Source organism: Pedobacter sp. KH_004, from assembly GCF_057840755.1.
Genome location: NZ_CM174519.1, coordinates 2997831 through 3113173, shown reverse-complemented (window position 1 = coordinate 3113173; position 115343 = coordinate 2997831). Strand labels below are relative to the sequence as shown.

Here is a 115343-nt window from a genome sequence, read left to right as displayed (position 1 = left end):
GATTTTTCGGTGAGTGACGGTTTCGGTTAATTTTGCTTGAAGGGTATTATCTAACGGATACGGATTGCAATCAATTTCTTGCTGATAATTAACAATCTATTAGAAGATCAACTACACTATCGTATCCTAAGGATTTACATGGACAACTGCTGATAGGAATGGTAATTAGTAGTTCAAGGATGATAACTATTTAATTTATATTTGAACCTATGGAAAAATTAATTTCTAATGAATTCTTGTCAATTCTGGGGTTTGATAAAGATGGTGAGCATTATAGTATCCAACATAAAATAGAAGTATATCTTCCTTCAGAATCTCACAGAGAAGCTTATATTGCCCCAGATAACAAACTTCAGAACTATAAGACGCATGTTGTACGATTTAAAACGAAGGAAGATTTGTTGCCTTTATTTAGATTGATGGGCATCGAATAGCAATAGAAAATTACCCCAAGGTAGTTCAAACAAAGAATGTCTGCTTTATGTTGGTCAGTGGAGCCTGTAAAATAAACTGTGGCATAAGTTAAATTACTAAATTTCGATAGATTTTATGATGACGAGAGAAGAACAGCTCAACTATGGTTTATGAAACAAGTAGCCCTTGAGAAATTGCGTTCGGGCCAGTCCCAGTTCGTTCCAACTTATCCCAGACGGTAAATCCACTCAGATGGCTAGCATACTCTTCCTCAAGACGTTTGCCGTCAACACCACAGAAATGACCTAGCGTTTTACAGCTTATTGGGTTTAAATCCAATAAGCTTTTAGAAAATGCAAACTCGGTAGTCATCTTGGTGCCATCGGCAATTAGGTTTTCAATCCCTGAAAACAATCTTTTTTGTATTGAGATTTGCCATTTGCGCCGCTTTACCTTCAAAAAACAAGGTTTTCCAAGCAAAGGAAAATCACGAGCGGTAATTGCATCGAAAAAGCTTTTAGAAATCAATTTCTCCCTGAATACTCTTCGGAATGAATGTTTTTCTCTAAAAGATAAATATAACAAGAGCCTTCAGAAAGTTTGCACTTATCAAGTTCAAAGTATTCGGTTAACCCTTCTGGTAGTATAAAAGATAATATTGAGCTGTTCAAAATAATTATGTTGAGCAAAATTAAATAAACTTCTCAACTCGCCAACTTTCTGCTTGATCCCAAATGAGGATAAGAAAAAGCATGTAACAGTTTCTTTACGCTACGAGGTTTAAATTTTACCAACCTTTTCGATTTAGGCATTCTCCCGGCATGGTAAACAAAGTTGTTCAAACAAAAGGATGTTTCTATGGTTTAGATTTGGAATATTGATAATCAATCCCGTGAAAAATTTCTACCAATCGCCAATTTTCCGCTTGTCTTTTATCCTCATTGCTATGCTGTTTAATGCTCCGGCGTTTGCGCAGTCACAAACTGCCATGAATATGAAGGCTTATTCCGACTTTAAAAGGGTAGATGCGGAACTAAATGGTGTGTATCAAAAGATCCTGAAAAGCTATTCAAGCAAAACCACTTTTATAAAAAAACTCAGGAATGCACAACGGCTCTGGATACAGCTTCGTGATGCAGAACTAGCAGCAAAATATCCCAATAGTGGAACCTATGGTTCGGTGGCACCTATGTGCGAATCAATATACCTGGAAACGCTGACCAGGGACCGGATTAAATTTTTAAATATATGGATTACTGGAATCGAAGAAGGTGAGGTTTGCCTGGGCTCGGTCAGGATGAAATCCTAACACATTACGCTCTTCCAATGATGTTTTGATTAATCAAAATAATTCTCCATAATTTACTTAACGCTAATACAATGACTTTTTATCAGCTCTTGAAACGTTTTTTTAGTCTAATCTTACTGATCTGTATATTCACCTGCTGTAAGAAAAAGGAAGATCAACCTCAACCCGAACTAAATATGCCGGCGGTGGTTACAGGAAACCTCTATGGATCGCCTTTTACGGCAAAAGTGACAATCGAGCGTTATACCAAATTCAGTATGAACAACTACCGCTCTGAAGACTTGTTCTCTATATATCTGGCAGGAGATGGATCTAAAACCTGTAGCTCACCATTGAGTGAGTTTTCAATACGCCTGACGGTGCCAAAAAAAACAGGCACTTTTTCGGGCAATGACACTTATATCCTGGTTAATGATCCGGGCGACCCAAGCGGTCAAAATGGTGCATTGTTCTCTTCAGAACAAACCATTATCACCATCAGCTCCATAACAGGGGATAAGGTGAGTGGTCAGGTTAATGTGAAATGGGCGGAACAAAATATTGATTTTAAAGGACGCTTTGAGGCTTCGTACTGCAAATAAGCTACGAGACGTTTACTTTCGATGGGGCTACATTACCGGGGCGATCTAAATTTAGTGTTGGTCACTGTAATTAAAAAAATATTTAAAAATGCATGGAGTAGCTTTTCCTTATTTTATATTTATTTTCTCCATCTTATTCATGGACAAACACTGTTTTCAATCCACACTTCAAACAAAGAACGCTAGCAGCTACTTAATGTATCAAAAAACCTCTAAATGATGAATTTACGGAGTTTTATTTTTTATAATCGGGCAGTTTGGTGCAATGAAATATAAATAATTCGTGGCCAAATCCTGTACCAAATTTTTCTTCATAACATTGTCTTGTTAACAAAACTGTTTTTTAGGAATATTTTTTTAAGGATGAAACTGGTTGAGTCATGTTGTACAATTTATCTGTTTTGGTGCAGAATTTGGCCATAATTAAAGGAGAAAATTCTATGAAATCAAAGCACAGTTTCAGCGTCAATTTCTTTGTTAGAAGCAATAGGGCGGATTTTGTAAGAGTTCCAATGTATGTGAGAATTACTGTAGATGGTAAAGGTATCGATTTTTCAATTAAGAAATTTGTGTAGCTTCCCGAATGGGATCAAAAAGCACAAAAGTTGAAACGAAGCAGTATTGAAACCTCATCCGTAGGGACCGTATGAGACAGATAGCGAATGAGATCAGTACAGCCTACGGTGAGTTGAGATTTCAGAAAGAATTGATCACTGCAGATAAGATAGTGCAAAAACTTCAGGGAGAGAATCAGGGTAATACGTTAAAAGATATAATCAAATACCATTTCGATCAGCCCGGTAAACTTTTAGCTCTGGGCACCATAAAAAATTACTATACCACTGAGAGATTTCTCATGGAGTTTCTGGCAGGTAAAAAATTGAAAAATATTCGACTGGCAAAGATAGACTTCAAATTTGTAACAGATTTAGGGATTTATTTACGGACCAAAAACCCCTGATAAGTGGCAAAGGATGTGTACGAACAATACTGAAAGGTTTTTTTAGATATGGTAATGAATCCCCGATGGGTGTTCTGGTGGAGCCATTCGTTGTGAAGTATCTCTACAAATAAGGGCTGCTAACGCCCGGACTACTCTTCATTCTTTTAACTTTCATGGTTTCTATCACTTGTGATTTAGCCCATCGTAAATTATGGCAGAAAATAAGTGACCAAAGAAAAGATTTAGCTTTTGTTTGCCGACTGGATGTCATCAACGATCCTCTCCAGATGTCGCGATCTTATGGGTTTGTGCAAATAATGCCAGTCACCGACGTTATCCGGCTCCAGCTCAAACTTTAAGTGTGAGGTCACAAATACCAGATGCCTAACGTATTTCCGTACTTTCTCCGCCAGTTGGATTCCCGATAGTCTGGGCATGTCAATGTCAGAAAACAGAATGTCAATATCTTCTTGAGTGAGCAGGTATTCCATAGCAGCGAGGGGGTCTAAAAAAGTGGCCCGGATTTTTATTTGGGGAAATTTGGCTATTTCCTCCTGTAGGTTTTCGATGGCGAAGCGCTGATCATCTACAATGATGCAATGGAGTGTTTTATTATCCATAATATAGGTTCTATTATCCATTTATTGATTGATGCGATATTAGCGATCAAAAAGTAGTTAATGCTGCAATATAATATTTATTTATTTTTTTTCTATGGCTACGTGGGGGCGATGTGCTTTGGACTTTCCTGGGATTCCTCATCCATCATGGATGGAATGCCTGTAATCCACGTTGTTGCCACCATTTCCGTAGGTAGGGGTGATGTTTTTTGCTTGCTTCAGGTGGGCATTAATTACTGCCGATTCAATTCCCCTGGTTGGCGAAGGAAGCAGACCATAGGACATACGCATCAGGATTGAAAAGCTTCCCACCATTTTTTCTGACCGGTTATGAAGTGATAACTCATAGACCGCATTCCCGAGTTGGAATGGATCATAAACGATTGGCCCGGGTTTCAATGCTTTCCCTGTGTAATTAGCCGCATGCTGTATACCCGGAGTGTCAAGAAATCCCGGAAATGCATCGCATATAGGTATACGGGAATAAGATTTTAATGCTGATTTCAATGCCGCTGAGAATCCCCGGAGGCCAAACTTGGCAGCGGAATAGCCTGGGCCATAAGGAACAGCTAGAAAGCCGCCCAATGGGGATGTTATTGATCAGAATGCCATGGCCTTGTGATTTGAAGAATGAAAGGACAGCATGCGCAGCATTCATATATCCGATCAGATTTGATTACTTGTTCGCTGATTTCGATGGGAGTAAGGTCAAATGCTCCGATGGGAAGCACATCCGTGTTATTATTCCATACGTCGATATCCCGGTTCTCTTCAGCAGCACTTCCGGCCAGATTGATTACTTCGTGGTAACTGGGAACGTCGGTTGATATGGCTTTTACAAGCACCACCAAAAGCCCTGCATTCTTCAGCCAGTTCTTTCAGCGCCTTTGAGTGGCGGGCGACGATGACCAAATCATCACCGTTTTTTGCAAATTTCAGAGCGGCAGCTCTGCCGCTACCACTCGAAGCACCGGTGATCACTACATTTCTTCATTTTTTCCATATTCTTTTAAACATTTGAAACGACATTGTTTTGAGGAGATAATCAAACCAACTTTTCTGCGCTTTGAATCGATGCTAGATAATGTTTGAGAAAGGGTGCGGTCTTGCTTCCCTTGATCCTGGTAAGGCCGTGGGCGATTCCGGAATATACGATATTCCCGCCCTGATCACCTGCTCCTGGACCAATATCGATTATCCAGTCGCTTTGCGCGATCACTTGCATATCGTGCTCTACAACTATAACTGTGTTTCCGGAATCAACAAGATGGTTTAGCTGGATGAGCAACTTCTCGACATCGGATGGGTGCAGGCCAGTTGTAGGTTCATCTAGGACATAAAGTGCGGAGCTTTTCTGGCTTTTTTGAAGTTCGGTGGCCAGTTTGATGCGCTGTGCCTCGCCGCCCGATAAAGCTGTAGCAGATTGTCCGAGTTTGATATAGCCTAAACCTACATCCCCAAGCAATCTAAGGGAACGGTAAATCCCAGGGTCGTCACCAAAAAAATTAAAGGCTTCGTCTACAGTCATTTCCAATACCTCGGCAATGGTCTTCTCTCTAAAGGTCACTTCCAGGGTATCGGGATTATATCTGGTGCCCTCACAGGTTGGGCACGGGGTATACACGCTTGGCAGGAAGAGCAGTTCAACCATAATATAGCCTTCGCCCTGGCAGTGTGGACAACGGCCTTTGGCTACATTGAATGAAAACCGTCCGGCATCATATTTTCTTTTTCTGGCGAGAGGAGTACTGGCGAAACGTTTTCGGACCAGATCAAATAGTCCGGTGTAGGTTGCCAGATTAGATCTGGGCGTCCTTCCAATGGGTTTCTGGTCAACAACAATCAAGCGGGAAATTTTTTCAATCCCGGAAGTGATTTTTCCCTGTACAGGGAGGGGTATTTCGACAAGCGGAAAATCTTTTGTAAGCTCGGTATCAATCTCGACCTGCTGTCCAAGGCCATTGGCCACCAGCTCCACCAGTACCTGACTGACCAGGCTGCTTTTCCCGGAACCGGAAATCCCGGTGACACAGGTCATCACACCCAATGGAAAATCAATATCCAGACTTTTGATGTTATGACGGGTTACTCCGCTCAGGCAAAGTTTCGATACAGGTTTCCTGGGTTCAACTGGAATACGTGGAGTATTATCGAAAAGAAAATCAGCGGTCAGGGACTTAGTCGCTTTTTGTAATCCTTCAGGTACGCCGTTATATATAATCTGGCCACCGTCAGAGCCGGCTCCAGGTCCGACATCAATGATCCAGTCTGCATGACGGATCACTTCGATCTCATGCTCAACGACAAAGATGCTGTTTCCAGCTTTTTTCAGTTTATCCAGTATGTTAAGCAATGCACGTGTATCTGCTGGATGTAGTCCCGCCGATGGCTCATCGAGAACGTAAACTACACCAAAAAGATTCGAGTGTACCTGTGTCGCGAGCCTTAACCGTTGCAGTTCCCCTGGTGAAAGTGTTGGAGTGCTTCGTTCCAGGGTAAGATAGCCTAAACCCAATTCAAGCATCACTGATAACCTTGAGCTGATGTCGGTGGAAATACGTTGAGTAACAATCTGTTTTTCGTTTTTCGCTGCTAGTCCGGCATGATGGTTAAAAATTCTTGCCAGAGCTGAAAGCGGCATACGGGACAGCTCGGCGATATCTTTTCCCACGAATTTAACCGAAAGGGATGCTTTGTTGAGACGTTTACCCTCACATAGTGGGCAGATAGCACTGATCATATATTGTCTGACCCTATTTTTCATCAGTTCGGACTGACTGGAAGAAAACGTTTTGAGTATATAGGGTTTGGCGCCGATGAAGGTGCCCATATAGTCGGGCGTTTTTTTATCCCGGATCGCTTTTGCGGTTTCCTTGGGCGTAAAGCCAGGATATACCGGGACTGTTGGCGTATCTTCAGTAAAGAGTATCCACTCACGATCGTGTTTTGGTAAGTCTTTCCATGGGACATCAACATTATAGCCCATGGAAACGAGAATATCCCGCTGGTTTTGTCCTTGCCATGCTTTGGGCCAGGAGGCAATGGCACCTTCACGAATGCTCAATCGCGGATCAGGAACCATGGTTTGCTCGTTGATTTCAAAAACACTGCCCAATCCGTGGCATACTGTGCATGCACCCTGGGGGGTGTTGGGTGAAAATCCTTCCGCATATATGATGGATTGATTCTCGGGGTAGTCTCCTGCCCGTGAATAGAGCATGCGCAACAGGTTGGAAAGGGTGGTGACACTGCCTACTGAGGATCGAGTGCTGGCGCCGCCCCGCTGCTGCTGAAGCGCTACTGCCGGCGGCAGTCCTTCGATAGAATCCACTTCGGGTACACTCATCTGGTTAAAAAGCCGCCGGGCATAGGGCGAAACGGATTCAAGATAACGTCGCTGGGCTTCGGCATATAACGTTCCGAAAGCCAGCGAGGACTTTCCTGATCCGGAAACCCCGGTAAAAACGACCAGTTTATCCCTTGGGATTTCCAGACTTAGATCTTTTAAGTTGTGCTCCCTTGCGCCGCGAACGATAATCATTTTTTTATTGCTTTTTTCTGCCATATCAGTTAACAGGATTATGCTGTTTTCATTATGGTTTCTTTTTGTTATCTGCCGGCTCCTGCACTTTTTCCATTTGGGCAGCCTGCATGCTATCCGGCGTAACATTTCCCAAAGCCACCTGCACCTTATTTTTAAAGCCTGAGACCACCATATCTTTTCCGGCCAGCAAAGCTTCATAACCGTCTTTTGCAACAACTGCCGGATCTGCTAGGTCTCCCTGCTGAACGATTTTTGATTCCAGCATATCTGCTTTGTTGAAGAAGTCCGTGTCTGTGGCTCCTGGCAAAAGTGAAGTAACGCTTACCCCTGTGTCTTTCAACTCGTTGCGGATGGCCTCGTTGAAAGAATGCACAAAGGCCTTTGTGCCGTGATATACCGCTTGATAGGGCCCCGGAGCTTTTCCTGCTACAGAGGCAACATTAAGTATTCTACCTGATCCCCGGCTCACCATATCTTTGAGAAAGAGCTTGGTTAAGGTAACCATTGAAGAGATGTTCAGCTGGATGATGTCCAGTTCCCGTTCCAGTTCGTTGTCTGTGAATTTACCATACACGCCCTGGCCGGCATCATTTACTAAAACTTCTACCTGCAGGGCTAATGCACTGACCTGATGGTATACCTCCTGTGCATTTCCGGCTATGAACAAATCGGTGCTGATGGTCACTACTTCTACTCCTTCCGCTCTCAGCATTTCCGCAGTAGCATTGAGGTTCTGTTCGTCGCGGGCCACAAGGATCAGATTGGATTGATCCCGGGCGAACAGTTTAGCCAGTTCCAGTCCGATTCCGCTGGTGGCACCGGTGATGAGTGCAAATTTTTTTCTATTTTCCATATTTTCATTTAAGATGTAATGGAAGAACATTACCTGCCGCAAAAAGATTTATGTTTAGCGCATTTATTATTTTGGTTTTATTGGTATGCGAATTGTCCGTATCATAAAAATGAATTTAACCTTAAAAAAACCATATCATGAAAGCAGTTCAGATCACTCGCCCCGGCGGCCCAGGTGTCTTAAAGTTGGTAGATTATCCTGATCCCTTTCTCTCAGATCAGCAGGTGAGAATTGCGGTCAAAGCCTCCGGCCTGAACCGGGCAGATATTGCGCAGCGACAGGGGAAATATCCGCCGCCAGCAGGCGTTCCTGAAGAAATCCCCGGACTTGAAGTCGCTGGTGTAGTCATTGAATGCGGCAAAAACGTAAGCCAGTGGAAGTTAGGAGATAAAGTATGTGCATTGCTTGCCGGAGGGGGATATGCAGAACAGGTGGTGGTAGAGGAAGGACAATGTTTATCCATTCCCGTGCATTTATCCTTTGCAGAGGCCGCCAGCTTGCCTGAGGCCATTTTTACGGTATGGTCAAATGTTTTTCAAAGGGGCGCATTGAAAAAAGGTGAACATTTTTTAGTTCACGGCGGCAGCAGCGGTATTGGCATTACGGCTATTCAGCTAGCCAAAGCATTCGGGGCAAAAGTCTTTGTAACGGTAGGTTCCGATGAAAAAGCAAAAGCCTGTATTTCACTCGGTGCAGACATTGCAATTAATTATAAAACTCAGGACTTTCAGGAGCTACTCGCTCTGGAAGGCGTCGATGTGGTGCTGGATATGATAGGAGGAAGTTATTTGCCGCGCAACATTGCCATAATGCGTCCGGAGGGTCGTCTGGTTTATATCAATGCGATGGAAGGAAATTCCCCGCAAATCAGTATTGCCGAAGTGATGAAAAAGCGGTTAACCATTACCGGAAGTACACTCCGGGGAAGGGAATATACATTCAAAAAACAGCTGGCAAAAGAAATTGAGCAGCGGGTATGGCCATTATTGGATACTGGTCAACTGAAACCGCTTATTTACAAAACTTTTAGTTTTGAGGATGTTATCCAGGCGCATGAACTGATGGAGTCCAGCGAACATATCGGGAAAATTGTTCTGGTGCATGAATAGTCGAATACGCGATTCATACCCAGAGCCTTATTCGTATATATTGGAATCCAAATCAGCTCAACTGTTAAGAGAAGCTAATCGGGATTCCAGACAGGATAGCGGCCCAAATGACTCAGGTTGCAATTTCAAAAGTATCCGGCTGGACGCATTAATATTCTATGACTATTTTACCGATGGACTTACCACTTTCCAGCAACCCGTGGGCCCGTTTCAGATTCTCTGTGCTAAATCCAGATAGGCACTGATTGATTGTAGAGGTGATTGTTCCACTTTCAAAAAGGGCCGCAGCTTGTTTCAAAATGTGGTGCTGACGGCTCATGTCTTCTGTCTGAAACATTGATCTGGTAAACATCAGCTCCCAGTGAAAGCTGACGCTTTTTCCTTTTAACGCCCTTAAATTTACACTTTCAACCGGGTCGCTGATCGATCCGATCTGACCTTGTGGCTTGATGAGGGTGACCATGGCATCCCAATACATATTGACGTCCACGAAGTCAACTATAAAATCTACCTGTTGAAAACCGGCCTGTTGAACTTCCTCAACAAGGTTCTGATGATTCACTACAAAATCTGCGCCCTGTTGCTTACACCATTCTGCACTTTCTGTACGGGAGGCGGTAGCGATGACGGTTAATCCGGCTATCCGCTTCGCGATTTGAATGGCAATAGATCCAACACCGCCCGCGCCACCGATGATAAGCAATGATCTGCCGCTGTCACTTTCATTGATCCGGATCCGGTCAAAAAATAGCTCCCAGACCGTGAGAAGGGTTAGGGGCATGGCGGCGGCTTCTGCCCAGGAAAGGTTCCGGGGTTTTCTCCCCGCAATGCGCTCATCCACCAGCTGATATTCTGCATTACTGCCGCTTTTGGTGATATCACCTGCATAATACACCTGGTCTCCCTTTTCGAATAAAGTAACCTCACTTCCAGTGTCTTCAACAATACCTACCGCATCCCAGCCAATTATTTTGGTTTGCTCAAGTACCTTATCTTTTGCGCTGCTCTGCCGGACTTTATAATCTACCGGATTGACGCTGATTGCGATGATTTTAACCAGCAGGTTTCTGCCTTTGGCTTCAGGTTTTTCTGTTTCGAAGGAGATAAAGCTTTCTTCTTCGCTAATTGGTAATGATTTTCTAAATCCTATTGCTTTCATTGAAATATTCTTAGATACTGATAAGTGTCAACTGCTGAAACGTGATTGATTTGTATAGGTTTATTGTAACAAGTTAATCCAGCTACTAAATTAATGGCTTGTCGCCTGAGTAAAGATAATAGCTGCGTCATATTCAAAAGTTTTAATATATAATCTGATTTTTTATCTTTAATGTCACTGCCGCAAAGTAACTCTAAGTGGTATCCTGGACAGGCTTCCATATTGTACGCAATATCATAGAATCGAACCTTTTTCCACATGTGGCTACCTATCGGATCGCGGCTGCAATAGGTATTAATAACAATAGGCATATCCAAAATTTAAGTATTAACATTTGCGTTTAGAATCATAGGTGGTTTCGCGCTGGCGCAGGTGACACTAATTCCCTTTACTACCTTTATAGCCAGTATTTATGCCTGGCAGTTCAGTTACATGATTCAGGCTGTAGTGATTTTGTTGACTTTAATAATCATTTGTAAAGGACTGCCTGCAATGCTGAACACGGAAGTAAAGTCTTTTAAAAGCCAGTTGAGTATACTCCGGAGGCCAAGATTTCTTGCGGGAACTGGACTGAACTTATTTTTGATCCCGGCCTGGTTTTGTTCTTATAGTTATTTCGCGGATTATCTTTCCAAAGCGATGGGCTTAGCTGCTCCACAGATCAGCTACATGCTACTGTTGTTTGGTGTGATGGGGGTGATTTCTAACTTTCTGGTGGGCCGTTTATTAAGAAAACATATGTTCAGCGCGATGCTGTTTTTTCTTGCAAGTCCTTTTCTGGTGCCGTTTGCATTCCAGTATTTTAGTGGTTCATTTTTTAGTATTGCGCCGGTGGTCGGCTTTTGGGACGTGATGTATGGACCTTTTTTTGATTGGCGTGGGTAAATGATATCTGCGGCGCAGAATGCTAAGGAATTTGCGAACAGTCTGCAGACTTCATTTGGAAATCTTGGGATTTCGCTCGGTACGGCAACTGGTGGTTGGTTCATCAGTCATTATGGGATAGCCGTTACGCCCTGGGTAGGAAATGGCTTTGGGATACTGGCGATGGTGATGGTTTTCAGGAGGGCTTGGCTGGATAGGGTTAGGAGAGTTGATCAATCCAATTCTGCCACGAATTTAAGGTTCAGCTGCGGCACGCAAAGGAATTCCCGGCATAAACCCTCCTGTGGCCTTTCCATTTTGAATCCATCTATTGCGTTCCTCCTTTCGCTTTGGCACAAAACCTGAAAATTTTTGCGCACCATAATTAAATCTTAAATATTATGGAAAAGAATGTTAAAGTTTCAGGAATCGAAATCAATTAGCGTTTATTTGGAAAGTGTTCAACTTTTTTAAAGTTCAGAGCACTAATTGATGATAAGATGTCTTTAAATATTTCTCAATGTGATCAATTATGTCGGATGTAGAAATAGAAAAACTTAACTAAGCTAAAATTCTGTATTTATTGTAAAATGTGAAATTAAAAAACGCAGACTGGCTGGAAATTTTGTTCTCTTTTATAATCCTTTGGATGGATATTTCCAGAATATTAAGGTAGGGTGCATATTTAAAAAAATAAAAAAAATGAAAGCAGCAGTATATTCGAAGAATGGTGGGCCGGAAGTGTTTGCCTATATCGACGTGGCGGATCCGATTGCGGATCAAAACCAGGTACTTATTAAAGTTGAGGCCATCAGCATTGAAGGCGGGGACCTGACCAATCGCCTGCTTTCCTCGCCTCCAACTGAAAACTATATTGTGGGTTATGCGGCAGCCGGGGAGATCATTGGTCTTGGAGCCAATGTGAGCAGTTTTAAATTGGGGCAAAAAGTAATCACTTTTAGCTGGTCAGGGTCACATGCAGCACTGCGGGCTGTGGATGCTTCCGCAACTTATCTGATCCCGGAGGGAATGAACGCACAGCTGGCCATTGCTTCATTCATTGGGGTTGGAACTGCTGCGCTGGCCATTCATTTGAGTGATATAAAATCAGGGCAGCGTGTTTTAGTCAGTGGTGCGACTGGTGGGGTAGGCAATGCGGTCGTTCAGCTTTTGACTCATCAGGGAATTGAAACGATTGCCACAGGGAGAAGTGCTGATACACTAGATTCATTAAAACAATTAGGAGTCTGGAAGACAATTGTAAGTGGTGAAATGGCGATTCATGAACAGGTCAGCAATATAGATAAAAGTGGGGTAGATGTATTTATAGATACGGTAGGCTTAGGGGTTTTGATCGACGGAATCAAGGCAGTAAAAAATGGTGGCAAAGTGATATTGATCGCCGGACGTGCCGGTACAGGAAATTATATTGATCCGCTTTATATCCTTTCACACAGGCTTACTGTGATCGGATGTTTGCTCGGTGCGGTGATGCAGGAAAAGTTTGTTGCGGATTTGCTGGAAAAATCCCTTCGATTGGTTGCTGAGGGTAAAATCAAAGTTCCGATCCATAAGGTTTTCAAGCTTGCTGATGCCGAAAGTGCACACCGGGAAGCGGAAAAGTCGGGTAAATTTGGAAGAATCATAATGGTGCCTTAACAGGCGCTGCGTATGATGAAATTAGATAGAGTTCCCTGGCTGTTGCTTAAAGTCGGTTATGGCCACACATTTGGATATCACTTAAGCAGTATGGGTTGATTTTCAAATCGACATCCGTGCTAATTTTGTACTATAAAATTAATAAAAATAAATACGGATAAAGAATTGATTGATAAGACAGATAAGTTCCTGAGGAAAGCAATCCTCCAGAGTGAATTTGTTGAAGTTATCGATCATTTGTTTGTGCATAGGTTAAGGCTCAATGGAGAAACCCAGTTAACTTGGTCATGGCTCTTACTGCATTTGCTCTTATGGTATGGTTGGTGTATACTATTTAGAAAGGGATCCAATAGATATGGATCATAAAAGTTTATGGCTCTTTTTTATTATAATTGAAATCTAAATTAATATATAAGAATAATAATCATGCTATTAACTTTTTATGAAAAGCTCTCAATTATCCAGTTATTTGGCTTTGGATTTTGGAGTGTGTGCTATTTCTTTTTATACAGCGATTGTTTAAAGAAATGGACATTGTGGTTACTTGAATAACAAGGATCGCAGGAATTCTATATACAATGACTTTTATTATTATTTGGTTCTTGGAAGGTTATTTTGGTACGGATAGTTACATGTTTACTAGTGAAAATGAGATGTTTGGTTCCTATGCCTTTACATTTTGGTTTCAACTTCTGATCCTATTTCTAGTTACTCAAACACTTTGGATTAAAGCATTTAGGTAAAAAAGGTACTTAAGATTAATTATAGGATTTCTTTTGTTATGGATACTTGAGGTAGAAAGGTTAACAATAATAATTACGAGCCTCCATAGAGATTATATGGCTTTTGATTTTTCATTCTTACTTTATCCGTTAATTTTAGGCTACTTCATGAAACTAATTTTGTTTTTAGTATTCAATGGGTTAGTCTATTGGATTATTTTAAACATTATAAGCACACGCAAGCTGAACAATAATAGTATTTCTTAAATGGCGGTAGATTAATTTTGACGCTTTCCCTAACCAATCCTTTCCTCAAAAGGGGTGGCTTAAGCGAGGAAAGGCTCGGTCTAGTCATCGATTTTGTGAAAGATAGCAATCATAGTGCTTGCTTTATAAGGTACTGCGTGCATTCAGTGAAAATTATATTTTTCAAATACGGCACGAAATCTCATTTGGCCGGTCGTATTGTTGACAAAGTAAAAATTGCCTTCGATGGCTTGGTGCGTTTTTTTAATTCATACAGCTATATTCCCGAGCGAAAACTAATTAAGCCAATAGTTAAATAGCATGTTGAGAGGTTGTTTCGTAGCCTTGTCATAATCAGAATATAGTTGATTTTTTATTTCATTTATTGTGGACCGATATTTTGGTTTGGGAACGCATTCTCTGCGGGTAGAGGCTCAAGTGGTGTTCTTATCTTCACGATATATTGATTTCCAAGTGCATAATGCTGGATTTGGGCCTGTGGTCCGTAGCTCAGCAGCAAGCGCTTCCTGATGTTTTGCAGTCCGGTATGGTCTCCGCTGTCATTCAGTCCTGTGTTGACCAGGTTACGGGTTTGAATGTAGAGGCAGGTCTCGTCTCTTTGGATATTCAGCGTTGCGGGATAGTCCGGGTGACTGAGGTTTCCATGCTTGAACATGTTTTCTGCCAGCGTGAGTAAGACCAGTGGTATGAACTTTTGCTGTTCGAGCTGCGGTTCTATTTTTAAAAGGAATACTGTTGGCCCGCCCTCCTGGCGCATTTCCCATAAGGCAATGAGGTTTTTGATCTGCTCCATCTCATCTGAGATTTTGACCAGTGATGGTTCGTTGCCGCTGCGCAGGGCAGATCTTATGATCCTGGATAGCAGCGCGAGTGCTTTGCCAGCTGTGGGATCGCTTTTATGGATCTTGCTGTAGATGAAACTAATGGTGTTGAAAAGGAAATGCGGGTTGATCTGGGCACGGAGAAATGCATTTTTGGTATGGTGCAGTTCTATCTGTGTTTGTTTGGCTTTTAGCTGCCCGATAAAGATGTTCTTTTCCGATAATTCTCTCCTATCGCGCTCTTTTAGATAATTGATAAGGGAATAATAACCGGAGGAGAGGAGGATAAAATAAATGCTGCGCCAGATGCCTCCATAGATAAACCGCTCATCTAACAATGCTTTTCCGCTTTGCATTTCGGGGAGGATATAGGAGATGGCCAGATCTGAACAGTATTTACAGGCGATGAATACCGCGATTTCAAGGACTATAAACAAGGGCAGTTTCCACAGTAGGTGTTTTCTGTGCTTGAGTGCTGCTGGAAGAACAATCTTGGCGTGTGCATAAAAGAGCAGGATGTTGACCGCGTAATGCAGAAGGTAAAAGATAATTTTACTGAATGTGCCTGTCGCAAATGCGATGGACAGGGACTCATAGGTCATATAAATGCTCCAGCATGCGGCATGAAAAGCGACATTTTTGAGATTATTCTTTAAGTTGTATATTGTTCTTGCGTAAGTCAGCATAAGCCTTGCGTAATAAGTTCTTGAATGGTTTTTTAGGGGGCTAAGTTTCCCATATGAAACACAACAGCCACCAAAGATTGAGCAAAAAAACAGTATTTGTTTACCGCTCCAGAGACCAGAAAAAAGGGATGAGTACTGACCCGACCGAAACCAGTATCACCATTATTGTTACCGGTACCGGGGTGAACCCTGGCGCTCAGCCGTCTCCGAAAAAGAGCTAGATTCTCCTGGAGACCCAGATTTTTTGGGCAATCAAATCCCGGAATCTGCTGTCATAGGGTTTGCTCATCGGAATGGGATGCTTCCCAAGATAAACGACGTTCCCTACAATACGCGTTACGTAGGAACCGTTTATCAGATAGGATTTATGTACCCTGAAAAACTGATCATTCACGCAGAGCATGTCGGTCAGTTCGCTGATGGTCATGTAGCTGTTATGTCGCTCGCTTTCGGTGAAAACGTCTACATAGTTACCCGCTGCCCTGATGTGGGTGATACTGGATAAATCTATTTTATCAATTCTTCCGCGCTCCCCGGGTCTGAAAAATGCCAGGTCTTCATAACCGGATTTTCTGATTTTCTCCACAAAACATTCTTTTAATACCCTGTTGACTACTTTGGCAAAAGTTTCGAGTTCGATGGGCTTGAGCAGGAAATCGCGTGCCCGTACGTCGAAGGCTTTAAGGGCGTATCCGTCATGTGCTGTGGTGAAAATGATGTTGGGTGATTGGGTCTGCAGGTTTTCGGCAAGCTGGATGCCGGAGAGCCCTGGCATGTCAATGTCGAGGAAGATCAGGTCGATGTCTTGGGCCTGGCTGAGTTCGCTCAGGGCGTGAAGGGGTTTGGTAAAGGTTTTGTGTACTTGCAGGTTCGGGAATTCCCCGATGTGGTCGGTGAGGATGGCAATAGCCGACCGATCGTCGTCAACAATGACGCAATTGTAGGTTTTTTTCATAAAAAATAGGTTGGTTAGTGCAATTTAATATTTTTTATTCTTAAAAGGAATACATAAATGTCACTAAATGATTACGTTAGGGGTGTTGAAACAATTACAAAATGTAGTTTAGGTCACGCGACTGCATTGTGGGTTTAATGAAGCTTTCAATTTCAAACCATATGATAGGTTGGTTTCCAGAATAAGCGCAAGGTTTTTACTGAAGTAAAATCGATATCCCAAGATGAACAACCTGGAATAATGTGTGGTGTAAAATTGTGAAGGTAAAATGCCCTGCGTCAATTGTTTAGGTCTTGTACTAACATGTTATGTGCGAGACTCGTCATGATAGAAATTAGCTAATATATAGGACCATTATTATGCGATGTTATTCTTAGATTTAAAATCTAAAAAACGGTGCTCTAAAAATGGAATACTTCACCCAGAAAGAACTTGATTCTTCGCAACACTAAAGAAACAGCCTTATAAAAATAGTAACCCTGAACATCAGAAAATAGGGAACGATCTAAGAAGTTCAAGTGTTTATGCCAAAACTAGGTATTGGGCAAGTTTACTTAAGGATAAAGGATACATAATAAACACTAAAGATCAATGGCAGACTTCTGGATACTTCAGGTCATATACTTGGGCTAAAATATTACTCCCAGGCGTTGACAACCAAAAAGTATTCTTTACAATTGGTGTAGGAAGTAGGCTCAGCAAGGGGAAACAAGAAGCGCTTTTGGAATATAAGCTTGACTGTCAACGTTCCAACTCTGGTGCAATTGATCTATCAATGGAATATATTTTTGATAAATATATGGGTGAATTTTGTGATCCTGCGCGCTCACAAATGCTAACTATTGGTGATGCGCGAGGGTGGGATGAACTGGTAGATATTACACTTGAATTTTTTAGAACCTACCAGCTTAACTATCTGGAAGTAGCCACACTTACTGAAATAAATGAAAAAACCTTCCAAAGCGGATAGTACGCCTTTGCTGGAATACTAATAAATGGGAAAAACCTTCAGGAGCAAATGAGAAGAGCAAAGCCAAAGATCATGCCTTTGAACGAGACAAAGGGTATGGCTACGAGGAATGGCTATTCAATCCAAACTTTCAATATAAAGGCTATCATTATGGATTTATACAAGCTTTTCATAAAGGTGGTCATCATGGAAATAGCTTTGAAATCTCTGCCTATGCTATCCTGTCTCTTTTAAAACCGACACTAGCAAAATCTGCCTCGTCATCAATAAATAATACTTTTTTTTTGCGATAGGTCAGGATTGTCAACGAAAAGGTTTACTAAGTGGTTAAGATTATTAGTTTCGTTCTTTACAATAAATGTGAGTTTCTGTTGCTTAATATATGGTGTCATGGCTGGTAAGCTCATTATGTCATAAACTTTTACTTCATCATTTTCAATAAATTGGAAAAACTCACTATCAAGTCTTTTTAAGGTTTGTTCTGCAAGTGCTTTTGTCCCTTTAGTAAAAATTACGCATGTATCATAACCCCTATCAAAGGCAAGAGCAATTATTCCTATAAAAGTTCTTGTCTTCCCGCTTTGAATTTTTCCCAATAACATTCCAGGATAATTGAAATCCGTCTTGTTGCTAGTCAAATGGGCTACGGTTTGTTCGATGCATTCATGTAAGTCTGTAGAATAGTCTTTAATTTCAATGAATTCGTTGTACATTTTACTCATATTTTTTCTCTAAAAAGCTTTCCTAAATAAACTCCCAAATCGTTTCTTCATACTCGAAAGCCTTGTCCTTGATTAAAGCTATTGTTACAGTATTATATTGCTTCAGCAAATTCTTTCTACTACTTAATCAATTCAGCATTATTAATCTAAGCCTTACCAACTTTTTTTGTTTCGTTTCCCTTTTCATCAGGGATAAACAATTTCTTTACATCTATATTCAAACCTTCGGCAATATCCAATAGCGTTGAGAGCATAAAATTTTCTTTGCCATTTTCAATATCACTTACTTTTGCTCTGTCCCCCATAAATCTGTCAGCTAGCTCTTGTTGCGTCAAACCAGCTTTTTTCCTATAAGCCTTTACGTTAAAACCGATGATTTTGAATATTTCTTTATGTTTCTCCAACATCTACTAAAATATTTTGTGGTTTTATTGCCACGTTTAATATTTATTATTATATTTGTTATCAGTTATTTATAGCGACAAATAGAGTTAGGGTAACCTAGCTTTAACGATGTCTCTCATGGCAGAAAACCGTCAAACTTTCACATGAGCCGATCGTGAGTTCGCCGGATCTATTGAGTTTTGCTATCTTCGTGATATCTTATTCAATAGGGCGGGCTTCATGTTAGTCTTTTGTGAAATTCAGATCCTTCTGAATGGTTCTTGACGGTACCACTGCAAAAAGCTTTGAAGTTCGCCCTATTGGTTTCTTTCCAATTTGGTTTCCTCCTGCTTTTATTGAGTCCACATCGTTTTAAATAAAAATTAACCGTTTATGAAAACGAAAGAATTAACCGCCGTCAAAATGTATTTCTTCGAGGAAGTTTTACATCAGTATTCCTTCAAACTATTAATAAAGAACGTTATTTGTTCTCCAACGTAATGATGGACTAAGAAATTCCGGGACAAAAAATAGCCGAAGAAAGGTGAGGCTGTTGTGTGATTGAGTGCACGCTTCAGATTCGCTTGGTAATATTTTGCCCGGGACCAGCCTTTATGGCTTTTTAGTCTTGGTTCATTATTATGGTTATCGCAATTGCCAAGTTAAGCAACTTTTTCTAATTACCAATACGGTTTACGTATCTGCATGTTTTTTCATGTGGTAAGGGCTGGTTTTTGCTTTTTTTTGATTAGATCTTTTCTGATCTGAATTTTTTCTGTTGTAATCTTTTCTGTTTAATTTTTTAACGTCTGATGGGCATGGGCAAATTTGCGTGTTATCCTTTTGATCGGCTTTTTGCTTTGAAGCCCAAGAATCCGGTTTGAGCAGTTGGGGGGTGCAGGGGGTCTTTTTTTGAAAAAATAGGTTCTTTAATGATTGATTTAGTTTTGCCTTCCTGCATTCTTTTTTTTGGTGTTTTTCTTTTTTTCCTTTAATCAACTAAACCAAACTTTTTATGAAACAAACAAAGATTTCTATCGTAAGGGGAGAGCTATGCCTTTTATTTCATGGTAGATCAATGAAGATATTTACTTTTTTTTCGCTGGTTCTGGCCTTTTCCGCAAATATGGCCTCAGCGCAGGTTCCTCGTTCGGCCGATGAGTTGGTTGTCGGCCAGAGGATTCCTGATGATTTGTGGGATGTGCCTTTCAGGTCGCTAAGGGTGGGTGGCGGTGGTGGTGGCGATGGCGTGTTGAAGGGGAAGGGTTTTGAACCGGCGGTGTTAAGGCTGCGGGAGCTGAAGGGGCGGCTGATTATTCTTGATTTCTGGGCGACTTGGTGCGGGGGCTGTATTGCGGGATTTCCCAAGGCGAAGAAGTTACAGGAGCGTTTTGGTGAGGAGGTTTCGTTTGTGCTGGTGAACAATGAAGATCCGTTGAAAGCGGAGCGGTTACTTTCCCTGCGGCTTGCGGAGAATAGAGAGGTTTTCCGGTATATCAATTCGGATACGCTGCTGAACAGGCTTTTTTTTAAGCGGCTGATCCCGCATTATGTGTGGATTGATGGGAGTGGAAAGGTGATGGCGGTGACGGGTGGGGATGAGCTGACAGAAGATAATATTTCATTGGTGCTTTCTGGTGGGGATGGGGTATCGGGGATCCGGAATGTGCTGGATATTGACCGTGAGCTGCCGCTTTTCAGTTCTCCTGATTTACCTGCTGCTGGGCTGATGAAATATAGTCTGCTGACTAAGGGCAAAGTTGCGGGGCTTCCGAGTGGGTTTTTGTGGCGGAAGGATAAGGTTACCGGGCTGAATTCTGGTTTGGCGATTACCAACCTGCCTTTCTGGTATATCTATAAGAAATTGTTTGCTGAGTTTCTGATTGAAACTAAGGATTTCCACGGTTCGGACAGGCTGGTGTATGAAGGGAGGGATAGGTGTTTGTTGCAGGATACTTTTTTTAATTATGAGTTTTCGGTCTCGGGGCCGCTGATCTCAAGGCTTGATTCGCTGATGTTGGCGGACCTGAATACTTTTTCGCCTTTCCGGTTTGCCTTGGAAAAGAGAAGGGTGAAGATGCTTTCGCTGGGGGTGGTGGACAGTATGAAACTGCCCCGGGTGAAGATTGCGGGGAAGGCGATGGTGAGGGGCGTCGATGGTGATGGTGCTGTTGGCGGTGCGGAGAGGAGGAGGGTACGGTTTGAAAAGGTGAGGATGAGGGAGCTGGTTTATTTGCTGAAGGAAAAGGGTTTGGTTTCGGGGACTGTGGTGGATGGGACTTTTTCGGATGTGTTGGTTTCATTGGAACTTTCGTGGCCTGGTCCTGCGGAGGATTCAGGGGGTGGATTTTTGGAGGGTTTGAACAGGCAGTTATCGGGCTTCGGGATGATGCTCACTGAAGGGTATTCGGAATTAAATTATGGGGTGATCAGGGACCAGATGGTGAATTTAGATTAATGAAGGAAATGAAAAGGATATATATGTTTATGGCGCTGGCCTGGTATTTGGCTTTGAGCGCAAAGGCCCAGCAGGTGGTTTCTGGCAGGATCATCAATAATAAGGATTCTGCTGTGATCGCGTATGGGTCTGTGGTGATCACTTCTTCCGGCGGGTTCAGGAAGGTGGTGACGACGGGCTCTGACGGTTATTTTTCGGCGGCTTTGCCTGACGGGCGATACAGGGCTTCAGTATCTTCGGTGGGCTTTGCTACTGGAGTGCTGGATTTTTTGGTGCCTATGAAGGGTTCGCTGCTCATTGGGCTGGACGCGGTGGAAAACCAGTTGGAGGATGTGACGGTTAATACGGGTTATCAGCTCTTGGACCGGACGCGTTCTACGGGGTCTTTTTCGAAGGTGACCACTGTGCAGCTCAGCCAGCAGGTGGGCAGGAATGTGCTGGACCGGTTGGAGGCGATTGGGAATGGGCTGAATGTGGATCGGGCGACGGGCACCGAGGGCAGAATATCTATCAGGGGGCTGAGTACGATCAGGGGGCCGAAGGAGCCGCTGATTATTCTGGATGATTTCGCTTATTCAGGTGACTTAGGTAATATCAATCCGGATGATGTAGAAAGCATTACGGTGCTGAAGGATGCTTCGGCGGCCTCGATCTGGGGCGCCAGGGCAGGTAACGGGGTGATTGTAATCACCACTAAGAGGTCCAGGTTCAATGCGCCGCTGGCGATTAATTTCAGTACTACGGTGAGCGTACTGGACAAGCCTGACCTGGGTTATGAGCAGCGGATGGGCTCAGCTGATTTTTTAGGGGTGGAGGATTTTTTGTTTGGGAAGGGGTATTATACCAGCGCGGTGAATTCCTTCTATAAGCAGCCACTGACGCCTTTTGTGGAACTGCTGTTACTGCAATCAGAGGGTAAGCTTTCCGCTCAGCAGCTGGCGGATTCCAGGGCAACGTTTTCCTCGTTTGATGCGTATGATGATTTTGACCGCTATGTGTATGACAAGGGGCTGAACCAGCAGTATTCGCTTCGCCTTTCGGGGAGCGGGGATCGCAACAACTGGTCTGTTTCGGCGGGCTTTAACCGCAATACGGATAACCTTGGACTCACTGATAGGCGTTCCACTCTGCGGTTTTCCAATACGTTCAATATCATGAAGAACCTGCAGTTCAGCAGCATATTCACTTATTCAGACGCCCGGGTAAAAAGGGGTAGGCAGGGGATCGGGGAGATCGTGAGTTATTCTGGGCTTTATCCTTATGCCAGGTTTGCTGACGGGGCGGGCAATCCGCTGCCAATCACCAAGCAATACCGGGAGACGTATTTGTCCTCTCCGGAGACGGCCCGCCTATTGGACTGGTCATATTATCCCTTGGTGGATTATTTGCATACGGATAACTCTTCGGGACTGAAAGACCTGAACGCGAACTTTGATTTGAGCTACAGGCTGCCCTTTGGGCTCAAGACGAGTTTAAAATACAGCATCGAGGAACAGAGGACTTCTTCAGAGCTGCTGCAGGGCCAGCAGGCGTATTATACCCGGGATTATATCAATTCCTTTACCCAGGTGCAGGCTTCAGGGGCAGTGGTTTATCCTGTGCCGGTTGGGGCGATCCTGGACAGCAGGGAAAGTAGGCTTAAATCCGAGCAGTACAGGGGGCAGCTGGAATATTCCGGAAGCTGGAAGGAGCACCGGGTTTCGGCACTTGTGGGTTTTGAATGGAGAAGGGCGATAACGGATGGCAATTCTTCCAGGGTATATGGCCTGGATACGGATAAGCTGAATGCCGGGCTGGTGGATTTTGCCCGCCTCTACCCTAATTTTGTGACGGGGGGGAGCAGCTATATCCAGAACGGGACGAGCTTTGATCTGAAGCGTAATAACTTTATTTCCCAGTTCGCCAACCTTGCCTACACTTTCCGGGATGCCTATACGGTTTCGGCGAGTGCGAGGACGGATGCATCAAATGTGTTCGGGATTTCGACCAATAACCGGTGGCGGCCATTGTGGTCCGCGGGGATAGCCTGGGAGGTCACCAGGATGCCGTTTTTTAAAGTTGACTTTGTTGATTTTCTGAAGCTGAGGGCGACTTATGGGATGAGCGGAAATGTTGACCCCGGTATGGTGGGGGTGAGTACGATCCGTTATCCGGGGATTTCGGCCTTTACGCAATCGCCATATGCGGTTTTTGATAAACATAGCAATCCTGACCTGCGCTGGGAGAAGGTAGGGATGTTCAATGCGGGTGTGGATTTCAATCTGTGGAAAGGGAGGCTTTCAGGGAGTGTGGAATATTATTCCAAGCAGGCCGATGATTTGTTTGGCATGTTCCCCATCGATTATACCACCGGGGTAGGATCGGCGATCATAAAGAATGTGGCGAAGATCAAAGGGGACGGGATGGATATCCAGTTGAATAGCAACAACCTTTCGGGTGGGTTTAACTGGCAGACCACTTTGAATTTTTCGGCCAATAAGGACCGGGTGGTGAAATATTATGTGCCCAATACGCTGGCGAGTAGTTTTCTACAGTCTGGGGCGAGTGTTTCGGGGATCGAAGGGCTTCCGGTTTATGCTGTTTTTTCTTATAAGTGGGCCGGCCTGGACCCGCTGACGGGCGATCCGATGGGTTTTGTCAACGGGGTGGCGAGCCGGGATTATAATGCTTTGACCGGACCTGCGACCCAGGTCGGGGATTTGAGGTACCATGGATCGGCGCTGCCAAAGTATTTTGGTAACCTGGTGAACAATTTCAGCTACGCAGGGCTGACGCTTTCTGTTAGCATGGGTTTCAAGTTTGATTATTATTTCAGGCGCAAGAGTATTGATTATACGAACCTTTTTGATTCCTGGAACGGGCATGCGGATTTCCAGCAGCGCTGGCGCTCGCCGGGCGATGAGCTGCTTACCAACGTGCCTTCCCTTGTATTTCCCAATCCTTCGGCCAGGGATGCTTTTTATAAGTATGCCGAGGTGCTGATCGAAAAAGGGGACCACATCCGCATCCAGTACATCAACCTGGACTATGCTTTTGAAAAAAGGATGCTCGGCAGGCTCAAAATTAAAACGCTGAACCTTTTTGCCAATTTGGGTAACCTGGGGATTATCTACAGGGCGAATAAAAAGGGTATCGATCCGGAATATATCACCAGTGGCTTCAACCATCCTCCGGGCAAGCTATTTTCATTTGGACTGAGGACTTCACTTTAATGCTTACTGTTATGAAAAGAATACATATATCGTTTTTGCCCTTGTTAGTGGCCTATGTTATAATGGCAACGGGCTGCAATAAACTTCTGGAGGAAAAATCCGATCAGAAACTGGCTGTTCCCGGTACGATAACGGATTTCCAGGCGCTGATGGATAATTTCACAGTACTGAACAGTTCCGAGCCGATCTCGCTGGAGGTCAGCGCGGATGATTACTCCACCTCGGATGCGGACCTGGCGGGGTCCAGCGAGGCCCAGCGCCGGATGTACAGCTGGCAAAAGGATTATTTGTTTGCTCCGGCGAACAATGACTGGTCCACGACTTATAGGGCGGTCTATCATTGCGGCAGTGTGATCAGCGGGCTGGAATCTTCCCCGCTCAAACGGGATGCGGCTTTCAATAATGTGATGGGTCAGGCTTTGGTCTTTCGCGCTAAGTTTTATATGCAGGCGATGGCGGTCTGGGGAAAATCTTACTTGCTCTCTTCGGGGCAGGATCCGGGTGTGCCTTTAAGGCCGAGCCTGAATTTTAATGAGGCTACGGTAAGGGCGAGTTTGAAGGAGGGTTATGATCAGGCGATTGAGGGGCTGAAGATGGCTGTGCCACTTTTGCCTGTTAAATCCATACATCCTTACCGGCCCTCCAGGGCGGCGGCTTATGGCCTGCTCGCCAGGGCGATGTTGTATACGGGCAGGTATATGGAGGCGGGTTTGTATGCAGACTCTTGTATCCAGCTCAGTGATCAGTTAATTGATTTCAATAAGCTAAACCCAGCGGACCGATATTCCTTTTCGCTTTTTAATAGTGAGGTTATTTTTGACACTTACGCGGCGCCGGGTGGTCCGGTGGTGAGCTCCAGGGCCAGGATCAATCCCCAGATTATGGATGCCTATCAGCCTAATGACTTAAGGAAGACTTTGTATTTTACGCAGACCAACGGAAATTATTTCTTTAAGGGTACCTATCACCAACCTTTGCTGTTTTTTGGCATCGCTACTGATGAAATGTACCTGGTATGGGCCGAATGCCTGGTCAGGACGGGTCAGGTACAGCGGGGTTTGGCAGTGTTGGATAAGTTGCTGGTGAGCAGGTTCAAGACCGGTACGTACAGTCCAGTTGCGATCACGGATGCTAAATCCGCATTGAAGGTGGTCCTGGACGAGCGGCGAAAGGAGCTGGTGATGAGGGGGCTGAGGTGGATGGATTTAAAGCGACTGAATGCGGAAGGGGCTAACATCCTGGTTTCGCGGAGCTTCAACGGGCAGACGGTTTCACTTTTGCCGAATGATCCGAGATATGCGCTTCCGATCCCGGAAGATATCATTCAGTTGTCGGGAATTCCGCAGAATGAGCGGTAATGAAGAAGTCACAGCAGGCAACGCTTGCCTGCTGTGACCAATTTTGGTTACGCTTTGTTTATTGCGCGTCCCTGCGTTCTGGGGCAGCATCGTCGATTAAAGCGGCATTATTACCATAGTTGGTCATAAAGTAGGTGTGCAGTTTTGCTTCTGTATCCACGCTTTCCGGAGTGATGATATAGCAGGGTAAATCAGTATCGGATCCGCATTCGGTTGGGGATGGCAAAGTCAGGGAATACTTGGTTTGATCATTTGCTTCGCTAACCGAGTTCCCACGGAAATTCCACTGTTTATCAATTTTTGATCTGTGGTTTACTGTTTTAAACGCACTGGTGGTAATGGTTAAGCCGAACCCTAATATTAGGGCTACAAGGCCAATATTGATTTTTTTTAACATGGTGTTGGCTGCTTTGTTGCGCGAAAAAGCAGCTGAAAAATTTTTGTTAATGGCTACCGGAGGTGACGCCCTTTGCTCCGGCGTGGTTGAGCAGCATGGATGGGCGGGCTGCTGTTTTGTTTTATGACTGGCTTAAGGGACATTGTCCCAGGTCAGGCCGGTTAGTTGCTCATGGTGTCACGGCTGCCTCCTTTCTGTTTTTGATGAAATAATAGGTAGAGCACTAAAGACAGGATTGTGATGTTAAGGATAAGGTGCGCTTTCCAGCTAAGGGCGGAGATGATCCCGCCGCAAGTGCATGGAGCGGGGCCAAAATGGCCCGCGATGACAAGCGCAACGTAGGCGGTGAAAGCGGTCATTAGTAATACGGACAGGTATAGGCCCAGCATTCGTGTGCTGTTCCAGACCAAACTGAAGGCGGTCAGGATTTCCAGCACGGGTATGCCAATGCTGATGGATTCTGGGTATTTCTCGGTGAGGAGTGTGGTGACCTGTTTTTCAAATGCGGCATGGTCGATCAGTTTAGATAGGCCGGTATAGCTCCAGAGCAGGATGAGCAGGGCGTAAGCGAGGCTGATCAGGTGCGGCTTTTGGAAAGTGGTCGGTTTCATAGCTGGAAATTTTAGTTAAAGTTCCGCTCATTCTGGATGGTTCCTGCTACCGATTAAGCACCTAATGTTGGTTATTAGGTATATTCTGGGTGAGTATTGTTACTTTCTGTTTGGTCTTCCGCGAAGCCTGCTTAATGTTTTGGGGTCGATACCTAAGAAACTGGCGATCTTTTTTTGTTCGCAGACCATGGCGATCTGTTTGTATTCACTTAGGAAACGGTTGTAGCGTTCGGCTCCATTCAAAACACAAAGGCTGATCTGGTGATTGAAAAGATGTTGTTTCAGGGTTTGGTTGTGTTGGTTCTGGATCTGGGGGAATTCTGGGAAAAGCTTGTAAAGATTGGGGATGTGTTTGTCAGGGACCTGGCAGAGTTCGCAGTCTTCGAGGAATTCGATTGATAGGGTGGAGTGGGCAGGTAGTTTCATACCGGGTTCAATGGATAGGAAATCTTGGTGCTGGTAAAAGAAAAGGGTGTATTCTTCCCGGTCTGCTGTTTCCAGATATAGCCTGGCGCTGCCTTTTAAGAGCATGGTTGTGGGGTTGATGCTGATCTGGTCGAGGGGCAGTGTCTGTTTGGCGGAGAACGCCTCTTTTGTGAGTACGTAGCTGATGTAGGCGGCCAGGCCTGCTGATAAAGCGGTTTCTTTGCCCAGTGCTTTTAGGTATTTTTCCTTGTCCATATTCTTTTTAAGTCAAAGAAAGCGTCTTTTTTCATCTTGTCAAGTGGCAAGATCGGCAACCCCTTGCAACCGCTTAAGCTTTATCTTTTTTAATCCGAAAAAGATTAGGAAAAGGGCTGTATTTGCGCTATGATGTAAATAATAGAACAAAATATAACCAAAATATTGTAGCAATTGCCATTTGACTGCTTCAGAAAACCGCAAAATTCCCAATAACACAGGAAGAATAGATGGGTTGCCTACGCTACGCATGGGTTCCTTTCTGCCTTGTGTTGTGGGTCTTTGCGGTACCTCTGAAGCGGGCGATAGGTTAACCTGTGCTTTTTTATGGAAGATGATCCGCAAGATTTAAAAATGGGGTTTTTGAATACGCCTATCAATACGCTACCGGTTACAGAGGTATTCATGTTGCGCAGTAAACTGATGGGCTTCGCTACTTTAGCTGAGGTCGTGCGTACCGATCTGGTGGAGCTTTCAAACCATGAGGATTATTCCCAAAGATGGTTTCTGGAATTGGTCAGTGTGCTTGACCGTCAGGGCCTGCTACATTTGATTTTAAGCTAAGTCAGGATTTCTGCTCGGCCCTGGCCAGCATTTCAGCGAGTTTGGCGGTCACTTTCGCAATTTCTTCCCTGGCGTTTGTATAATAGGCGTTTTTAAAGCTCTTTTCTGATATTTTTTCTGTCTCCCTAGTACTATAGTGCCCTACTGCATATTCGTGCACTTTTTTAGGCCTGTTCTCTAAAATGATCCCGCATTCTACCTGCAAGTGGATGAAAAAGGCCAGCTCTTTTACCGATAGGGAGGTTTTGAAATTGTCCTGTAGTGTACCCTGTGCGTTTAATTCTCCGGCTATTTTTTGAAGATTCTTCATGTAGCCCATCTCCGCGCGGATAAAGTCCAGTAACGAGGATTTAATACCGGGAAGGGAGGGGTGGAAGGGTTGACAGGTATAAGGCTGGATCTGCTGAATGCTTTTTTTTCGCCAAAGGAGTTCCTGATAGCTTAAAGCGATATTTTCGAATTTGTCCCGCTCCCGGATGATCGCCATGCAGCAGTAATGGAAGAATGCCGGGCAGTTGAACTCATTTGAGATAAGCAAGGTAATGTAATCTCGCTCATCGTATTCTTCATTTTTGTTGCTCCGTTCAAGCAATTGATCCGTTAGTGCATGCAGATAGCCAAGCTGGAAGTGAGTGGCGTTTGATTTTGAAAGGTATGAATAAGATAGGGTCAACTTAAGCAAATCAAGCAGGCCTTTATCGGGATTTTGACGCATGTTGAATTCGATTTCATTTAACTTTTTGTTAAGCTGATCGGCATTTGTTTTAAGTTCGGTTAATCCTGCCGGATGCATGGTGTCGAAATGGGTGGGGAAGTATTTTCTGATGGAAGCGCCGAGTGCCACAATTTGGATAGTAAACTCCTTTAGTACCACGGAAATTTGTTGCGCTTTAGGTTGAGTAGCACTGCTCGGCTTTGCCAGGCTTTTATGTATGCTATTCTCGAGGATGGTCAGGGAATATTGATGGCGCCGGATCATCGACCTTGTCGCATCATCAGCCATTTTTGAATGCAGCATCAGGGTGAGCACCCGGCTGCATTCCCCCTCAAGTTCTTCCAGAATGTGCTGGCCTTGTTTGGTAACGTCTCCATTCAACTTTTCAGCAGTCTGGTAAAGTGCATAGATCGGATCGAGCTGGTAATCCATCGGTTTAGGGGTTGCGTGGTTGCTGAAGTTAGTGAAAGGTTCTGTGAAAGAGCTGAATTTTACATCAAACGGGCTTTGAGTGATGCAGGGCTGGTACTGACCTTGGTGAAGCCTGAGATATATTTCGGATTCAACAGGATATTCAGCGTTTTTTTTTATGTGGAAGGGCTATGGGATGGGGTGGTTATTTCTCGCCACCTGTTAGCCACTTGACCCGGATTTTTTTATCCTTAAAATTTGCATAGGTATTCTGGGTTTTAATTTAAGGCATATAAGACATGGGTAAGATAGACAAGCTGCTTGAGGTATTGGAGAAAATTTACCAGATCATTCAACTGATTTATACCAAAAACTATGGCGCTTTGAGCCTGCCTGAAGATGAACTTTTGACCAGGCAGGAGGTGATGGATTATTTGGGAATCAGTGAGAGTACGTATAAAAGGAAAGTAAAAAATGGACAATTGCATCCTCATAAGTTTCCCGGTGGAGACCGCTTCTACAGGAGTGAATTGATGGATGAGTTAAAGGAGAGTAAAAGGCGGGGGAGGAAATAAGTAGCTGTCGGCGGTTGCAAGATTTGGGGTTTAATTGGATGCAGCATTAATAAATACAATCTATCTTAGAATTTCTTACTGAAGTTTTTATACCTTGAAATTTTAAATCATTTGTTTTAAACAACATATTGACTTATGGATAGCAAGACACTTAAAGAAAATCTAAATCTTCTAAATATTGATACTAAAGATTATTCACTGGACGGAACTTTATTGCCGATGAGGACAATCCTTTCTCGTTCAGGAAAAAATTGGATTACTTTTGAGTACGATGAACATGGGAGATCACTAGATAGGAAAGAATTTATTGATGAAAAAAGTGCGTGTGAAGATATTCTAAAGCGTTTATTATACTTGGTTGAGTGGAGAAAGAAATACAATGTGAAGTAATTCAATTATTAGGGAATAAAATATGTATTGGTTTCTTCAATCGTGCTTAGCAGATAGCTGTAAATAAAAAAAATAAATACTTATATGCGTAAATTGATTGGATCAGGAGAAAGGCGAATTCCAATTATTCATAGTAGAACCACTTCTTCGGTATACTGTTCGGAGTCGTTCGAAGGCATACTGCAATCGGCTTAGCTCTTCGGCTAAGCGAAACATCTAAATAAATTTTTAAGGATAAAAAGCAGGATACGCAAAAACATCCGGATGGCTGTTACCCATCACGGTCTCCCTTTCGGCCAAGGCTCACGAATGATCAATAGGGTAAAATCGAACATCTCCCGAACCATCTTCATCGATTGTAATAATGGAATAACGTTATCGGTAATCAGTCACATGGTATTGATTAATCGCGCCAGATGAGAATTTTGAGGATATTACCAAAAAAATATGCAACTTTTTAGGAAGATTAAACTCCTATTCTTTTTAAACCATGAAAGATGTATTGAACATATAGAAGTTGATGATTCCAACTAAAATATTAAAATCACCTAAATGTATTGGTCAAGCCATTCCCGAAAAATGGAGAATCAAAGCCCTGTTAAGTATAAAATGCGATTAGTGGCTTGCTTGAACTACTGGATTTTAATCTTTTTTAGGATTGGCATTAGGTGTAGTTTTCAATTGCCATGAACCTGCCGATATTTCAAATGGGGCATTGTTTTTAGCAAAGTCGTTACTTTAATCTCTTGATTTTTCATATTCGCAATTATGTTCTTCACTCCAAAAACATATATTGTCCCCTCAAATTTCCTGCAAGAAATCTACCGGAGATTTGAAGTTCAATACTTGGTGTGGTCGATGGTCATTGTAATCCACCATCTATTCCTCCACTTTCTCCCTTACATCATCCAGGGAGTAATATGTAGGCATTTAATAATTCTCTTCTCATGCTTCCATTCAATCTTTCAATATATGCGATCTGTGTTGGCTCTCCTGGCTGGATAAAAACTAGTAAATTTATTAATATAATCTTAAAGTTTTAAGTTTTATTCATCTTTTCGGAGTTGTTTTTGACTGAAAGATAGTAATGCACAGGATCCTACCAGTACCTTCACTTTTTGCCAAGAATGAAGTGAATCTCCAATAGGCTCATCAAACGATATGCTATCATACACGAAGCAAAGGCAAATTAAAGGTGGAGTTAAGGTGGACTGGAGGCGGAGCAAAAAAGTCAATTTTTGACAAATGGAAAGGCTATGTTTAATTGATCATTCCCTTGATTACGCTAACATACTTAATTATTATGACGACATTAAATGGATTGATCAGTTTTTCTGGTAAACGGGCAACCTTTTTTTATAACTAGGGAAAGACAATAGGGGTGCGATAGCAAGTGAAGTCATAATTTTAGCTTTAAAAATGGGTAACATTTTATTGATTTTAACGATATATCTTGGACGCTCTACTAATAATTTTGTAATTTACTTTCAGTATGAACCCTAAACCAAATATAAATGCTAAACCGTAGAAAATTCCTCAACTACGCTGCAACCGCAGTGGGAACCACTGCCATGCTTTCTGCTTTAGACAATCCTGCCTATGCCCTTTTTAATAAGACTATTGGTGCAAACGACCAAATCAATATTGGTGTTATAGGAATCAAAGGCATGGGATGGTCTGACCTCAAAGCGGCCCTCAAAGTACCAGGCGTAAACCTGATCGCGCTGTGTGACAGTGACGTCAATGTGCTTGATGAAAGGATGGCCGAATTAAAGTCGATGAATGTTGACGCCGCAAAAGTAAAAAGATATAAAGATTATCGTGCGCTGCTCGATAATAAGGATGTTGATGCTGTAATTATTGGGACACCCGATCACTGGCATGCCCTGATGATGATTCATGCAGTACAGTCAGGTAAAGATGTGTATGTGGAAAAGCCGGTAGGCAACTCTATTGTTGAATGCAGTACCATGGTCAAAGCGCAGGAAAAATACAATAAGGTTGTACAGGCAGGTCAATGGCAGCGCAGTCAGCAACATTTTAAAGATGCTGTTGATTTTGTACAGAGCGGCCAGCTGGGAAATATCAGAACGGTGAAAGTATGGTGTTACCAGGGCTGGATGAAACCTGCTCCGGTAGTACCGGATACATTACCTCCTGCAGGCGTTGATTATGCCATGTGGCTTGGGCCGGCGAATAAAAGAGCATTCAATGCCAGCAGATATCACTTCAATTTTCGCTGGTTCTGGGATTATGCCGGTGGGTTAATGACCGACTGGGGAGTGCATTTATTGGATTATGGCTTGCTGGGTATGAATTCTCCTGTACCAAAAACCATATCTGCATTAGGTGGCCGCTTTGCTTATCCTGATCTGTATGAAGAAACGCCTGATACGCTGACCACCTTATATGAGTTTGACAAGTTCAACATGGTATGGGACTCAGCCATGGGCATTGATAATGGCTCTTATAGCCGCAACCATGGAATCGCCTATATAGGTAACAACGGCACACTAATCCTCAACAGGCAAGGCTGGGAAGTTATTGAGGAAAAGGTAAGTGGCAATAAAGTAAGCAAGCCCTTTGTTAAATCATCTGATAATGGACTAGACAATCATATGGTCAATTTCTTTAGTGTGGTCAGATCCAGAAAAAAAGAAGAACTGAACTGCGCTATACAGGATGCTGCGCATGTAGCTACCGTCGCTCAAATGGGAAATCTTGCCTTCAGAAGCGGACAAAAATTATCATGGGACAATGCCAAACACCAGTTTTCAGATAAACAGGTCAACGATAAATACCTGCTGGCCCAGTATCACAACGGTTACAGCTTACCCAAGGTTTGATCCGACTAACTATTAAAGTTGTTTCCTCAAGTACAGGGAATGTAGAATTCTTAGAATACCTTTCAGGCTTTTTAGCTTTTCTAGATAGTATCTCTTTGAGAAATCAGTTGTAAGAAGAGGTTGAGAATCTTAAGAAAAAGTAAAATTTGGGTGTTCTAAAAATCTTGCAGACTCATTGTTAGGGAGATTTTCATCTACAAGAGACCCAAATTCTTTTATCGAATATGGTTCGATTAAGGATCGGCAACATAGATCATTCTATGACTCCGCAAAAAACCTTTTGAAAACCAATTCATAATACCGAATCCAACATACCTAACGTGCTTATCCAAAGACAACAGTCTTAAGATAAGTACGCTTAGGTTCATTATTATTATAGGAAAGATCGAAGCAATTCTGAGGAAGAGGTCCATTCTAAATTTTCATACCTATTGTTATCTATTCCCGAATGTTGCGTGGAATACATTGAATAAAGGTATTGCGACTGCTGCCATTTTGAATATAATTCCATCTCTCCCGAAGGATTGCTTGCCCGTTGCAGCTTGATCGAATCTGAAAATTGATCCATTTCACCAAGTTTGTGAACAATGTGCGTTTGTCCTGTAATCAACTTAATTTGTTCCGATAATAGGTTTGGACTGATTTGAAAACTGGCAATGTGTAAATCACGTGGAGTATGCTCCTGTAGGGCTACCTCAGAAGTGAAGGCAGCAGTATTTTTCACTGTTGTAAAGTCTAGTTTCCAATCCGCTTTATCGCCCCAATACCCAATGGTTTTATTTTTAAGATTCAGTATGGGTGTGTTATATTGGAGAATATCAGCAAAGGCGCCATTAAAAATAGAGGTGGTAGCTATTTTGGTTTTGTCGATATATTCTTTGAACGCTCTTCTAAGGTCAAAATTCCGGTTTTCTCCTGGAATCAATGCGTTATAATCCGTGCAGAAATCTGATGGTATAAATCGTTTCACTCCAGCACTCAATGCCGCATCTAATAACCTTTTTTGCGTGTCTAAAATCACCTCGGTTAGTCCCGCCAGTGTTGAGATCACGCAGTCAACGCCTTCGCACGCTTTTCTCAAATGTTCAATATCATCATAATCTACAGAAATGATCTCTACTCCTGCATCTTTTAAAATCGATGATTTGGTAACATCGCTATCCTTCCGTACCAGTGCTTTAACTACTGCACCACGCTTCACTAGTGCCAGAGAGATCATTGAACCCAGATTTCCTGTGGCGCCGGCTACTAAAATTATTTTCTTCATGATTTACTTCGTTTAATTTTTAAGGAACTTGTTTATTGAGTCAACAACCTTTTCAGGGCATTCCTCGAACATATAGTGACCGCTCTCTGTGAGATTCACCATGGAACTGTTCTGACATAGGTAAGGCATAGCCATTTTCATATACTGATAGCTCACATTACTTCCGATTCCAAGTACGGGCATCGAAAGTGGTTGGTAAGTTTTGGCATCCTCAATATCCTGAGCAAAGCTTTGATACCAGGCGTTTGCTGCCCTTATGCTTTCTTTGTCATTATAAGCATCGGCATAAATTGATCTTTCCTGCTCGCTCATTTTCGTAGGATCGATCATTACGTAATTGAACAGCCAATCAATCAGGTATCTAAAACGGCCCTGAAGAATCTTTTCAGGGAGTTCTTTAACCTGATTAAATGCCATCCACCAGGCATAAGGCATATTGGTATCCATTTTGTCTCCGAAAGTACCTGCAGCCGGTATCAAAGGCATTTGCAGCATCTCTTGGCTTGGATGCAGTCCATCGGCCACGATCATCTTTTCTATATACTGGGGATTATTGAATGCCAAACTCATCGCTATCATGCCACCAATATCGTGGCCAATGATATTAACCTTCTCAAGAGCAAGTTTTTTAATTAATTCCAGGATATCTTCGGCCATGTTTTTTTTGTCGAATCCTGAACCAGGTTTTTCTGAACTACCCATACCTCTGATGTCTACGATGATCAGCCGATGTTTCTTTGATAGTTCTATTGCCACCTGACGGTAAGAATACCAGGTTTGTGGCCAGCCGGGCAGGCATATCAGTGGATCTCCGATTCCACCCTCTACATAATGAAGTTCAATTCCATTGACCTTAACATAATGGTTGGCAAAACCCGGGAACTGTTTGATAAGTTCCCCGTCTGAATATAAATTCTGTTGTTCTTTTGAATGATCGCTCATGTTGTATCCTTTGTTTTGTGTGATCAAAGTTAACATCAGACCATATTGGCAAAACTACCAGATGGTAGAAAATTCGCTTACCTGATCTTGTTCCTGATCCTGCTCAAGGCGTTAGGGGTGATTCCCAGTATCGAAGCAAGCTGGTTTATTGGTATTCTCTGGAGCATTTCGGGAGTTGATAAAAATCTGAGGTATCTTTCTTCGGCAGATAGCGTTTGGAAATTTAATAGCTGATCGATCATCCTTGCAGCTGTTGCTTCCCAGATTTTTCGGCCAAATTCCTCCCAACCTGGGATATAGGCATAAAGGAAATCCATATCCTTTTTATCAAGGACGATTAGCTCTGTTTCTTCAATGGCCTGTATATTAAACCGGGTCGGCTTTTGTGGATGGAGACTGGAAATCTCAGTAAAGAATTCATTTTGAAAGCATACCCAGGTAGTGGTTTCCCTGTCATTGACTTCATAATAAAACCTCAGGCCACCTTTAACAATGTAATAGTATTGATTAGCGATCTGTCCAGCTTTTAAAACCAACTTGCCTTTCGGAATAACTTTCAGTCTGCATTTAGAAATGACCAAATCTAATTCTTGGGGCTCAAGATAAACCGTTTCGCCAATGAATTTACTAAAGTTTTTAATTTCCATCTATAGTTGCAAACTTACTACAAAGCTCAAAACTCTTATCAAGATTGTGATTTTAAATGATACGAATTTGCATCTCAGCTTATTATTGTGCATTGCAGACTTGATCAACAGGGTTGGAAATAAAATACATTTTAAAGATTGATGACCCATATAAAGTGGCCCTAATATTTTGACTAGCTGATCTTCACTTTGTACATCTTTAGCATCCTTGAAAGATGTTTGCGGGCTTCGTGGATTCTGGTTTTGACAGTTTCAATAGGGATTCCAACTTCTTCTGCAATTTCATGATATTTGTAACCTTCAACATACCTACCTGGACATACCAATAAATTCGACCCGTTCTTGCCAATTTAAACAAATGAAGATAATCAAAAACGGCAACAAATGTTTTACTGGGGAGACGGGGTCAATTTACTCCGGCTTATCCAGAATTGATAGTAAAGATAACCAAGTTAAGCAAAACAAACTAACGTTTTAGTTTAAAGTAGCGTGATAGTATTCAAAATACAATTTTAATCTTCTTTAATAATTAACAATCATTAAGTTTCAATTCTGTTACATGAATCCTGTATTGTTTTTTACCGCTTTTTTTATCTTTGCCGAGATCCCTTTTTTAAAATGTCAAGAAACCACACGTCTATAACCCGTACAGTACAGGCTTTGCGTTGCACCGTTTTCACGTTGGTGCTGTTACTTTTCGCACTTTTAAATTCATCATTTCCGAGTATTGGGCAGGAGGTTGGGTCTCATCTGGAAGATATTGGGGAACAGGTTACGGAATTCGTAGGACTGGATAGCCAGCAAGTAAAACATCCTTTTAGCTTTGTTAAATCCAAGGCGAGCAAATACCGTAAAAAATATAAACACCTGAATGACTCCGGCCTTGATTTACAAGCTTTCGCAAAACGGATCACCCGGAATTATACGGTTCCTAATTTAATAATTGGCTATCAGCAGCCACAAATTTCTTTTGCCCAGCATGGGTTTCTTTACCGCTTAACTTATTTCTAAAGAGTGCCATTTCTTTTTTTCGCCTATCCAATAGGTAATATGCGCTTTAAATAATTTTAACTGAAGCTGCTTTGCTATGCTTCTTTTTTTAGAAATAACAATCAACAATGAAAATAAGATGGATGGTAATTCCTTTGCTTGCATTGGCTTTCGGAGCATGCAGGAATGGCAATACCGATAATAAAACAAAAGATATAGTTGAAATCCCTGTACTTAAACTGGAAATACAGGACACCTCGTTAACAAACGATTATGTTGCCGATATGCAGGCGGTTAAAAATGTGGAAGTGCGTTCGCGGATGCATGGATTCATTGACCGGGTGCTGGTAGACGAAGGTCAGCAGGTAAAGCAAGGTCAGTTGCTGTTCCAGTTGAACGACCGAGAATATGCCATTGTATTGAACAGGGCTAAGGCAAATTTGGCAAGTGCACTCTCAGCGGCCAGTATCGCCGAGGTGGAATTGGAGCGAATCAAAACTTTGGTGGATAAAAAGGTCATATCCCCATCAGAATTATCATTGGGTGAAGCCAAATTGTCCGAAGCAGAATCGAGGATCAAAACTGCCAAAGCAATGATTGATGATGCCAATCAAAAACTGACTTATGCGAGGGTCAGGGCTCCATTTTCAGGCACGATAGACCGACTACCACTTAAAGCAGGGAGTTTGGTGGAAGAAGGGGCATTGCTCACGACAGTTTCTGACACCAGACAGATGTATGCTTATTTTGATGTTTCGGAAAATGAATATCTGCAGTTCGTACGCAACGGCAAAGGCCGGTTCGACCAAAATAAGGAAACTACACTAATTCTATCAGATGGAAGCCTTTACCCGGTAAAAGGTAAAATACAGACCCACGAAAATGCTTTCTCTGATAATACCGGATCTATCGCTTTCCGGGCCATGTTCGATAATCCAAACCAAATGCTTAAACATGGCGTATCAGGTAAAATCCGCTTAAACTCCCGGTTGACAGGCAGTCTGCTGATTCCTCAAAAATCTGTATTTGAAATACAGGATAAGAGCTATGTGTTTGTGCTCGATAAAAACAATAGCGTTAAGATGAGAAGTTTTGTTCCAAAACTCAGCTTGTCAGGTTATTATGTTGTGGGCGCAGGTTTGAAGCCGGGAGAAGTCATCGTTTATGAAGGCGTTCAGGAACTTCGCGATGGAAGGGTGATCAAACCGGTTTATACATCGATGAAAAAACTTTTAGCCAGCAAGTAATCAATCTTATTTTTCTTGGTCAATGCCGCCTGTGCTTTGCGCATGGCGATGCATTTCAATATAAAAACAAATGGTAGAAACATTTATCAGAAGGCCTGTGCTTTCACTGGTCATCTCATTAGTTTTAATTTTACTGGGTGTGCTTGCCCTTTTTAAGCTCCCCATCACACAGTTTCCGGATATTGTTCCACCCTCTGTGGTAGTAACTGCGAGTTATAATGGCGCCAATGCCGAGGTTTGTGCAAAAGCAGTAGCCACACCTTTGGAGCGGGCAATAAACGGCGTTCCCGGCATGACTTATATGAACTCGGTGAGCAGCAACAACGGGGTAACGCTGGTTCAGGTTTTTTTTAATGTGGGTACTGATCCTGATCAGGCCGCGGTGAATGTCCAGAACCGGGTAACTACCGTTTTGGATGAGTTGCCCGAAGAGGTAATCAAAGCGGGGGTTACCACGGAAAAAGAGGTCAACAGCATGCTGCTGTACTTAAACGTAACCAGTACCGACAAAGAAATGAACGAAGAGTTCATTTATAACTTTGCCGATATCAATGTATTGCAGGAACTCAAACGTATTGATGGGGTAGGTTTCGTGGAAATTATGGGCGCACGTGATTATTCGATGCGGGTTTGGCTCAAGCCTGACCGAATGAAGTCTTACAATTTATCGGTTGATGATATTGTCGGCATGATGCGCAAGCAAAATATTGAAGCTGCTCCGGGCGTTGCAGGGGAAAATTCGGGTACGGGACGTGAAGTGAAACAATATGTGCTGAAGTACGGAGGTAAGTTTAATAGCAAGGAGGCCTATGAAAGAATGGTGATTAAGGCAGACCGTAACGGTGCGCTGATCCGTTTGAAAGATGTGGCAGACCTGGAATTTGGAACGGTGAGTTATGATATGGTTTCCAAAACCGACGGAAACCCATCAGCTTCGATCATGATCAAGCAGCGCCCCGGATCAAATGCGAGCGAGGTGATAGATAACATCAAAGCCAAAATGGCGGAATTAAAGGAAACCAGTTTTCCGCCGGGAATGCAATATAACTATGCTTATGATGTTTCACGTTTCCTGGACGCCAGTATTCATGAAGTTTTGCGGACGCTCATCGAAGCTTTCATTTTGGTATTTATTGTGGTGTTTATATTTCTGCAGGATTTTCGAAGCACGTTAATACCCGCTCTGGCCGTTCCGGTTGCTTTGATCAGCACCCTGGCGTTTTTACAGATCATGGGCTTTTCAATCAATATTCTAACGCTTTTCGCTCTGGTGCTGGCCATCGGAATTGTGGTCGATAATGCAATTGTAGTGGTCGAGGCCGTTCATGTAAAGATGTCTGAAGCGCATCTCTCGCCAATGGATGCCACAATCGCTGCGATGAAGGAAATTAGTGGAGCCATCGTGGCCATTACCCTGGTGATGTCGGCAGTATTTATTCCCGTTGCGTTTCTTTCTGGGCCAGTGGGCGTATTTTACAGGCAGTTTTCTTTAACGCTTGCCATATCCATTGTCATCTCTGGTATAAATGCCCTAACCCTTACTCCGGCGCTATGTGCTTTGATGTTAAAACATAATCCTGAACAAGAGAAGAAAAAAAGCTTGTTGCAAAGATTTTTCACTGTATTTAATAAAGGTTATGATCAAACGGAACGCAAATTCGGAACTCTGATCGGCCGCATCACTGGTAGGAAACCGGTAACGCTGATCTTACTGGTGTTTTTTATATTCGCTACCTGGTTAGGGATCAGCATCCTGCCATCGGGATTTATTCCTACAGAAGATCAGGGAATGATTTATATCAATGTTACTACTCCTCCGGGATCCACTGTAGAGCGGACGGAGGAGGTGTTGGATCAGGTTCAACAGGTTACCCAATCACTTGGTGCTGTAGAAAACGTAAGTACTTTGGCTGGTTACAGTCTGATGAGTGAAATCACAGGCGCTTCTTACGGCATGGGCATGATCAATCTTTCTCCCTGGGACAAGCGGAAAGAGAGCGTGGATGAACTGATTGCCGAGTTGAAGGCGAAAACCCGCCACATTTCAGATGCATCGATTGAGTTTTTTTCTCCTCCTACAGTTCCTGGTTTTGGGAATGCAAGTGGATTTGAGTTGCGTTTGCTTGATAAGAACAAAGGAGAAGATATTGGCCGGACGGCAGAAGTAACCCAGGCGTTTTTGAAGGAACTCAATGAGAGCGAAAGTATCTCAGGTGCTTTCACCAGTTTCGATCCGAATTTTCCCCAATATTTAATAAATGTGGATCAGGATATGGCGGCTCAGAAAGGGGTGACCATCGACAATGCCATGAACACTTTACAAACGCTCATTGGAAGTTATTATGCTACCAATTTTATTCGTTTCGGACAAATGTATAAAGTGATGGTGCAGGCTTATCCGCAGTACCGAGGTAAACCAGAAGATCTGCTGAAGCTTTATGTAAAAAATGATCGGGGAGAAATGGTGCCGTATTCTACTTTCATCTCCCTGCAAAGAGTTTACGGGCCGGAGCAGATCAACCGCTATAACATGTATTCTTCTGCAATGATCACCGGTGAGGCCGCTGCGGGTCACAGCAGCAGCGAGGCCATTGCCCGGGTAGAAGCCACGGCAAAAGAAAAACTGCCAAGGGGCTATACCATAGAATGGTCGGGGATGACACGCGAACAGATTTTATCCGGAAATCAGGCCGTCTATATTTTTATCATCTGTTTGATATTTGTGTATTTGCTGTTAGCTGCGCAGTATGAAAGTTTCCTGCTTCCGCTGCCAGTGCTTTTATCTTTACCCGCTGGAATTGCCGGCGCATTCTTTACGCTAAAACTGGCTGGATTGGAAAATAACATCTATGCTCAGGTAGCGCTGGTGATGTTGATCGGCCTTTTAGGTAAAAATGCGATCCTGATCATAGAGTTTGCCGAACAGAAGAGAAAAGAAGGAGCGACCGTGATCGAAGCGGCAAGGGTAGGTGCGGTGTCAAGATTACGCCCTATATTGATGACTTCTTTTGCTTTTGTTGCCGGTTTAATTCCCTTGTGTATCGCTTCTGGTGCCGGTGCTATCGGGAACAGATCTATTGGTATGACGGCGGTAGGGGGTATGCTTATCGGAACGCTGTTCGGCGTTTTGATCATCCCTGGTTTATATGCCTTACTGGCGCCAAAAAAACGTGAGCAGGACAAAGCAGTTGTTCCCTCCGAAAATCATTAATGTTATGAAAAGAAATCAATTTAAAACGATACAAAAATATATTTTTCCTGCAGTCCTAATCTTATTGGCGGCATGCAATACTGTAAAACGGGTTGCCCTGCCGGAAACCGTGAAAATGCCGGGAAAATTTAACACAGTCGCTGCTGCCCCGGAAGAAGCACTGGGATGGAAATCGATATTTACCCAAAGTGAGCTGGATACCCTGATCTCTACGGCTTTGAAAGAAAACCTGGATATGAAATCAGGCATTCAGCGGGTACTGATTGCCGGTGCAAATCTCCGTTTGAGCAAGGCTGCAGTTTTGCCTACACTTCGTGCAAGTATTTCCGGAGGTTTAGATCAGTTTGGAAAATACACGATGAATGGTGTGGGAAATTATGACACCAACTTCTCGGAAAATATCAACGCCGACCAGAAGATTCCCAGCCCGACTCCTGATTACTTCACAGGATTCAGAAGCTCTTGGGAAATCGATGTTTGGGGTAAGCTTTCTAAAAGAAAAGAGGCCGCCTACCACCGCTATCTTTCCAGTACGAAAGGACTGAGATGGTATCAAACCCAATTAACCTGTCAGGTGGCGTCCTTGTACTATGAACTGATAGCTCTGGATAAACGGTTGAAAATTTTAAAGGAAAATATCAAATTGCAGAATAAAGGGCTTGAAGTGGTAGAAGCACAAATGACCGGAGGCAGGGCTACTGCATTAGCGGTAAGTCAGTTCAAAGCGCAGCGTACCGCTACGCAGGGAAAACAGTTTGAGATCAGGCAGGCTATTACCCGGGTTGAAAACCAACTGAATTTATTGCTTGGCCGTTATCCCACGGAAATTCATCGCGATACTTCAGCCATAAACTTACCGCTTCCAAAACAGGTTTACGCCGGTTTGCCATCAGCCATCATATTAAACCGTCCGGATGTGCAGCAGGCAGAAGAAGAATTGAAAGCTGCTAAAGCTGATGTTTCTGCAGCAAGAAAAGCTTTTTTGCCAACCCTGACGCTGGATGCTTATGCAGGCTATAATGCTTTTAAACTGCCATTGTTGTTTTCGCCGGGCTCACTGGCTGCAGGTTTTTTGGGCGGCTTAACGGCTCCGATTTTAAATCGGGCAAGTTTGAAAAATGCCAATCTGGTTGCTAATGCTACTCAGCTGACTGCATTTTACCAGTATCAGCAAAGCTTAATTAATGGATACCAGGAAGTAACCATGCAGCTTTCTGCACTGCAGAATTATAAGCAGGCATATGATTACAAAACGACGGAAGTCGCAGAACTAAAGAATGCGGTTTCCACCGCAAATGATCTATACCTGGCAGGTTATGCCAGTTACCTCGAAGTCATTGTTGCGCAAGGCAGTGTGTTAAATGCTGAAATGGAGCAGGTAGATCTCAAACAGGCCTCTTATGCTGCCTTGATCGGCTTATACCGGTCATTGGGTGGATAAGGCTGGCTAAAAGAAGCAAGTCGCGAAGCACTGCCTATTAAATCAGATAGTTACGATAATAAAAGGTGGTGGCTATTTTTGATTTGATGCATTGATGATTTCAAATACAAACCGCGTCTTGCTTCGTTTCCAACTGGACAAAAGTGGTATGTAGCTTACGTTGATGAATTTGAATCCAGTAATTTTTAGCCTTATTGATGGTATTGAGATTTTTGGTAAAATACTGTCTCAAATCTTTTGATTAAGTTTTATTGCGCAATAACTTAACTATTCAAACTATCTCTTTATTCAAATGAACAATCAAACTTTTGATTAGTTTTAGCGACGTCCCCAAACTGCAGTTTTAAATTCAATAATAGAGGGTAAAATTTAGATTCGATAATATTTAATTAGATATATTTTAATCATCATTGGAATCATTAGTACTTAACTATCAATGTTATCGCTTCTAACAAATCTTGATCATCATCAAGATTCACTTCTTTCATCATGTGCTATGAAAGCACAGAAGTGTATACTTTAAATAATCTACCAATGCCCTAAGGGTTTAGCATTTAAGCTTACAGTTCAATCAAGGAATTCTACTGTTACAATGCTGAAATCAAAATCCTAATTTTTTCGCCAGTTTTCCAATGGTGAGTCCTTGAACTAAAATGGAGAATACGACAATAATATAGGTGATGAGGACAAATTGTTCCCTGTGCATTCCCGAACTTAAGGAAAGGGCAAGCGCTACTGAAATGCCTCCGCGAAGACCTCCCCAGGTCATAATCTTCACTGCATGTTTCTCAAACCTGACTGTGAAACGCATTAGTGAAACCGGCAAGTAAACCGAGACCCATCTGGCAAATAGTACGATCGCTATACTGATTATTCCGATGTAGAATACTGTCGGATTGATCTTGATGATAAGCATTTCTACACCAATAAATAGGAACAGTACGGCGTTGAGGATTTCATCAACCATCTCCCAGAATTTGCCCAGATAGTCTCTGGTAAGATCGGACATGCCCTCTCGTTTGGATTTGTTTCCCGTAAAAATTCCCGCAATAACCATGGCCAGTGGACCTGATAGATGAAGTCTGCCCGCTAAAAAGTATCCGCCGGAAACAATAGCAAGTGTTATTAATACCTCCACCTTATAATCATCAATACTTCTTAAGGCCCAGTATCCGATATAACCCAGCAAGAGACCAAAAGCAATGCCGCCCAGTGCTTCGATCAGGAACAATTTACCAATAGATATAATTGAAACGTCGCCACTGCTTGACCTGGCAATTTCAGCCAGGCTTACAAACACAACTACCGCAACCCCGTCATTGAATAGGGATTCTCCGGAAATTTTAAGCTCCAGGCTTGGCGGAATATTTGCTTTTTTTAGGATGCCAAGCACCGCGATCGGGTCGGTGGGAGAAATAAGTGCTCCGAAAAGCAGGCAATGAATCAGCGGGATTGGCATGTTAAACCAGCCAAACAACAGCCAAACCAAAACTCCAACTACAAAAGTTGATATCAGTATTCCCACAGTAGCCAATACCAGTACCGGCAAGCGTTCGGCTCTTAACTTGCTTGCATCGATATGGATCGCTCCGGCAAAGAGTAGAAAGCTTAGCATAAAATTCATCAGTACATCCTGAAAATCCAGGGATGTTGCTAATGAGATCGCTTTCTCTGATAGCAATGATTTTGAATTCCCAATCGTCACCAATAGGATAGAGGAGATTAATGAGAGCGCCATGATGCCAATGGTGGGTGGCCATTTGATAAAGCGGTGGTTAATATATGCAAATATGGCGGCTAGTACAATCGTGATGGCTATAATCTCCTGGGTATTCATTCTAGATTTAGTTAATTTGACTTTTTTTATTCTATACCACTTCTGCGTAAATGGTCTTTTCAGAGAACGTGCTGATTGAATAGCCCGAATATAATCAATTAAAGCCTTTTGCTAATGTGAATTTGTATTGTGATGTTAATTCAGACACACTTATTCCCGTACCCGCAAGTTTTGAACTGCTTATCGGTGCTTCCAAACAGAGGTCTTTGGAGGTAACGATGTTTAGTCGATCACGCTTCGGGTGGCGATCGGGTTCAGCTTAAAAATAGTTCAATGAAGCAATTTTTGATCATTTACCTTTCAAATCATGCTAGCCGCTGGATTTTCTTTCGGCTTTGAATCGATGCTGTCCATTCAGCTGTAACTTCCCGATGAATTAAACTAACAAATAAGACCTGAGATGGTTGTTGATAGGAAGAATGTTCAGCTTAAGACGAAATATCGTTGCGAAGGTTTCTAGAAATTCTGGCTGGTTTATCAACCAGACGATGTTCCACATTGATGAGAAGATTTTAGTACTTATCACTATTAGATTTTCAAAATGTCAACAAGATCGAGTTGAAGAAATTAATGATATAAGAGAGAGAAATGAAATTAAAACTGCTTGCACAAAATACACTTAAGTCTATTGGCATATTATATGTAAAAACAGTAAAAAGCATCGCCTTCATTCCTGCAATTGTAGCAATGGTGTTTTTGTTGCTATCGCTGTTTACTGTTCAGTTTGATTACTCCGATACTGGAAAAGCAATTAAGGCTGGGGCTCACTGGCTGACCCTAAAGGATGCGAGTACTGCCCGCAGTATTATATCGACCATAACCGGTGGAATCATTTCCCTGACTGTGTTTAGCTTCAGTATGGTCATGATCCTTTTGAACCAAGCAGCTTCACAGATGAGTAACAGAATTCTGGAAAAGCTTATCGGAAACCGCTTTCAGCAGATCGTGCTGGGCTTTTACATCGGTACGATTGTATTTGCGCTGTTCCTGCTCAGTACGATCAGGGATATTGATTCAGGGGTCTATGTTCCGGCCATCAGTACTTATCTGTTGATTGCATTTACGGTAGTTGATATCTTTCTTTTTATTTACTTCCTTCATTATGTTACCCAGTCGGTGAAGTATGAGACGATTATCCATAAAATATTTACGGATACACAGAAAAGTATGGAGAGAAAATGCGTATTGCAGAACTTTTCTCAATCTTCGCATGAGCAGGGTATATCTCTATCATTAAATGCTCAGAGATCTGGCATCTACCAGGGGTTTATGGAAAAGCCGATGCGCTCGCTCTGTAAACGGGAAGATCTGCTTATCAGAATGGAATGGCCGGTTGGGACGCTGGTGATCAAGGATACACCGCTATTGACGATCCTGAATAAAGATAACGTTTCTGACGATTTACAGAAAGAAATCATGGGCATGGTCAATATCCATGGGGGGCAAGATATCGATGTTAATTATTATTATGGTTTCAGGCAACTCATGGAAGTAGCGGTTAAAGCACTTAGCCCTGGAATAAATGATCCTGGCACGGCCGTTCTGAGCCTTCAGGCACTGGGGCATCTTTTGAAATACCGGAGCGAAAATCATCCCGAAGAAGAAATTTATGACGATGAGAAACGCCTGAGGATAATTGTGAGGGTAAGAAGTGTTGATGATATCTTCACTGAATGTGTTTATCCCATCTGGGATTATGGTAAGCAGGACCGGTTGGTCAACATGGAATTTCACCATATCATGCTTCAGCTTTGTGGGCAAACGAATATACCCGCTTTTGAAAAGATGCTTGATACCGTAAATCGCTCACCAATGCACCAAGGTGTCTAGCTGCGTAACAGCTGAACTTTTAAGGAAAATAAACTACAAAAGGTTAATGAAGCACTTTAAACATTTTTTAGGCTGCTGTGTACCATGATCCATTTTGTTTTAAAAAAAAGAGTACATAAAATGGGGTCTAAATCGGATATGATTTTATTCATCCCGATTGCTGCTGAGTTTTCCCATTACAGGGGTTGCACTCAGGCCATGGAGCACAATAGAAATCAGAATCGTGAAGGCGACGATTGCCCAGAGCTCTTCCTGCTGATCGAATTTGACTTCACCAAATGCAAACGCCAGATAATATATAGATCCCATTCCGCGGATTCCGAAAAAACTAATGGCGAACTTTTCTTTCAGGGGGGTTGGATTTCCCAACAGGGACAAATAGGCGGTGACAGGGCGTACCAGCATCACAAATGCAAGCGAGACCATCACCATTCTAAAGGTCAATGGAGCTAGTATACCACCGACCAGTGCCCCGCCAAAAAAAATCAGGAGCACAGCAAGTAACATCCTTTCCATCTGATCGGTAAAAGCGTGAAGCTGCCGATGGTAATCATGGGTCTTTTCATAATGCCTCAAGGTTAACCCGGCGATAAAAACCGCAATAAATCCATACGCATGAAGTGTTTCAGCTATTGCGTAGGTAACAAGCGTCAGCGAAATGGCCAGAAACCCATCAGTAGGTTTTAATAAACGGTATTTTTCCGATATGGAGAACACGAGATAGCCCACCAGTTTGCCACAAAGCCACCCAGTAATCAGTCCTGCCGCAATCTTGTAAACAAGGTAAAACCAACCCCAGTGCCATATTGAAGCCGTACTGATGCCTTCAGATGAAACAACAATCGCCAGCCAGGTAAATGGGAATGCCAGGCCATCGTTGAGTCCCGCTTCTGAAGTGAGTGCGAATCGGGTTTCGGACTTACCACGCTCGTTTGGCGGTCCAACCTGTACATCAGCAGCGAGGACCGGATCTGTTGGCGCCAATACTGCAGCCAATAGCAATGCAGCAGCAACACTCATCCCCAATACAAAATATCCAAGCAATGCCGATATCACGATAGATAAGACCATAGCAATTAAGATCAGCCGGAGTGGAGTAGACCATTTCCTGAAAGAAAAACTTCGATCGATCTTAATTCCAGTACCCATCAGCGAAATGATGACAATAAGCTCGGTGAGGTGAACCACCAGCGCATTGTCTTTTTGCGGCAAGGGTGAGGGAAGGATTTTCGGCCATATTAGATATAGCAGTGCTCCTATTGCAACATAAACGATAGAGTAGGACATCCTCACTTTGCGGGTAAGGCTGGGAATAAATGCCATCCCGATGCTCGCAAGTCCCGCAATCAGCATCAGTAAAAGATATTGGCTCATTTTCGTTTATAAACTTTTAGATAAACATTAGCTCTAGACATTGAAGATACGCTTCTAACCAATATCATGACTTCGATTCATTGCTATGTCTTTCTCGCACCTCGCTTAATGACACACCTCCCTTGATTCCAAAGTCAAGTGTTCGGATTGGAAAGGGGATCATAATATTATGTTCATCATATACTTTTTTGATCCTGAGGATACATTGACTCTGCACTTCAAGGATATTGACATTATCATGCACATTTATCCAAAGCCGGATCACATAATTAATCGAACTATCCCCAAAATCGGTATAAAACATGGTCACTTCCTCGTCTTCGACCAGTCCTTCTATATCTTTTACTGCCTGGATGGTTAGTGTTTTAACGTTTTCCAGGTCTTCACCATAAGAGATTCCAACATTCAGATCTAAGCGCCTTTTACCCAATAAAGTATAGTTTTCAATAGGGTTTTGAAAAACATCTTTGTTGGGGATGATGACCATTTGTCCCTGATAGGTCTTAATGACGGTATCACGAAGATTAATTTCTTCCACTTTTCCCATGTAATCCTTTATTTTGACAATATCTCCCACATACAAGGGTTTCCTCACCGAAAGAAATATGCCGGAAATAAAGTTAGAGGCAATATCCTGAAATGCAAACGCCAGTGCCAGACCAATGATTCCTGCTCCGGCAAGAATAGAGGTCACTGCTTTATCTAACTGAAGTACGCTCAGGGCTATAAAGACTACGATGCCGAGCAAAAAGATGTAGATCACAGAACTGAATAAATTGTCCAGTGCCTCGTTTATAATAAATCTTTTCAGTATCCTGCGCAACAGATTGCGGATGTGTTTGGCAAGGTAGAAACCCAACACAAGGATAAGCGCTGCCAGGGCAATATTTGGCAGGATCCTGATAAACTCTTTTGCCCAGATGCTGAGTTTATCCAAAATTAATTTGTAAGCGTGTTCTATATTCATATCTTTCAATTTACATGATCAGTCTAACTCCACCAAGTTCGGAAACATGGTATGGAAATTTATCTCCAGGCGCTCCGATAAACATAAAATTTTTAGGGATTTTCCACTCTTGAGATAATTGTTCAATCAGTTCGGGACCGAATTCTCCCTCTATTTCCACAAAATCAATATCAATGTCGGGATAGGCCCGATCCAGTACCAGGATGTCCGATTTAAGGTTCGCATTATCGCTATCGCTGTTTGCTATGTGCACAATCTTTATTTTTTTTGTGGCCTCATTTTCCTCCACGTAAATCATCACCCTGTTCAGCACCGCAACGTTGTCCCCCCTGGTGAAGAAGACTAGTTCCTGGGCATTGATTTTGATCAGTGCCCGGTGAAGCCGGATGTTGTCCAGCACCAACCGTTTGTAAGATTTGTCCAGATGGCGCATTGAATAGAGTGTCCACTTTATAATCTGCGCTCTTTTCAGCATCACAATGATAAAAAGCATGGCCGGAACCAGGTATTGCAGGAAAACGTAAAAAGCATGGGCGTTGAGCAGCAGGTTACCAAAGAAAGCGGCCAGAATAAAAGATATGGCAACGATCACGGAAAGTATTGTGGCCCTTTCAGGGCGTGGCAGGCGGTTCCGTTTAATTTTCAGCATGAGATTTCCCATGCCAAAAAGTGCCATGACCAGCAGGAAGGAAAAGGTATAGACCCCGGCAAGGTTCACCAAATTTCCCCCGGTCACTAATAGTATAGAAAGACATAAAATAAAAAAACCGATGACAATACGGTAATTAACGCCTCTGCGGTTTTTTACCAGAAAAAAATTGGGCAGAATCCTGTCCAGAGCGATACGCTCAGCGAGTCCTGTTACGCCAACATATGAGGTCAAAACCGCTCCGCTGAGAACCAACACCGCATCAATGGAGATCAGGTAGGCCAGCCATTTGCCGCCCGCGGTTTCTCCCATAAAGGAAAGAAGCGATTCCTTATGATCATCAATCCCGGCCAGAGGAATGATACTCAGCGCCAGCAGTGCAATGGCAGGATTAAAGAAGCTCACCACCCGCCACATGTTCCTTAAAGTTTTTGGGAAAACGCCTGGCCGTTGTTCTTCCACGAAGTTCGCAGAACTTTCAAAACCGGATATTCCGAGCATAGCAGCGGAAAAGCCAAAAAAAAGGGCTGCCATAATCCCACCTGACCGGACAGGAAGTTGCCAGTTCTGCTCGAATATCGCTACTCCATGATGGATGACGAACCAGCCCCCTGCCAGAATCAGCAATGTGAGGGAAGCAATGTGTGTGATAAAGATAATGACCGCAACGACAGCGGACTCACCGATTCCTATGATGGCCAGCATCATAAAAATCAATAGCAATAGTATGGTCGCTGGAATCAATGGAAGCACATGAACAATATCGCGGAAATAATGCATGCCCTCGTATGCCGAGATCACAGCGGTAGCCATATAGGACAATATCGTCAGGCATGCGGCAAAGGATGCGGTAGATTTTGAAGTGGTATTGAGCAATACATTGTAAGCACCGCCATTCAAGGGGAGTGCACCTACCACCTCACCATATATTTTTCTAAAAAGATAGAGCACAAGGCCCACAACGATCAGCGAAATCCATGCATATTGACCAGCATAGGAAATGGTAAGTGCTGCAACATACAAGCAGGAAGAGCTGATGTCGTTGCCGCATATGGCTGTTGCTTGTAGCTCATTTAGTTTAAATGAGGGTTTGTGTAGTGATTTATCCATTTGTTTCGGTTTCAGGAATTATCGATTAAAACTGCCCTTTTACTTATCAGTCTCGAAATGTAAATGATCAATGAATTAATTGACAGTGTAGGCTGGCATGTGATAGCTGATTGACAATGTCCCAAGACGTCTATTCAGGTCTAATATAGGCGTTGTAAGCACCAGCGACCTGCCTCGCTGTGAATAAATCCTGGTACTGTCACTTCTTAAGAAAGTGCTGTTGTAAAAAATTGAATAAGGTTTTCCTTCTTCCTTTTTATCAGTAGAGAGCAAAATAATATTGCGTTGATCCACAATAGAGATTTCCTCAAAGTTTTTTTCTTTCACCATCTGATTCATATAAACACTAATGTCCTGCCGGTTTCCCGAGATCATTTTATCCCGGATGGCCCAGGCGAGTGGTTTAGCTAACAATATAAGCTGTGCTTTTAAATTCGCATCCATTTGCATGGAAACTTTTCTTCTCAGAAGTCTGTTGGTCCTATCATTTTCAGATTGCATACTCCTGTTTTCTACAGCTTTCCAGATCCAAAGACCGGAAATAAGGGCAAAGAAAATCAGGATCGTAATAAGAAAGGTCTTTCGGTAAACCACTGGCGTACCCAATTGGGTTGATTGCTGACTATTTATTGGCTTAGTGTTATGCATCGTTTGATGTTTTGTATGTGTATAAGGTCAAGACGTTTCCGGGTTCTTTTAATCCAACTTATAGCAGAGGAGAATAACAGAAAATAATCGGTCTCTTTTTAAGCCTAAGGTTGTATGAATACAAACAAGTTAGCAGTTTGTTCTGGTCATTTGACATTCTAATTGATTAACTGTTTTTACGAATTTTTGAAAGCTGACCGGTTTGACCAGATATCGGTCAGCGTTTACCGAGAAAGCGTTGAGTGCAGGTTCGGGGTGTCCGGTCACAAATACAATAAAGCGGACATCATCCCTTAGGATTCTGGCGATATTAAGCCCGGAAATTTCCATGTTAATATCCAGAAATAAAAAGTTTACCCGTTCATTATTTTTAATTGCCCGAACAGCCGCTGTCGGATCTGAAAAGCTTTCAAGAAGGGATAGTTTGGGTACTGACTGAAGATATTCTTTTAAGAGCTCTGTGCTATTGTCATCATCATCAATGATTACACATTTATACTCTGATGCTGATTTCATTATGAGGTAAGTATATTCATTTTCATTTTGATTAATATTTTTTTGATTTAAATGGTTTGGCTTTCTGCTGTTTAATCTAATTGTAATCGATTATTCAAATCAAAAAGAAAAAGGGCCAGAAATATGCTCCGGCCCAATTCCAGACAACAATGTTTTTGATAGGAGGCTATTCCATTGTGGATCCTTCTATTAATCTAATTGATCAGCTAGCTTTTTTTGATTGTAAATACATCTTATCTACGCTTTTTAGTAAATAGCAGAATGGATTTAAGTTCTTATTCTATGATCAAACCAAAATTCTGGCGAAAATAAAAGCTGTAGGTTTTAGGCTTTTCCTGCGGTCAATAAAATCCAGAAGATAGGCTGTTGATCAATCTATAGACAAATCCCGAAAACTGATTTACCTCATGGATAATCACTAAGTACTGCATACAGTAAGTGCTTAGTTTATAGAAATCAAAAGGTAGCCAATCGGTAAATGAATAGCACTAAAGCGCTTGTTACATTAGGTGTATGATAGGTAATCGGAAGCTCTGCGAACTGCGTTACCAGGTTGAAGATAAATGTTTCCTGTGCTATAAAATCAATATGGGAATCTCCTCCCATCTGAAACTTCTTCCGGTACTTTTTTTGCCTCGGCTCCGAATTAGAAAGAGCGGAGTATATCTTTTCATTAGCCGTTAAGCGCTTAGTCAGATGATGGGCTTTTTCAGATCCGGATTTTTTCCACGATACGGTGGATGATGAAATTACAAGTTTAAAAGCAGAGAAAGATAAAATAATGACGCAGGTAAATACTGCTTGCATAAGAATCAGCAAACTCTTCCTGAAAATTGTCTCTTTTGTCTTTTTTCTCATTCCTGTTACCGGTAAGCGACAAGTTACAAAAATATATTTTTAAGGGAAAAGTTTTGTAACATAAAGCCGCTACTAATTAATCTGAAACGTTGGCTCTATTTTGATACCGGTGAGCAAGGTTTTGAAAGATAATCCTCTACTTTAAGGATCAACAGTAGAGAAAATTTCATGTATATCGTCTGCAGTATAACCATATAGGCAGTTTAAACTTATCTGGCCAAGGCATCGAGTCGGATATTTGAAGAGCAACTAAGCTAGCCTCGCTAAGAAACAATCATCTTTGTAATGTGTTATTTAATAGGTAACAAAATTTTAGATATGAAAAGTAATAGTTATAACGCCTTAGGTGTGAGCTTAACCTTATCGTTTGTTTTGATGTACACAGTAATGTTCTTAAATGTTGATGATGTTGATCATATCTATCTCAGCCTGACCAGAACTTACATGACTTTGCTGATGGTGGCTCCGATGGCAATTTTGATGTTATTAGTTATGCCGAGCATGTATCCACAAAAACGAAGGAATTATTTGATTATGGGTAGTTCAATACTTATTTTTATCGTATCCCTGGTTATGCTCATGACACAGACCCCGGTGACTGATAGCCAGTACATGCGTGCCATGATCCCTCATCATTCTTCGGCCATTATGACCAGCAAAAATGCGGATTTAAATGATCCGGAGCTGAAAAAACTTGACCAAAATATTATCGTCTCCCAGCAAAAAGAAATTGCACAAATGAAAGCAATTCTTGAAAGGCTGCAACATCAGAGCGAAGAAGCAACTTCCAGTAGGTAAGTAATTATTCATGCCATTGAAGGTTTTGAAATGAGGCATCACTTGTTATCTCGTAAGCGAGCTGCTAAGGAAACAGGTAAGATTCGACTATAAATACTTCTAATGATTGATTATGCATCAATCGGAGAAGCGATACGCTTGGTTTATGCGCTGTAGAAGCCCTCTACAGTTTACCTGCTGCAACCAACCCCCTACCCAGTCATGGCTATCAGATTGAGAGTAAATATCGTGAGGGCAGTATTAAGCTGAAAATTCAGGAATTATCATGGTTTAAGTCTCGGAACTAAAAAAGTGATCACAATAACTGCCAATTAACAATATTAGTTTTTGATATGCTTGCCTTTAAAAAGTACTGATCATTTTTTGGCATGCGTTAAAGCTTTTAGGCTTTATACTCTTAAACAGTTCTGTCATTTTGCAAAGATTAGTAAATGATCACCAATTCATCATATTCTTAAAACGGGCGATGAATGCATATGATAATTCCAATGTTTAGCCTTTAGCGTTTGATTCTCTTTAAGTAAAATTTAATAGCTGACCCCTGTATTTTCTTTTTAATGAATTTAAATGGGCGATAAACGACCATCACTGATCAGGTTGTTTATTTGGCAGGGAGCTCATGATTATTCGGGATTATAAATTATTTGCTTTGATAAGTGAGTTCGATGATGCATCCACGCTGGTTTATAGATTTGGGATTTTCAGCGGTTGGTCCAGAAGTTATAGCAGAACTATCTGTAATAAGATAGATTTTTCTGCCGTCTGGCGATACTGTTACATCTCTATAGCGAGATAGCGAAGAGGCGAATTCATGCACTTTTGGGTTAATAGTTCCATCAGGATTTATTTTTAACCGAAGTAATTTGCCTTGTTTGAGCGAAGTAACCAATAACGAAGCGTTCCATCCAGGAATCGCGTCTGACTGATACACCGATATTCCTGAAGGTGCATAGGAGTTCCATCCTGAATCTTTTCCAGTTTTGATAGAATTAAATAGCTTGGAAAGTTCGGCTCCTGGTGTAGGATATAAGCTTACAAGGGGTTCTGTGTAGTTTCTTCCAATGGAATCTGCGTTTGCTTTCTCTGAACGGATAAATGGGTAGGTGGTATGCCATTTTCCAGGGTATTTTGATTCGTTGGAAACCGAAGCTGCCAGGCCATCATAATTACCGTCCGGATAACCGATCACAAGAGGGTGACCATAGTTTTTGCCTTTTGAAATCATGTTAATTTCATCATCTGAATAGGGTCCGTGTTCGGAGGAATACAGCCGCTCCTTACCTCCAACAAGCGCAAAGGCAAGACCTTGTGAATTTCGGTGTCCCCAACTCCAAACTGCGCTCGGATAAGCAACTATTGGATTGTCAGTAGGAATCCATGAGCGCCTGGAATTCGGTTCCAGGGCAAATCTCAAAATTTTTCCTTCATAACTTGTTAATTGTTGTGCCTTATTTTTCCTTCCACCGTTTGAAAATTGACCAGCGCCTTGGTCTCCCACGGAATAAAAAAGATAGGGCTTTCCCTTGATTGGGGAAATAATCATCCGGCCTCCATTGTGATCGTTGCTTGCAGGAATGGAATCACAGATTATTTCTGGAGACTTAAGCTGCTTTAAGGAAAAACTATACTTGTAGCGTGCAAGCTTCAGTAAGAAATGGTTGCCGCTGATATGTTTATACACATAGGAAAGGTAAACAAATGGTTTCCCTTTCATAAAGTCAGGATGAAGGGCAAGTCCCATCAGGCCACCTTGGGGAACCGGACGGCCTGTTTTTTTCATTTCCTGAAATGATGGAAAGTCGCGCTCTGAGTTGAGGTTAAGTACCTGAAATTTTTTTCCGTTTTTTGGATCCACCACCATTACACGGTAACCCTTAGATTCAGTAATCCAAAGGTTTCTGTCAGGTCCCACAGCAATAGACCATGGATCACTTAGCCTTGAAGCCAATATGCGTGTATCAAATGCAGGATCTTGCTGGTTAATACTTATTAGGGAGGTGCATGTTAATCTTACAATGAATAAAAAAGGGAAAAGGTAAAATCTCATATTGCCTTGTTTTTATGTCCTTTTGGTAGAACATGTTCTGTAAGTGTTGGGTTTGAAAACATTGAAATTAGTGCTCCATTTTATTTTTTGTTAGCCTTTAGTAGGATAGCATAATAATAAATTTTCCTGTGAGGGTTAGGTTCAAAAATTGCGTTCTACAACAGCTATATAAGAACACAATCATTCACGATGTCCTAACGGTGGGAGATCGTCTGCATGCTCTACGTTCTGAATTAAATATGACTATATGGAGCTATGAGGATAATTCGGTATGTTATTTTACCTACAACTATCACAAAGTATATTTTATAATGGCAACATTTAAAAAGGACTTAGTAGTTCTTATCTTAGCGTCGATCTTCAGAACAGTCCCTGATCGTTAGATGAATCAGGTTACTCAATGAATTGGGTTATCTGATTGTTCGCGAAACTTCTTCTGACGATATTGAGTTTTACCTTCTTTCTATGAAAAACATATAGCAGAAATGTTTTAATCCATCAAAATCGATGTATTGCGTCAGGCGCGAAAGGAATATGGCTGATAAAAACTCTAAGACAAGTACCGTGTGAAGGATTTAATGTTTCTTTAATGTAAACTTGCCATATTTGCATAGCGGGACGATCAGGTTAAAACGCCTTTATACTATCCCCGTATTTAAGTAGTAAAGCGTATGTGAGCTGATCAGCAGGAACAGGTGTTTTTGAAACATCTGCGCTGAAAAGCGTAAGGGTGTCTTTGCTTTGCGTGTCAAGTCTGTTTGTCACAACATTTGAAAGAGAATAGCTTCTGATTTCAGGAAAAAGGGCTTGAATTTCGGATCTGATATCCGGTAAGGGTTGGGATGAAAAAGTTATTGAAGATCTTAAGTATTGGGTAAGGGTGCAATCAAAAGTCGCTGACGCGTTAAAACAATATGAAAGATTTATCGAACTTTCCGTAGATGTTAAAAATTAGATGTTTTTAGATAATACGCTTAAGGATAACTGATAGTGTTAATTGTGGTTCAAATAAATCCATGGCTTCCATTTAAATAATTTGAGTTCAGTAAACGCCATTCAGACGCACCCAGATTATACACTGGTTCTGCTTTTTCGAGTTTCCGGCATTGCTAAGCTACCTTTATAGTTTAATCTATCCTGAAAATTCATATGGTAAGTTTTTTATTATTTTCTTTTTCTATTCTTGCTATTAGCGCATCAGCATATGGGTAACTTGAACAACCTTTTGAAATAAATTGTTCGATAACTGCAAACCTGGCGCTGCAGGTTTCTTTCGTTTCAAAGTGAAAGCTAAGCTTATTGCAGAAAAGGGAAATAACACAAATACTATCTTTCTAACCATGGTAATCATTTAAACGCTTAGTCGTTGGTTTAGATTATTCCTTACAAAAAATAAAATAATTTGTAAGGAATTTAATTTGCTACCGACTAAACGGTTAGCACTATATTTATACAATGTACGTAAAAAGATGAATGAAGAAAAGCAAGGTTTAATGGCAACCAATCAACTTCATCCCGACCCGGTAACCTGGGTTGAAAAATATGCTGACTACCTTTATCGCTTTGGCATGTCGAGATTAAGAGATGAAGAAGTAGCAAGAGATTTAGTGCAGGATACTTTTTTAGCTGCATTGAAACAATTGGAGCGTTTTAAAGGAAACAGCAGTGAAAAAACCTGGCTTTCGGCAATCCTTAAAAATAAGATAGCTGGTTTTTACAGGAAACAGGCATCAAAAGGATTGAAGGAAGTTAGGCAGTCAGAATCTGAACTGATAGATTTTTTTGATGCAACGAACGGACATTGGAATGCTGTACATGCACCCCAGGCATTTGGCTTAGAACCAGACAATCCGTTGCTCACTAAAGAACTGGGGAATATTTTAACAGGCTGCTTAAAAAAACTGCCGCCGTTATGGTTTTCTGTATTTTCGATGAAACACATGGATGATTGTACCTCTGAAAAAATTTGCGTTGAGCTAAAACTTACCGATGCTAATTTTTGGGTTATCATGCATCGCACAAAACTAAACCTGAGGGCTTGCCTTCAAAAAAATTGGAATTGATATGACCGGAGCTTTAAAGAAGATAATATACAATTGCAGACAGGCTACTTTCCTGATAGAGAAAAAAACATTTGCGAAGATTACTGCCTCTGAGATCTTGCAACTAAATATACACCTTGCAGGTTGTTCCGTTTGCAGGAACTTTCAGCAACAAAGCATACTTATTAATCGCTTATTTGTTGGTTTCAAAAATGAAGAATTAAAGCTTGAGGAAGATTTCAAATCGAGCTTAAAACAAAGAATCGAAAAAGAAATGGATAAAAATTGATTTGATTGTAAGGTTTTCAAATAGGCTGCGACAAAAAGGGAAACAAAAACACAAAAACATGAAAAATCAATTCTTAAAATCTGCAGCTAAAATTGTTCTTACTGCGTTGGTCACTCTAAGTCTTTCTGCATCGAGCTTTGCAAACAGTCCTCAACAGGATAAAATTGGCAAGAGGAAAATGGATAAGATGGAGAAAAACAAAATGTCGAAGATGAAGGCAGATTCGACCAAAAAAGCCAAGATGGAGAAATCTAAAATGGCAAAAGACAAAATGTCGAAAAGTAAAATGTAAAAAAACAGGTAGGGGAATTTTCTAAATTCTCCTGTCAAAATTTGTAATATCATGAAAAGAATTATACTATTTATTGCCTTTTTTGTTGCAGCAATTTTAAATGCAAACGCTCAAAAGGGGTTAGTTGTGGGAGCAACTGCCCCGGCTTTTAGTGGGACGGACCAAAATGGAAAAAAGATCAGTTTACAAGCGTTGTTAAAAGAACATAAATCTGTAGTGCTGTTTTTCTACCGCGGCCAATGGTGCCCGTATTGCAACAAGCACATTAAAGAACTTCAGGATTCCCTGCAGCTACTTACAAGTAAAGATGCTTATGTGATTGGCGTAACCCCAGAAACCAATGAAAATATTTCAAAAACAATAAAAAAAACCAGTGCAGGTTTCTCCATTATACAGGATAAGGACGATGATATTATGAAAGCTTACGGTGTAAATTTCATGATGGATGATGCGACTTTTTCAAAATATAAAGGTTATGGGATTGATTTGGAAGTCAATAATGGCAATACACGCCATACGCTTCCAGTGCCAGCAACTTACATCATTAATCGTTCAGGAAAGATAAAGTTTGTGCATTTCGATCCAAATTATCAGAAAAGAGCTTCCGTAAATACTTTGACGAAAGAGCTTTAAGTTGGTGCGTTTTGAGTAATAAGCGGTCGCGGTTAGGAGTAATGTAGAAAAACGAATAGAGAATGTAAAATAAACTGTATCTAAAGTTAGTAATTTAACTTTTGACACAGTTTATTTTACATTCTCAAATGTTCTGGCTTGTTTAAAAGCTGGCAGGCAGCCCTCAAAAATCGATCTGAAGCTTCCGATCAGGGTTTCTTGGGGAGTTTTTTTTTAAGGTCCTCAACGGACTCATCACTTCTCTGAAGCACCAATCGCTGGTTGTCATCGATAATCCACTCCACAATCTCGCCCTGCTTGAACTCAATTGCCTGGGCAACAGCTGCCGGAAAATTAACGTACCACTGCTCACTTGTCTTCCTCTTAATAACCTAATCTTTACACACATTTATTTACAATAAAAAGATAATATAACTATCTGATTATCAACTATTTGATATTTATTTTTCGTATCTTTAATGATGTTAGATCATTGTTATTCAGGCGTTTATAAAGGTTTTTTATCAGATAATCGTATTGCAGTTAGATTAGAAAATTGTTTATCAGATTTGTTATCTTCGGGAACAGCAGTCATCAATCGGTTAGCTCCAACCCATTCCTTAAAAGCTGCCTTCTATCGTATGCTATCGAACAAGCGATTGGAACATGATGATATTCTAGAAGGTGGCTATCGGCTTTGCAATAGTACTTTAAATTCACTTAAACATGTATTGTGCATTCAGGATACTACAGAATTCAATTACTTGCAGAATCTTAGGATAAACAACACACTTCCATTTAAGAAAGTGGGAAAAATTATTTATTACGCCTACGCCGATATCGAAAGATTGATGGGAGAGGAGGTTGGAAAATGATCGATGTATCAATTATTCAGAATGATTTTCTCAGGCGTTCAAGATACTATCGGGAGATCAGGCCATCGCATATCAGTCTTTTTGAAGAGTTGGTTATTTTATCCCATCAGCAGGGAATGTCTGTTACCTTCCGGATTACAAGAAGGGAGGTCATGATGCTTTCTGCCATTCGTTCTTTCAACACTTATCACAAATGCATTCAAAAGTTGGTCGAGCTTGGCTTTATCATTTACATGCCTAGTTATGATAGTGTATTTAAATCAAGCAGCTTAAATAAAAGCAAGGATAATAAACCGGACTTCTGGGTTTGGATCGGTGTTGCTGCAGTAGTTTGTTTTTTCCTTTGGTTGGGTTTTAGAAAACAATGATTTAAGATTGAGATTAACAATATGAAAAACTAATAATGTAACTTAAATTATACAAGCAACATATATAAGTTAGTCATATATTGTAATAATATTAACACTTAACTCAATCATTTATGAAAAAACATTTAAATTTAATGTTTGGCCTTGCCTTAGCTGCCACATTCACAGCCTGTAAAAAGGATCAGATCGCTCAAGATGAGGGCCCAGGAAAACTTAAGGATCGTGTAGATTTGAAGATGAATCTGCCGGGGCAATCAAATCAAGAAGTATACCTTGTTGAGCAGCCAAATGGCACGTTTCAAGGAGCGTGGTGGGGGACAATGGTTTTTGGATCCATGCCACATCCTATCGTGAATGTTAAAAATGGTCAGCCGATCCCTGCAGTAGAGGTTTTAGACCCTAATACAGAGTATCTACAAGTTTTGACAGCAGGCCCATATTTTACTGTAATACGCCCGACATTTGTGGGGGATCCACTTATCATGTATTCAGAATTTCAAAATTTCAAAAAAGCATATGACAATTACATTGGGCATAAAAAGGATGAATACGGCACCCTATTACAGCCTTCGCTTCCAAATATGGACAGCTTTATGAGTAGTGGTTCAAATAATGGCGAGATTGTAGTGAAGGGAATGGTGGTATCTTCAACGTCTTCTCCTTCTAAAATGTCTATTGTTTCACATACGTTTCAGCCCCCTAAGCCCGCTTCCGAAATGTATCTTCTATTCCCCGATTATATTGTTGGCAACGTACTTTACACCATTACTGGAAACAATCAAGGAGGAGTTCAAGAGGTCACTGCGGAGGATCTAACTACACACGTAAATATTCCATTGTTTGGCTTTTCAGGAACTTATACAGAAATTACAACTGGTGTCCATGTTCAAGACTTGAAAATTTGGACTAGTCCAACTACATATATTACCTACACTGGTAACCTTCAATAATTTAGTTTGGTTTAGTTTAGGGATGGTCGGAAGATCATCCCTTTTTTACTGATATTTTAAAATATTACAATATGAGCATCCGACTACTTGGTAGCCTTTCAGAAATGCGAGGCTTTTTATTTTTATAGCTTTTTGCTATATTGCATTATGGAAGATAAAAACAAAAAGCACGAGCCACTTGACGGAATGGTCAAAAGTTTCGTTCGAATGAGCAATATCTGCATGATTCTGGCTTTGATTCTCCTTGCTATTGTTTTTCACGCCATCACTTACTTTGTTTTTGGTAAGGATTTCTACGCTGAAGTGATGAGACATTAATCACTTCTCTTGATCTTTAAACAAACTTTCATGCAATAGATAAAACGCCTCAACGGTATGTTTGGGGAATGGCTTCGTTTTATCATCCTACATTTTATGGTTTTGCTGTATTCGTGAATTGCAAACGCTTTGCGCAACTTCCCTATCTTTATAAGCATTGGTCATTGCAATATTATCTTCTATTACCTTTCCATCCTCACAAACGAAATACATTTTCCTGAACTTGAATCGCTTTGCCATAAAGCAAAACTAAAATTTATTTTATTTAATTACTAAAAATATTAGTGAATCTGCCAACCTATAGTTTTACCCTTCAATTTTGTCTTTATGTGATTAACCAGGTCACGTTTATATTTATCGTAACTGCTCGTGTCGGTGTGGCCAGTTAAATTCATGATCTCTGCATCCGAATAACCAGCGTTCAAAAGATCAACTACTCTGGTGTGTTTCCATCCATAGAGTGTAAAGTCCTTAGAAAGTCCGAGCTTTTCTTTTAGTTTTCACCATGCATGAATTTAGAAACCTCACCGCATTGACCAATTACATAGTAATTTGCAGGGTATTTTTCCAAATGCAATGATGTTAACATATCGGCCAGCTCATCGCTGATCGGCACGGTTCGGCTTTTAGTTTTTCCAACGATCTTAATGTATCGGCCAGATAGATCTATGTTTTCAATTTTAAGGTTTCGTATCTCCTCAGGTCGCATGCAGCTGAAGTAAATAAACTTGGAATAGAACTCCACCGCAGGAAATTTCTTGAACGTCTCCTTTACCCGGTTCCCTACATCTTCGCCAAAATATTGATGCTTCATTGGTTTAGCTACCTTTTGTTCGAGCTCACCATCTGCACCAATATGGAAGTCATCACGACGACCCCACTTACGGGGTGCATTAGCGAACCAGTTCAATAGCGTAACCCAAAATCTCAAGTTATTATTGTAAGTGGTTCCAACCCATTCATGTTCGTCTTTTAACCAGGAAAGCATATCCGAAATAAACTTGGTATCGATTGTGTTCAGCCTGATATCAGCTAATCTATTTTCGAAAAGGTAATTTTCGAACTTTCCAATATAACTGTTATACGATGTCATCGAATCCTTAGCCAGATTCTTTTCCTCTTTTTTAGCGAGGAATTCTCTGAACGCCTAGAGTAGGGTAGGCGACTTTTTGTTTTCCTGAAGTAGTGCAGCTGCTTTTAATTCGTGGACAATCTCATTTGTTTTTTGTTCAGCTTTGAACGGATCATAGCCGGCCATTAAACGGGAGTAGATCTCGTTTACAAGTTCATTGGCAAACGATTCCTTTTCTTTTGGGATCTTTATATAAATTAATCCCTTCGTAAACCTTGAACCTTTAAAACTTTGCTGTGAATGGATTTAAAAAGGAATACGAAACTTACCCTTTTGCTTTTGGATCGCCATCTTTTGCCTTATAGATCTTAGCTTTTTTATACTTCTTTGCCGCCATAAATCTGAATTTTTCCTTTGCCCCCGTTTTGCCCTGAAACGGAAAAAGGAGCCCCCAAGGACTCCTTTTGCACTAATGCGGAGAGCGAGGCTCCCGAACTTAGGGCTAAAAACCCGCTTTTTTATATTTTAAAGGTATTTTCGATAGATCGACTCACCGAATTGCTCACCTTGATTTTTTGTGCAAATGCTTCAGTATTAAAATTAGGTTTTTGAATCGAAAAATCAAAATTCAAATTAATAATTATTAGTCGTGTATTGTCACTGGATGTTTAATATTACAGGATATAGAGTTGTTTTGGAACATCTAAGAAAATGGTATTCAATCTTCAATCAAATACTTTAAATAAATGATCGCATTTTTATTTAATGTATGGAAATAGAGTGACTTTCGGGTAGGTTCGTGGTCATCTCTTTGGCTAACAATCAGGCAAACTAATTGGGATATTGGTCGCCAGCCCACCATCTGATGTTTCTTTGTATTTGGCGTTCATATCGAGAGCAGTTTCCCACATGGTATTTACAACGGCATCTAAACTCACTTTCGCCTTATCGGGGTTACTTTGTAGCGCCAGCTGACTTGCTGTAATGGCCTTAATGGCGCCCATTGTATTTCTTTCAATGCAAGGAATTTGAACCAAACCACCGATTGGGTCGCAGGTTAAGCCTAAATGATGTTCCATCGCAATTTCTGCGGCCATTAAAACCTGCCTTTGCGAACCGCCTAAACATTCTGTAAGTGCTGCTCCCGCCATTGCCGATGAAACACCAATTTCTGCCTGACAACCACCCATCGCTGCGGAAATGGTAGCGCCTTTCTTGAAAATACTTCCTATTTCAGATGCGCAGGCAATAAATTGGATAATTTTCTCTTCAGAATAACCGTCGCAAAAGGTGATGAAATATTGTAAAACTGCCGGAATAACGCCAGCTGCACCATTTGTTGGTGCAGTTACTACTCGTCCGAATGATGCGTTCTCCTCGTTTACCGCCAAAGCAAAGCAACTTACCCAATCTAATATATAATTGAAACCGTTACCTCCCTTTTTAATGGCTTCTAGCCAGGAGTTATAGTCGGTATATTCGGCTTTGCCGATTAATCGTTTGTTCAATGGGAATGCTCTTCGGGCAACATCCAATCCGCCAGGTAAAAAACCCGTAGTGTGGCAGCCACGATAAATACAATCTCTCATTACCGCAAAATGCTGAAGAATACCCGCTTTGGTGGCCCCTTCAGATCGCCAGGCCAGTTCATTTTCCATCACAATTTCGCTACTTTTAGGCCAGTTGATAAACACCAGTGTAAAAGTTCTTTCGCTTTAGATGCTAGAACAAGGGCACAAAATTCCCTATGTTTCAAACCGGTAAGAAATAGATCTCAGCTTGCAATAAATGATTGCAAACTTTAATAAAGAGCTTTAAGATTATAAGTATATTTTTTTTCATTTTAGTGTAAATCAAAAGCTAAGACCAAAAAAACAACAAATAAGTATTGGAGAAAGGATACAATGTTAAACCAGAATCCTAGATTATTGCTTTGCATTACTCTATTTTTTAAGTAATATTGATGAATGCATGCCCGCCACGATACGCCTGATAATTGGTTGATTTACATCTGTTTGTTTATAAGTATTTTCTGTGCATTAAATCTTTACGGTCAGGAGAGTAAGGATTTAAATACTAAAAAAGATAGTATATTAGTAAAACAGAAAACTTTCCTCGAGAGAATGCAGGCCTTTGCAGAGAAATCTGCCAAGGATAGCAAGGCAGACTTTAAGGCAGATAACATATCCCTTGTTCAGCTTAAGGTGATCAATGACATTAGAATTAATACTCAAAACACTAAAGCCTTTTTAAAAACGCCAATTGATAGCATAGCGCTCACAAATCACATCAGCAACCTCCAGCGTATTTATGATACAGCATCTGATGGCGTTTTTATCCGTGTGGGCTCAATCCAGACTTACAGAAATCTCGCATCTACAAAGCGTATCTTAAGAGAACTATTAAGAGGTACTTCCAAAATAAAGAGTAGCCTGGAGCTCCGGCAAAAGTCTTTAACCTCGTTTCATTATAAGTTCGATTCACTCTCCACTGTTCCTGAGCTCTTCACCTTTCCAAAAGATTCAGCATCTGTGCTCAACTATGTTAAAATTCTAGGAACTGTTGCCTATGAAACTGCACCTGTAGATTCTGTTTTAAAGGTTCGAAGCCTTCAAATCCAAAAACTGATCAATACTTATAACTTAACAATTAATCAGCTCAGTAACAGTATTGAACAAGTAGAACAATACGAACAAACAATGACTCTAAGTTCCTTCGATCGCGAGTTACCCGATATCTGGCAACACCCCAAGCGCTTTCGAAGTAGCATGGAGATCCTGGAATTTTCTGTAGAAAAAAACCTCCTCACCCTAAAATATTATGCGATCAATAATTTCGGAAGACTTGTTGTCATCCTTTTGCTGATATTCTGTTCCATTTTTTATTTAAGTTCCCTAAAAACAATCTATATAAATAAAGGCTTATTCAAAAAAGAGATGGATGGGCAGCTTGCAATCAACTATCCGGTATTTTCGGCGATATTGATCGTTTTAAGCCTTTTTCAGTTTATTCTGATCTCACCTCCATTTATGCTCAGTCTATTAATTTGGTTAGTGAGCTGTATTTGCCTGACCATCGTTTTTAGAAATTTTATTTCCAGCTATTGGATGAAGGTTTGGCTATTGATAGTACTTTTATTAATGGTCTCCTCATTCGGGAACATCCTATTGCAAGCTTCGAGGGAAGAACGGTGGTTCATGCTCTTTGTTTCGATCATTGGAACGGTTGCAGGTATGGTGATCCTTGTTCAAAAAAGATATTCAGAATTAAAAGAAAAGTGGATTTTCTATTCAATCGGCCTCATGGTAGTCATTGAAGTAGCATCTGCAATACTAAACCTATATGGACGGTTTAATTTGTCAAAGACACTGTTTTTAGTCGGCTTTCTCAACGTTGTGATTTCTATACTTTTTCTTTGGGTAGTGAGGTTTATCAATGAAGGCTTACTGTTGGCTTTCGACGTTTACACCGTTCAAGACCGTAAATTATTCTACCTCAACTTTGGCAAGATGGGTGGCAAGGCTCCAGCAATCCTATATATCTTACTGATAGTGGGGTGGTTGGTGATAATCGGACATAATTTTCCTCAGTTCGATATGTTGTCCAAACCATTGCTCGATTTTCTGGAGATCGAACGACGTATCGGAAACTACAGTTTTAACATTAATGGCCTGTTGCTCTTTTTAGGTATTATGACCGTCTCGGTGATCGCTTCAAAAGTCGTGTCCTTCTTCACTTCTGACGAACATCTTGCAGAAAGTAAGGGAGAGCAGTCAGTAAAACGTGGATTAGGAAGTTGGGTTTTATTGGTCAGGCTTACCATCCTTTGTATAGGATTATTTCTCGCCCTTGCCGCTGCGGGCATTCCACTTGATAAAATTACCATCGTGATTGGCGCACTGGGTGTAGGGATTGGCTTTGGGTTACAAACACTGGTTAATAACCTGGTAAGTGGATTAATTATCGCTTTTGAGAAACCAGTGAATGTAGGTGATATTGTTGATGTTGATGGACAGGGAGGAACCATGAAATCGATAGGTTTTCGCAGCAGCATCATCACAACATTTGATGGCGGCGATTTGGTGATGCCTAATGGTGATCTATTGAATTCTCATCTGATGAACTGGACACTTGCGGGAGGCCGAAGGCGCATGGCGATTGATGTCGGCGTAGGGTATGATACCGATCTAAAAGCATGTAAAAATCTGATTTCCGAAGTAATTACAAATGAAGAAAGGGTGTTAAAGTTGCCCAAACCTATTATTCAGTTCGAAAAATTCGGGGAAAATTCAATTGATCTTAAAATCCTTGTCTGGACACGGAACCTAAAGGAAAACAGTTCAACAAAAAGTGATCTCATCATCGCATTGAATGAATGTTTCAAACAAAACAATATCAAAATCCCATTTAGTCAGCAAGATATTTATCTACATCAGCCCGACAGTTCATCTTAATCTGGGTAAGGTTTGGAACTTATCGACTTCACAAACTCACTTATAGCAAACCGCTATAAATAAGGAAAATAATTTGAGATTTTTCCAACAAAACCCTAGGAAGATGAGACGGGATCACCGAATCCCTTATTCGGTAATTGAGTGATCTGTATTTTTGATCTCAGAAAAAAAACTTTTATAACTGATGAAAATTAATCTCATTAGTTAGATATGCTTTCATTTTTTCCAGTGTATACCTTTCTATCCGATTTCTGGTTATTTATTCATTACAGCTATATAGCAATGCAAGTTGTATCTGGATAATGATGCAAAATAGTGAAATAAAATTGTAAAATCAGGTAGCTGCACTACTGGTGCGCTTAAGAACTTAATGTTTAGATCGAAATGTTTTAGTCATTGCAATTTATCTCAACTTTTCTAGAGTTATAAAATTAATTTTATTAAACAAAGTTAATTTATACTTAACATTTGTTTTTGGCAGCTTTTTAAAGCTTAATAGAGATAGGCTTCGATATTGCTATAAAACGCATAAAATCAGATTTTTACTAAATATCTTGCTGGCCTGCACTAGCATTTGAGTTCAGTAAAGAATAACAGAATCTTAACATTCCCGTAAATTATTCTTTATAAACTTTGTTTAGTATTGCAAAACAAATCGATGCATTGAACCAAATGTATAGGATCTGTTTTAAAAAGTTAAACGCATATCAAACAAAACTAAAAACCAACTAATAATGAGACGATCATCATCAGGGAAAATCCGACATCATTCCCGATTTCTTTTGTTTACATTTCTGTTTTTATTCCTTGCTTCAATTACAAATGGATTACCCCTTAGTCGACCATATTCGAGATCAGAGGTTATTAAAGGTAAGGTGGTAGAGATGAACGGCAAGCCTATCCCTGGTGTAAGTGTAGTTGAAAAGGGTACCACAAATACCACAACGACAAATAATGACGGTGTTTTTTCCATCAACGTTGCTGGAAGTCAATCCGTACTGCAATTCTCCTATATTGGTTTTCAAACGCAGCAGCTCATTGTAGGAAGCCAGCAAAACCTGACGATAAAACTATTAACTACAGCAAATGATTTAAATGAAGTTGTTGTCACAGCCTATGGAAAGGTAAAGAGAGGGAGCTTGACTGATGCCGTGAGTACCATCGAAGGAGAGAAATTGGAGAATAGGCCGCTGCGCTCAATTTCGGACGGGCTTATTGGATTGGCTCCAGGACTGAATATTAGAATGCCAGGTGGTGCACCAGAATCAAATGCAACAATTAATATTCGTGGATTTACTTCGATAAATAGCAGCGGATCCCCTTTGATACTGGTAGACGGTGTTGAAAGGCCTATTCAGGATGTGAACCCGAATGATGTGGAGAGCATTTCCTTGCTTAAAGATGGGGCAGCATCTGCTATCTATGGGTCGAGAGCGCCCTATGGTGTACTGTTGATCACTACAAAAAGCGGAAAAGCGGGCAACATGAGTGTAAACTATTCTGGAAACATCAAAATGGGCAAGATGGTTTTATTTCCCACTCAACCGAACTCACCGGAATGGGCCAGGTACATTAATATAGCTCAAAAAAATGGCCAACCGAATGGCTCTGGTGTAGATGGTGTGGATGCAATTACCATTGCCAGAATGGAGGCCTGGTTGAACAAGGACTGGAATAACCCAGCCTTTGATGACCTTCGAACGCAGTTTGGGGATAAGGCGCAATCCTATATTGAAAATGGTCAATTCCCTACCACGAACCTAGGTTTTAAAAATTGGACCAGGGAGCAGTCATTTGCCACGAACAAACTTTTTGAAAGCTATCTGGATAAAGCAGAAATTAGCGCCCAACACAACCTTAATTTGAGTGGTGGAACTGACAAAGTTCAATATTTTTCCAGTTTGGGCTATAATAATACTGATGGGCTTTTTAAAGGTGATTTCAACTACAATAAACGATATAATTTTAAAACCAAATTAAATTATAAGGCAACCGAATGGCTTGATTTAAGAACGGATGTTAACTATGTTCTTCAACAGAATCAGGGGGCAAACTATCGGGCAGGGTCATCAACAGATAGTGGTAGCGGGGCAACCATTGCCAATTATGGCGATATTTTCGGGAGTATGATGCAGTACTTTGGAACGCCCTTAAAGGTTCCGTCAGGAAACCAATATTCGTGGATATTAGGTGCCGCTGGAATCATGGGTGAAGGTGGTTTGATCAAAAATTCCCGAAATGAAACCGTTTTGACGGGAGGCGCAACCTTGAGACCCCTAAAATATCTGGAGATAAATGGAGATTACTCTTGGCGTAGCAACGTATCTGAATATTCAAAGGTAGATAAATTGGTTTACACTGAATTGCCAGATGGTACCAGGATCCAAAATAACAGATCTGCAAATGTGAACAGCATAACCAAATCAAATGGTACACAGTATTACCAGTACCTTAGGTTAAATGCCCAGTACCAAAGAAGTTTTGCCAGCAAGCACAACCTCCTGGTTCAGGTGGGTATGCAATCAGAAGAGAATCGTTATCAAACTCTTACCGGTAGTAAAACTGATCTGTTTGCACAGGATGTTGTAGAATCATTAAGTGCTGCAGCAAATAACCCTGATGCCAGAGATTACATGTACGAATGGGCCACATTGGGGTACTATGGCGTGGCTACGTATGATTATGACCAAAAGTATATGCTCAAGGTAACCGGTCGCCGAGATGCAAGTTCACGATTTGCACCAGATTCCAGATGGGGTTTCTTTCCCTCTGTTTCTGGTGCATGGAACATTGCAAGGGAAACTTTCTTTCCTTTTAAAAATTTCATCTCGGAACTTAAGCCAAGGGTGTCGTGGTCAACATCAGGAGATTTGACCTCTGTTGGTGCAAATAACTACTATACCTATCTTCCCACGCTTAATGTTAATTTGAATAAAACCACCTTATTGGGGGGCAATTATGCAGTTTCTGCATACGCTCCAGGTTTGGTAAGTTCTTCGCTTACCTGGGCCAAACCAACCGTGCTGGATTTTGGTTTCGACTTCACCGCATTCAACAACCGCCTGAATATCGTCTATGATTGGTACCAGCGAACCATTGTTGATCAAATGGGTCCAACAAATCCGCTTCCTTCTACACTGGGGACTAGTGCTCCCCAGCAAAACAATTCTGAGTCTGAAACCCGCGGCTGGGAATTGAGCATAGGATGGAATGACCGGTTTAATGTTGCTTCAAAGCCTTTACAGTATTCGATTAAATTCAATATCAGCGATTATATAGGCTATGTTACAAAATATAATGCCAATCCTACGGGAGTAACTTCAGGTACCTGGACGCCGGGTGAGCGATTTGGACAAAATTTCGTTTATAAATCAGGTGGAGTGGCCCAAAATACCGCCGATCTGAATAAAGGTACTTTGACCGGCGAATATAATTATCCCGGTTATCAAATGTATCAGGATCTGAATGGTGATGGTTATATCAATTCTGGCGATGGAGGATTTTGGTACAATAGAGGTGACCTATCTGCAAACGGATATAATTACCCTAGAAAGTCTTATTCCATCATGCCATCATTTTCATGGAATAACTTCTCATTTTCTGCCATTTTGGATGGGGTAATGCAATGGAATATATACAATAGCTCTGAATGGGTCTGGGGAACGAGTGCTGGCAATGGGGGGATAGCGTATTTTTATACGCCTGCATTTGAGGAAAGCACGAAGCTAGGCTACTGGAGTCCAAACAATACCAGCGCCTTTTTTCCTGCTTTTAATACCGGCAGAACCATTGCTACCGATCAGTATTCACTTAACCTGGCCCATCTTCGGATCCGCAATATCACTGTTGGATACGATTTTCCAAAAAAATGGGTGGAAAAAGTGAAATTGAAACGAGCTAACATTTATTTCAGTGGTGAAAATCTAGGGTTTATATATTCCAAATCTTTCATTAAATACGATCCCGAATTTCTTCGGAGTGGACTTCCGGGGCTATTTGGTACAAATCCAAACAGTTATCCGCCTTTAAGATATTACTCAGTCGGTGTTAACATTACCTTATAATCTGCTTTGAGAAACCTATAGATAAATTAAAAGAAGATGAAAAATAATATCTCACAAATCAAAAAAATCTCAATAGCAGCATTATGCCTACTGCTCATGTTCAGCTCTTGCTCAAAAGACTTTTTGGATCGGGATCCAATAGATTCTATTGATGCCACAAACTTTTTTAAAACAGCCTCACAATTGCAGATTTTCGTAAACGGATTCTATTCCCGACTGGCACCGCAGTACAATACAATGGGGGGCACTGGCTCAGTAACAGGGGGCAACAGCAACGTAGCATTGGATGCCAATACCGATATGATGATTGTTCAAACCACCATAACTGCCTCTTTAAATCGATGGACTGCCTCTTCTGTTCCTCCAGAAACAAATAGTAGCTGGGACAATGGGTTCGCAGCAATAAGAAATGATAATTATTTTCTTCACTTTGCCGCACTTAATGCTGAAAAAACAGCTGCAGCTGATCATTATATTGGAGAGGGATATTTCTTTAGGGCCTGGGATTATTTCAATCTTTTGAAAACATTCGGTGGCGTACCTATTATCACCAAATTAGTAACCGAACAGGATCTTTCAGAACTGTATAAATCAAGAGCTTCGCGTTTGGAAGTCGCCAATCAGATTTTGGCTGACCTGGATATTGCTATTAGTAAATTGAACTGGAAGGGGCAGGGAGAAGGCAGTATTGCAGGAAGAGTGACAAAAGATGCAGCCCTCGCCTTGAAAGCACGGGTTGCGCTATTCGAAGGTACCTGGGAATATTATCATGGTAAAAAGGGCAGCCCCTTTGCGGTCTCCGGTAAAGATGGCCTCGATATCTTAAGGCTTGTGGAGCCTGCAGTGAACCAGCTTATTGAACGCCACGGAACCAGGATTTTCACAATGGGTGGCGATAAAGAAATGGCATTCAATCAGCTTTTCGCACAGAAAGATGCCTCAAATGTAGACGGTGTATTACTGTACAAAGTTTATGATGCGACCAAACTCGCGACCAGCCATAATTTTTTCTTCAAAATCCAGGATTGGGGTCCTTCGATAACAGACCATCTTGTTGATATGTACCTGAAAAAAGATGGGTCCCAGCAGACCGGAACAGATCTACTTAATGAGTTGGGTAAAAATCTTGATCCCCGGTTTAAACAAACGATCTGGACGCCTGATCGCGGGCCTCAGAATCAATTGGCAGGACGTGGTGGAGATGGAAATCCATTCCGTTATCCACTCATCGCAACACAAGCACCATACACCGAAGGCTTTACTTCGACAGGTTACCGAAACTTTAAGGGTGCAGTTTTTGCACAGGAGGCAACAAAAGGTGAAACTGACGATATCTTGATGCGTTACGAGGAGGCATTGTTATCCCTTGCTGAGGCTAAGGCTATTTTAGGTAACCTAACGCAAAATGATCTCGACAAAACAGTGAATTTGATTCGAAGTCGTGTAGGTATGATACCCATGGGCCTCAATGCTTCTTCAGGTTTCGTTTATCGTGAAGATTTGGGTTTTGACAAGGCGGAACCAGCAATTGTAAATGAAATCAGAAGAGAGCGCAATGTGGAATTCGCCCTGGAAGGTTTTAGGCTTAATGATCTGAAAAGGTGGGCGGTATACGAAAAAGCAGTCAATGGATATCAGCCTAAAGGAGCGCTCTTAAGCGAGATCCGTGATTATTATATGCGTAGTCCCCAGCAGCTGGTATTGGATAATGGTACAAATCAAGCACTTTACAGTCAGATCAGAAAAGATGGTTATTTGAAGAATGAATTTAATCTTGTCGAGAATGGAACAGCTGGCACAGTTGCGGCGTTCAGCGATGGCCGAATCAATCCCTTTTTTAGAGTCGCAGACTTTCGGGCAGGAGGAAGGGGTCTTTTCATTGAACCAGGCAGAGATTATTTAAGTGCTATTCCCCTGCAACAGAAAAAACTTTATGAAGCCAACGGCGCTCAGCTCACCCAAAATCCCGGATGGAACTAACCTGATTTTACTCATTAATTTTTATTCTTATGAAATCTTATATTTTAATCGCATTTTCTATCGTATTTTTTTCAATATCGCTGAGTTCCTGTACCAAACCAAGAATCGAATTTGATGACAGCGTATGGGGAGACCAGGCCTTCATCACCCAGGCCGTATTGTTCAAATATACAACCGTCACCAATCAGTTGGGTTATGAGGAACCAGTTACAGGTTATCAAAATACGAGCGTTACCACAGTATCTAATATTATCGATAGAAGTGGAGCTACAGTAACATTGGTAGCGGCAAAGGGGACCGATCTGACCAAAATTGGTATACGTTTTTCTCATTTTGCAAAAAAAATCGAACCGTTGAATGGTGCGCCTGTTGCCGGGGTCATCAGTGATTTTTCCGCAGGTAATTTTACCTATCGGGTAACCTCGGCAGATGGAACAGTGAGAGACTGGAGGGTTAAAGTTTCCGTTGCACCATAATCAAATATCGGTTACCCAAGGGCTTGTAATTATGAGTGGTTATACTTCTATTAAAACCTCAATCAGGTGTTTTTAATTCTGTGTTAATTGATCATCAAATGAAAAATTTAATTTTTGTGTTCTTTTTGCTGAATGCTTTACAGGTATTTGGTCAATTCCGGGGCAGAGTGTTTGAAGATACCAATGAAAATGGGCTGTTGGATTCCGCTGAGAGGCAATTGTCCGATATAAGAGTTTCAGACGGTCTAAATGTATCACTTACAGATCGTTTCGGAAAATATAATTTAGCTGGATATGCGAAAACCAGATTTTTGTTTGTGACAAGTCCAGCGGGGTATCGTCCGGTCAAATCTCATTATCTCAAGGTTCAACAATCTGATACGGTCTATAATTTTGCAATGCGTAAAGATGCTAAACTAGCGGGCAGTGCAATTAGGATGATTCACATCTCAGACACGGAGACTGACCTGATCGGCGATTGGATTTCCAATGTCAGGAATTTCGCAAGCCAACAACAAGCCGCATTCACCGTTCATACCGGTGATATTTGTTATGAGAGCGGCTTGAATTTTCATGCCAAGCAAGTAAATACCCAGCGGATGAAAATGCCAGTACATTATGCGCTGGGGAATCATGATCTGGTGAAGGGCCCTTATGGTGAATCTCTCTTTGAGTCCCTTTTTGGTCCACCTTATTATTCTTTCGATGCCGGACCAGCACACTTCATTATTACCCCCATGGCAAATGGTGACTTCAGGCCAGATTATGATATTGATCAGCTGATCGCCTGGATCAGAAATGACCTTAAATTCACCAGCAAGGATAAACCCGTTTTTATCTTCAACCATGATCTTCCTTTTGCATCGGGTCAATTTTTGCTAAAGGGGAAAAAAGACAGCATAGATCTATCTAAAAACGGACTGAAAGCGTGGATCTATGGCCATTGGCACAGCAATTTTGTGAAAAGATATAATGATAATGGAATTTATGCCATTTGTACAAGCCCCCCTAACAAAGGCGGCATTGACAATTCTCCGGGCCGATTCCTTTCTATTGACATTGATGCCAATGGGATAAAAAAAGTAGAACAACATTATGCAAACATTAAAGAACACTTGGTAATCATTCAACCCCTTCCTGTTAGCAGTAACCTATTGCATCACACTAAACTATCAATTAGTGTTAACGCTTATGATTCTGAAAAAAAGATATATCGGGTTGATGCAACAGTTTATGATCAGAATGATCGTAAAGTAAATAAAATCGCTCTGCGAAATGTCAACTCTTGGAATTGGAGAGCTGAAATGAACCTTCCGAATGTAAACAGTTCTCAAAATTTCCACATTATTGTGGAAAGCATTTATAGTGATGGTAGCTCCACCATTCGTCGAAAAGGCTTCAAGATCAAATCTCCCTACACTAACATGAAGAGCTTCGACCTTCTATGGAGCAAAAATTTAGGCGGCAACATATGGAATGCTGCTCCTGTAGTAAGTCAAGGAAAGATTTTTGTAGCTACAATTGATGATGCAGAAAATAAATTCTGTGGGGTTTCAGCAATGGATGCCAACACTGGCAAAATTATCTGGCAATACAAAACCAAAAATTCTGTTAAGCATTCCGTTAGTTTTGAAAATAATGTGGCGTTGGTTACAGATGCAATGTGTATCGCTTATGCTCTAGAGGCGAATTCCGGCAAACTGATTTGGAAAAACGATCCTCAAATGAGTCATTTGCCTGGTTACCAAAGTGGTTCGATTGTACGTGATGGTTTATACTATACGGGCTACGGAAACTATCTGAGGGCAATTGATGTCAAGACAGGAAAAATCATTTGGACCAACTCTTCCTGGCGTTCCTGGGAGGGAAGTCCTGCAGGAATGGTTATTGCTAAAGAGGTTCTCATCACTTCCAGCAATTGGAATGCACTGTTCGGACATGACCTTAAAACAGGGAAGTTGCTCTGGAAAAGAAACGACGAAGGTTTGCGCTTTCGTAGCGGAACCCCAACGTATAAAAACAATATGCTCTATGTTACAGGTTTGAACAATCTTTTTGTATTGAACCCATTAACTGGCGAAACAATAAGCAAAAGCAAAACCCCATTTGATTTTAAAGTCATGGGAGCGCCCCTCCTGGATGAAAATGGAATATACCTCTCTACATCTGCTAGGGGAATATCGGCCTTCGATAAATCAACGCTTAAATATCTCTGGAATTTCCCTACAGGCGAGGCGCTCGTTTATACCGCTCCTTATTTCAGCCCAGACAGCTTAATCCCTATCCAAACTGTAGAGGCAAGTCCGGCAAAAAAAGGGGAGGATATTATTTTCGGGGCCTCAGATGGCTTCCTTTATCTGTTGAATGCAAAAACCGGAACGCAAGTAGAAAGGGTCAATTTAGGATCTCCAATTTTTTCCCAGGTAAGCATTTCAAATGATCGATATTACGTATCCTGTTATGATGGAAACATATATTGTTTCAAGCGCTAACTTTCCAATGGTTAAAAAATCAAATAATAAATGCTATTTTAAATCAAATGATAAATCGTCGTAAGTTTTTACAAAATACTGCGCTTGCAGGTCTTTCCATAACATTGCCTATTTATACCCATGGTTTTTTCAATGCCAAGGGGGGTAATGTTAAAATAGGCGTGATTACTGACCTGCATCATGACCTGGTGCCTGATGGTATGGCCAGGCTCGAGGCTTTTTTAAAAGTCATGGAAAAGGAAAAGCCTGATGCGGTTATGCAGATGGGCGATTTTGCTGTTCCGGCAGCAAAAAATGTCGAGATAATCAATCGTTTCAATAATTCCCACCGCAAAACCTTACATGTGCTTGGAAATCATGATACTGATAACGGACATACCCTTTCGCAATGTCTTGCGATGTGGAAGATGGATTCCGCGTATTATTCAAAAGTTATTGATGGAATAAGACTGCTTGTTCTTAATGGTAATGAAAAAGGATCTCCTCATCACAAGGGAGGTTACCCTTCATATATCGGAATAGATCAAATGGAGTGGTTGAAGCAGGAACTTACCGATGCTGCTGAACCAGTAATTATTGTTTCACATCAACCTCTTGCAGGAGAGCTTGAGATCGACAATGCCAAAGAAGTAAGAGATTTACTCGCCATATACAAGAAAAAGATTCTGCTCGCAATTAATGGTCATACACATATTAACGCTTTGTTGACCATTTCAGGGATTCGGTATGTGCATATCAATTCAGCTTCTTACTTCTGGGTAGGCGATCAACACAAGCATCAGACTTATCCTGTTGAATTTGAGCAACAATATCCATATGTCAGAATGATCTGCCCTTATCAAGACGCTTTATTCACTCTTATTACAATTGATGCGAAGCGAAATACCATAAATATCGAAGGCGCTTCCAGCGAGTGGATGGGTGAGTCACCCTCTCAACTGGGGTATAAGGGGATGGTTTCATTAAATCGAAAGGATGAAATTGCTCCGATGATCAGTCAAAGGATATTTTGAAAGTGAATTTAGAAAACGATGACATTTTTTACGGTTATAAAAAATTAAGCTTTTGCTAGGAACTTTGGCAGCAGTTAACAATTATTTAACCTTACGATACCTAAATTTAAATAAACTTTGTTTAGTTTTGCTAAACAAAAGTTGCTGGATTTTTCCAGCTCTTACAATAAAATATGAAAGATCAAAATATTCAGATGGTCATATTCGATATGGCTGGAACTACGGTGAATGAAGATAACCTAGTTTATAAAACACTTCAAAAATCAATCAATTTGGCTGGTTTCAATTTTAGTTTAGATCAAGTTTTAGATCAAGGTGCTGGTAAGGAGAAAAAACAAGCCATTAAAGATATTTTGCTAACATTTGCCAATGTGAAAGATGAGTTGGTTATTGATGAAATCTATTCGGACTTTATCGTGTCATTAACAGTTGCTTATCAGGAAGCAGAAATTTTTCCTCAACCCAATTCACTCGAGCTTTTTTTAGAGCTGAAAAGAAGAAATATTTTGGCTGTTTTAAATACAGGATATGACCGCAAAACAGCAATGTCAATATTAGAAAAATTGGGCTGGAGAATAGGGGTCGATTTCGATGCCCTTGTCACCGCATCTGACGTTCCCAAAAATAGACCCGAGCCTGATATGATTGCATTTGCGATGGATCAATTTAATATCCAAGATAGTAGAAGCGTGGTAAAAATTGGTGATTCCATCATTGACATCATGGAAGGTCAAAATGCCGGTTGTGGTTTAAGTATTGGCATTACAACGGGTGCACACACCTCTCAACAATTATTAACGGCCGAACCGGACTACGTGATCAATGATTTGTCTGAATTGTCAGCCCTATTGAACTAATCTAGAAATTTCTGAGGCATCCATAAAATTTAGATTTCTTCGGACTAAACATAGATTGGGTTCTGCTAAACGCATTCTCATAAACTTCAGAACAGTGAAATAAGCAATGGAAAAAGCAAAGCTTCTTGCCTTCAACGGACCAGGCTCGCCGTTGGAAATGTTAACAGTAGAAATACCCCCTTTAAAAATCGATGAGGTTTTAGTTAAAAACCTATATAGCACCATTTGTGGAAGTGATCTGCATACCTATTGCGGTTTGAGAACAGAAAAAACGCCAACGGTTCTTGGCCATGAAATAGTTGGTGAAATTACTCAGTTTGCTGAAGGACATCGGAGGTATGATTATTTAGGAAATGTACTGAAAATTGGTGATCGGGTTACCTGGAGCATTTTTTCTTCTGATCCAAACTCTTTGTTGGCAACCAGAGGCATGCCCCAGAAAAGTAATAATCTTTTTAAGTATGGACATACACAAATCACACCTGATGATTCGCTTCATGGTGGTTTGGCTACTCATTGTATAATTAAGGCTGCGACAACCGTTATAAAACTAAGTAAGGCAATTCCCTTAAACGTTGCGGCTACTATTAATTGTTCTGTTGCTACGGTTGCAGGGGCAATTAGACTCTCTGGTAATGTTCGCAACAAAAGAGTATTCATCACCGGGAGTGGCCTCTTAGGTATAGTTTGTGCAGCGATGTGTCATGCCAATGGTGCGGAGGGCATTTATATGGGCGATATTAACGCCGATAGATTAAAAAGATCAGTTGATTTTGGGGTGAAAGAAACCTTGCTATTAACTGGGGGACATGCATTACCCAATAATATTGATGTTGTATTCGACATGAGTGGATCTCCTGATGCCATGGAGCAAGGGCTTGAGACACTTGCAGTTGGCGGTATAGCCGTTTGGATAGGCGCCGTATTCAAATCTCGGCCCGTTCAAGTAGATGCAGAAAAAATTGTGCGGGGGATTATTTCGATTAAGGGCCTTCACAATTACAATCACGATGATTTTGTTGCTGCTGTTGATTTTATCACCGAGCATTATGATGCTTACCCTTTCGAGCAAATTGTTGAGAAAGAATTTAGTCTTGAAGATGCTGAAAGCGCCTTGGCTTATGCAGTAGCGCAAAAGCCCATCCGAGTAGGAATAAACATAACTAATCTTAAAAGCAATGGAAAGTAAATCTTTCAGAAAGCAGCAGTGGAAGATGTTGCTGGTGACGATGGTATGTTATTTGTTTTTCTATACAGGGAGGCATAATTTCGGTTGGGCGGTAACAGGTATGGCTAAAGATCTGGATATTTCCTACACCAGAATTGGCTGGATTAGTTTTTCTATGCTGATTGGTTACTCCATCGGCCAGTTGATCAACGGAAACCTGGCCGATAAACTAAGCTCAAGGTTTATGGTGCCAACAGGCGCTTTTCTTTCCATTATGGCAAATGTTGCCATAAGTTTCTCGCATTCTTCAGACATGATACTCATTTTATGGGCGCTCAACGGATACTTTCAATCCATGGCCTGGGCACCGGGAAGTAAAGTGATTTCCAATTGGTGGTCTAAAGATGAACATGGAAAGGCTTTCGGTTTCTATACCATGGCTGCTGGATTATCTTCCGTTGTTACCTATTTATTCTCCATATTATTATTATTGCAAATGAACCTCGATTGGCGCATGCTTTTTAGGGTACCGATCATTCCACTGGGCTTTGTAGCCATTTTATTTTTAATTTTAATTAGAGACAGGCCTTCTGCTTCACTCCACTCCATGTCTGCATTACCAACTCAGGATTTGCTGGCGAATGAAAGTTGGCTATCCAGGTATAAAACCGTATTGGCCAACCGAAACTTTGTATTGGCCACATTATCTTTTGGTTTTGAAAGTATGGCCAGGTATGGACTGATTTTCTGGGTACCGGTTCACTACTTGGGAAAAGGTTGGAAAGATAATCCACACTATTTATGGGCCACCCTACTATTGCCAATAGGTATGGCAGCCGGAGCAATTTCTTTCGGAACCCTGTCTGATTCAATATTCAAAGGAAACCGAATTGCTTCTATCAGATTGGGAATGGGCATAAGTGCAATCTTGGTTATTCTAGTCTACATTTCTCCATCATCTAATCTTTTATTGGGTGGAACACTGATGTTCCTATCAGGATTTTTTGTGTATGGACCGCAAGCAAATTTTTGGCCATTAAGTCCACAAATGCTGCCGTCGCATGCTGTTGCAACCGGCATAGGTTGTATGAATATGATCGGCTATTTGTTTGCTGCGCTAGGTGAACCTATTTTTGGATGGATTATCGATTTAACGAAAACCACTTCAAGCGTTTTTGTGCTCATTTCTATCATGTGTTTAATGTCGGTATTACTTATCTCTACCATCACAAAATCAAATACAAACAGTAACTAATCAACAGAATTAAATGAGAAAAGGAATGAACACTATTTTATCACTATTATTAATATTTGTTTGCAGTTTTGCTCATGCTCAGAAGGCTAGTTCTCGCGTGCTTGTGCTTGGATTAGATGGATTTAGTGCTGAAGGATTTAAAAAAGCAAAACATCCTAACTTGGACCGATTGATTGCGGAAGGCGCATTATCCCTCACAACCAGGCCAGTAATGCCCTCTGTAACATTACCCAATTGGACAAGCCATTTCACTGGTTCTGGTCCTGAAGAACATGGAATAACAAATAATGCGTGGACTTTGACAATGCATGAGTTGTTGAGTGTTGAAACTGATGCGGATGGCTATTATCCTTCCATTTTCAAAGTGCTGAAAGATCAGGTAAAGAACGTCAAGACAGCCTACTATTACAACTGGAAAGAATTAATATATCCTATCAATAAAAAATATTTGGATGAAATCTCCTTCGGAGAAGATGACGCTTACCTTGAAAACTACAACAAAGCATTTGATTTTCTTTTGAAGAATAAAAAAAATCCTACTCTTGCCTTCTTGTACAGTGTGCATACTGACCACGCTGGGCATGGTTTTGGTTGGATGAGTACGGAATATATTACCGCAATTGAGCAAGCTGATGTTGCCATTGGCGAGCTATTGGAAAAGTTGAAAAAAGTGGGTTTGTACGAATCTACACACTTCATGTTAATTACAGATCATGGCGGGAAAAATAAAGGGCATGGAGGCGTATCAATGGTTGAAATGGAAGTACCCTGGGCAATTATAGGTCCGAAAATTAAAAAGTTGGGACTTTTTACCCAGTATAATAGCAACAAAAATACATCATTGGTAATTGCTGATATTTTCGGAGTAAAAAAACTTCCGAAATCATGGACAGGCAACTTACTAATGGATTTGTTTAAATAAATTCTTTTATCATAACCACTTTTTCTGAAATGCCTACAGGGCATATGGTATAATTATTTCAGTTGATTGTTTTTTCGTCCAACCACTGATAAAGGACGCGGATGATTTATCAGTCATCACATCTCTAATATTTCAATTGCTGGTCATCTCAATAGGCCATTTTTTCCTATCCTTGAAATTGCTTCGCTTTTAGAATAAAATCTGTAAGCGAGTTTGATTTACACTTCTTTTATATCCTCGAAGGGAACGACAGTCTAGTATTTGTTAACTTTATTTAAATATAAGATTAAGCAAACGATCTTAATATTATGAATGCGTTAATTTTGTAAACTTTGTATAGTTATACTAAACATTAATGTAGTTTTGTCTTGTTAAAAACGCAAGCAAAATGAAAAAACAACTCTTACTGCTACTCATAATTTTTATGACGGCACAATATGCATTTGCCCAAAAAGGAAGTTTAACAGGATTGGTTCGTGATGGTCAAGGTCTCCTTCCTGGAGTATCTATATCAGTCAAAAACATGAAAATGGCTACAAGTAGCGATGTAAACGGAGCATTCTCATTGACTAATGTGCCCTCTGGTATGCAAACTTTAATCATCACCTCCATTGGTTACGATACACAAAATGTGATAGTGAATGTTACAGAAAATTCGGTTCGAGTAGTACCTGCTATTATTTTGCTTTCTAACCAGCGATCCTTAGGAGAGATAACTGTAAATGGCAGTTCCTCCAACCGTGCTTCGGAAGCAAGAGCGCTTAACATGCAGAAAACTTCTCCTCGTATAGTAAATGTAATTGCCGCTGATGGAATTGGTAAACTTCCCGATAGAAATGCAGGCGAGGCTGTTCAGCGTATACCCGGTGTGGTGCTGGAAAGAGATCAGGGCGAAGGGCGGTTTATTTCTCTCCGAGGGTTGCCAGCGCAATGGAGTGCGGCCACTATCAATGGCGACAGGATACCAACGGCTGAAGAGCAAACCACATCAAGATCTACTGCGTTTGATTTTTTTCCATCAGAACTGATTCAGTTTGTAGAAGTTTCAAAAGCGATTACGCCTGATCAGGAAGGGGATGCGATGGGTGGATCAGTGAACTTTATTACCAGAACTTCAGTAGATCAGCGCACTTTGGGCATTTCTTTAGGTGGTGGATATAACGATTACGGCAAGGGGCCGATTTTTAGTAGTAACATTCTATATGGCGACAGGACCAAAGATAAAAAGTTGGGATTCGTGGTAAATGGTACAATCTGGAATCGCAAATGGGGAACAGATAATTTTGAACCAAGATTCTCGGGAAACAGAATTGCCAGAATGGAATTAAGGGATTATTTTGGAACCAGAAATACTGTTGGTTTAAATGCTGCGGCTGACTATCGTATTGGGCAGCAATCAAAAATTTATATTCGCGGTTTATACGGATCATTAAATGATAATGAAAAACATTATAAGCTACGCCTTCGCTACGAAAAAGATAGGGCGGAAGCTCAGAACATTCATAATATCCTGAAAACGAGAATGCTCGGTGGAGATATAGGTGGCGAATTTGCGCTAGGTTCAGCATCGAGGCTAGATTTTAATATCTCACACTACAACAATAATTTTAACTATGGTGATATTCCAAATGCCGATTTTCCATCATATTATATCGTTCAATATAACCAGGAAAAAGTTGGTTATCAAGGTTTAGGTTCAGATAAAATGAGCGCATATCAGGTAGATGGTGGTCCGATTGATCCGAATTCTCCTCAAACACTTCTACCAAGTCAATCTGCTGTTAGCGATCCAAATAAATACACTTTCAATTCTGTGCAGATGGAATTGCACCATATTAATGAAACGGATCGGATTGTTGCACAAACTAATTATAAAATTAAAATAAGCGACAATATTGAACTAAAATTTGGTGCAAAGTATCGAGATAAAAAGAGAACTGAACGCTATGAACTGCCGACTTGGGTTTGGGATGATAAAGGAGGAACACAGCCTGCACCATCTTATACCAGTTTTGATTTGGTTGCTAAACCCCAGGCCAATAGCTACCTCCAAAATATCGGTAATCAATTCCAGGGAATTTTTCCAAATTTCCTTTCTGTTGCCGAGATGGATAGTTTTTTCAACCGCTACCGCAACAATTTGAAAGTAGATTCAGTTGGATCTGCATTGCTAAAGAATGGGGTTCAGGTAGGTTCAAATTTTGATCTTTATGAAAAACAATCGGCAGGTTATGGCATGGCCACAATTAATCTCGGTGAAAAGCTGAGTGTGGTAGGCGGTTTAAGAGTAGAAAATACCGACTTAACTGTACAGGGATGGTTGTACCAGCCTGTAGCCGGGCAGCCGAATTACAAAGGAAAGTTAACACCACAGCGCCAAACCAATAACTATAGTGTTTTACTGCCTATGCTTCACGTCAAATATAGTCCCATTGAGGCACTAAACCTTAGAATGGCTGCTACTAAAACCTTTTCTCGCCCAGATTTCGGTTCGTTGGTGGCGGGTGGTTCTTACGCGGTGCAGGATAATGAATTTACCTACGGCAACCCTCAATTGTCACCTATCAAATCATATAATCTGGATTTGATGAGTGAATATTACTTCAGTAATGTTGGGGCAATTTCGGCTGGACTATTTTATAAACATGTTGAAGATCCAATTTTTAGGGGCTCACAATTTTACAGTGATTTTGAAGGCCAGCAAAACGTTAGGGTTTTTCAAGACCAAAATGGTGATCGTGCGAAAGTATACGGTTTTGAGTTTGGTGCCAGTAAAAAATTCGACTTTCTCCCAGGTTTTCTTGGTGGATTTGGTTTGAATACCAATCTAACGTTGATTAGATCAAACATGAATGTGATTGGCAGAACAGATAAGCTCCGTATCCCAGGCCAAGCCAATACATTATTTAATTTGGCGGTTTTTTATGAGCGTGGTATCGTACAAGCAAGACTTGCTACAAACTACAAGGGTGCAAATATTGTATCCTACGGCGACTCGGCTGATGAAGATGAATATTTTGATGAGAACCTGACTATGGATGCCAACCTTTCGATCAAACTCTCTAAATCGATTGTAATGTTTGGTGAGGCCAATAATTTGCTCAATACCCGATTTAGATACTATTATGGTGTTCAGTCCCGGCCAACACAGGTGGAATATTATGGTATACGCGGACAGTTGGGTTTCCGGTTTAATCTTTAATGTTATAAATATCCCTATGAAAATGAACACAATTTTAGCCTTTGCAATAACACTGGTTTTAACTCAGTCATGCAAAAAAAATGATAAGGCAAATGATCAAAGTCTTCAGAGTATGAATGAGAAGAATCTTGCTTTAGTCAATCCAGCTGCATCTTCAAAAGTAAAGAAAGTGCTTTTTATTGGGATAGATGGATTGGTTTGGCGAACAATAAGTGATACTTCTGCTCCAAACTTAAAAACACTGATGGATCAATCGCTAACCTACACCAATGCTTTGGCGGAGGTTCCTACCTGGAGTTCAAATGGCTGGTCTGCGCTGTTCACTGGAGTTGGCGTAGCGAAGCATAAAGCTTCGGATAACAGTTTTGCAGGTGCTGATTTTGTGAATTATCCTTCATTTTTCCGATCGGTAAAAACAGCGCTGCCTAATGCCAGAACGGTATCTATAGCAACTTGGTCATCAATTAACAATAACATTATTTCTCCTCAGGATTTAAGTGTGAGGAAGAACAGTGCCAATGATAATGTAACCCAGGTGAGCATTATTGAAGAATTAACAAAAAATAATCCTGATGTATCATTTTGTCATTTTGATAATGTAGACCATGCAGGGCATGCAAGCAATTACCTTCCAACAACGCCAATGTATCTTGATTCCGTAAAAGCCGTTGATATTCGAGTTGGGAAAATTCTTCAGGCAGTTAAATCCAGAACCAATTATAAAAATGAAGATTGGTTAATCGTAGTGGCAACCGACCATGGTGGAGATCAAAGCCATGGAGGATCGTCATACAAAGAGCGAAATGCTTTTATTATTGTAAATAATCAAGCTGTTTTACCAAAATTAATCAATCAGGAACCAACGGAAACTGTGCAGACTAAACCCTTGAACGTTAATGCTGCAACTTTTAATAGTAATGTTTACGGATCTCTACCTTCACTTTCTGGATTGGATTTGAGTGCTGGTACTAGTTTTACCATTGAATTTCGTGTACGAGCAACCAATTTTACCAGCGATCCGGTTATTATCGGTAACAAAAATTGGGCTAATGGTTATAACAAAGGAATCATCATCAGCAATAGAAACGGTATAATAAGAGCAAATTTTGGCGATGGAAGTAAACGTTTGGATGTAGATGGAGTAGATTTGAAGGATCAAAGATGGCACCATGTTGCAATTGTTGTGAATAGAACTACACAAAAAGCACAAATTTATGATGGCGGATTGTTGGTAAGCGAAGGTAATATTTCAAATGTTGGTGATCTTCAGAGTAATCAGCCCTTTAAACTAGGTCAGGATGTTACCACAACTTATAATCCTTCATTTACAGGTAATATCACAGAGGTTAGATTTTTCAAAAAGGCACTTTCTACATCTACAATTAGTAACTATGCCTTCAATTCTTTATCTGAAAGTCATCCAGATCGATCATCATTGGTTTTTTATGTTAAAGGAAATGATGGTTCTGGTGGTACTCTTCAAGGAAGCCTTTCTTCTTCGTCCGCTACATTAATTTCCAAAAGCGGTGGTGGAATTGTTTGGACGAGTTTAAGCAGTCCGATATTCTGGAAAAAGGAAACCGATTATCACGGAGCACCATATTTATACACAGTACCGCCAACTATTCTTGGTTTTTTGGGTATCTCGAAACCAGCTTATTATGATGGAAATAGCCTGGTTCAGTTTTAATAGGTAACGAATATTCAAACAAAAAGCAAGTAAATAAGATAATGTTAGTTGGGAATAGAATAAGTGATAAACTGACTGAAATGGGCGTAACAGCCATCACGTTATGGGGTGCTGTAGCGGCTTTCGGTTGTTATACTTCGATGTATGCTTTTCGAAAAGCATTTGCTGCAGCTACGTTTTCAGGGCATGAAGAATTACTGGGCATTAATTATAAAATCTGGTTGGTGTTTGCCCAAATGATCGGTTACACGGCAAGTAAATTTTATGGCATTAAATTTATTTCCGAACGCAAAAGCAGCAGTAGATCAAAGAGTATACTGCTGCTCATTTTGGTAAGTTGGGGCGCACTTTTAGGCTTGGCAGTAATTCCTGCTCCTTACAATATTGTGTTCATGATACTTAATGGATTTCCATTAGGCATGATATGGGGTTTGGTTTGCTGTTATCTTGAAGGACGTAAAACCACAGAATTTATGGGGGCTGTTTTGGCTACTACGTTGATATTTGCCTCAGGATTTGTGAAAACGGTAGGACGGATGCTCATGGACATGACTGGTATTAACGAGATATGGATGCCTTTTGCAATGGGACTTCTTTTTATACTACCCTTAATTGGCTTTGTTTTGATGCTGGAAGCAATGCCTCAACCAACGCAGGAGGATATTTTTTTGCGAACCAAACGAGTTGCCATGAATGGGGAAGAACGCCTCGCATTTTTGAAACGTTTTTTTCCTGGCATTATCGTAACCGTAATAATTTATGTTCTTTTTACTGCACTAAGGGATATGAGAGATAATTTTGAAGTGGAAATATGGAAAGGCTTGGGCATATCAAACAATAAAATATATGCGCAAATTGATACCATCATTAGTTTGGTTATTTTGGTGTTGCTTAGCTTATTAATTATGGTTCGAAATAACCTGAAGGCTTTTATGTTAATTCATGTAATGATCATTACAGGCTGCCTGCTTATTCTTTCAGCTTCATTATTTTTTCAGTGGGGTTATATCAATCCGGTGGTTTGGATGACTAGTATTGGAATTGGCCTTTTTATGGCATATCTTCCTTATAACGCGGTTTTTTTCGAAAGGCTAATCGCAACCTATCACCACAGGGGCAACATCGGCTTTCTGATATATATAGCTGATGCTTTCGGATATTTAGCCAGCATTACGATTCTCGGTATTAAAGAAATTGGTAATCCTCGGATAAGTTGGATCGAATTTTTTAAAGGTTCACTCTGGCTGGTATCTTCTTGCGGATTGGTGCTAGCTATATTTTCTATGGTTTATTTTAAATTAAAAAAACAAACGCTACAGATTGAAAATCCAACCATGGATGCAATCAACAGTCGAGATAAAAATCAAATACTATTCGTATGAAACAAAAATATGATCTGATCATCATTGGTGGTGGAGTATTGGGCACTTTTCACGCTTATCATGCCTTGAAAGAAAATAAATCTGTGCTTCAGTTGGAAAAGGACAATTATGCTGTCGGTTCAACAGTTAGAAATTTTGGACAGGTAGTTCCATCGGGCATGGAAGATAAATGGTTCGAATACGGACGAACTGCCACAAATATTTATAAAGAGATTCAAGCTGATTTTGATATTTCAGTAAGGCAAAATGGTAGTGTGTACCTTGCTTCTGATGATGATGAAGTGCAGCTTTTACATGAGCTCAAAACGCATTATGATGGTTTGGATTATGACTGCTCACTTTTCAGTAAAGCATCAACGCTAGCTAAGCACCCTACAATTAATGGTGAATATGTAAAGGAATCACTGTTCTTTCCTCAGGAAGTTAGTGTAGAGCCCGATCTGATGATCCATAGGTTACAGGCTTACATGAGCGAAAAGTTTGCTCAGTATGCTGTTGTTTATAACGCACCGGTAATCTCCTGCGAAATAATCGGAGATCAGGTGAGAACGCAAACTACAAAAGGAGAAAAATTTGTAGCTGATAAGGCTATTGTTTGCAATGGTTACGAATTTAAATTATTATTTCCCGATCTCTTTTTATCAAGCGGTATTGTAATCAGCAAGTTGCAAATGATGCGAACGGTACCGATGCCAGAGGTAAATTTGGAAGGAAATATTTTGACCGGGTTAACTACTCGCCGATACGAAAGCTTTGAGCATCACTGCCCTTCTTTCAAAAATATTTCTACTCCAGCGCATTATGAAGAACTAAAAAAATGGGGAATACACATTTTGTTTAAGAAAGCTGTTGATGGAAGTTTTATTATTGGTGATAGTCATGAGTACGCAAATGTCGATCAGTTTGATGATTTAGGGTTTAACTTAAAGCAATATGTAAATGAATTAATGCTTACCGAGGCACAAAAGATCGTAAACTTCGACGTTCGGCAAATTCAAAATTATTGGGCAGGTTTTTATCCGCAACATCCTACAAAGCATATTGTAGAATATGATATTAATCACCGCATTCACATCCGCACCGCAATAGGTGGTAAAGGGATGACGGCCAGTGCTGGTTATGCTGCGGAAAGCATTCAGGAAATCTTCAGAAACTAAACTTTTATTACTGCAATCCAAAGTTGATTTACTTGGATTGCATTTATCAGAACATTGGAATCTGCAATTACCCTTTAGTTCTTGTCCTCAAAGAAATAGATGACCAGCATAACAGCCTTTTTCTTCCCGATGTTGCTCGGTGTATGGGGAATTCGACCATCAAAAAGAAGTGAGTCCCCTTCGCTTAATTCATAGATTTTATTGTCGATGTTATAAGAGACTTTCCCGCTAAGAATATATTTATACTCAAATGCTTCAGTTTCAACCATTGGACGATTGGCATTCGGCTCCAGTTCCAGTAAAATAACGTCAACTGTACCCTTATTTACTGCAGGTGTAAAAATTCTTTTGTACAAAAAACCATTGGCGTCTTCTTTTTCAAAGCTTTCATATTCAGACGCTTTTTTTACAAGAACCATTTCCTGTTGATCGTTGCTTGTGAAATCTTTAAAAAAAACATTGAGATCTATATTTAATGCTTTAATAATATCAATGAGCACAATTAGAGAAGGTATGGTTCTCGAATTTTCGATCTGCGATATTAAGCCTTTACTCACATTCGCACGATCAGCCAATTCCTGAACGGTAATATTTTGCTCTCTCCTCTTTTCCTTTATCTTATTACTGATTTTTAACAGTGTGTCTTCTTTCATTATTTTCTAAACGTTGTTCATACCCTTTATGTTGAACTTGGTAAGCTTCAAAGTTAAGTATATGTAAACATATTAGGAATTTAATTACGACATATCTAGCTATTTTGCATCAATCATAATTCTGATTCTTGTCAAAATGTATCTTTGAATTAATGTAAATGGCTTAGACATCCTGTCTGCCTTTTTGATCAAATGTAAATGTGCATAATTCAGGGTGTTTTAACCTCATTTCGCCAGGGATGAGAAGATTGTTATGATGCAATAAAAAAAGGTTTTGCCACTTTCTCTGGGAACCATATCCATTCCGAAATTCCATAATGCAAATAAATTCAGCTCCCGGATTACTGGAAATGACCTCAACCCAAAATTTGTTAATTTGCGCTGAAACGGACTGCCTTATTATTCTATCCACATTATCCATTATGATGTTAAATCAATCCTGATTATTTTTGCCTCTATAATCAACTCGTAGATTTGTTTTGATCTCCAAATTCACCTTGTTAAACCTAAAAATTTCTTCCCAAGTGGAGAATTGCATTTCCAACAGCTCCGCCACTTCATTCCAAACTTGCTGATATTCGAATAAAATCAGCTCCGCTTCCACCAAAGCAATGGCTAACGACTTGCCAATGCCTCTTTTAAAACCGGTAATCCAACCTGTTTAGCCAAAAAGATCAATTTCTAATTCTATTGGATGGGGTATCCTATTGTAGCGGCAACTTGATAATTCTGATATTATCATGGTAAGCAATACGGGTCAAGGGCGCTTGAGTTACATAAACTCCCCATTTAATGTATCCCACATTTCCAATACTTACATCGCCGGCAAACGTGTGATAGTTCGTTTTTTCGTCAACCATGGTATAATTATTTTGTCCTGGCAGCTTCATATAGGTTCTTATATAGCCTGTATTATTGTCTGCCCATAGTACATCTACCCTGAAATTTAACCATTGGTTTACATATGGACGCAAATCGGTGATAATGTCTTTGATAGAGGTAGAGCCTTCATATCTTAAACGCATGGCATTTCTTGCCGTTCGAAATTGTAATGGAACACCAGATCCGGATGTAGAATTACCTGACACTTTAAGTTGGTAGATAGTTGTTTCAAAGGTTGAACCAGAAACCCATGGCGTCCAGTCCTTTAATAAAACACTGAATTCGTAACGACGTTCATCGCCAGGGAAAAACCTTGCCTGCTGTACAGCTACTGCATCACTTTCACTTCTTATGTTTCCATCAGAATTATAGGTGGTATCGCCATAAACTATTTTGTGCGCAATGGCATAACCGCTACCATTTCCCGCTGGGTTGATCATGTAGGCGGCATCTGGAGCACTCGCATGCGTAGCCGTCAAACCTGTAATTCCTGAATCAAAGGTGCCAGTTTCGTAATTTACATTTAAGATAGTGTCGCCATTATTAAATATATCACCCGCTTTTTTAACATTGTTTTTATTACTTAAGGATAGTGTTGGAAGACTATCTTGGCTGTCAACAATGCTTTCTTTTCCACAAGACACTACTATTAGTGTAATAAATATCAGATATTTCGGCGATATAATATTTACGTTTTTCATAGGTGCCTTTGGTTAAATTGAGTTTATAATAAGGTAGAACAAATAATCTTTACTGATTAATATTGGTTTTAATGTTTTGACCTTTTCCGTTAATCATCAATGTGAGATCTATTTTGCCTTTAATAAAGTCATTACCGGTGTTTTCTTTCATCGTTATTTCTGGTGCTTTTTTACCAGTAAAAGGGTAAATCACACTGATGAAATATTGTGTTGTTGAATCTACCTTCTGTTTTTGGAAAGCTACCGCTGGTCGAGGCATTTCTTTTCTATACTCGTAAGAAACTTTACTTTGCTCTTCCAACAAAGTCACTTTATCTGAATTGAGTGATTGGATCAACAAGTTGTTGCCATCATTATAAGTAGTATAAACGAGGTTTTTTGATTTATCGTAAACTGGTTTAGCATCTTCTTTCAAATGAAAGCGAACATCCAGTTTTCCTAACGCAGATCCGATTGCTTTATCAATAATGATAAAATATTTTTGATCAAAAAAAAGAACAGTTCGCTCATGATCTAAATCCTTATAACTGGGGTTGGTAAATGTCAATACATCCATCATTTTACCCGTTTTCCATTTGTTTTGCTTAGCATTTGTGATCACCATATTCTGATCGTTCAAAGTAAGTGTATTATGCATTTTGGTTTGGCGGTACTCTTCACGAAGTTTATTAATTTCTGCATCGCCGCTGTAGACAAAAGCGCCAGCATCAGGCATGAAATTTCTACCTTTTACATAAAGTTCAAAGGTTCCATTATCAGGCTGTGCATGGAATTCTCCCGGTGGACTGGCCTTTAAAACCATTACTGTAGATTGATCATTCCACCCATTCCTGAACGTATAGAAACCGGCATTGCTTGATGCGTGAGAGAGGTGATCAGGAAGTTCTCCTTCTTTTCCTTCTGTGGCAAAATATTGGATCACTTTATTCTTTGGAAAGCTTTTGGCCCAGGCCTGATACAATTTTATTCTTCCAGACTTGTCAGCAGTCCAGGAATCGCCAAACATCGGCGCACTATAATCCGGGAATGAAAAATCAATATTGGCCATGATCATACGCTCAATGGTTTCGCTAAAAGTTTCAGGAAACTCACCTTCAACACCGGCCATCTTCGCTGCATTATAACCTTTAAGAAAAATATCGATGGATGCAATATGATAAACCGGGGATAATTCATATTGCATACCATCGGCGTAAACCTGTTTTTTGATTTCAGTATTTAACACATCAATGCCGCTCTTTCTCCAGAATGGCGATGCTTTAAACTCAGGGAAAAATGACCCTGCAAACAGGATTCTTTGTGCTTCGAATAATAGGTGATTTCCTTCTTTAGAATAATGTTGCGGAATATAATCTGCTTGCTGATGGTAAGACTTTAAAAACTCTATTAAAAATGCTGGCGTAAATTCTGGTGATGATAGAAATAAATTGAAAGTTCCAGGTAAGCTTTGTATTCTTTCAGAAACTTCCAGCGCCCTCCAGGCGTAGGCATCATTATCTGCTGATAAACCTAATGGATTTTTCCTAACCCAGTCGCGGAACTGAAAAACCCATTCCCTGGCATATTTTTCATTGCCGCTGCTTCGATAGGCCAAACCCATTGCTTGCCACCAGTATACACGATGCAGCTGCCATTTTACCTCATTGTCTTTAACCGGCCAAAGTTGCCAGTTTATATCTTGTCCATAATCAAAAAAACCATATCCCTTGTGGGGTTGAAATTTGTGCAACAATGCGTTATCTGCCTTTTCTTGATTCGCATTCCCTATAGATTTTCCTCTGAAACGCTGCTCATCTCCGATATTGAATTCAGGATGGCGAATTGTTCTTCGGTTGCGATAATAGCTTAACAGTTCTTGAGCAGCTTCAACGTACTGCTTGGACTGAAAGCGTTGATTTACTTTCTCTAACCCTGGATAGGTGAGATTAATATCATTGAAGTCTTCTTTTGAAATAGGGCTTTCCTGAGCCCTTAAACTTACAAAGGGAACTGAAAGGATGGTGAGGATGATGAAAATATTTAATTTCATGACTAAGGTTTTTTAATTGATTGCAAAGCAATTTTCTTAATTTCTTTATAGCGTTTCAGTGCTTCCAGATAATAATAATCTGCATAATCAAGTGGAGTATCAATTTCTGAATTATAAAGGAACGCACCAACACTGTGTTTTAAAATAAAATATTTGTTTTCACCAGGTTTCGCAAGGTAACTATCAGAAGAAAGTGATTTTAAAATATCTTCCGCATAGGTGAAGTATTTCTGACCATCTTTAACCTGAGTACTCAGTTCTAATAATCCTGAAGCAATTACTGCTGCAGCCGAGGCATCTCTAGGCGCTCGCTCTGCGGTGTCCAGTGCATTGTGGACATCAAAATCCCAGGCGGGCACTTTATCTTTTGGCATTTTTGGGTGATTCATGATAAAAGATGCAATATGTTCGGCCTGAGTCAAAAATCTCTCGTCTTTAGAATTGGCGTAACACATGGCGTATCCATACAATCCCCATGCTTGTCCGCGGGCCCAAGCCGATTCATCAGTCAAACCTTGGTGTGTTGCTCTACGGATGACCTTGCCTGTTTTCGAATCATAATCTACAACGTGATAAGAGCTGAAATCTTTCCGGAAATGGTTTTTTATGGTGGTTAGTGCATGGGCATTGGCGGCATTGGCATAGCTGGGCTGTTTTAGAATATCTGAAGCCCAATATAAATATTCCAAATTCATCATGTTATCAATAATAACCGGATAATTCCACCAGGCGAAGTCCCATGATTTGATCACTCCGATTTTAGGATCGAAACGGTTCAATAAATGCTTTGCGCCATCTTTCAGTGCGGGAAGATATTCTTTGTCTCCAGTAATGCGGTAAGCATTTCCATAAGAACAGTAAAGCATAAAACCAACATCATGGGTATTGGTAATATATCTTGCCGAATCTAAGGCTAAAGTAAATCGTTTGGCATCAGCCGCAAGCGTTTTATCTCCCGTAAGTTCATAGCCATACCATAACGAGCCTGGAAAAAATCCGGTTGTCCAGTCTTTGTACGGAGCCAGCCTTACCGTTCCATCGGGATTAACCGAACGCGGATTTTTCCCCGGCCTGTAGGTACTTGCAGCTTTCTTTAATTGAAACTCGATTACGTAGGTTGCTTTGGAAAACCACTGCATTTCTTGTTGTGCGTAACTTTTAAAGGCGCAGGCACTAATAAGGAATATGGTAAGGACTTTTTTCATCAGAGAGATTTATATTTTTGCTGGTTAAATAATCTGCTTAATAAGCAATTGTGAAGTTAGGCCAGGAAAACGGTTTCCGATTTCGATTTTCGTTAAAATGCTTTAGATTTTGATCAAAAAGGGTTTTCAATGGAAAGCTTTAAAAACGAATGCTTTGGTTAGATTTTTCTCCTCCACCAATTGTAATTATTGTACAAAACCTAAATACTTTGGGCTAAAATTGAAAGTATAAGTTTCGAAATGCATGTACTTTAGGGTTTGATTATGTTAAACACCGCAAGGGTATACTAATCATAAATTATCTCAACCTAAATAACTGTTTTAATATGAACCAATTGAATGCAATAGGTATAGACGTTGGCGGATCTTCCATCAAGTGCGGAGTTGTAAATGCCCATGGTGAAATTTTATATACAACAACTGTTTCGCTGAAAAACGTTAAAACACACAGTGCTGTAATCGGCCACGTGACCGAAGTAATTAATGATTGTACCAAAAGATATGCTGATACCATTCTTGGGGTTGGTGTTGGATTTCCCGGCATTATTGAGGATAATATAGTAATTGCAGGTGGAATCAATTTACCGGGGTTTAGAAATGTAGAGCTGGGGAATATTTTAAAACTGATTACCAGAAAAAACATCATCATTGATAATGACGCAAACCTTATGGGGCTCGGTGAGCTCACCTACGGTGCAGCGAAAGACTGCAGCGACGCGGTATTTATTACCGTAGGTACCGGAATAGGAGGCGCTGTATTGATTGATGGTAAACTTTACGGTGGGTTTAAGAACAGGGGAACCGAACTGGGGCATATCATCGTAAATCATAAAGGTAAGGCCTGTGCATGTGGGGCCAGGGGATGTTTGGAAGCCTATGCTTCTGTTACTGCAATGGTCAATCACTATCAAGCTATCAGTAAAGACGCTCCTGATCATGTTGATGCTAAATATATCGTTAGTCGGTACATGTTGAGGGAAAGTGAGGCGATGGAAGTGATGGAATCTCATTTCGATTACATGGCTACAGGAATTGTAAGTTTTATCAATCTGTTCAATCCACAAAAAGTAATTATTGGTGGAGGCATTAGTGAATCCGGTTCCTTTTATACCAAAGAGATTGAAAAACGGGTACTGGCATTAGCCGTTCCCACCGGACCAGGTGCTGCCCAAATTGTTGCTGCCAGCCTTGGCAATAAGGCTGGATTGTTGGGCTGTGCAGCAAACGTATTTCAAAAATACGGTGCAACCGAACCTGTTATGCAGAAGATGATCATCTAACACCATTATTAACCAATTTTGATACTGATTTAATCAAATTTAAAACTCATTATGGATTCGAAAACCTAGATTCGTTTTCGGTAATGATTGACTATTTGCCATCGAACTTCGGCAAATACAATATCTAAATAGCTAACCAATAATATATACCAAACTAACCTAACTAAAATGAAAAAAATCGTACTTATGCTATGTTTGCTATGCTTAGTTGCAGTATCGCAAGCTCAAACTGTGATTACGGTAAAAGGCGTGGTTCGAGATGGAACTAACCAACCAATCCCAGGTGCGACAATTCTCGAAAAAGGCACGAAGAACGCGGTGATATCTTCACAAAATGGATCTTATCAAATTAAAGTGCCGGCAAATGCCATACTTGTTTACAGGTACGTGGGATCAAAAATGATAGAAATCAGTGTGAACAACAGAACTGATATCAATGCAAAATTACAGGACGAATCCAATACACTTAACGAAGTTGTGGTTACAGGCTACGGGCAGGAAACTACCCGCGGTAGTCTAACCGGATCTGTCTCATCCATCAGTGGGACTGAAATTGCCAAAGTGCCTGTACAGAACGTTGCACAGGCTTTGCAGGGAAGGATTGCCGGAATGCAGGTTACCGTGGGTAGCGGAGATCCTGGGGCTGAACCATCGATTAAAATTAGAGGGGGAACTTCGATTACGCAAAGTAACGAACCTTTATACGTGGTGGATGGTGTACCACAAACTGAAGGGTTGGCTTTTTTAGATCCGATGGACATAGAATCGATTGATGTATTGAAAGACGCTTCTGCTACTGCTATCTATGGCGCTCGGGGTGCCAATGGCGTGGTTTTGGTAACGACCAAGAAACTCAAAGGCGGGAAAACAACGATTAATTATGATGGATATGTCGGTGCCAGAACCACAAGCAAATATTTGCCTGTATTGAGTCCGCTTCAATATGCACAGTATGCTTACGAAAATTCAGTTCGAGATGCTACCAGACTTCAGCGGTTTATCACTACTTATGGTTCTTTTGATTCTTTACAGATTAATTATGGTGATAGACCTGGAATAAACTGGCAAGATGAGGTTTTAGGTAAAACAGTGATGAATCAATACCATAAAATTAGCATCAACGGCGGTAACAGCGAAATCAGATACAATCTTTTCTATTCCAAAAATAACAATGATGGACTATTATTGAATAGCGGTGCAAATAAGGATATCGCTAAACTGACGGTAACTAACAATATCGGGAAAAAGGGGGTAGTGACAGGCATTGTAAATTATTCCAATCAGGCAATTTATGGAACTGGAGGAACACAAACCGGCGGTAATGCCAGGTTGAGTTTTCTGCAAACATTACTTCAGTATCGCCCGATAAACGGAAAAAATAACAATGATCTTGATTTACTCGATGATGCCATTGACCCGTTGGACAACCAGGGGAATCCAGCTTTTCAAAGCCCTCTGATTGCGCTCAATTCTCGCCAGATTAAACAATCAATTAAAAGTCTAAACGCCAGCGCAACCGCGAGGTATAATATTCTCGATCACCTTACTTATAACGGTTTGATCAGCTATACCAGCCAAACCAATAAGATTAAGACATTCATCGATGCGGCTAACATTCAGGCGATTCGTGCTGGTGGACCTAGCGGAAGCATTAGTGATGCACTCTCACAACGCGTCTCCTTTAATAATGTGTTAACGTATGCCAACACATTTATGAAAGACCATAAACTGGATATTTCAATCGGCCAGGAATATATTTATAATTATTTGGAAAATTTTTCAGCATCAGCAAGTGGCTTTCCGCCTGTTAATAATGGTTTTGATAACTTGGGTGCTGGTACTGTGGCGGGTTTTCCAACTTCTTATGCCGAAGATGATAAATTGCTTTCTTTCTTCGCGAGAGGCAATTATGCTTACAAAGGCAGGTATCTATTGAGCGCTTCTTTAAGAAGAGATGGCTCTTCTAAATTCGGATCGGAAAATGTATTTGGTTATTTTCCTTCGGCTGCATTAGCCTGGCGGATTATACAGGAACCTTTTATGGAAGGCAACAAAATTTTCTCTGATTTGAAGTTACGTGTGAGTTATGGAAGTTCTGGTAACAATCGGATTGCAAACTATGCTTCACTAAGTACATTTGTTACGGGTAATTATCCCCTAAACAATCAGATTATAAGCACTGCTTATCAGTCTAATCTATCTAATCCCTTTTTAAAGTGGGAAACGGTGGTGCAGCGTAATGTGGGTTTGGATTTAGGTTTATTTAAGCAACGAATAACCCTTACAACAGATATTTATGATAACCGGTCAAAAGATCTATTATACAATACCCGGATTCCGGCCAGTTCTGGATTTACTACTCAGCTCCAGAATATTGGTGAAACCTCCAGCAAGGGAATCGAATTTACGGTGAACACGGTGAATATCCGGAATGCCGCTTTTCAGTGGAATACCAATTTCAACATTGCATTCAGCAGAACAAAAGTTTTAAAATTGAGTAATGAAGAAAATTCGTTACTGGTGAGCAGCTATAATACTTCTTTTAATGATTATATCTTGCAAGTTGGGCAGCCTGTTGGTATCATGTACGGTTACATCGGTGATGGATTGTATCAGGTAAATGATTTTAATTTTAACTCGACTACCAATACTTATACATTGAAAAGTGGTGTGGTAAACAATGGAACCGTGGTGCAGCCAGGTTATGCCAAATATGCAGATATAAGTGGTCCGAACGGAACCCCAGATGGCCTGATTAATGATTTTGACCGTACTGTCATCGGAAATGCGAATCCTAAGTTCACGGGTGGTGTCAACAATAGCTTTAGTTATAAGGGAATTGACCTGAGTGTCTTTTTGGATTTTACTTATGGCAATGATATCTACAATGCCAATATCCAAAACAATCTGGCCATAACAGGTGAATACAATAGTAATCTTGCTTTTCAGGCTGATAGATGGACCAACATAAATGCGTCAGGGCAATTGGTAACCAATCCTGCAGAACTAGAGGCATTGAATACGGGAAAAAATACAGTCGCCTCTATCGCTGGAGTAACTGCAGGTCGGTTAACCCGATATGCGATAGAAGATGGCTCTTTTCTAAGGATCAACAATGTGAGCCTGGGTTATACTTTTCCAAAGAAATGGCTGGAAAAAGTAAAAATCAAAAATGCCCGAATCTATTTCACTGCTTATAATCTGCATGTATTCACCAATTATTCTGGTTATGATCCGGAAGTAAGTGTTATTAATAATCCATTAACGCCGGGGGTAGATTTCAGTGCCTATCCGAGAGGAAAATCTTTTGTAGCTGGATTAAGTTTGTCCCTTTAATATCGATCGAAATGAAAAATATAAATATCAACATCAGAATGATTTTAGTGATTGGTTTAATTGCACTGATGCCATTGGTTTCCTGCAAAAAATCGATTGAGACCACCCCGTATTCTGCTTTTACATCAGCAAATTATTTTAGATCTGTGAGTGAGGCTTACTCGGCCACCTTGGGTGTTTACGAGGCAATGAAAAGTCCAAATACCTATGCCTGGAACATTCCTTTGGTATTTGATGCCGACACGGATATCGAGTTTTTGAGCCCTGGAACTACCGTGAACGACTTTAGAGAGGTTTCACATTATTATTACCTGGCTGGAAATTCAATGTTTTACAATACCTGGTCAACCCTATACGCAGGCATTGATCGTGCAAATGTGGTTATTGAACGTATTCCGCAAATGGATTTGTTTACTAGTGGATCCGCTGCTGAAAAAGCTGATTTAAATAGGATGTTGGGCGAAGCAAAATTTTTAAGAGGATTTTACTACTCAGAACTGATTCGGCTTTGGGGCGATGTACCATTTAAAACGAAAAGTTCGGTTACCGGAGATGAATTAAGATTAGCGCTTACCGATCGTTTTGTAATCTATGAGCAGGTAATGAAGGATATGCAGGAAGCTATTGCCGTGTTGCCGGCATCTCTTCCAATTGATGAGCGCATTAACAAATTTGGGGCGAAAGCAATATTGGCACGTGTGGCACTATTTGCTGGTGGGTATTCGTTAAGGGCAAATGGTACCATGCAAAGGGCAAATGATTACACAAAGTATTATCAGATAGCCCAAACGCAGGTAAATGAAGTGATTGCATCAGGTTTTTACCAATTGAACAGCAGTTATAGCCAGGTCTTCAAAAATCAATCGCAGCAGGTTTTCGAGCCAAAAGAGAGTCTTTTTGAAATTTCTTTCTACACGCCCACCGTTACCACAACCTCGAGTTCAAGCTTTGGCTATTTTAATGCCGGCTTAACTTCCAACGGTCTTTATAGTAGTACATTGAATAGGGTATTCGTTCCAGCCTCTTTTTATACCAGTTTTGATAATGGCGACCTTCGTCGTGATTTTTCAATTGCCAGATATAGCCTGGATGCAAACGGCAACAGAGTTCCATTGTTAACAGCCAGACAAGATGAAACCTGGACACCCGGGAAGTGGAGCCGTGAGTACCAAAAAAACTCAGCTTTGGAAAGAAGTTACACTAACATCAACTATGTCGCCATGCGTTATGCAGATGTTCTGCTGATGAAAGCAGAGATTGATAACGAACTGAATAACGGGCCCACGATAGAAGCCTATGATGCGATCAATGCGGTAAGGAGGAGAGCTTATGGAACCAACACAGTTGGGAGTGCAATTACGATTACACTTGCTGCGGCTGGAACTGGTTACACAGCCGCTACAACAATCAGCATCACAGGTTCTGGCGTTGATGCTTATGCAGTACCAGTAATTACATCTGGAAGAGTCTCAGCAGTCACTATTTTAAATGCAGGCAGTGGCTATACAACACCGCCAACCCTTACCATTAACGGTGTAGGTACAGGCGCTGTATTAACGGCTGGACTGCAAACAAAGCGTACAAATGCAACTGTAGATTTACCAACAGGATTGTCTAAGGATGCATTTCTGCTAAGAATTCAAAACGAGAGAGCATGGGAATTGTGCTTCGAAGGTATGCGCCGATCTGATTTGATTAGATGGAATTTACTCGGAGATAAGATAAAATCAACCCAGGATGCCGTTAAAGCCATTCGTTCGCAATATGCCTATGTAGCAAGTACAAATTTTGTTAAAGGTAAACATGAACTTTATCCACTGCCACAAAATGAGTTGGATGTAAACAAAAATATTACCAGACAAAATCCAGGATTTTAAATCTATAAATATGAAACTGGACGCTATAGGCAGGGAAAATTCCTCACTTAAAAGGATGATATTAACGCTCATATTCTCCTTATTAGGGATATATGTTCTTGCCCAATCGCCAAAACGGCCCAATGTACTTGTCATCATGACCGATCAGCAGACTGCTGAAGCCATGAGTGCCGCAGGCAATCAATATTTAAAAACCCCTGCTATGGATAAGCTTGCGAAAAACGGAGTTCGCTTTACAAAAGCCTATTGTGCACAGCCATTATGTACGCCATCGCGTTCTTCAATTTTTAGCGGCAAAATGCCTCATGAAACAGGTTTTATTGGCAATGCGCCTGAAAAAGATGGACAATGGCCAGATAGCCTACTGATGATGGGTAAAATATTTCAAAATGGCGGTTACCAAACTGGATATGTAGGCAAGTGGCACTTGCCTGTGCCCACAAGCAAAGTTAGCCAACATGGATTCAATTACATCGAAAATACCAATTTCTTGGATTATAATGATGCCGCAACGCCATCCTTTTGCGCCAGATTTATAAAGGAAAACAAAGATAAGCCGTTTTTATTGGTTGCCTCTTTCCTAAATCCCCATGATATTTGCGAGTGGGCAAGGGGTGAAACATTAAAGATGGATGTTCTAGCAAATGCCCCACCTGTAGCGGAGTGCCCACCTTTACCTTCAAACTGGCGAATTCCCGAATTCGAACCGAAAATTGTAAGGGATCAGCAAAAAAAGGTTGGTTTGCGCACTTACCCATCAGTAGGCTGGACTGGAGATCAGTGGCGTCAATATCGATGGGCTTACAATCGTTTGGTTGAAAAAGTGGATGGTTATATCGAAATGCTCTTAAGATCACTTCAAAAATATGGCGTGGATAAAAATACGATTATCATTTTCACTGCAGATCATGGCGATGGATACGCTGGCCATAGCTGGAATCAGAAACAGATTTTATATGAAGAATCCGCGAAAGTCCCCTTTATCATTTCCAAAATGGATGGGTCAATAAAATCCCGTACAGATGATATGCTGGTTTGCAACGGCGTTGATATGATTCCAACAATCTGTGGGCTTGCAGCTGTAAAGATGCCAGGTTATTTGAAAGGAATAGATTTAAGTAAAAGATTGATTAACCCGAACATTTCACTTCGCGATACTTTGGTGATAGAAACAGAATTCGCCGATAATGAAGAATTACTGGGTATCAGTGGAAGAGCAGTAATCACGAAAAATTTGAAGTATATCGTTTACAATAAAGGACTTCTGCGTGAGCAACTTTTTGATCTGAAAAAAGATCCTGGAGAGATGCATAATCTGGCTAAGGAAAATGCAAGCAAAAATAAATTATTAAAAATGAGAAATTACCTTAAGCAATGGTGCTTGAAAAATGGCGATAAATTTAATTCAGGTTTGTAGTAAAGTATCTCAATATATTATAATGAAAATTTTTATAGCAGTTTTTATTTCCTTGCTCTCGATTAACTCCTTCGCACAGCAGACAGGTGTAAAACAAGTTAACGAAGCAAAACTTCATGCCCGGGTACGGGAGTGGCCATATCCAGCTAATGGTATAACGGTTCCAACCAATGCTCCAGCCTTATTATGGCCAGGCACTAACGGTAAAACCAAGGTTTTGCCTATGGAAAGTGGCAGTGAGATTCCGGAAGATCCCAATATCGGAAATGTAAAGTATAAGGTCATGCTTGCTACTGATCCAACTTTCAAAAGCAACGTAATATCGGGTAAAGAACAGCGTTGGGCAGTTTATCCACTGCATCAGGCTTTAAAACCTGGTAAATGGTATTGGAAATATGGCTACACACTTAAAAACAGCAACAACTGGATTTGGTCTGAAACCTACAACTTTCTAATAGATCCCAAATACGCCAGTTTACCAGTTTCTCCATCAATCGAAACTGTTTTAAAACGGAATGAAGGGTTACATCCGTTATTATGGAACATGAACCAGATTGGGGAAGACTTTTACAATAGAAATCTCCAAAATCCTGAAGCTAAAAAGTTTATTGCTTTCGCTGAAAAATTGATGCTGGAGCCGCTTCCCATCGAAAAACCTCAAAGAATTATTGATACTACAGGTAAAACGCCTTTGGAAAAAAAGATTATTATCGAGCGGATGTACCACGGCTTTGGTGATGCAGTAGGCACACCAGTTAGAAATCTTTGCATTGCCTTCCAGTTAACCAAAGACAAACGTTTTATTCTGAATGCAAAAAGAAGGGCATTGAATATTGCCAACATGAACCCGAATGGTTTGGCAACTGGCGATGATTTTACTAGTGGCGCAGTGCTGGAAGCTTTAGGCTGGTTTTATGATGCGGGCTTCGATTATTTAAATCAAGAAGAAAGGCTCCGCTTAAAAAATATGATCACGCTGCGGGCGAAGAGGGTTTATGATCATCTTCCCAACCGTTTTGAGCTTCATGTGAGCGATAATCATGTTTGGCAAATTACTTTAAGGAACCTGGCTATTGCAACAGTTTCTGTAATTAACGAAGTCCCGGAAGCAAAAGAATGGTTAACCTATATGTACGAAGTGTGGTCGGCCAGGTTCCCAGTTCTGGGTACAACTGATGGTGGCTGGCATGAAGGAAATGGGTATTTTAGGGTCAACTTCAAATCCATTATTTACCTGTCGCAAATGTTCGGAGATTTTAGTGGAGTAGATTATTTTAAGCTCCCCTGGATGCAAAACTTACCCTATTACCTCATCTATACCCATCCCAATGGTTCTGCCTCGACAGCAACGGGTGATATGTGGGAAAATATTCCCTACATTGTGAAAGGAGAAGCCTGGTTTGCAGATGCACTAAGTCTTAAAGTAAATAATCCCTATCTAAACAATTATGTAGCGAAGATAAAAGCCGATAACCCTGAATATTTCAGAGGAACGGATGATTATCTGCTTTTTAGACTGCTTAATTACAAGCCAGACCGCAAGATCGCAACAAAATATTTTGATGATTTACCCAAAAGCAGGGCATTCAACGATGTAGGCGTTGTGGCCATGCATGAAAACCTCAACGATGCCAGAAATAACCTAAGCAGTTATTTATTAAGCAGTCCTTTTGGTGCGTCAGGTCACGGACATGCATCACAAAATGCTTTTACCATAAATTATAAAGGTAAAGTACTTTTTGGTGGAAGCGGGTATTATAGCAATTTTAGCGATAAACATAACCTTTTTTATTACAGAAGTTCCAGGGCTTATTCAACAATTCTAGCCGATAGCATCAGTCAAAAGATTGGCGAAGAAGGATTTGGTTGGATTCCAAGATCAATCAGTGGAAAAAATATTCAATATGCTTTGGGAGATGCCAGCAATGCTTACGGTAAGATTCAAAGTGAATTTTGGTTAAACCGCTTCGATCAGATCAAAGTCCAGCCAACTAAAGGAAACGTCTATGGGGATTCGGGAGTAACACTATATCGTCGGCACATGCTTCAGCTTGCGGGCGAATATATCGTGCTTTACGATGAACTATCAGCCAGCAAACCTGTAAAGTGGACTACCCAGTTTCATGCACCATACAGTAAGATGCAAGCAGAAAATTCGAGCGCAACAAATCGAAAGGATTTCACAACTGAAAATGATTCTGTACGCAGCCTGACTACAGTTTTTGCCAACAGTCCGATTAACCTGGTGGTACATAATCAATTTTCTGAACCTGCTGAAAACTGGAATAAGGTTACTGATGATGCAGGTAAAATCAAAGATTTCAAAAATCAATGGCATGCGGGCATCACGTCTTTGCCATCCAAAAACTTTAGGTTCTTAACGATAATACAAATCAAAACCGGTAAGGTGGAAGTGGTTAAAATGCCGGATAGCAATGAAGGCATTTGTGAAGTAAGGATAGGAGAGTGGCATATTACGGCACAGTTGAATGGCGATAAAAACGCTGCATTAATAATATATGGAGCGCAAAGCAAATCGTTATTTACTTATGGTGATATGCCGGTAAAATTTCGAGGGAAGGCCTTTGTTTCAAATCTAAAGGGAAGTTCTGTTTTGCTCGAAATGATCAATGGTAAGCTTGTCAAAAAAGAGGTGGTCGATCAGTTTCCTGATGTTTTGAAATATGATAGTGCTAACTAACATTTTAAAATTGATCACTATTAAAAGATTTTTAACCAAATTTAAAAGTGGCTTACATGATGCATCGCTAACTTCGTATTGTTAAGTGTTTGATCATGCAAACTTATAAATGCTTATCTTGAATATTTAATCATCAGGTTATCAAAAATTCTATGCTTCTACAGAAGTTATCAATCATACAAAAAGCAAATTGGTTCCGATTCAGGTGGCTGAATGCGATTTTTGTATTATGCTTTATTTTGATAACTGGCGATTCGGAAGCGCAAGTTTCTGATCGTAATTTCAGGAATATTTCTGTAAGCAAGGGACTTTCTCAGAGTACAGTTTTTTCGATAAAACAAGATACGCTGGGATTTATCTGGATGGCGACGCAGGACGGACTCAATCGTTATGATAGCAAGGGCTTTAAAGTCTACCGTCCTGTTAAGGCTCATCCAAATAGCCTTCAATCTTATTACATCCGCACATTATTTGTCGATCATGCTGGTAATTTATGGATTGGTGGTAATCAAGGCGTTAGTCGATACGATTATGCTAAAGATGAGTTTGTCAACTATAAATTACCTCGAAGTTTAGGGGAGTGGTATGTTTCTTCGATTACTGAAGATGAACATCATAATCTTTGGGCAACATCAGTTGTTGGTGGTATTTTTCAATTGTCACCAAAATCAAAGACTTTTGAGGAAGTCAATTTAAATTTATTCGATTACGGAATTAAGAAAATAGCTTATATCGGCAATTGGAAAAAAGATCTTTTGATCGGAACAGATGTTGGGCTTTTCAAAAGATCGGGAAATCAGGACCAATTATCAAAAATAGATCTGGGTTCGGAGAAAGCTGCGATTAATGAGGTTTATCTGGATGGGGACGTTTTATGGGTGGCCACAGAAGGAGCTGGATTGATTCGCTACAACCCAGAAACGAAACAAAGGAAAACTTTTTTACATCATGCGGATGCGAACAGTATCGCCGATAATAGCATTAGGAGTGTAGGGAAAGATACCCAGGGGAATATCTGGCTTGGAACCTTCAAAGGTTTGTCTATTCTTAGTGCTGCTTCCGGACTGTTTGATAATTATTTTCATCAGGTTTCCCAACCCTACACCATTAGCCAGAATTCAGTTCGGTGTTTTTTCAGGGATAAGCAAGATGGGATCTGGTTGGGTACATTTTATGGAGGGGTAAATTATTATCATCGCAATGATATCAAGTTTAACCTGCTGAGTCAAAACACGGGCAAATTATCATTAAATGATGAGGTGGTTAGCGCCATCAGTCAGGATAAAAAAGGTAATTTTTGGATCGGTACCAATGATAAGGGGCTGAATTATTGGGATAGAAAGAACAACACGATTAGCTATTATACCAGCAATGAGCGCAGTGCCAGCACATTGGCATCCAACAACATAAAAGCTATCGCTTTTGATGATCGCGAGCAAGTACTGATCGGAACGCATAATGGCGGTTTAAATATATTGAACCCCGCTACCGGATTGGTTAAGCGTTTTTTACACAATGAAAATGATCCAAATTCAATTGCTGGTAATTTGGTATACAGCGTGCTGAAAGATTATAAGGGCAGAATTTGGGTGGGAACCCGGTCTGGATTAGACCAATTTGATTCCGAAAAAGGGTTATTTTCTCACATTCATTTGGATAAGGCTGGCAAAAGGTTGAGCTCTGATGATATCACTTACCTTTTTGAAGATAGCAGGCGTAGGATATGGATCGGTACAACCAATGGAGTTACTTTGCTTTATCCGGACAATATGCTGTTTGGGAATACCGCCAAATCTCAAATTAGTGATGATGTAATTACCTGTATAACTGAAGACAGTAATCAGCGAATATGGGTTGGTTCAAGGGAAGGCTTGAGTTTGTTCGATGAAGCAAGCCAAACGTTCATCACACATCGAAGCCGAAAAGATTTTATCACAGGTACCATTTATGGAATTGAATCCGATCAGGAAGGCAACCTGTGGATTTCTACAAACAAAGGGCTTGTCCGCTACAATCCAGCGAACAAATCAGTCCAAACTTTTGATGAAAGCGACGGCTTGCAGAATAATCAGTTTAATGATTATGCTTTTTGCAAAGCCAGGGATGGGATGTTACTCTACGGAGGCATTAACGGGGTTTCTTATTTTTATCCTTCAAATATCAAACAACAATCCTTACCATTAAAAGTATCCTTTACCGCACTTGAGGTTTTCGGCCGAATGGTGAATATGGGCGATGAAACCGAAATACTCGAAAATCCTCTGGATCAAACCAATAAAATCTCGATCGCTTCTGAATATAAGCAGTTTACCATCCGTTTCAATGCCTTTAATTATATTTCAGCTAACCGAACCCACTACCTCTATATGTTGGATGGTGTGGATGAAAACTGGCAGCGAACAGATGATTTGAAGGTGGTTTATAATAATTTGAAAGCAGGCAACTACCATTTTAAAATTAAGGCCGTGGGCCCAAACGGAGAAACCAGTGCAGTGCGAAGTTTGCAAATCAACGTACTACCACCCTGGTATAATACCTGGTGGTTTTACACTTTGGTATTCGCTTTTGCTGCAGTTGGGGCTTATGTTGCTTACAGAATTATTGCAGAGCGTGTTAGAGCGCTGCATCAGTTAAAGCTTGAACGTGTGGATAAAGAAAAAGTTCGATACATCAATCAGATGAAAATGGATTTTTTTACCAATGTTTCACACGAACTGAGAACGCCGCTAACCTTAATTCTTGCTCCATTAGAAGAAATGATCAATAAGCCACTGGCGCAAAAAGCGATTACAAAGCGTCATGAAATGATGCTCACGAATGCAAAGCGGTTGTATAATCTGGTCGATCAGCTTTTCGAGTTCAGGAAAACAGAAACGGGAACAAGACGTTTGCAAGTAGAATGGGGGGATATTGTAAGTTTTATACATGAGATATACGAGTCTTTCAAGCCTTTGTCAGATCAAAAAAGAATCAACTATACTTACCGCTCTACTCAGGCAAAGCTTGCTTTCTTTTTTGACCATGATGCAATGGAAAAAATATTGTTCAACCTGCTTTCTAATGCATTTAAATACACTAAAAACGAAGATCAAATCAGCATTGATTTATCCATGTCAAAAGATTATGCCATTATTAGAATAAGCGATTCCGGCGTGGGGATTGATCAGGATGATCTTGCCAAAATTTTTGACCGTTTTTACCAGGTCAACAACCAGGAAATGAACCTGGGTTCAGGTGTCGGTCTGGCTTTCACCAAACGACTGATTGAATTGCATCATGGATCTATCACTGCCGAAAGTGAAATTGGTAAAGGAAGTGTTTTCACGGTTTCGATTCCAACCTCAGATACTGCCTATGGCGATTTAGGTAAAAAAGACAGTAAGATTTATGAACTCTCTACTGTATCTGAAGCATTAACAAGCCAAGCGGATCAAAATGTTGAAGAGGTTCTGGAAGATTCCAATGTTGTTGACGCAGATGGCATGCACAAAAGCCATTTGTTATTAGTGGATGACAACCAGGAAATACTAGATTATTTGCGGGAATATTTTGAAACAGACTACCGGATTACCATTGCGTTTGACGGGCTTATGGCACTCAAAATACTTGAAGAACAAGCTTTTGATCTGATTGTGAGTGATGTGATGATGCCAGAGCTTGATGGTCTGCATTTTTGTAAACGGGTAAAACAGAATATTAATACTTCTCATATTCCTGTGATGTTACTCACGGCGAAGTCAGAAATCGATCAGCAGATTAAGGGATTGGAAATGGGGGCTGATGATTATATTACGAAGCCTTTCTCCATCGAGATGCTGGCAGCCAAAATTGCCAACCTGTTGAAAGCTAGAAAACGTTTGATAGATTATTACAGCGGCAGTAGGGAGGTGGTTCCTCAAAATCTGGCCTTCAATACCCTTGATGAAGAGTTTCTTAAAAAAGCAATAGATGTGGTGGAGAAGCATTTATCCGATTCAGATTTTTCGGTAGAAAAATTTAGTCAGGAGATTGGCATGAGCCGATCTAATCTTTATTTAAAATTTAAGGCAATAACAGGAGAATCAGCAACTGATTTCGTCAAAACCATCAGATTTAAAAAGGCGGTTGAATTGATGCAAAGCAAGCGATATACGATGGCCCAGGTTACTTATATGTGCGGGTTCAACTCCCCATCTTATTTCTCAACAGCTTTTAAGCAATACTATGGTTGTATGCCGACCGAATACCTGATCAAGTTAGATTCAGAAAAAGGCTAGACCAAATTATCCACACATAATCAAATCATGACAAAAACCTATTTAAAATTCATCTTCACAGCGGCAATAATTAGTATAAGTAGCTATGTTCAAAGTCAAGTTGTTACGCTGGATCATTACTTTAACAGCGAAACCAAGGCAATCGCTGATGGACAAAGCCTACCTTTTCATTATTTGTGGAACGATACGGAAATGACCGGTTTCTCTATTTTAGGAGCATCTTTTAAGGGTAATGGCGCAAAAGAACTTAGCGTACTTTTTCAAAAACCAACAGCGGAAGCGCTGGCAGAGAGCGATGTTTACATCATTGTAGATCCTGATCACCTGAAAGATAATCCTAAACCAAACTACATGAATGCAGAGGACGCAAATGCAATAGCGGCCTGGGTAAAAAGGGGAGGGGTTCTATTGCTTTTAGGGAATGATAAAGCGAATGCAGACCTGGAGCACTTCAATATTTTAGCGGAAAAATTTGGGTTTAAATTTAATAATGATTTAATCCTTCATGTTATAGATGATGCCCATTTCGAAGATGGAGCAATAAATATTACCAACAACTGGATATTTAAAACCTCAAAAAAGATTTTCATCAAAGATGCTTCTTCTATTTCCATAAGCCATACAGCAACGCCAGTTTTAAAAACTAACAAAGGCGAAGTTGCAATGGTGATTTCTGAATATGGAAAGGGAACTGTTTTAGCCATTGGTGATCCATGGTTGTACAATGAATATACAAATGGCAGGTTACCGCAAAGTTTCGAGAATGATAAAGCAGCAGATGATCTGTCGAAGTTTATGCTAAAATCAATAAAATTAAAGCGTTAATGAACATGGGCTCTTCTGCAATTTTTAATAAGGATGTATTAACTTTGTTTATGTGCTTTTTGAAATCTATGTTCTAGACATGAGAAAATTTAAGACTTTAATTTATACCCTACTGCCACTCTTTTTTTTAACATGCTCTGATTCAAAAAGCAGCATCGAAAAAAAACAGAAAAACGATTCTTTACAATCATGCGAGCAAAACCTTCCCAGTAGGTTTGGGCAATTAAGTGATACTTCCAGTTTTATCGGGAATAAAGTTAGTCATCGCGGCATGGTTCTGATTCCTGCAGGAACGTTCAATATGGGCGCTAAGGATAAAGAAGGACGAGAAGATGAGTACCCACAACACAAGGTCAAACTATCATCTTTTTGGATGGATGTTAGTGAAGTAACCAATGCAGAATTTAGGAAGTTTGTGGATGCGACGGGATATCTAACAACTGCAGAACGGAAACCCGTTTGGGAGGAAATGAAAAAACAATTGCCTGCAGGAACTCCAAAGCCGCCAGATAGTGTTTTTGTTGCCGCATCACTAGTGTTTTATCAACCTCAAACGATTGATGGTTTGGATAATGCTGCTCAATGGTGGCGCTGGATGAAAGGAGCTGATTGGAAACATCCCCATGGACCGAAAACAAATATCGACGGAAAAGATAATTATCCGGTTGTTCATATCTCCTGGGATGATGCGATGGCTTATTGTAGATGGTCTGGAAAGCGTTTGCCTACCGAAGCGGAATGGGAATATGCAGCAAGAGGCGGTTTGAAAGAGAACCCATATCCCTGGGGAAATGAGAATGTTGAGAAAGGCACTGCAAAAGCCAACACATGGCAGGGAAGTTTTCCGGTTAGCAATACAAACTGGGATAATTTTGGAGGCCTTGCGCCTATAAAACAATTCAAGCCAAATGGTTATGGTTTGTTTGATATGGCCGGAAATGTTTGGGAATGGTGCAGTGATTGGTACCGTTCAGATTATTATAAAACGGTTGGTGGATCAGCTACAAATCCAATTGGCCCATTAGATAGTTTTGATCCAATGGAACCAAGCGTGCCAAAAAAAGTTGTTCGCGGAGGTTCTTTTATGTGCAACGCATCCTATTGTGAGGGCTATAAAGTTACTTCGAGAATGAAAACTTCGACTGATACCGGCCTTGAACATACCGGATTTAGGTGCGTGAGTTCTAAATAGCATTTAATAAGTTTTAATTAAAAAGATGAGTAGCTGCTTTGCTAAAATTGTTTTATAGAATGTGATTTGATAAATGACTTCCAATAAGCACTTCTTCATTTCTGATGAAAGATTGCTCTAAGTTTAGAAGGTAATAAATTTATTAAATTATGATCTTCTTGTTTCTTTTAGTTATCCATAAACGTTACTCTTGTTATTTTGATTAAAGATGAATAGTTGTTAGTCTAATGGGCTATTATATCGGCTTCTGTTTGCGTTCCAGCATTGAAACCTTTCCGGTTTTCATGTCATATACACCTCCAACTATTAAAATTTGATTTTTGTCTTCCATTTCTTTCAGGATGGGACTACCTTTCCGGATTTCGATAATAGCCTGTTCCACATTTTCTTCGCAGACTTCCTCTACAAAGTTCGCATCCTTTGAAGTCTTCCCAGGTCGATGATTTTTGAATACTTTGTATACTGCCGGTTTTATTTTATTGTGTAGGCCAGTAATGTTTCCGAGTTCAACACCATCTATAGCAGATTTTACTGCGCCACAATATTCATGGCCAAGCACGAAAACTACCTTTGCTCCAGAAACCTTACACGCATATTCCATGCTTCCTAAAATATCATTGTTCACAATATTTCCAGCAACCCTTGCTACAAATAAATTGCCTATCCCACTATGAAATACATCCTCCACCGGCACCCTTGAATCCAGACATGATAAAATTACCGCTTTGGGATATTGGCCAATCGAAGCTTTTCTCACCCGCTCAGCAGTATTTCGTACAGTCAAGTTGTCCTCAACAAAATCCTTATTCCCTTCCATAAGCCTTTTAATGACTTCGTCTGGTTTTAATTCAGCTTGTTCCTGTTTGGATAGTGGTTCAGAAACTAGAATATCTCGTTTCTCGATCTCGACTCTTTGTAATCGATCAGTTTGACTGCTGTTATTAGTTTGTTGATTTCTGATGCAGAACGTTACCGTCAATGCAATAAGGATAATTGCTGGAATTCTAAAAGTTTTCATAAAAAAAATAAGAGTTTTAAGATTTAGTTCACGAAGTGGTCATGGAATCTTCATCTAAAATAAGCAAAGCCTATAGCATTATTTGTTAAAATATTAATATACTTTTCGGTTATGTTCTTCGAATACACTGATTAGTGCAATCTGCTTTCCTCTCTTCCAAGAAATCTGTCGCGGATAACATCTGCAGTAATAGTTTCGTCTTTCAAGATAAGTTGACGAAGATCTCATAGGTCTTGGTTTTAATATCAGAAAGATATGCGTTTAAGGATCTGGAGTCTTCCGTTTTACCATTCGTCTTTCCTGCTACAATACTCCATTTGTCAGGTTCACAAGACCGACCAGCTGTAATTTTTGAACCCTTTCCATCTATTGTAATTCGCATGTAGATGCCTACCGGGCCGTTTTCATAGTCTTTTTTTCTTTTAAGAAAAAAGATTAACTTAAATTTTTCATAATGACTCACCTAAAGGTTAACAAATCTAGCTTTGCAGTCATTAAAAATCAAGATGTATAATATAGTAATGTGTTGATATACAGTTTTTTGTAGCTTTTTTGGTGGACGTCTTATCTTACACACAAGTGTCACCGAATTGCTCACCTAAACCTTGCTATTTCATGCATATCTTGGTTATATCTAAAAACAAAAAAGCCCTTTATCATACGATGAGGGCACTGAAAAAGTCCCTTTTTAAAAAGGATAAAAGGAGTAGAAAATTAGTTTTTCTGCTCCTTTTTTTGTATTTTAAAGTTATATAATTACTGCCTTTAAGATGCTTCTTCAACAACAAAAAATCCAGTTTAGCGAGTTTTCCAGGCTTTATGACCTGATTATTCCTAAGGAGAATTTACTTCGCAAGATTAATGAGCTAATAGATTTTAGCTTTATCTATGATGAGCTAATAGGCAAATACTGCCCGGACAATGGCCGTAATGCTGAGAGTCCGGTGCGCATGTTCAAATATTTGTTATTGAAGACGATCTATACCATTTCTGATGTTGATGTCGTGGATCGTTCCCGCTATGATATGTCCTTTAAATATTTTCTGGAGATGTCCCCTGAAGAAGACGTGATCAATCCAAGCTCGCTGACCAAGTTCCGAAAGCTTCGTCTTAAGGATATGGATCTCTTAAACCTGTTGATTGGAAAAACCGTTTCTTTAGCCCTAGAGAAGGGTATTATAAAATCCAAATCCATCATTGTCGATGCTACGCATTCACTTTCCAGATCCAACCCATATTCACCTATTGAGGTATTAAGACAACGTTCGAAGTTGCTTCGAAGAGCAGTATATTCAATGGATGATGATTTCAAAACCCGGATGCCCCAGAAGAATGAATCAAACGATATCCTAAGGGAAATAGAATACTCTAGCGAACTGCAAAAACTTATCGAGTCTGATGAAACACTAAGTGAGATCCCTGCAGTAAAGGAGAAACTGAACCTGTTAAAGGAAACAGTTGAAGACACCCGGGAGAATTATACAATATCCAAAGATATGGATGCTAGGACTGGCCACAAAACAGCCGACAGCAGCTTTTTTGGCTACAAAACTCATTTGGCAATGACAGAGGAGCGTATTATAACCGCTGCTGTTGTCACATCAGCAGAGAAAGGAGATGGGCCTGAACTACCAAAACTGTTGAACCAGGCCCAGGCAAACGGAATGGAGGTGGATACCATCATAGGCGATGCAGCTTATGCCGGGAAGAACAATCTCAAGCTCTGTGATGTGAAGGGAAATAAGTTAAGGATAGTTGCCAGGATGAACCCTGCCATTACCCATGGCGCAAGAAAAGAGGAAGAAAAGTTTGATTATAACAAAGATGCCGATATGTTCGTATGTCCTGCAGGGCACCTGGCTATGTACAAACGGGTACAGGGCAGAAAGGTAGACAGGAAAAACCAGGCAATGACCTATTATTTCGACGTCGAAAAATGTAAAACATGCCCGCTAAGAGATGGCTGCTACAAGGCAGAAGCTAAAAGCAGAACGTACTCGGTTACAATAAAGCCAGATGAGCATAAAGAACAGGAAATATTCCAGCAAAGCGAGTACTTCAGGGAAAAATCAAGACATAGATATAAAATTGAAGCAAAAAATAGTGAATTGAAAAATGTTCATGGATATGACAGAGCAAATTCCTATGGCCTGGAAAACATGAGAATGCAAGGTGCACTTGCGATATTTGTGGTTAATCTTAAGAGAATTCTCAAATTTTGAAAAAAAGGATAATAATCTATATAATTCTATAGATCAAACTAACAGTTTGCTCCAGCTCTCCATATCGAATGGAATGTACGTTATCAAATAAGAAACTGAAATGTCTCAAAAAAGAAAGCGGATGAACAACTTTTAAAAGCTATTCATCCGCTGTTGAGTTTGAAGACCAATTTATGTCTACTTTTTCAGTGCCCTCTCATACGATAAACGGGCTTTTCTAATTTTTTGAACCTAAATCCGCGGAGAGCGAGGGATTCGAACCCCCGGACCTGTTACAGTCAACAGTTTTCAAGACTGCCGCATTCGACCACTCTGCCAGCTCTCCGCTGCAAAAGTACGAACTTGCTGCTAATCTGCAAATGATTTTCGTTTTAATATTATAGTTTGAATATTAGCGCTTGTTAATCATTTAGTTAGCAGAAATTATATTTCGCTTTAGCCTCAGAAATACCTTAACTCATGGCTCGTTCCCGCTCAACCGATAAGATTCCATTGCCTTCAACAATGAAACAAATCAATCCGATTAGTACTAAAGAGGAGAACCAGAATTCTGAATAGGGCTTAAAAATCCCGCCTGATATATTAATAAAAAATACCGCCCCAATAAGAATAGGCAAGTTTAATAGGCAAAACAGTCTGGTATGTGTACCTAAGGCAATGGCAATGCCGCCTAAAATGTGCAATACGATAATCAAGTGGGCTAGTAAACTTATGCTTACTGCTGTTCCCAATACTGCCCCTCTCATTAAATGGCTAAAGGCTTCCATGTCAGTATAGAAAGAAATTCCTTTCCATACTAAAATGAGACCAAGCAAAATTCTAAAATAATCTAACCATTTTGGGTGATGCTGATCTCCCCAAGCTTGAATTTTCTGTAGTAGTTTCATAACTTCTATATTTTGGTTAAATCAATTTACGCAAAATACAATCACCATGCAAAAATTTAAGTTTAAAGCAGATGGAACATTAGCTTCCATTTCTACATCAATGTATGCGATCCGTAAATCGCCAAAGGATGCGTTGAGTGCATAGGAAATAAAATGAATTTACGTGTCCTTTAAAAGAATATTATTTGACGATTATTAAGTTTTTACTAAAAAGGGTTCATGGTGAAAGGGCATTCTCATTAAAAGAAACACCTTCTTAGGCTTACTAAAGAATTAGTGTATTACATTGCCAAGTCTGATGAACATTTTTTTATATGCTTTTATGAAAGTTATGTAAGACATAATAAAGGAGATAAGCAAGTAGTTTGGAGACTTCGGATCGATTGACCTGAAATTTTTTAGCAAACTGACCAATATAAGCATGAACTCAATTTTCAAGGACAACTAATGTTTTTTGATTGATAAAATAGCACTTTCAGGTTCACCGCTTTGCTGATTAGTTATACCGGTTTCAATTTGCTTTGGAAAAACTATTCTCAATTATAGATTACTCACAATCCTATGAAAGACATTCTTCAAAAGGCAAGCTGACCCTTGCGAAAGACCTCGTTCGAAGTTGAATAATGAATAACACCACGATTTCCGTATATGTTGACCAAGCGTTGGCGGATATTGCTTAGCCAGGTATGGAGACCGTCATCATTGATTCCATCACTTTGTCTGTTGGTGGTTTCGATGGTTAATGCTGTCTCT

Annotated in this window: 90 protein-coding genes, 1 tRNA gene and 3 pseudogenes (1 of these 94 only partly in view); 51 read left to right on the top strand and 43 right to left on the bottom strand. The window is 40.6% G+C overall.

Going from position 1 to position 115343, the window contains the following annotated elements; translation table 11 throughout:
* The first annotated feature begins 209 nt into the window (after positions 1–209).
* Positions 210–434, top strand: a complete 225-nt coding sequence (locus AC3ITD_RS13450) for a hypothetical protein (RefSeq protein ID WP_265800080.1) — start codon at positions 210–212, stop codon at positions 432–434.
* Between the two features lie 148 nt (positions 435–582).
* Here the strand turns inward: AC3ITD_RS13450 and AC3ITD_RS13445 are convergent, their stop codons facing one another.
* Positions 583–999, bottom strand: coding sequence for an ISAon1 family transposase N-terminal region protein (locus AC3ITD_RS13445; RefSeq protein ID WP_489360422.1), 417 nt, complete (start codon positions 997–999; stop codon positions 583–585).
* Positions 1000–1306: 307 nt separating this feature from the next.
* Between AC3ITD_RS13445 and AC3ITD_RS13440 the strand changes: the two genes are divergently transcribed.
* From AC3ITD_RS13440 to AC3ITD_RS13430, 3 genes are all read left to right on the top strand, one after another.
* Positions 1307–1723 carry a lysozyme inhibitor LprI family protein gene (locus AC3ITD_RS13440; RefSeq protein ID WP_265800077.1) on the top strand — a complete coding sequence of 139 codons (417 nt, stop codon included), beginning with the start codon at positions 1307–1309 and terminating at the stop codon, positions 1721–1723.
* 71 nt (positions 1724–1794) lie between these two features.
* Complete coding sequence (locus AC3ITD_RS13435) at positions 1795–2304, top strand: hypothetical protein (RefSeq protein ID WP_265800076.1); 510 nt, start codon at positions 1795–1797, stop codon at positions 2302–2304.
* Between the two features lie 646 nt (positions 2305–2950).
* The gene (locus AC3ITD_RS13430; RefSeq protein WP_489360419.1) at positions 2951–3265 is read left to right on the top strand and encodes a phage integrase SAM-like domain-containing protein; all 315 of its coding nucleotides are present in this window, start codon (positions 2951–2953) and stop codon (positions 3263–3265) included.
* Positions 3266–3489: 224 nt separating this feature from the next.
* On the opposite strand, the gene AC3ITD_RS13425 is transcribed toward AC3ITD_RS13430, so the two are convergent.
* The 6 genes from AC3ITD_RS13425 to AC3ITD_RS13400 form a co-directional block, all read right to left on the bottom strand.
* On the bottom strand, positions 3490–3888 hold the full coding sequence (locus AC3ITD_RS13425; RefSeq protein WP_489360417.1) for a LytR/AlgR family response regulator transcription factor: 399 nt from the start codon (positions 3886–3888) through the stop codon (positions 3490–3492).
* 117 nt (positions 3889–4005) lie between these two features.
* Positions 4006–4452: a hypothetical protein gene (locus tag AC3ITD_RS13420; RefSeq protein WP_489360415.1), complete on the bottom strand. Its 447-nt coding sequence runs from the start codon at positions 4450–4452 to the stop codon at positions 4006–4008.
* A gap of 8 nt (positions 4453–4460) precedes the next feature.
* On the bottom strand, positions 4461–4715 hold the full coding sequence (locus AC3ITD_RS13415; RefSeq protein WP_489366742.1) for a hypothetical protein: 255 nt from the start codon (positions 4713–4715) through the stop codon (positions 4461–4463).
* Positions 4639–4848, bottom strand: a complete 210-nt coding sequence (locus AC3ITD_RS13410; RefSeq protein WP_416338777.1) for an SDR family NAD(P)-dependent oxidoreductase — start codon at positions 4846–4848, stop codon at positions 4639–4641. Before AC3ITD_RS13410 ends, AC3ITD_RS13415 begins: the two co-directional genes overlap by 77 nt.
* A gap of 64 nt (positions 4849–4912) precedes the next feature.
* Positions 4913–7432: an excinuclease ABC subunit UvrA gene (gene uvrA / locus AC3ITD_RS13405; RefSeq protein ID WP_489360412.1), complete on the bottom strand. Its 2520-nt coding sequence runs from the start codon at positions 7430–7432 to the stop codon at positions 4913–4915.
* 28 nt (positions 7433–7460) lie between these two features.
* A complete protein-coding gene (locus AC3ITD_RS13400) occupies positions 7461–8264 on the bottom strand; it encodes an SDR family NAD(P)-dependent oxidoreductase (protein ID WP_489360410.1) in 804 nt (267 codons plus the stop codon).
* Positions 8265–8401: 137 nt separating this feature from the next.
* Here AC3ITD_RS13400 and AC3ITD_RS13395 point away from each other — a divergent pair, with 137 nt between their 5' ends.
* Complete coding sequence (locus AC3ITD_RS13395) at positions 8402–9373, top strand: NAD(P)H-quinone oxidoreductase (protein ID WP_489360408.1); 972 nt, start codon at positions 8402–8404, stop codon at positions 9371–9373.
* Positions 9374–9521: 148 nt separating this feature from the next.
* Here the strand turns inward: AC3ITD_RS13395 and AC3ITD_RS13390 are convergent, their stop codons facing one another.
* Positions 9522–10532 (bottom strand): zinc-binding alcohol dehydrogenase family protein, encoded by a 1011-nt coding sequence (locus AC3ITD_RS13390; protein WP_489360406.1) that lies wholly within the window; start codon positions 10530–10532, stop codon positions 9522–9524.
* Complete coding sequence (locus AC3ITD_RS13385) at positions 10529–10843, bottom strand: hypothetical protein (RefSeq protein ID WP_489360404.1); 315 nt, start codon at positions 10841–10843, stop codon at positions 10529–10531. Before AC3ITD_RS13385 ends, AC3ITD_RS13390 begins: the two co-directional genes overlap by 4 nt.
* Positions 10844–11024: 181 nt before the next feature.
* On the opposite strand from AC3ITD_RS13385, the gene AC3ITD_RS13380 reads away from it, so the two are divergent.
* Both AC3ITD_RS13380 and AC3ITD_RS13375 read left to right on the top strand, forming a co-directional pair.
* Positions 11025–11417 carry a hypothetical protein gene (locus AC3ITD_RS13380; RefSeq protein WP_489360402.1) on the top strand — a complete coding sequence of 131 codons (393 nt, stop codon included), beginning with the start codon at positions 11025–11027 and terminating at the stop codon, positions 11415–11417.
* A gap of 681 nt (positions 11418–12098) precedes the next feature.
* Positions 12099–13055: a quinone oxidoreductase family protein gene (locus tag AC3ITD_RS13375; protein ID WP_489360400.1), complete on the top strand. Its 957-nt coding sequence runs from the start codon at positions 12099–12101 to the stop codon at positions 13053–13055.
* A 1350-nt stretch (positions 13056–14405) separates the two neighbouring features.
* Here the strand turns inward: AC3ITD_RS13375 and AC3ITD_RS13370 are convergent.
* The gene (locus AC3ITD_RS13370; RefSeq protein WP_489360398.1) at positions 14406–15551 is read right to left on the bottom strand and encodes a sensor histidine kinase; all 1146 of its coding nucleotides are present in this window, start codon (positions 15549–15551) and stop codon (positions 14406–14408) included.
* Positions 15552–15604: 53 nt separating this feature from the next.
* Here AC3ITD_RS13370 and AC3ITD_RS13365 point away from each other — a divergent pair, with 53 nt between their 5' ends.
* Entirely contained in the window at positions 15605–15772 is a 168-nt protein-coding gene (locus tag AC3ITD_RS13365; RefSeq protein ID WP_265801824.1) for a hypothetical protein, read from the top strand.
* Here the strand turns inward: AC3ITD_RS13365 and AC3ITD_RS13360 are convergent.
* The gene (locus AC3ITD_RS13360) at positions 15769–16506 is read right to left on the bottom strand and encodes a LytR/AlgR family response regulator transcription factor (RefSeq protein WP_265801825.1); all 738 of its coding nucleotides are present in this window, start codon (positions 16504–16506) and stop codon (positions 15769–15771) included. The two genes, AC3ITD_RS13365 and AC3ITD_RS13360, sit on opposite strands and share 4 nt — an antisense overlap.
* Positions 16507–17227: 721 nt before the next feature.
* Between AC3ITD_RS13360 and AC3ITD_RS13355 the strand changes: the two genes are divergently transcribed.
* The gene (locus AC3ITD_RS13355; RefSeq protein ID WP_489360395.1) at positions 17228–17476 is read left to right on the top strand and encodes a hypothetical protein; all 249 of its coding nucleotides are present in this window, start codon (positions 17228–17230) and stop codon (positions 17474–17476) included.
* Positions 17477–17739: 263 nt separating this feature from the next.
* On the opposite strand, the gene AC3ITD_RS13350 is transcribed toward AC3ITD_RS13355, so the two are convergent.
* Complete coding sequence (locus AC3ITD_RS13350) at positions 17740–18189, bottom strand: hypothetical protein (RefSeq protein ID WP_489360393.1); 450 nt, start codon at positions 18187–18189, stop codon at positions 17740–17742.
* 155 nt (positions 18190–18344) lie between these two features.
* The gene (locus AC3ITD_RS13345; protein WP_489360391.1) at positions 18345–18602 is read right to left on the bottom strand and encodes a helix-turn-helix domain-containing protein; all 258 of its coding nucleotides are present in this window, start codon (positions 18600–18602) and stop codon (positions 18345–18347) included.
* Positions 18603–19597: 995 nt separating this feature from the next.
* Between AC3ITD_RS13345 and AC3ITD_RS13340 the strand changes: the two genes are divergently transcribed.
* Genes AC3ITD_RS13340 through AC3ITD_RS13330 form a run of 3 tightly spaced genes read left to right on the top strand, consistent with a single transcriptional unit; the run spans position 19598 to position 25610 of the window.
* The gene (locus AC3ITD_RS13340; RefSeq protein ID WP_489360389.1) at positions 19598–21040 is read left to right on the top strand and encodes a TlpA family protein disulfide reductase; all 1443 of its coding nucleotides are present in this window, start codon (positions 19598–19600) and stop codon (positions 21038–21040) included.
* An 8-nt stretch (positions 21041–21048) separates the two neighbouring features.
* Positions 21049–24252: a SusC/RagA family TonB-linked outer membrane protein gene (locus tag AC3ITD_RS13335; protein ID WP_489360387.1), complete on the top strand. Its 3204-nt coding sequence runs from the start codon at positions 21049–21051 to the stop codon at positions 24250–24252.
* Positions 24253–24263: 11 nt separating this feature from the next.
* Positions 24264–25610: a RagB/SusD family nutrient uptake outer membrane protein gene (locus AC3ITD_RS13330; protein WP_265801830.1), complete on the top strand. Its 1347-nt coding sequence runs from the start codon at positions 24264–24266 to the stop codon at positions 25608–25610.
* Positions 25611–25668: 58 nt separating this feature from the next.
* Here AC3ITD_RS13330 and AC3ITD_RS13325 read toward each other — a convergent pair whose 3' ends face one another.
* From AC3ITD_RS13325 to AC3ITD_RS13315, 3 genes are all read right to left on the bottom strand, one after another.
* Entirely contained in the window at positions 25669–26007 is a 339-nt protein-coding gene (locus AC3ITD_RS13325; protein WP_489360384.1) for a hypothetical protein, read from the bottom strand.
* Between the two features lie 161 nt (positions 26008–26168).
* On the bottom strand, positions 26169–26618 hold the full coding sequence (locus AC3ITD_RS13320) for a MauE/DoxX family redox-associated membrane protein (RefSeq protein ID WP_265801832.1): 450 nt from the start codon (positions 26616–26618) through the stop codon (positions 26169–26171).
* A 99-nt stretch (positions 26619–26717) separates the two neighbouring features.
* A complete protein-coding gene (locus AC3ITD_RS13315; protein WP_265801833.1) occupies positions 26718–27299 on the bottom strand; it encodes a Crp/Fnr family transcriptional regulator in 582 nt (193 codons plus the stop codon).
* 327 nt (positions 27300–27626) lie between these two features.
* On the opposite strand from AC3ITD_RS13315, the gene AC3ITD_RS13310 reads away from it, so the two are divergent.
* Positions 27627–27863 (top strand): hypothetical protein, encoded by a 237-nt coding sequence (locus tag AC3ITD_RS13310; RefSeq protein WP_265801834.1) that lies wholly within the window; start codon positions 27627–27629, stop codon positions 27861–27863.
* Position 27864: 1 nt separating this feature from the next.
* Here AC3ITD_RS13310 and AC3ITD_RS13305 read toward each other — a convergent pair whose 3' ends face one another.
* Complete coding sequence (locus tag AC3ITD_RS13305) at positions 27865–29010, bottom strand: hypothetical protein (protein WP_489360381.1); 1146 nt, start codon at positions 29008–29010, stop codon at positions 27865–27867.
* A gap of 278 nt (positions 29011–29288) precedes the next feature.
* On the opposite strand from AC3ITD_RS13305, the gene AC3ITD_RS13300 reads away from it, so the two are divergent.
* Positions 29289–29564 carry a helix-turn-helix transcriptional regulator gene (locus AC3ITD_RS13300; RefSeq protein ID WP_489360379.1) on the top strand — a complete coding sequence of 92 codons (276 nt, stop codon included), beginning with the start codon at positions 29289–29291 and terminating at the stop codon, positions 29562–29564.
* Between the two features lie 135 nt (positions 29565–29699).
* Positions 29700–29954 carry a hypothetical protein gene (locus tag AC3ITD_RS13295; RefSeq protein WP_265801837.1) on the top strand — a complete coding sequence of 85 codons (255 nt, stop codon included), beginning with the start codon at positions 29700–29702 and terminating at the stop codon, positions 29952–29954.
* Between the two features lie 904 nt (positions 29955–30858).
* Here AC3ITD_RS13295 and AC3ITD_RS13290 read toward each other — a convergent pair.
* Positions 30859–30957 (bottom strand): integrase core domain-containing protein, encoded by a 99-nt coding sequence (locus AC3ITD_RS13290; RefSeq protein WP_489366681.1) that lies wholly within the window; start codon positions 30955–30957, stop codon positions 30859–30861.
* Between the two features lie 511 nt (positions 30958–31468).
* On the opposite strand from AC3ITD_RS13290, the gene AC3ITD_RS13285 reads away from it, so the two are divergent.
* Entirely contained in the window at positions 31469–32800 is a 1332-nt protein-coding gene (locus AC3ITD_RS13285; RefSeq protein WP_265801838.1) for a Gfo/Idh/MocA family protein, read from the top strand.
* A 373-nt stretch (positions 32801–33173) separates the two neighbouring features.
* Here AC3ITD_RS13285 and AC3ITD_RS13280 read toward each other — a convergent pair whose 3' ends face one another.
* The 4 genes and pseudogenes from AC3ITD_RS13280 to AC3ITD_RS13265 form a co-directional block, all read right to left on the bottom strand.
* Complete coding sequence (locus AC3ITD_RS13280; protein ID WP_489360376.1) at positions 33174–34067, bottom strand: NmrA family NAD(P)-binding protein; 894 nt, start codon at positions 34065–34067, stop codon at positions 33174–33176.
* 12 nt (positions 34068–34079) lie between these two features.
* Positions 34080–35009 carry an alpha/beta fold hydrolase gene (locus AC3ITD_RS13275; RefSeq protein WP_489360374.1) on the bottom strand — a complete coding sequence of 310 codons (930 nt, stop codon included), beginning with the start codon at positions 35007–35009 and terminating at the stop codon, positions 34080–34082.
* A 77-nt stretch (positions 35010–35086) separates the two neighbouring features.
* Entirely contained in the window at positions 35087–35656 is a 570-nt protein-coding gene (locus tag AC3ITD_RS13270) for a Crp/Fnr family transcriptional regulator (protein WP_265801841.1), read from the bottom strand.
* Between the two features lie 173 nt (positions 35657–35829).
* Positions 35830–35967, bottom strand: a pseudogene (locus AC3ITD_RS13265) (sigma factor-like helix-turn-helix DNA-binding protein); the annotation flags it as partial.
* Positions 35968–36274: 307 nt separating this feature from the next.
* On the opposite strand from AC3ITD_RS13265, the gene AC3ITD_RS13260 reads away from it, so the two are divergent.
* From AC3ITD_RS13260 to AC3ITD_RS13245, 4 genes are all read left to right on the top strand, one after another.
* The gene (locus AC3ITD_RS13260; protein WP_489360371.1) at positions 36275–36667 is read left to right on the top strand and encodes a hypothetical protein; all 393 of its coding nucleotides are present in this window, start codon (positions 36275–36277) and stop codon (positions 36665–36667) included.
* 107 nt (positions 36668–36774) lie between these two features.
* A complete protein-coding gene (locus AC3ITD_RS13255; RefSeq protein ID WP_489360369.1) occupies positions 36775–37893 on the top strand; it encodes an efflux RND transporter periplasmic adaptor subunit in 1119 nt (372 codons plus the stop codon).
* Between the two features lie 70 nt (positions 37894–37963).
* Entirely contained in the window at positions 37964–41104 is a 3141-nt protein-coding gene (locus AC3ITD_RS13250) for an efflux RND transporter permease subunit (protein ID WP_489360367.1), read from the top strand.
* Between the two features lie 4 nt (positions 41105–41108).
* Complete coding sequence (locus AC3ITD_RS13245) at positions 41109–42545, top strand: TolC family protein (protein WP_489360365.1); 1437 nt, start codon at positions 41109–41111, stop codon at positions 42543–42545.
* Between the two features lie 601 nt (positions 42546–43146).
* Here AC3ITD_RS13245 and AC3ITD_RS13240 read toward each other — a convergent pair.
* Positions 43147–44382, bottom strand: a complete 1236-nt coding sequence (locus tag AC3ITD_RS13240) for a cation:proton antiporter (protein WP_489360363.1) — start codon at positions 44380–44382, stop codon at positions 43147–43149.
* A gap of 588 nt (positions 44383–44970) precedes the next feature.
* Here AC3ITD_RS13240 and AC3ITD_RS13235 point away from each other — a divergent pair.
* Positions 44971–46212, top strand: coding sequence for a DUF2254 domain-containing protein (locus tag AC3ITD_RS13235; RefSeq protein ID WP_489360361.1), 1242 nt, complete (start codon positions 44971–44973; stop codon positions 46210–46212).
* 144 nt (positions 46213–46356) lie between these two features.
* Here the strand turns inward: AC3ITD_RS13235 and AC3ITD_RS13230 are convergent, their stop codons facing one another.
* The 5 genes from AC3ITD_RS13230 to AC3ITD_RS13210 form a co-directional block, all read right to left on the bottom strand.
* The gene (locus tag AC3ITD_RS13230; protein ID WP_489360359.1) at positions 46357–47586 is read right to left on the bottom strand and encodes a cation:proton antiporter; all 1230 of its coding nucleotides are present in this window, start codon (positions 47584–47586) and stop codon (positions 46357–46359) included.
* 64 nt (positions 47587–47650) lie between these two features.
* A complete protein-coding gene (locus AC3ITD_RS13225) occupies positions 47651–48553 on the bottom strand; it encodes a mechanosensitive ion channel family protein (RefSeq protein WP_489360357.1) in 903 nt (300 codons plus the stop codon).
* 10 nt (positions 48554–48563) lie between these two features.
* The gene (locus tag AC3ITD_RS13220) at positions 48564–50312 is read right to left on the bottom strand and encodes an APC family permease (RefSeq protein WP_489360354.1); all 1749 of its coding nucleotides are present in this window, start codon (positions 50310–50312) and stop codon (positions 48564–48566) included.
* 75 nt (positions 50313–50387) lie between these two features.
* Positions 50388–50960: a hypothetical protein gene (locus AC3ITD_RS13215; protein WP_489360352.1), complete on the bottom strand. Its 573-nt coding sequence runs from the start codon at positions 50958–50960 to the stop codon at positions 50388–50390.
* A 129-nt stretch (positions 50961–51089) separates the two neighbouring features.
* Positions 51090–51476 carry a LytR/AlgR family response regulator transcription factor gene (locus AC3ITD_RS13210; RefSeq protein WP_489360350.1) on the bottom strand — a complete coding sequence of 129 codons (387 nt, stop codon included), beginning with the start codon at positions 51474–51476 and terminating at the stop codon, positions 51090–51092.
* 1176 nt (positions 51477–52652) lie between these two features.
* On the opposite strand from AC3ITD_RS13210, the gene AC3ITD_RS13205 reads away from it, so the two are divergent.
* The gene (locus AC3ITD_RS13205) at positions 52653–53132 is read left to right on the top strand and encodes a DUF305 domain-containing protein (protein ID WP_489360348.1); all 480 of its coding nucleotides are present in this window, start codon (positions 52653–52655) and stop codon (positions 53130–53132) included.
* A gap of 640 nt (positions 53133–53772) precedes the next feature.
* Here AC3ITD_RS13205 and AC3ITD_RS13200 read toward each other — a convergent pair.
* Both AC3ITD_RS13200 and AC3ITD_RS13195 read right to left on the bottom strand, forming a co-directional pair.
* Positions 53773–55179: a PQQ-dependent sugar dehydrogenase gene (locus AC3ITD_RS13200; protein WP_489360346.1), complete on the bottom strand. Its 1407-nt coding sequence runs from the start codon at positions 55177–55179 to the stop codon at positions 53773–53775.
* A 627-nt stretch (positions 55180–55806) separates the two neighbouring features.
* Positions 55807–56004, bottom strand: coding sequence for a DUF8492 domain-containing protein (locus tag AC3ITD_RS13195; protein WP_489366679.1), 198 nt, complete (start codon positions 56002–56004; stop codon positions 55807–55809).
* Positions 56005–56648: 644 nt separating this feature from the next.
* On the opposite strand from AC3ITD_RS13195, the gene AC3ITD_RS13190 reads away from it, so the two are divergent.
* The 6 genes from AC3ITD_RS13190 to AC3ITD_RS13165 all read left to right on the top strand — a co-directional run bounded on the left by AC3ITD_RS13190 (position 56649) and on the right by AC3ITD_RS13165 (position 60607).
* Complete coding sequence (locus AC3ITD_RS13190; protein ID WP_489360344.1) at positions 56649–57242, top strand: sigma-70 family RNA polymerase sigma factor; 594 nt, start codon at positions 56649–56651, stop codon at positions 57240–57242.
* A gap of 326 nt (positions 57243–57568) precedes the next feature.
* Positions 57569–57802, top strand: coding sequence for a hypothetical protein (locus tag AC3ITD_RS13185; protein ID WP_489360342.1), 234 nt, complete (start codon positions 57569–57571; stop codon positions 57800–57802).
* A 51-nt stretch (positions 57803–57853) separates the two neighbouring features.
* The gene (locus AC3ITD_RS13180) at positions 57854–58435 is read left to right on the top strand and encodes a peroxiredoxin-like family protein (RefSeq protein ID WP_489360340.1); all 582 of its coding nucleotides are present in this window, start codon (positions 57854–57856) and stop codon (positions 58433–58435) included.
* A gap of 458 nt (positions 58436–58893) precedes the next feature.
* Positions 58894–59289: a hypothetical protein gene (locus AC3ITD_RS13175; RefSeq protein ID WP_489360338.1), complete on the top strand. Its 396-nt coding sequence runs from the start codon at positions 58894–58896 to the stop codon at positions 59287–59289.
* The gene (locus AC3ITD_RS13170; protein WP_489360336.1) at positions 59286–59657 is read left to right on the top strand and encodes a hypothetical protein; all 372 of its coding nucleotides are present in this window, start codon (positions 59286–59288) and stop codon (positions 59655–59657) included. Before AC3ITD_RS13175 ends, AC3ITD_RS13170 begins: the two co-directional genes overlap by 4 nt.
* Before the next feature lie 113 nt (positions 59658–59770).
* The gene (locus AC3ITD_RS13165) at positions 59771–60607 is read left to right on the top strand and encodes a hypothetical protein (RefSeq protein WP_489360334.1); all 837 of its coding nucleotides are present in this window, start codon (positions 59771–59773) and stop codon (positions 60605–60607) included.
* 405 nt (positions 60608–61012) lie between these two features.
* On the opposite strand, the gene AC3ITD_RS13160 is transcribed toward AC3ITD_RS13165, so the two are convergent.
* The 4 genes and pseudogenes from AC3ITD_RS13160 to AC3ITD_RS13145 all read right to left on the bottom strand — a co-directional run.
* A complete protein-coding gene (locus AC3ITD_RS13160; RefSeq protein ID WP_489360332.1) occupies positions 61013–61165 on the bottom strand; it encodes a hypothetical protein in 153 nt (50 codons plus the stop codon).
* Between the two features lie 253 nt (positions 61166–61418).
* Positions 61419–61739 (bottom strand): tyrosine-type recombinase/integrase, encoded by a 321-nt coding sequence (locus AC3ITD_RS13155; protein ID WP_489366677.1) that lies wholly within the window; start codon positions 61737–61739, stop codon positions 61419–61421.
* A gap of 105 nt (positions 61740–61844) precedes the next feature.
* Positions 61845–62057, bottom strand: a pseudogene (locus tag AC3ITD_RS13150) (phage integrase SAM-like domain-containing protein); the annotation flags it as partial.
* A gap of 755 nt (positions 62058–62812) precedes the next feature.
* A pseudogene (locus AC3ITD_RS13145) lies at positions 62813–63714 on the bottom strand (L-serine ammonia-lyase); the annotation flags it as partial.
* A 250-nt stretch (positions 63715–63964) separates the two neighbouring features.
* Here AC3ITD_RS13145 and AC3ITD_RS13140 point away from each other — a divergent pair.
* The 14 genes from AC3ITD_RS13140 (at position 63965) to AC3ITD_RS13075 (ending at position 88109) form a co-directional block, all read left to right on the top strand.
* Positions 63965–66451 (top strand): mechanosensitive ion channel family protein, encoded by a 2487-nt coding sequence (locus tag AC3ITD_RS13140; RefSeq protein ID WP_489360329.1) that lies wholly within the window; start codon positions 63965–63967, stop codon positions 66449–66451.
* Positions 66452–67185: 734 nt separating this feature from the next.
* Complete coding sequence (locus AC3ITD_RS13135; protein ID WP_489360327.1) at positions 67186–70515, top strand: SusC/RagA family TonB-linked outer membrane protein; 3330 nt, start codon at positions 67186–67188, stop codon at positions 70513–70515.
* 36 nt (positions 70516–70551) lie between these two features.
* Positions 70552–72495 (top strand): RagB/SusD family nutrient uptake outer membrane protein, encoded by a 1944-nt coding sequence (locus tag AC3ITD_RS13130; protein ID WP_489360325.1) that lies wholly within the window; start codon positions 70552–70554, stop codon positions 72493–72495.
* Between the two features lie 29 nt (positions 72496–72524).
* The gene (locus tag AC3ITD_RS13125; protein WP_489360323.1) at positions 72525–72971 is read left to right on the top strand and encodes a DUF5018-related domain-containing protein; all 447 of its coding nucleotides are present in this window, start codon (positions 72525–72527) and stop codon (positions 72969–72971) included.
* A 98-nt stretch (positions 72972–73069) separates the two neighbouring features.
* Positions 73070–75463: an outer membrane protein assembly factor BamB family protein gene (locus tag AC3ITD_RS13120; protein ID WP_489360321.1), complete on the top strand. Its 2394-nt coding sequence runs from the start codon at positions 73070–73072 to the stop codon at positions 75461–75463.
* Positions 75448–76476: a metallophosphoesterase family protein gene (locus tag AC3ITD_RS13115; protein WP_489360319.1), complete on the top strand. Its 1029-nt coding sequence runs from the start codon at positions 75448–75450 to the stop codon at positions 76474–76476. The genes AC3ITD_RS13120 and AC3ITD_RS13115 overlap by 16 nt, the downstream gene beginning before the upstream one ends.
* 173 nt (positions 76477–76649) lie before the next feature.
* Positions 76650–77333 carry an HAD hydrolase-like protein gene (locus tag AC3ITD_RS13110; protein WP_489360317.1) on the top strand — a complete coding sequence of 228 codons (684 nt, stop codon included), beginning with the start codon at positions 76650–76652 and terminating at the stop codon, positions 77331–77333.
* 106 nt (positions 77334–77439) lie between these two features.
* Positions 77440–78522, top strand: coding sequence for an alcohol dehydrogenase catalytic domain-containing protein (locus AC3ITD_RS13105; protein ID WP_489360315.1), 1083 nt, complete (start codon positions 77440–77442; stop codon positions 78520–78522).
* Positions 78512–79756 carry an MFS transporter gene (locus tag AC3ITD_RS13100; RefSeq protein WP_489360313.1) on the top strand — a complete coding sequence of 415 codons (1245 nt, stop codon included), beginning with the start codon at positions 78512–78514 and terminating at the stop codon, positions 79754–79756. The genes AC3ITD_RS13105 and AC3ITD_RS13100 overlap by 11 nt, the downstream gene beginning before the upstream one ends.
* Positions 79757–79781: 25 nt before the next feature.
* A complete protein-coding gene (locus tag AC3ITD_RS13095; protein ID WP_489360311.1) occupies positions 79782–80678 on the top strand; it encodes an alkaline phosphatase family protein in 897 nt (298 codons plus the stop codon).
* A gap of 388 nt (positions 80679–81066) precedes the next feature.
* Positions 81067–83880, top strand: coding sequence for a TonB-dependent receptor (locus tag AC3ITD_RS13090; protein ID WP_489360309.1), 2814 nt, complete (start codon positions 81067–81069; stop codon positions 83878–83880).
* 22 nt (positions 83881–83902) lie between these two features.
* Positions 83903–85570, top strand: a complete 1668-nt coding sequence (locus AC3ITD_RS13085; protein ID WP_489360307.1) for an alkaline phosphatase family protein — start codon at positions 83903–83905, stop codon at positions 85568–85570.
* Between the two features lie 41 nt (positions 85571–85611).
* Positions 85612–86952, top strand: a complete 1341-nt coding sequence (locus AC3ITD_RS13080) for a DUF5690 family protein (RefSeq protein ID WP_489360305.1) — start codon at positions 85612–85614, stop codon at positions 86950–86952.
* Positions 86949–88109: a TIGR03364 family FAD-dependent oxidoreductase gene (locus AC3ITD_RS13075; RefSeq protein ID WP_489360303.1), complete on the top strand. Its 1161-nt coding sequence runs from the start codon at positions 86949–86951 to the stop codon at positions 88107–88109. The genes AC3ITD_RS13080 and AC3ITD_RS13075 overlap by 4 nt, the downstream gene beginning before the upstream one ends.
* A gap of 74 nt (positions 88110–88183) precedes the next feature.
* Here the strand turns inward: AC3ITD_RS13075 and AC3ITD_RS13070 are convergent, their stop codons facing one another.
* From AC3ITD_RS13070 to AC3ITD_RS13055, 4 genes are all read right to left on the bottom strand, one after another.
* Positions 88184–88762 carry a helix-turn-helix domain-containing protein gene (locus AC3ITD_RS13070; RefSeq protein WP_489360301.1) on the bottom strand — a complete coding sequence of 193 codons (579 nt, stop codon included), beginning with the start codon at positions 88760–88762 and terminating at the stop codon, positions 88184–88186.
* A gap of 704 nt (positions 88763–89466) precedes the next feature.
* The gene (locus AC3ITD_RS13065; protein WP_489360299.1) at positions 89467–90345 is read right to left on the bottom strand and encodes a heparin lyase I family protein; all 879 of its coding nucleotides are present in this window, start codon (positions 90343–90345) and stop codon (positions 89467–89469) included.
* Positions 90346–90394: 49 nt separating this feature from the next.
* Positions 90395–92374 (bottom strand): heparin-sulfate lyase HepC, encoded by a 1980-nt coding sequence (gene hepC, locus AC3ITD_RS13060; RefSeq protein WP_489360297.1) that lies wholly within the window; start codon positions 92372–92374, stop codon positions 90395–90397.
* Positions 92375–92376: 2 nt separating this feature from the next.
* Positions 92377–93579, bottom strand: a complete 1203-nt coding sequence (locus AC3ITD_RS13055; protein WP_489360295.1) for a glycoside hydrolase family 88 protein — start codon at positions 93577–93579, stop codon at positions 92377–92379.
* A 326-nt stretch (positions 93580–93905) separates the two neighbouring features.
* Here AC3ITD_RS13055 and AC3ITD_RS13050 point away from each other — a divergent pair, with 326 nt between their 5' ends.
* From AC3ITD_RS13050 to AC3ITD_RS13015, 8 genes are all read left to right on the top strand, one after another.
* On the top strand, positions 93906–94859 hold the full coding sequence (locus AC3ITD_RS13050; protein WP_489360293.1) for an ROK family protein: 954 nt from the start codon (positions 93906–93908) through the stop codon (positions 94857–94859).
* A gap of 168 nt (positions 94860–95027) precedes the next feature.
* Positions 95028–98195, top strand: a complete 3168-nt coding sequence (locus AC3ITD_RS13045) for a SusC/RagA family TonB-linked outer membrane protein (RefSeq protein ID WP_489360291.1) — start codon at positions 95028–95030, stop codon at positions 98193–98195.
* A gap of 11 nt (positions 98196–98206) precedes the next feature.
* On the top strand, positions 98207–100072 hold the full coding sequence (locus tag AC3ITD_RS13040) for a RagB/SusD family nutrient uptake outer membrane protein (RefSeq protein WP_489360289.1): 1866 nt from the start codon (positions 98207–98209) through the stop codon (positions 100070–100072).
* Between the two features lie 10 nt (positions 100073–100082).
* Positions 100083–101489 (top strand): sulfatase family protein, encoded by a 1407-nt coding sequence (locus AC3ITD_RS13035; RefSeq protein WP_489360287.1) that lies wholly within the window; start codon positions 100083–100085, stop codon positions 101487–101489.
* 22 nt (positions 101490–101511) lie between these two features.
* Positions 101512–104190, top strand: coding sequence for a DUF4962 domain-containing protein (locus AC3ITD_RS13030; RefSeq protein ID WP_489360285.1), 2679 nt, complete (start codon positions 101512–101514; stop codon positions 104188–104190).
* A 152-nt stretch (positions 104191–104342) separates the two neighbouring features.
* Positions 104343–108446, top strand: coding sequence for a hybrid sensor histidine kinase/response regulator transcription factor (locus AC3ITD_RS13025; protein ID WP_489360283.1), 4104 nt, complete (start codon positions 104343–104345; stop codon positions 108444–108446).
* 27 nt (positions 108447–108473) lie between these two features.
* A complete protein-coding gene (locus tag AC3ITD_RS13020; protein ID WP_489360281.1) occupies positions 108474–109271 on the top strand; it encodes a DUF4350 domain-containing protein in 798 nt (265 codons plus the stop codon).
* Positions 109272–109350: 79 nt separating this feature from the next.
* The gene (locus AC3ITD_RS13015) at positions 109351–110463 is read left to right on the top strand and encodes a formylglycine-generating enzyme family protein (protein WP_489360279.1); all 1113 of its coding nucleotides are present in this window, start codon (positions 109351–109353) and stop codon (positions 110461–110463) included.
* A 235-nt stretch (positions 110464–110698) separates the two neighbouring features.
* On the opposite strand, the gene AC3ITD_RS13010 is transcribed toward AC3ITD_RS13015, so the two are convergent.
* Both AC3ITD_RS13010 and AC3ITD_RS13005 read right to left on the bottom strand, forming a co-directional pair.
* On the bottom strand, positions 110699–111481 hold the full coding sequence (locus AC3ITD_RS13010) for a carbonic anhydrase family protein (RefSeq protein ID WP_489360277.1): 783 nt from the start codon (positions 111479–111481) through the stop codon (positions 110699–110701).
* A gap of 202 nt (positions 111482–111683) precedes the next feature.
* Positions 111684–111944, bottom strand: a complete 261-nt coding sequence (locus AC3ITD_RS13005; protein ID WP_489360275.1) for an Arm DNA-binding domain-containing protein — start codon at positions 111942–111944, stop codon at positions 111684–111686.
* Positions 111945–112251: 307 nt separating this feature from the next.
* Here AC3ITD_RS13005 and AC3ITD_RS13000 point away from each other — a divergent pair, with 307 nt between their 5' ends.
* On the top strand, positions 112252–113703 hold the full coding sequence (locus AC3ITD_RS13000; protein WP_489360273.1) for an IS1182 family transposase: 1452 nt from the start codon (positions 112252–112254) through the stop codon (positions 113701–113703).
* A 240-nt stretch (positions 113704–113943) separates the two neighbouring features.
* On the opposite strand, the gene AC3ITD_RS12995 is transcribed toward AC3ITD_RS13000, so the two are convergent.
* The 3 genes from AC3ITD_RS12995 to AC3ITD_RS12985 form a co-directional block, all read right to left on the bottom strand.
* A tRNA-Ser gene (locus tag AC3ITD_RS12995) sits at positions 113944–114028 on the bottom strand.
* A 127-nt stretch (positions 114029–114155) separates the two neighbouring features.
* Positions 114156–114590: a DoxX family protein gene (locus AC3ITD_RS12990; RefSeq protein WP_489360271.1), complete on the bottom strand. Its 435-nt coding sequence runs from the start codon at positions 114588–114590 to the stop codon at positions 114156–114158.
* Between the two features lie 575 nt (positions 114591–115165).
* Positions 115166–115343: the 3' portion of a hypothetical protein gene (locus AC3ITD_RS12985; RefSeq protein WP_489360269.1), read on the bottom strand. Its footprint extends 62 nt past the window's final position; only the last 178 of its 240 coding nucleotides appear in the window; its start codon lies beyond the right edge, outside the window; it ends in the stop codon at positions 115166–115168.

Coding starts and splice junctions, on each gene's coding strand:
- AC3ITD_RS13190 (WP_489360344.1), top strand. CDS start 56,649: ATGAATGAAGAAAAGCAAGGTTTAATGGCAACCAATCAACTTCATCCC.
- AC3ITD_RS13435 (WP_265800076.1), top strand. CDS start 1,795: ATGACTTTTTATCAGCTCTTGAAACGTTTTTTTAGTCTAATCTTACTG.
- AC3ITD_RS13320 (WP_265801832.1), bottom strand. CDS start 26,618: ATGAAACCGACCACTTTCCAAAAGCCGCACCTGATCAGCCTCGCTTAC.
- AC3ITD_RS13185 (WP_489360342.1), top strand. CDS start 57,569: ATGAAAAATCAATTCTTAAAATCTGCAGCTAAAATTGTTCTTACTGCG.
- AC3ITD_RS13275 (WP_489360374.1), bottom strand. CDS start 35,009: ATGAGCGATCATTCAAAAGAACAACAGAATTTATATTCAGACGGGGAA.
- AC3ITD_RS13360 (WP_265801825.1), bottom strand. CDS start 16,506: ATGAAAAAAACCTACAATTGCGTCATTGTTGACGACGATCGGTCGGCT.
- AC3ITD_RS13250 (WP_489360367.1), top strand. CDS start 37,964: ATGGTAGAAACATTTATCAGAAGGCCTGTGCTTTCACTGGTCATCTCA.
- AC3ITD_RS13375 (WP_489360400.1), top strand. CDS start 12,099: ATGAAAGCAGCAGTATATTCGAAGAATGGTGGGCCGGAAGTGTTTGCC.
- AC3ITD_RS13180 (WP_489360340.1), top strand. CDS start 57,854: ATGAAAAGAATTATACTATTTATTGCCTTTTTTGTTGCAGCAATTTTA.
- AC3ITD_RS13325 (WP_489360384.1), bottom strand. CDS start 26,007: ATGTTAAAAAAAATCAATATTGGCCTTGTAGCCCTAATATTAGGGTTC.
- AC3ITD_RS13430 (WP_489360419.1), top strand. CDS start 2,951: ATGAGACAGATAGCGAATGAGATCAGTACAGCCTACGGTGAGTTGAGA.
- AC3ITD_RS13335 (WP_489360387.1), top strand. CDS start 21,049: ATGAAAAGGATATATATGTTTATGGCGCTGGCCTGGTATTTGGCTTTG.
- AC3ITD_RS13055 (WP_489360295.1), bottom strand. CDS start 93,579: ATGAAAAAAGTCCTTACCATATTCCTTATTAGTGCCTGCGCCTTTAAA.
- AC3ITD_RS13035 (WP_489360287.1), top strand. CDS start 100,083: ATGAAACTGGACGCTATAGGCAGGGAAAATTCCTCACTTAAAAGGATG.
- AC3ITD_RS13095 (WP_489360311.1), top strand. CDS start 79,782: ATGAACACTATTTTATCACTATTATTAATATTTGTTTGCAGTTTTGCT.
- AC3ITD_RS13020 (WP_489360281.1), top strand. CDS start 108,474: ATGACAAAAACCTATTTAAAATTCATCTTCACAGCGGCAATAATTAGT.
- AC3ITD_RS13270 (WP_265801841.1), bottom strand. CDS start 35,656: ATGGAAATTAAAAACTTTAGTAAATTCATTGGCGAAACGGTTTATCTT.
- AC3ITD_RS13015 (WP_489360279.1), top strand. CDS start 109,351: ATGAGAAAATTTAAGACTTTAATTTATACCCTACTGCCACTCTTTTTT.
- AC3ITD_RS13140 (WP_489360329.1), top strand. CDS start 63,965: ATGCATGCCCGCCACGATACGCCTGATAATTGGTTGATTTACATCTGT.
- AC3ITD_RS13165 (WP_489360334.1), top strand. CDS start 59,771: ATGAAAAAACATTTAAATTTAATGTTTGGCCTTGCCTTAGCTGCCACA.
- AC3ITD_RS13255 (WP_489360369.1), top strand. CDS start 36,775: ATGAAAATAAGATGGATGGTAATTCCTTTGCTTGCATTGGCTTTCGGA.
- AC3ITD_RS13085 (WP_489360307.1), top strand. CDS start 83,903: ATGAACACAATTTTAGCCTTTGCAATAACACTGGTTTTAACTCAGTCA.
- AC3ITD_RS13210 (WP_489360350.1), bottom strand. CDS start 51,476: ATGAAATCAGCATCAGAGTATAAATGTGTAATCATTGATGATGATGAC.
- AC3ITD_RS13285 (WP_265801838.1), top strand. CDS start 31,469: ATGCTAAACCGTAGAAAATTCCTCAACTACGCTGCAACCGCAGTGGGA.
- AC3ITD_RS13300 (WP_489360379.1), top strand. CDS start 29,289: ATGGGTAAGATAGACAAGCTGCTTGAGGTATTGGAGAAAATTTACCAG.
- AC3ITD_RS13240 (WP_489360363.1), bottom strand. CDS start 44,382: ATGAATACCCAGGAGATTATAGCCATCACGATTGTACTAGCCGCCATA.
- AC3ITD_RS12990 (WP_489360271.1), bottom strand. CDS start 114,590: ATGAAACTACTACAGAAAATTCAAGCTTGGGGAGATCAGCATCACCCA.
- AC3ITD_RS13425 (WP_489360417.1), bottom strand. CDS start 3,888: ATGGATAATAGAACCTATATTATGGATAATAAAACACTCCATTGCATC.
- AC3ITD_RS13340 (WP_489360389.1), top strand. CDS start 19,598: ATGAAACAAACAAAGATTTCTATCGTAAGGGGAGAGCTATGCCTTTTA.
- AC3ITD_RS13200 (WP_489360346.1), bottom strand. CDS start 55,179: ATGAGATTTTACCTTTTCCCTTTTTTATTCATTGTAAGATTAACATGC.
- AC3ITD_RS13045 (WP_489360291.1), top strand. CDS start 95,028: ATGAAAAAAATCGTACTTATGCTATGTTTGCTATGCTTAGTTGCAGTA.
- AC3ITD_RS13315 (WP_265801833.1), bottom strand. CDS start 27,299: ATGGACAAGGAAAAATACCTAAAAGCACTGGGCAAAGAAACCGCTTTA.
- AC3ITD_RS13225 (WP_489360357.1), bottom strand. CDS start 48,553: ATGAATATAGAACACGCTTACAAATTAATTTTGGATAAACTCAGCATC.
- AC3ITD_RS13215 (WP_489360352.1), bottom strand. CDS start 50,960: ATGCATAACACTAAGCCAATAAATAGTCAGCAATCAACCCAATTGGGT.
- AC3ITD_RS13110 (WP_489360317.1), top strand. CDS start 76,650: ATGAAAGATCAAAATATTCAGATGGTCATATTCGATATGGCTGGAACT.
- uvrA (WP_489360412.1), bottom strand. CDS start 7,432: ATGGCAGAAAAAAGCAATAAAAAAATGATTATCGTTCGCGGCGCAAGG.
- AC3ITD_RS13075 (WP_489360303.1), top strand. CDS start 86,949: ATGAAACAAAAATATGATCTGATCATCATTGGTGGTGGAGTATTGGGC.
- AC3ITD_RS13130 (WP_489360325.1), top strand. CDS start 70,552: ATGAAAAATAATATCTCACAAATCAAAAAAATCTCAATAGCAGCATTA.
- AC3ITD_RS13350 (WP_489360393.1), bottom strand. CDS start 18,189: ATGTACAACGAATTCATTGAAATTAAAGACTATTCTACAGACTTACAT.
- AC3ITD_RS13235 (WP_489360361.1), top strand. CDS start 44,971: ATGAAATTAAAACTGCTTGCACAAAATACACTTAAGTCTATTGGCATA.
- AC3ITD_RS13310 (WP_265801834.1), top strand. CDS start 27,627: ATGGAAGATGATCCGCAAGATTTAAAAATGGGGTTTTTGAATACGCCT.
- AC3ITD_RS13260 (WP_489360371.1), top strand. CDS start 36,275: ATGTCAAGAAACCACACGTCTATAACCCGTACAGTACAGGCTTTGCGT.
- AC3ITD_RS13090 (WP_489360309.1), top strand. CDS start 81,067: ATGAAAAAACAACTCTTACTGCTACTCATAATTTTTATGACGGCACAA.
- AC3ITD_RS13400 (WP_489360410.1), bottom strand. CDS start 8,264: ATGGAAAATAGAAAAAAATTTGCACTCATCACCGGTGCCACCAGCGGA.
- AC3ITD_RS13295 (WP_265801837.1), top strand. CDS start 29,700: ATGGATAGCAAGACACTTAAAGAAAATCTAAATCTTCTAAATATTGAT.
- AC3ITD_RS13065 (WP_489360299.1), bottom strand. CDS start 90,345: ATGAAAAACGTAAATATTATATCGCCGAAATATCTGATATTTATTACA.
- AC3ITD_RS13385 (WP_489360404.1), bottom strand. CDS start 10,843: ATGCCTATTGTTATTAATACCTATTGCAGCCGCGATCCGATAGGTAGC.
- AC3ITD_RS13170 (WP_489360336.1), top strand. CDS start 59,286: ATGATCGATGTATCAATTATTCAGAATGATTTTCTCAGGCGTTCAAGA.
- AC3ITD_RS13220 (WP_489360354.1), bottom strand. CDS start 50,312: ATGGATAAATCACTACACAAACCCTCATTTAAACTAAATGAGCTACAA.
- AC3ITD_RS13160 (WP_489360332.1), bottom strand. CDS start 61,165: ATGGCAAAGCGATTCAAGTTCAGGAAAATGTATTTCGTTTGTGAGGAT.
- AC3ITD_RS13230 (WP_489360359.1), bottom strand. CDS start 47,586: ATGAGCCAATATCTTTTACTGATGCTGATTGCGGGACTTGCGAGCATC.
- AC3ITD_RS13100 (WP_489360313.1), top strand. CDS start 78,512: ATGGAAAGTAAATCTTTCAGAAAGCAGCAGTGGAAGATGTTGCTGGTG.
- AC3ITD_RS13245 (WP_489360365.1), top strand. CDS start 41,109: ATGAAAAGAAATCAATTTAAAACGATACAAAAATATATTTTTCCTGCA.
- AC3ITD_RS13450 (WP_265800080.1), top strand. CDS start 210: ATGGAAAAATTAATTTCTAATGAATTCTTGTCAATTCTGGGGTTTGAT.
- AC3ITD_RS13370 (WP_489360398.1), bottom strand. CDS start 15,551: ATGCTGACTTACGCAAGAACAATATACAACTTAAAGAATAATCTCAAA.
- AC3ITD_RS13105 (WP_489360315.1), top strand. CDS start 77,440: ATGGAAAAAGCAAAGCTTCTTGCCTTCAACGGACCAGGCTCGCCGTTG.
- AC3ITD_RS13280 (WP_489360376.1), bottom strand. CDS start 34,067: ATGAAGAAAATAATTTTAGTAGCCGGCGCCACAGGAAATCTGGGTTCA.
- AC3ITD_RS13030 (WP_489360285.1), top strand. CDS start 101,512: ATGAAAATTTTTATAGCAGTTTTTATTTCCTTGCTCTCGATTAACTCC.
- AC3ITD_RS13070 (WP_489360301.1), bottom strand. CDS start 88,762: ATGAAAGAAGACACACTGTTAAAAATCAGTAATAAGATAAAGGAAAAG.
- hepC (WP_489360297.1), bottom strand. CDS start 92,374: ATGAAATTAAATATTTTCATCATCCTCACCATCCTTTCAGTTCCCTTT.
- AC3ITD_RS13125 (WP_489360323.1), top strand. CDS start 72,525: ATGAAATCTTATATTTTAATCGCATTTTCTATCGTATTTTTTTCAATA.
- AC3ITD_RS13025 (WP_489360283.1), top strand. CDS start 104,343: ATGCTTCTACAGAAGTTATCAATCATACAAAAAGCAAATTGGTTCCGA.
- AC3ITD_RS13120 (WP_489360321.1), top strand. CDS start 73,070: ATGAAAAATTTAATTTTTGTGTTCTTTTTGCTGAATGCTTTACAGGTA.
- AC3ITD_RS13000 (WP_489360273.1), top strand. CDS start 112,252: ATGCTTCTTCAACAACAAAAAATCCAGTTTAGCGAGTTTTCCAGGCTT.
- AC3ITD_RS13395 (WP_489360408.1), top strand. CDS start 8,402: ATGAAAGCAGTTCAGATCACTCGCCCCGGCGGCCCAGGTGTCTTAAAG.
- AC3ITD_RS13040 (WP_489360289.1), top strand. CDS start 98,207: ATGAAAAATATAAATATCAACATCAGAATGATTTTAGTGATTGGTTTA.
- AC3ITD_RS13380 (WP_489360402.1), top strand. CDS start 11,025: ATGCTGAACACGGAAGTAAAGTCTTTTAAAAGCCAGTTGAGTATACTC.
- AC3ITD_RS13155 (WP_489366677.1), bottom strand. CDS start 61,739: ATGAAGCATCAATATTTTGGCGAAGATGTAGGGAACCGGGTAAAGGAG.
- AC3ITD_RS13330 (WP_265801830.1), top strand. CDS start 24,264: ATGAAAAGAATACATATATCGTTTTTGCCCTTGTTAGTGGCCTATGTT.
- AC3ITD_RS13135 (WP_489360327.1), top strand. CDS start 67,186: ATGAGACGATCATCATCAGGGAAAATCCGACATCATTCCCGATTTCTT.
- AC3ITD_RS13175 (WP_489360338.1), top strand. CDS start 58,894: ATGATGTTAGATCATTGTTATTCAGGCGTTTATAAAGGTTTTTTATCA.
- AC3ITD_RS13390 (WP_489360406.1), bottom strand. CDS start 10,532: ATGAAAGCAATAGGATTTAGAAAATCATTACCAATTAGCGAAGAAGAA.
- AC3ITD_RS13080 (WP_489360305.1), top strand. CDS start 85,612: ATGTTAGTTGGGAATAGAATAAGTGATAAACTGACTGAAATGGGCGTA.
- AC3ITD_RS13205 (WP_489360348.1), top strand. CDS start 52,653: ATGAAAAGTAATAGTTATAACGCCTTAGGTGTGAGCTTAACCTTATCG.
- AC3ITD_RS13365 (WP_265801824.1), top strand. CDS start 15,605: ATGAAACACAACAGCCACCAAAGATTGAGCAAAAAAACAGTATTTGTT.
- AC3ITD_RS13010 (WP_489360277.1), bottom strand. CDS start 111,481: ATGAAAACTTTTAGAATTCCAGCAATTATCCTTATTGCATTGACGGTA.
- AC3ITD_RS13305 (WP_489360381.1), bottom strand. CDS start 29,010: ATGGATTACCAGCTCGATCCGATCTATGCACTTTACCAGACTGCTGAA.
- AC3ITD_RS13050 (WP_489360293.1), top strand. CDS start 93,906: ATGAACCAATTGAATGCAATAGGTATAGACGTTGGCGGATCTTCCATC.